The 115,095-nt window shown below is 40.7% G+C and carries 132 protein-coding genes and 1 riboswitch (1 of these 133 only partly in view); of the genes, 21 read left to right on the plus strand and 111 right to left on the minus strand.

Annotated elements, in window-relative coordinates; all coding sequences use genetic code 11:
* Nucleotides 1–349 precede the first annotated feature (349 nt).
* The 22 genes from QT716_RS02520 to QT716_RS02625 all read right to left on the minus strand — a co-directional run bounded on the left by QT716_RS02520 (nt 350) and on the right by QT716_RS02625 (nt 18,305).
* A complete protein-coding gene (locus tag QT716_RS02520) occupies nt 350–1,321 on the minus strand; it encodes a SpoIVB peptidase S55 domain-containing protein (protein ID WP_317934235.1) in 972 nt (323 codons plus the stop codon).
* A gap of 129 nt (nt 1,322–1,450) precedes the next feature.
* The gene (recN, locus tag QT716_RS02525) at nt 1,451–3,145 is read right to left on the minus strand and encodes a DNA repair protein RecN (RefSeq protein WP_317934237.1); all 1,695 of its coding nucleotides are present in this window, start codon (nt 3,143–3,145) and stop codon (nt 1,451–1,453) included.
* A gap of 17 nt (nt 3,146–3,162) precedes the next feature.
* Nucleotides 3,163–3,612 (minus strand): transcriptional regulator AhrC/ArgR, encoded by a 450-nt coding sequence (gene ahrC / locus QT716_RS02530; protein WP_317934239.1) that lies wholly within the window; start codon nt 3,610–3,612, stop codon nt 3,163–3,165.
* Between the two features lie 78 nt (nt 3,613–3,690).
* The gene (locus tag QT716_RS02535) at nt 3,691–4,512 is read right to left on the minus strand and encodes a TlyA family RNA methyltransferase (protein WP_317934240.1); all 822 of its coding nucleotides are present in this window, start codon (nt 4,510–4,512) and stop codon (nt 3,691–3,693) included.
* Nucleotides 4,509–6,410 (minus strand): 1-deoxy-D-xylulose-5-phosphate synthase, encoded by a 1,902-nt coding sequence (gene dxs / locus QT716_RS02540; protein ID WP_317934241.1) that lies wholly within the window; start codon nt 6,408–6,410, stop codon nt 4,509–4,511. The genes QT716_RS02535 and dxs overlap by 4 nt, the downstream gene beginning before the upstream one ends.
* Nucleotides 6,411–6,507: 97 nt before the next feature.
* Nucleotides 6,508–7,392, minus strand: coding sequence for a polyprenyl synthetase family protein (locus tag QT716_RS02545; RefSeq protein WP_317934243.1), 885 nt, complete (start codon nt 7,390–7,392; stop codon nt 6,508–6,510).
* Nucleotides 7,385–7,627, minus strand: a complete 243-nt coding sequence (gene xseB / locus QT716_RS02550; protein ID WP_317934244.1) for an exodeoxyribonuclease VII small subunit — start codon at nt 7,625–7,627, stop codon at nt 7,385–7,387. Before xseB ends, QT716_RS02545 begins: the two co-directional genes overlap by 8 nt.
* On the minus strand, nt 7,628–8,980 hold the full coding sequence (gene xseA, locus QT716_RS02555) for an exodeoxyribonuclease VII large subunit (RefSeq protein ID WP_317934246.1): 1,353 nt from the start codon (nt 8,978–8,980) through the stop codon (nt 7,628–7,630).
* An 85-nt stretch (nt 8,981–9,065) separates the two neighbouring features.
* On the minus strand, nt 9,066–9,926 hold the full coding sequence (gene folD, locus QT716_RS02560; protein ID WP_317934248.1) for a bifunctional methylenetetrahydrofolate dehydrogenase/methenyltetrahydrofolate cyclohydrolase FolD: 861 nt from the start codon (nt 9,924–9,926) through the stop codon (nt 9,066–9,068).
* Between the two features lie 5 nt (nt 9,927–9,931).
* Nucleotides 9,932–10,318, minus strand: a complete 387-nt coding sequence (nusB, locus tag QT716_RS02565) for a transcription antitermination factor NusB (protein ID WP_317934249.1) — start codon at nt 10,316–10,318, stop codon at nt 9,932–9,934.
* Nucleotides 10,319–10,428: 110 nt separating this feature from the next.
* Entirely contained in the window at nt 10,429–10,827 is a 399-nt protein-coding gene (locus tag QT716_RS02570) for an Asp23/Gls24 family envelope stress response protein (protein WP_317934251.1), read from the minus strand.
* 18 nt (nt 10,828–10,845) lie between these two features.
* On the minus strand, nt 10,846–12,198 hold the full coding sequence (accC, locus tag QT716_RS02575) for an acetyl-CoA carboxylase biotin carboxylase subunit (RefSeq protein WP_317934253.1): 1,353 nt from the start codon (nt 12,196–12,198) through the stop codon (nt 10,846–10,848).
* A gap of 14 nt (nt 12,199–12,212) precedes the next feature.
* On the minus strand, nt 12,213–12,749 hold the full coding sequence (accB, locus tag QT716_RS02580; protein ID WP_317934254.1) for an acetyl-CoA carboxylase biotin carboxyl carrier protein: 537 nt from the start codon (nt 12,747–12,749) through the stop codon (nt 12,213–12,215).
* Between the two features lie 151 nt (nt 12,750–12,900).
* A complete protein-coding gene (locus QT716_RS02585) occupies nt 12,901–13,446 on the minus strand; it encodes a SpoIIIAH-like family protein (RefSeq protein WP_317934256.1) in 546 nt (181 codons plus the stop codon).
* Nucleotides 13,433–13,864, minus strand: coding sequence for a hypothetical protein (locus QT716_RS02590; RefSeq protein ID WP_317934257.1), 432 nt, complete (start codon nt 13,862–13,864; stop codon nt 13,433–13,435). Before QT716_RS02590 ends, QT716_RS02585 begins: the two co-directional genes overlap by 14 nt.
* Nucleotides 13,865–14,119: 255 nt before the next feature.
* A complete protein-coding gene (locus tag QT716_RS02595) occupies nt 14,120–15,022 on the minus strand; it encodes a stage III sporulation protein AE (RefSeq protein WP_317934258.1) in 903 nt (300 codons plus the stop codon).
* Nucleotides 15,023–15,029: 7 nt separating this feature from the next.
* Nucleotides 15,030–15,428 carry a hypothetical protein gene (locus QT716_RS02600; protein ID WP_317934260.1) on the minus strand — a complete coding sequence of 133 codons (399 nt, stop codon included), beginning with the start codon at nt 15,426–15,428 and terminating at the stop codon, nt 15,030–15,032.
* Nucleotides 15,407–15,616, minus strand: coding sequence for a hypothetical protein (locus tag QT716_RS02605; protein WP_025784730.1), 210 nt, complete (start codon nt 15,614–15,616; stop codon nt 15,407–15,409). The genes QT716_RS02600 and QT716_RS02605 overlap by 22 nt, the downstream gene beginning before the upstream one ends.
* Nucleotides 15,617–15,737: 121 nt before the next feature.
* Nucleotides 15,738–16,295, minus strand: a complete 558-nt coding sequence (gene efp / locus QT716_RS02610) for an elongation factor P (protein WP_317934262.1) — start codon at nt 16,293–16,295, stop codon at nt 15,738–15,740.
* A 19-nt stretch (nt 16,296–16,314) separates the two neighbouring features.
* A complete protein-coding gene (locus QT716_RS02615; RefSeq protein WP_317934263.1) occupies nt 16,315–17,373 on the minus strand; it encodes a M24 family metallopeptidase in 1,059 nt (352 codons plus the stop codon).
* Nucleotides 17,374–17,378: 5 nt separating this feature from the next.
* A complete protein-coding gene (aroQ, locus tag QT716_RS02620; protein WP_317934264.1) occupies nt 17,379–17,819 on the minus strand; it encodes a type II 3-dehydroquinate dehydratase in 441 nt (146 codons plus the stop codon).
* Between the two features lie 69 nt (nt 17,820–17,888).
* The gene (locus tag QT716_RS02625; protein WP_317934266.1) at nt 17,889–18,305 is read right to left on the minus strand and encodes a hypothetical protein; all 417 of its coding nucleotides are present in this window, start codon (nt 18,303–18,305) and stop codon (nt 17,889–17,891) included.
* 133 nt (nt 18,306–18,438) lie between these two features.
* Here QT716_RS02625 and QT716_RS02630 point away from each other — a divergent pair, with 133 nt between their 5' ends.
* On the plus strand, nt 18,439–19,419 hold the full coding sequence (locus tag QT716_RS02630; RefSeq protein ID WP_317934268.1) for a DUF1385 domain-containing protein: 981 nt from the start codon (nt 18,439–18,441) through the stop codon (nt 19,417–19,419).
* A 78-nt stretch (nt 19,420–19,497) separates the two neighbouring features.
* On the opposite strand, the gene QT716_RS02635 is transcribed toward QT716_RS02630, so the two are convergent.
* Nucleotides 19,498–20,331 carry a lipoate--protein ligase family protein gene (locus QT716_RS02635; RefSeq protein WP_317934269.1) on the minus strand — a complete coding sequence of 278 codons (834 nt, stop codon included), beginning with the start codon at nt 20,329–20,331 and terminating at the stop codon, nt 19,498–19,500.
* 147 nt (nt 20,332–20,478) lie between these two features.
* Between QT716_RS02635 and QT716_RS02640 the strand changes: the two genes are divergently transcribed.
* Nucleotides 20,479–20,823: a rhodanese-like domain-containing protein gene (locus tag QT716_RS02640; RefSeq protein ID WP_317934941.1), complete on the plus strand. Its 345-nt coding sequence runs from the start codon at nt 20,479–20,481 to the stop codon at nt 20,821–20,823.
* Between the two features lie 47 nt (nt 20,824–20,870).
* Here QT716_RS02640 and gcvPB read toward each other — a convergent pair whose 3' ends face one another.
* The 10 genes from gcvPB to comGA all read right to left on the minus strand — a co-directional run bounded on the left by gcvPB (nt 20,871) and on the right by comGA (nt 29,442).
* Complete coding sequence (gcvPB, locus tag QT716_RS02645) at nt 20,871–22,355, minus strand: aminomethyl-transferring glycine dehydrogenase subunit GcvPB (RefSeq protein WP_317934270.1); 1,485 nt, start codon at nt 22,353–22,355, stop codon at nt 20,871–20,873.
* A complete protein-coding gene (gene gcvPA, locus QT716_RS02650; RefSeq protein ID WP_317934272.1) occupies nt 22,348–23,694 on the minus strand; it encodes an aminomethyl-transferring glycine dehydrogenase subunit GcvPA in 1,347 nt (448 codons plus the stop codon). Before gcvPA ends, gcvPB begins: the two co-directional genes overlap by 8 nt.
* A 47-nt stretch (nt 23,695–23,741) precedes the next feature.
* Nucleotides 23,742–24,857 (minus strand): glycine cleavage system aminomethyltransferase GcvT, encoded by a 1,116-nt coding sequence (gene gcvT, locus QT716_RS02655; RefSeq protein ID WP_317934274.1) that lies wholly within the window; start codon nt 24,855–24,857, stop codon nt 23,742–23,744.
* A gap of 123 nt (nt 24,858–24,980) precedes the next feature.
* Nucleotides 24,981–25,071: riboswitch (glycine riboswitch) on the minus strand.
* A 92-nt stretch (nt 25,072–25,163) separates the two neighbouring features.
* A complete protein-coding gene (locus tag QT716_RS02660) occupies nt 25,164–25,724 on the minus strand; it encodes a shikimate kinase (protein ID WP_317934275.1) in 561 nt (186 codons plus the stop codon).
* A 160-nt stretch (nt 25,725–25,884) separates the two neighbouring features.
* Entirely contained in the window at nt 25,885–26,331 is a 447-nt protein-coding gene (gene comGF / locus QT716_RS02665) for a competence type IV pilus minor pilin ComGF (RefSeq protein WP_317934276.1), read from the minus strand.
* Nucleotides 26,328–26,624 (minus strand): hypothetical protein, encoded by a 297-nt coding sequence (locus QT716_RS02670; protein WP_317934277.1) that lies wholly within the window; start codon nt 26,622–26,624, stop codon nt 26,328–26,330. The genes comGF and QT716_RS02670 overlap by 4 nt, the downstream gene beginning before the upstream one ends.
* Nucleotides 26,617–27,057, minus strand: coding sequence for a prepilin-type N-terminal cleavage/methylation domain-containing protein (locus tag QT716_RS02675; protein ID WP_317934278.1), 441 nt, complete (start codon nt 27,055–27,057; stop codon nt 26,617–26,619). Before QT716_RS02675 ends, QT716_RS02670 begins: the two co-directional genes overlap by 8 nt.
* Nucleotides 27,054–27,380: a competence type IV pilus major pilin ComGC gene (gene comGC / locus QT716_RS02680; RefSeq protein WP_317934279.1), complete on the minus strand. Its 327-nt coding sequence runs from the start codon at nt 27,378–27,380 to the stop codon at nt 27,054–27,056. Before comGC ends, QT716_RS02675 begins: the two co-directional genes overlap by 4 nt.
* Nucleotides 27,381–27,392: 12 nt before the next feature.
* Complete coding sequence (gene comGB, locus QT716_RS02685) at nt 27,393–28,478, minus strand: competence type IV pilus assembly protein ComGB (RefSeq protein WP_317934280.1); 1,086 nt, start codon at nt 28,476–28,478, stop codon at nt 27,393–27,395.
* Nucleotides 28,441–29,442, minus strand: a complete 1,002-nt coding sequence (gene comGA / locus QT716_RS02690; RefSeq protein WP_317934282.1) for a competence type IV pilus ATPase ComGA — start codon at nt 29,440–29,442, stop codon at nt 28,441–28,443. Before comGA ends, comGB begins: the two co-directional genes overlap by 38 nt.
* A 262-nt stretch (nt 29,443–29,704) precedes the next feature.
* Here comGA and QT716_RS02695 point away from each other — a divergent pair, with 262 nt between their 5' ends.
* Nucleotides 29,705–29,947, plus strand: a complete 243-nt coding sequence (locus QT716_RS02695) for a DUF2626 family protein (protein ID WP_317934283.1) — start codon at nt 29,705–29,707, stop codon at nt 29,945–29,947.
* Between the two features lie 29 nt (nt 29,948–29,976).
* On the opposite strand, the gene QT716_RS02700 is transcribed toward QT716_RS02695, so the two are convergent.
* Nucleotides 29,977–30,612, minus strand: coding sequence for an MBL fold metallo-hydrolase (locus tag QT716_RS02700; RefSeq protein ID WP_317934284.1), 636 nt, complete (start codon nt 30,610–30,612; stop codon nt 29,977–29,979).
* Nucleotides 30,613–30,777: 165 nt separating this feature from the next.
* On the opposite strand from QT716_RS02700, the gene QT716_RS02705 reads away from it, so the two are divergent.
* Complete coding sequence (locus tag QT716_RS02705) at nt 30,778–30,957, plus strand: DUF2759 domain-containing protein (RefSeq protein WP_025784750.1); 180 nt, start codon at nt 30,778–30,780, stop codon at nt 30,955–30,957.
* Between the two features lie 125 nt (nt 30,958–31,082).
* Here QT716_RS02705 and QT716_RS02710 read toward each other — a convergent pair whose 3' ends face one another.
* From QT716_RS02710 to rpmG, 4 genes are all read right to left on the minus strand, one after another.
* Complete coding sequence (locus tag QT716_RS02710) at nt 31,083–32,987, minus strand: LTA synthase family protein (protein WP_317934285.1); 1,905 nt, start codon at nt 32,985–32,987, stop codon at nt 31,083–31,085.
* A gap of 132 nt (nt 32,988–33,119) precedes the next feature.
* Nucleotides 33,120–33,338: a YqgQ family protein gene (locus QT716_RS02715; protein ID WP_317934287.1), complete on the minus strand. Its 219-nt coding sequence runs from the start codon at nt 33,336–33,338 to the stop codon at nt 33,120–33,122.
* A complete protein-coding gene (locus QT716_RS02720; protein ID WP_317934288.1) occupies nt 33,320–33,892 on the minus strand; it encodes a 5-formyltetrahydrofolate cyclo-ligase in 573 nt (190 codons plus the stop codon). Before QT716_RS02720 ends, QT716_RS02715 begins: the two co-directional genes overlap by 19 nt.
* 66 nt (nt 33,893–33,958) lie before the next feature.
* On the minus strand, nt 33,959–34,108 hold the full coding sequence (gene rpmG, locus QT716_RS02725; RefSeq protein WP_025784754.1) for a 50S ribosomal protein L33: 150 nt from the start codon (nt 34,106–34,108) through the stop codon (nt 33,959–33,961).
* 167 nt (nt 34,109–34,275) lie between these two features.
* Between rpmG and QT716_RS02730 the strand changes: the two genes are divergently transcribed.
* Together QT716_RS02730 and QT716_RS02735 are read left to right on the plus strand one after the other, a co-directional pair.
* Nucleotides 34,276–34,635, plus strand: coding sequence for a hypothetical protein (locus QT716_RS02730; RefSeq protein WP_317934290.1), 360 nt, complete (start codon nt 34,276–34,278; stop codon nt 34,633–34,635).
* Nucleotides 34,632–35,105 carry a hypothetical protein gene (locus tag QT716_RS02735; protein ID WP_317934292.1) on the plus strand — a complete coding sequence of 158 codons (474 nt, stop codon included), beginning with the start codon at nt 34,632–34,634 and terminating at the stop codon, nt 35,103–35,105. Before QT716_RS02730 ends, QT716_RS02735 begins: the two co-directional genes overlap by 4 nt.
* A 59-nt stretch (nt 35,106–35,164) precedes the next feature.
* Here QT716_RS02735 and QT716_RS02740 read toward each other — a convergent pair whose 3' ends face one another.
* The 4 genes from QT716_RS02740 to QT716_RS02755 form a co-directional block, all read right to left on the minus strand.
* A complete protein-coding gene (locus QT716_RS02740; protein WP_317934294.1) occupies nt 35,165–37,357 on the minus strand; it encodes a peptidoglycan D,D-transpeptidase FtsI family protein in 2,193 nt (730 codons plus the stop codon).
* A gap of 106 nt (nt 37,358–37,463) precedes the next feature.
* Nucleotides 37,464–38,072 (minus strand): superoxide dismutase SodA, encoded by a 609-nt coding sequence (sodA, locus tag QT716_RS02745; RefSeq protein WP_317934296.1) that lies wholly within the window; start codon nt 38,070–38,072, stop codon nt 37,464–37,466.
* 84 nt (nt 38,073–38,156) lie between these two features.
* Nucleotides 38,157–38,639: a DUF456 domain-containing protein gene (locus QT716_RS02750; RefSeq protein WP_317934298.1), complete on the minus strand. Its 483-nt coding sequence runs from the start codon at nt 38,637–38,639 to the stop codon at nt 38,157–38,159.
* A gap of 15 nt (nt 38,640–38,654) precedes the next feature.
* Nucleotides 38,655–40,286 (minus strand): Na/Pi cotransporter family protein, encoded by a 1,632-nt coding sequence (locus tag QT716_RS02755; RefSeq protein ID WP_317934299.1) that lies wholly within the window; start codon nt 40,284–40,286, stop codon nt 38,655–38,657.
* A gap of 198 nt (nt 40,287–40,484) precedes the next feature.
* Here QT716_RS02755 and QT716_RS02760 point away from each other — a divergent pair, with 198 nt between their 5' ends.
* The 4 genes from QT716_RS02760 (at nt 40,485) to QT716_RS02775 (ending at nt 43,183) form a co-directional block, all read left to right on the plus strand.
* On the plus strand, nt 40,485–41,006 hold the full coding sequence (locus QT716_RS02760) for a DUF1189 family protein (protein WP_317934301.1): 522 nt from the start codon (nt 40,485–40,487) through the stop codon (nt 41,004–41,006).
* A gap of 43 nt (nt 41,007–41,049) precedes the next feature.
* Nucleotides 41,050–41,385 carry a hypothetical protein gene (locus tag QT716_RS02765; protein ID WP_317934303.1) on the plus strand — a complete coding sequence of 112 codons (336 nt, stop codon included), beginning with the start codon at nt 41,050–41,052 and terminating at the stop codon, nt 41,383–41,385.
* Between the two features lie 92 nt (nt 41,386–41,477).
* Nucleotides 41,478–42,602, plus strand: a complete 1,125-nt coding sequence (ispG, locus tag QT716_RS02770; protein ID WP_317934304.1) for a flavodoxin-dependent (E)-4-hydroxy-3-methylbut-2-enyl-diphosphate synthase — start codon at nt 41,478–41,480, stop codon at nt 42,600–42,602.
* Complete coding sequence (locus QT716_RS02775; protein ID WP_317934305.1) at nt 42,599–43,183, plus strand: 5' nucleotidase, NT5C type; 585 nt, start codon at nt 42,599–42,601, stop codon at nt 43,181–43,183. Before ispG ends, QT716_RS02775 begins: the two co-directional genes overlap by 4 nt.
* A 34-nt stretch (nt 43,184–43,217) precedes the next feature.
* On the opposite strand, the gene QT716_RS02780 is transcribed toward QT716_RS02775, so the two are convergent.
* Genes QT716_RS02780 through QT716_RS02790 form a run of 3 tightly spaced genes read right to left on the minus strand, consistent with a single transcriptional unit; the run spans nt 43,218 to nt 45,254 of the window.
* On the minus strand, nt 43,218–43,628 hold the full coding sequence (locus QT716_RS02780; RefSeq protein ID WP_317934307.1) for a Fur family transcriptional regulator: 411 nt from the start codon (nt 43,626–43,628) through the stop codon (nt 43,218–43,220).
* The gene (locus QT716_RS02785; protein ID WP_317934309.1) at nt 43,625–44,488 is read right to left on the minus strand and encodes a metal ABC transporter permease; all 864 of its coding nucleotides are present in this window, start codon (nt 44,486–44,488) and stop codon (nt 43,625–43,627) included. The genes QT716_RS02780 and QT716_RS02785 overlap by 4 nt, the downstream gene beginning before the upstream one ends.
* Nucleotides 44,481–45,254 carry a metal ABC transporter ATP-binding protein gene (locus QT716_RS02790; protein WP_317934311.1) on the minus strand — a complete coding sequence of 258 codons (774 nt, stop codon included), beginning with the start codon at nt 45,252–45,254 and terminating at the stop codon, nt 44,481–44,483. Before QT716_RS02790 ends, QT716_RS02785 begins: the two co-directional genes overlap by 8 nt.
* On the opposite strand from QT716_RS02790, the gene QT716_RS02795 reads away from it, so the two are divergent.
* On the plus strand, nt 45,249–45,602 hold the full coding sequence (locus QT716_RS02795) for a hypothetical protein (RefSeq protein ID WP_317934312.1): 354 nt from the start codon (nt 45,249–45,251) through the stop codon (nt 45,600–45,602). The two genes, QT716_RS02790 and QT716_RS02795, sit on opposite strands and share 6 nt — an antisense overlap.
* A gap of 153 nt (nt 45,603–45,755) precedes the next feature.
* On the opposite strand, the gene QT716_RS02800 is transcribed toward QT716_RS02795, so the two are convergent.
* Complete coding sequence (locus QT716_RS02800) at nt 45,756–46,658, minus strand: deoxyribonuclease IV (RefSeq protein ID WP_317934942.1); 903 nt, start codon at nt 46,656–46,658, stop codon at nt 45,756–45,758.
* An 11-nt stretch (nt 46,659–46,669) separates the two neighbouring features.
* The gene (locus QT716_RS02805; protein ID WP_317934313.1) at nt 46,670–47,965 is read right to left on the minus strand and encodes a DEAD/DEAH box helicase; all 1,296 of its coding nucleotides are present in this window, start codon (nt 47,963–47,965) and stop codon (nt 46,670–46,672) included.
* 111 nt (nt 47,966–48,076) lie between these two features.
* On the opposite strand from QT716_RS02805, the gene vrrA reads away from it, so the two are divergent.
* Both vrrA and QT716_RS02815 read left to right on the plus strand, forming a co-directional pair.
* A complete protein-coding gene (vrrA, locus tag QT716_RS02810; protein WP_317934314.1) occupies nt 48,077–48,556 on the plus strand; it encodes a VrrA/YqfQ family protein in 480 nt (159 codons plus the stop codon).
* A 66-nt stretch (nt 48,557–48,622) separates the two neighbouring features.
* Entirely contained in the window at nt 48,623–49,594 is a 972-nt protein-coding gene (locus tag QT716_RS02815) for a 4-hydroxy-3-methylbut-2-enyl diphosphate reductase (protein WP_317934315.1), read from the plus strand.
* Nucleotides 49,595–49,632: 38 nt separating this feature from the next.
* Here QT716_RS02815 and QT716_RS02820 read toward each other — a convergent pair whose 3' ends face one another.
* From QT716_RS02820 to QT716_RS02860, 9 genes are all read right to left on the minus strand, one after another.
* Nucleotides 49,633–50,442: a Nif3-like dinuclear metal center hexameric protein gene (locus QT716_RS02820; RefSeq protein ID WP_317934316.1), complete on the minus strand. Its 810-nt coding sequence runs from the start codon at nt 50,440–50,442 to the stop codon at nt 49,633–49,635.
* Nucleotides 50,439–51,137 carry a tRNA (adenine(22)-N(1))-methyltransferase gene (locus tag QT716_RS02825; RefSeq protein WP_317934317.1) on the minus strand — a complete coding sequence of 233 codons (699 nt, stop codon included), beginning with the start codon at nt 51,135–51,137 and terminating at the stop codon, nt 50,439–50,441. The genes QT716_RS02820 and QT716_RS02825 overlap by 4 nt, the downstream gene beginning before the upstream one ends.
* A gap of 144 nt (nt 51,138–51,281) precedes the next feature.
* Nucleotides 51,282–51,662, minus strand: a complete 381-nt coding sequence (gene cccA / locus QT716_RS02830) for a cytochrome c550 (protein WP_317934319.1) — start codon at nt 51,660–51,662, stop codon at nt 51,282–51,284.
* A 143-nt stretch (nt 51,663–51,805) separates the two neighbouring features.
* Entirely contained in the window at nt 51,806–52,948 is a 1,143-nt protein-coding gene (locus QT716_RS02835; RefSeq protein WP_317934321.1) for an acyl-CoA dehydrogenase family protein, read from the minus strand.
* Between the two features lie 83 nt (nt 52,949–53,031).
* Complete coding sequence (locus tag QT716_RS02840; RefSeq protein ID WP_317934322.1) at nt 53,032–53,589, minus strand: hypothetical protein; 558 nt, start codon at nt 53,587–53,589, stop codon at nt 53,032–53,034.
* Between the two features lie 57 nt (nt 53,590–53,646).
* Nucleotides 53,647–54,765 (minus strand): RNA polymerase sigma factor RpoD, encoded by a 1,119-nt coding sequence (gene rpoD, locus QT716_RS02845; RefSeq protein WP_317934324.1) that lies wholly within the window; start codon nt 54,763–54,765, stop codon nt 53,647–53,649.
* Between the two features lie 33 nt (nt 54,766–54,798).
* The gene (gene dnaG, locus QT716_RS02850) at nt 54,799–56,610 is read right to left on the minus strand and encodes a DNA primase (protein WP_317934325.1); all 1,812 of its coding nucleotides are present in this window, start codon (nt 56,608–56,610) and stop codon (nt 54,799–54,801) included.
* A gap of 159 nt (nt 56,611–56,769) precedes the next feature.
* The gene (locus QT716_RS02855) at nt 56,770–57,612 is read right to left on the minus strand and encodes a pyruvate, water dikinase regulatory protein (RefSeq protein ID WP_317934326.1); all 843 of its coding nucleotides are present in this window, start codon (nt 57,610–57,612) and stop codon (nt 56,770–56,772) included.
* Nucleotides 57,613–57,622: 10 nt separating this feature from the next.
* Nucleotides 57,623–58,252 (minus strand): helix-turn-helix transcriptional regulator, encoded by a 630-nt coding sequence (locus QT716_RS02860; RefSeq protein WP_317934328.1) that lies wholly within the window; start codon nt 58,250–58,252, stop codon nt 57,623–57,625.
* Between the two features lie 326 nt (nt 58,253–58,578).
* Here QT716_RS02860 and QT716_RS02865 point away from each other — a divergent pair, with 326 nt between their 5' ends.
* The gene (locus tag QT716_RS02865) at nt 58,579–59,958 is read left to right on the plus strand and encodes a glycine--tRNA ligase (RefSeq protein ID WP_317934329.1); all 1,380 of its coding nucleotides are present in this window, start codon (nt 58,579–58,581) and stop codon (nt 59,956–59,958) included.
* A gap of 22 nt (nt 59,959–59,980) precedes the next feature.
* Here the strand turns inward: QT716_RS02865 and recO are convergent, their stop codons facing one another.
* The 25 genes from recO to gpr form a co-directional block, all read right to left on the minus strand.
* On the minus strand, nt 59,981–60,766 hold the full coding sequence (recO, locus tag QT716_RS02870; RefSeq protein ID WP_317934330.1) for a DNA repair protein RecO: 786 nt from the start codon (nt 60,764–60,766) through the stop codon (nt 59,981–59,983).
* A gap of 28 nt (nt 60,767–60,794) precedes the next feature.
* Nucleotides 60,795–61,703 (minus strand): GTPase Era, encoded by a 909-nt coding sequence (gene era, locus QT716_RS02875; RefSeq protein WP_317934331.1) that lies wholly within the window; start codon nt 61,701–61,703, stop codon nt 60,795–60,797.
* On the minus strand, nt 61,690–62,097 hold the full coding sequence (locus QT716_RS02880) for a cytidine deaminase (protein WP_317934332.1): 408 nt from the start codon (nt 62,095–62,097) through the stop codon (nt 61,690–61,692). Before QT716_RS02880 ends, era begins: the two co-directional genes overlap by 14 nt.
* A gap of 18 nt (nt 62,098–62,115) precedes the next feature.
* A complete protein-coding gene (locus tag QT716_RS02885) occupies nt 62,116–62,466 on the minus strand; it encodes a diacylglycerol kinase family protein (RefSeq protein ID WP_317934333.1) in 351 nt (116 codons plus the stop codon).
* Between the two features lies 1 nt (nt 62,467).
* Nucleotides 62,468–62,941, minus strand: a complete 474-nt coding sequence (gene ybeY, locus QT716_RS02890; protein ID WP_317934334.1) for an rRNA maturation RNase YbeY — start codon at nt 62,939–62,941, stop codon at nt 62,468–62,470.
* Nucleotides 62,942–62,963: 22 nt separating this feature from the next.
* Nucleotides 62,964–65,081, minus strand: a complete 2,118-nt coding sequence (locus QT716_RS02895; protein WP_317934335.1) for an HD family phosphohydrolase — start codon at nt 65,079–65,081, stop codon at nt 62,964–62,966.
* Nucleotides 65,082–65,160: 79 nt separating this feature from the next.
* Nucleotides 65,161–66,117 carry a PhoH family protein gene (locus QT716_RS02900; RefSeq protein ID WP_317934336.1) on the minus strand — a complete coding sequence of 319 codons (957 nt, stop codon included), beginning with the start codon at nt 66,115–66,117 and terminating at the stop codon, nt 65,161–65,163.
* Nucleotides 66,118–67,212 (minus strand): sporulation protein YqfD, encoded by a 1,095-nt coding sequence (locus QT716_RS02905; protein WP_317934337.1) that lies wholly within the window; start codon nt 67,210–67,212, stop codon nt 66,118–66,120.
* Complete coding sequence (locus tag QT716_RS02910) at nt 67,202–67,459, minus strand: hypothetical protein (RefSeq protein WP_317934338.1); 258 nt, start codon at nt 67,457–67,459, stop codon at nt 67,202–67,204. The genes QT716_RS02905 and QT716_RS02910 overlap by 11 nt, the downstream gene beginning before the upstream one ends.
* Before the next feature lie 57 nt (nt 67,460–67,516).
* Entirely contained in the window at nt 67,517–68,029 is a 513-nt protein-coding gene (locus QT716_RS02915) for a hypothetical protein (protein ID WP_317934339.1), read from the minus strand.
* Nucleotides 68,030–68,067: 38 nt separating this feature from the next.
* Entirely contained in the window at nt 68,068–69,069 is a 1,002-nt protein-coding gene (gene floA, locus QT716_RS02920) for a flotillin-like protein FloA (RefSeq protein ID WP_317934340.1), read from the minus strand.
* Nucleotides 69,069–70,409, minus strand: a complete 1,341-nt coding sequence (locus QT716_RS02925; RefSeq protein WP_317934341.1) for an NfeD family protein — start codon at nt 70,407–70,409, stop codon at nt 69,069–69,071. Before QT716_RS02925 ends, floA begins: the two co-directional genes overlap by 1 nt.
* A 269-nt stretch (nt 70,410–70,678) precedes the next feature.
* Complete coding sequence (rpsU, locus tag QT716_RS02930) at nt 70,679–70,852, minus strand: 30S ribosomal protein S21 (RefSeq protein WP_025784794.1); 174 nt, start codon at nt 70,850–70,852, stop codon at nt 70,679–70,681.
* A 100-nt stretch (nt 70,853–70,952) separates the two neighbouring features.
* A complete protein-coding gene (gene deoC, locus QT716_RS02935; RefSeq protein WP_317934342.1) occupies nt 70,953–71,621 on the minus strand; it encodes a deoxyribose-phosphate aldolase in 669 nt (222 codons plus the stop codon).
* A 97-nt stretch (nt 71,622–71,718) separates the two neighbouring features.
* The gene (mtaB, locus tag QT716_RS02940) at nt 71,719–73,062 is read right to left on the minus strand and encodes a tRNA (N(6)-L-threonylcarbamoyladenosine(37)-C(2))-methylthiotransferase MtaB (protein ID WP_317934344.1); all 1,344 of its coding nucleotides are present in this window, start codon (nt 73,060–73,062) and stop codon (nt 71,719–71,721) included.
* A gap of 16 nt (nt 73,063–73,078) precedes the next feature.
* Nucleotides 73,079–73,819 carry a 16S rRNA (uracil(1498)-N(3))-methyltransferase gene (locus QT716_RS02945; protein WP_317934345.1) on the minus strand — a complete coding sequence of 247 codons (741 nt, stop codon included), beginning with the start codon at nt 73,817–73,819 and terminating at the stop codon, nt 73,079–73,081.
* 2 nt (nt 73,820–73,821) lie between these two features.
* Nucleotides 73,822–74,766, minus strand: a complete 945-nt coding sequence (gene prmA / locus QT716_RS02950) for a 50S ribosomal protein L11 methyltransferase (protein WP_317934346.1) — start codon at nt 74,764–74,766, stop codon at nt 73,822–73,824.
* A gap of 15 nt (nt 74,767–74,781) precedes the next feature.
* Entirely contained in the window at nt 74,782–75,921 is a 1,140-nt protein-coding gene (gene dnaJ / locus QT716_RS02955; protein WP_317934348.1) for a molecular chaperone DnaJ, read from the minus strand.
* Between the two features lie 128 nt (nt 75,922–76,049).
* Nucleotides 76,050–77,876: a molecular chaperone DnaK gene (gene dnaK / locus QT716_RS02960; protein WP_317934349.1), complete on the minus strand. Its 1,827-nt coding sequence runs from the start codon at nt 77,874–77,876 to the stop codon at nt 76,050–76,052.
* A gap of 47 nt (nt 77,877–77,923) precedes the next feature.
* Nucleotides 77,924–78,520 (minus strand): nucleotide exchange factor GrpE, encoded by a 597-nt coding sequence (grpE, locus tag QT716_RS02965; protein WP_317934350.1) that lies wholly within the window; start codon nt 78,518–78,520, stop codon nt 77,924–77,926.
* A complete protein-coding gene (hrcA, locus tag QT716_RS02970) occupies nt 78,517–79,569 on the minus strand; it encodes a heat-inducible transcriptional repressor HrcA (protein ID WP_317934351.1) in 1,053 nt (350 codons plus the stop codon). The genes grpE and hrcA overlap by 4 nt, the downstream gene beginning before the upstream one ends.
* 96 nt (nt 79,570–79,665) lie before the next feature.
* Complete coding sequence (gene hemW / locus QT716_RS02975) at nt 79,666–80,799, minus strand: radical SAM family heme chaperone HemW (RefSeq protein WP_317934352.1); 1,134 nt, start codon at nt 80,797–80,799, stop codon at nt 79,666–79,668.
* Between the two features lie 69 nt (nt 80,800–80,868).
* Nucleotides 80,869–82,692, minus strand: coding sequence for a translation elongation factor 4 (gene lepA / locus QT716_RS02980; protein WP_398292436.1), 1,824 nt, complete (start codon nt 82,690–82,692; stop codon nt 80,869–80,871).
* 214 nt (nt 82,693–82,906) lie between these two features.
* A complete protein-coding gene (gene spoIIP, locus QT716_RS02985) occupies nt 82,907–83,707 on the minus strand; it encodes a stage II sporulation protein P (RefSeq protein WP_317934354.1) in 801 nt (266 codons plus the stop codon).
* A gap of 44 nt (nt 83,708–83,751) precedes the next feature.
* The gene (gene gpr / locus QT716_RS02990) at nt 83,752–84,795 is read right to left on the minus strand and encodes a GPR endopeptidase (RefSeq protein ID WP_317934356.1); all 1,044 of its coding nucleotides are present in this window, start codon (nt 84,793–84,795) and stop codon (nt 83,752–83,754) included.
* Nucleotides 84,796–84,992: 197 nt separating this feature from the next.
* Here gpr and rpsT point away from each other — a divergent pair, with 197 nt between their 5' ends.
* Nucleotides 84,993–85,244 carry a 30S ribosomal protein S20 gene (gene rpsT, locus QT716_RS02995; protein WP_317934357.1) on the plus strand — a complete coding sequence of 84 codons (252 nt, stop codon included), beginning with the start codon at nt 84,993–84,995 and terminating at the stop codon, nt 85,242–85,244.
* A 36-nt stretch (nt 85,245–85,280) separates the two neighbouring features.
* Here rpsT and holA read toward each other — a convergent pair whose 3' ends face one another.
* Complete coding sequence (holA, locus tag QT716_RS03000; protein ID WP_317934359.1) at nt 85,281–86,294, minus strand: DNA polymerase III subunit delta; 1,014 nt, start codon at nt 86,292–86,294, stop codon at nt 85,281–85,283.
* Between the two features lie 152 nt (nt 86,295–86,446).
* Here holA and QT716_RS03005 point away from each other — a divergent pair, with 152 nt between their 5' ends.
* Nucleotides 86,447–86,581, plus strand: coding sequence for a YqzM family protein (locus QT716_RS03005; protein WP_317934360.1), 135 nt, complete (start codon nt 86,447–86,449; stop codon nt 86,579–86,581).
* Between the two features lie 31 nt (nt 86,582–86,612).
* On the opposite strand, the gene QT716_RS03010 is transcribed toward QT716_RS03005, so the two are convergent.
* The 11 genes from QT716_RS03010 to QT716_RS03060 form a co-directional block, all read right to left on the minus strand.
* On the minus strand, nt 86,613–88,910 hold the full coding sequence (locus tag QT716_RS03010; RefSeq protein WP_317934361.1) for a DNA internalization-related competence protein ComEC/Rec2: 2,298 nt from the start codon (nt 88,908–88,910) through the stop codon (nt 86,613–86,615).
* Nucleotides 88,911–88,927: 17 nt separating this feature from the next.
* On the minus strand, nt 88,928–89,491 hold the full coding sequence (locus tag QT716_RS03015; RefSeq protein WP_317934363.1) for a ComE operon protein 2: 564 nt from the start codon (nt 89,489–89,491) through the stop codon (nt 88,928–88,930).
* A 40-nt stretch (nt 89,492–89,531) separates the two neighbouring features.
* The gene (locus QT716_RS03020) at nt 89,532–90,104 is read right to left on the minus strand and encodes a helix-hairpin-helix domain-containing protein (protein WP_317934364.1); all 573 of its coding nucleotides are present in this window, start codon (nt 90,102–90,104) and stop codon (nt 89,532–89,534) included.
* A gap of 157 nt (nt 90,105–90,261) precedes the next feature.
* On the minus strand, nt 90,262–90,996 hold the full coding sequence (locus QT716_RS03025; RefSeq protein ID WP_317934365.1) for a class I SAM-dependent DNA methyltransferase: 735 nt from the start codon (nt 90,994–90,996) through the stop codon (nt 90,262–90,264).
* Nucleotides 90,993–91,343, minus strand: a complete 351-nt coding sequence (gene rsfS / locus QT716_RS03030) for a ribosome silencing factor (protein WP_317934367.1) — start codon at nt 91,341–91,343, stop codon at nt 90,993–90,995. The genes QT716_RS03025 and rsfS overlap by 4 nt, the downstream gene beginning before the upstream one ends.
* Nucleotides 91,344–91,358: 15 nt before the next feature.
* A complete protein-coding gene (gene yqeK, locus QT716_RS03035) occupies nt 91,359–91,913 on the minus strand; it encodes a bis(5'-nucleosyl)-tetraphosphatase (symmetrical) YqeK (protein WP_317934369.1) in 555 nt (184 codons plus the stop codon).
* Nucleotides 91,891–92,472 (minus strand): nicotinate-nucleotide adenylyltransferase, encoded by a 582-nt coding sequence (locus QT716_RS03040; RefSeq protein WP_317934370.1) that lies wholly within the window; start codon nt 92,470–92,472, stop codon nt 91,891–91,893. The genes yqeK and QT716_RS03040 overlap by 23 nt, the downstream gene beginning before the upstream one ends.
* Before the next feature lie 11 nt (nt 92,473–92,483).
* Complete coding sequence (gene yhbY, locus QT716_RS03045; RefSeq protein ID WP_317934371.1) at nt 92,484–92,774, minus strand: ribosome assembly RNA-binding protein YhbY; 291 nt, start codon at nt 92,772–92,774, stop codon at nt 92,484–92,486.
* Nucleotides 92,761–93,603, minus strand: a complete 843-nt coding sequence (gene aroE, locus QT716_RS03050; RefSeq protein ID WP_317934943.1) for a shikimate dehydrogenase — start codon at nt 93,601–93,603, stop codon at nt 92,761–92,763. Before aroE ends, yhbY begins: the two co-directional genes overlap by 14 nt.
* A 16-nt stretch (nt 93,604–93,619) precedes the next feature.
* Nucleotides 93,620–94,717, minus strand: a complete 1,098-nt coding sequence (gene yqeH, locus QT716_RS03055; RefSeq protein WP_317934372.1) for a ribosome biogenesis GTPase YqeH — start codon at nt 94,715–94,717, stop codon at nt 93,620–93,622.
* A gap of 2 nt (nt 94,718–94,719) precedes the next feature.
* A complete protein-coding gene (locus QT716_RS03060) occupies nt 94,720–95,235 on the minus strand; it encodes a YqeG family HAD IIIA-type phosphatase (RefSeq protein ID WP_317934373.1) in 516 nt (171 codons plus the stop codon).
* Between the two features lie 178 nt (nt 95,236–95,413).
* Between QT716_RS03060 and sigK the strand changes: the two genes are divergently transcribed.
* A complete protein-coding gene (sigK, locus tag QT716_RS03065) occupies nt 95,414–96,118 on the plus strand; it encodes an RNA polymerase sporulation sigma factor SigK (protein ID WP_317934374.1) in 705 nt (234 codons plus the stop codon).
* A 218-nt stretch (nt 96,119–96,336) separates the two neighbouring features.
* Here sigK and mtnN read toward each other — a convergent pair whose 3' ends face one another.
* From mtnN to cymR, 15 genes are all read right to left on the minus strand, one after another.
* On the minus strand, nt 96,337–97,029 hold the full coding sequence (gene mtnN, locus QT716_RS03070) for a 5'-methylthioadenosine/S-adenosylhomocysteine nucleosidase (protein ID WP_317934376.1): 693 nt from the start codon (nt 97,027–97,029) through the stop codon (nt 96,337–96,339).
* Nucleotides 97,030–97,057: 28 nt separating this feature from the next.
* Nucleotides 97,058–97,786 (minus strand): YrrS family protein, encoded by a 729-nt coding sequence (locus QT716_RS03075; RefSeq protein ID WP_317934378.1) that lies wholly within the window; start codon nt 97,784–97,786, stop codon nt 97,058–97,060.
* Between the two features lie 104 nt (nt 97,787–97,890).
* On the minus strand, nt 97,891–98,364 hold the full coding sequence (gene greA, locus QT716_RS03080) for a transcription elongation factor GreA (protein ID WP_317934380.1): 474 nt from the start codon (nt 98,362–98,364) through the stop codon (nt 97,891–97,893).
* A 103-nt stretch (nt 98,365–98,467) separates the two neighbouring features.
* The gene (gene udk / locus QT716_RS03085) at nt 98,468–99,106 is read right to left on the minus strand and encodes a uridine kinase (RefSeq protein ID WP_398292173.1); all 639 of its coding nucleotides are present in this window, start codon (nt 99,104–99,106) and stop codon (nt 98,468–98,470) included.
* A gap of 32 nt (nt 99,107–99,138) precedes the next feature.
* Nucleotides 99,139–99,777: an O-methyltransferase gene (locus QT716_RS03090; protein WP_317934384.1), complete on the minus strand. Its 639-nt coding sequence runs from the start codon at nt 99,775–99,777 to the stop codon at nt 99,139–99,141.
* Nucleotides 99,778–99,801: 24 nt separating this feature from the next.
* Nucleotides 99,802–100,926 (minus strand): endolytic transglycosylase MltG, encoded by a 1,125-nt coding sequence (gene mltG / locus QT716_RS03095; RefSeq protein ID WP_317934386.1) that lies wholly within the window; start codon nt 100,924–100,926, stop codon nt 99,802–99,804.
* 111 nt (nt 100,927–101,037) lie between these two features.
* On the minus strand, nt 101,038–101,334 hold the full coding sequence (locus QT716_RS03100; protein WP_317934388.1) for a DUF1292 domain-containing protein: 297 nt from the start codon (nt 101,332–101,334) through the stop codon (nt 101,038–101,040).
* Nucleotides 101,335–101,343: 9 nt separating this feature from the next.
* Nucleotides 101,344–101,763: a Holliday junction resolvase RuvX gene (gene ruvX / locus QT716_RS03105; RefSeq protein WP_317934390.1), complete on the minus strand. Its 420-nt coding sequence runs from the start codon at nt 101,761–101,763 to the stop codon at nt 101,344–101,346.
* Nucleotides 101,760–102,032, minus strand: a complete 273-nt coding sequence (locus QT716_RS03110; protein WP_116016719.1) for an IreB family regulatory phosphoprotein — start codon at nt 102,030–102,032, stop codon at nt 101,760–101,762. The genes ruvX and QT716_RS03110 overlap by 4 nt, the downstream gene beginning before the upstream one ends.
* 81 nt (nt 102,033–102,113) lie before the next feature.
* Entirely contained in the window at nt 102,114–104,744 is a 2,631-nt protein-coding gene (gene alaS, locus QT716_RS03115; protein WP_317934391.1) for an alanine--tRNA ligase, read from the minus strand.
* 350 nt (nt 104,745–105,094) lie between these two features.
* Nucleotides 105,095–107,554 carry an SF1B family DNA helicase RecD2 gene (gene recD2 / locus QT716_RS03120; protein WP_317934393.1) on the minus strand — a complete coding sequence of 820 codons (2,460 nt, stop codon included), beginning with the start codon at nt 107,552–107,554 and terminating at the stop codon, nt 105,095–105,097.
* 14 nt (nt 107,555–107,568) lie between these two features.
* Entirely contained in the window at nt 107,569–108,246 is a 678-nt protein-coding gene (locus QT716_RS03125; RefSeq protein WP_317934395.1) for a tetratricopeptide repeat protein, read from the minus strand.
* Nucleotides 108,247–108,259: 13 nt separating this feature from the next.
* Nucleotides 108,260–109,381 carry a tRNA 2-thiouridine(34) synthase MnmA gene (gene mnmA / locus QT716_RS03130; protein WP_317934396.1) on the minus strand — a complete coding sequence of 374 codons (1,122 nt, stop codon included), beginning with the start codon at nt 109,379–109,381 and terminating at the stop codon, nt 108,260–108,262.
* A gap of 21 nt (nt 109,382–109,402) precedes the next feature.
* Nucleotides 109,403–110,554, minus strand: a complete 1,152-nt coding sequence (locus QT716_RS03135; RefSeq protein ID WP_317934397.1) for a cysteine desulfurase family protein — start codon at nt 110,552–110,554, stop codon at nt 109,403–109,405.
* A gap of 15 nt (nt 110,555–110,569) precedes the next feature.
* Nucleotides 110,570–110,992, minus strand: coding sequence for a cysteine metabolism transcriptional regulator CymR (gene cymR / locus QT716_RS03140; protein WP_317934399.1), 423 nt, complete (start codon nt 110,990–110,992; stop codon nt 110,570–110,572).
* Nucleotides 110,993–111,127: 135 nt separating this feature from the next.
* Between cymR and QT716_RS03145 the strand changes: the two genes are divergently transcribed.
* Entirely contained in the window at nt 111,128–112,414 is a 1,287-nt protein-coding gene (locus QT716_RS03145; protein ID WP_317934400.1) for a replication-associated recombination protein A, read from the plus strand.
* Nucleotides 112,415–112,444: 30 nt separating this feature from the next.
* Nucleotides 112,445–112,981 (plus strand): transcription repressor NadR, encoded by a 537-nt coding sequence (locus QT716_RS03150; RefSeq protein ID WP_317934944.1) that lies wholly within the window; start codon nt 112,445–112,447, stop codon nt 112,979–112,981.
* A gap of 22 nt (nt 112,982–113,003) precedes the next feature.
* Here QT716_RS03150 and QT716_RS03155 read toward each other — a convergent pair whose 3' ends face one another.
* Nucleotides 113,004–113,636, minus strand: a complete 633-nt coding sequence (locus QT716_RS03155) for an HD domain-containing protein (RefSeq protein ID WP_317934401.1) — start codon at nt 113,634–113,636, stop codon at nt 113,004–113,006.
* A 129-nt stretch (nt 113,637–113,765) separates the two neighbouring features.
* On the opposite strand from QT716_RS03155, the gene QT716_RS03160 reads away from it, so the two are divergent.
* Entirely contained in the window at nt 113,766–113,978 is a 213-nt protein-coding gene (locus tag QT716_RS03160) for a cold-shock protein (RefSeq protein WP_317934403.1), read from the plus strand.
* Between the two features lie 35 nt (nt 113,979–114,013).
* On the opposite strand, the gene QT716_RS03165 is transcribed toward QT716_RS03160, so the two are convergent.
* On the minus strand, nt 114,014–114,202 hold the full coding sequence (locus QT716_RS03165; RefSeq protein ID WP_317934405.1) for a zinc-finger domain-containing protein: 189 nt from the start codon (nt 114,200–114,202) through the stop codon (nt 114,014–114,016).
* A 78-nt stretch (nt 114,203–114,280) separates the two neighbouring features.
* Here QT716_RS03165 and QT716_RS03170 point away from each other — a divergent pair, with 78 nt between their 5' ends.
* Nucleotides 114,281–114,670, plus strand: coding sequence for a ribonuclease HI family protein (locus tag QT716_RS03170; RefSeq protein WP_317934407.1), 390 nt, complete (start codon nt 114,281–114,283; stop codon nt 114,668–114,670).
* A gap of 5 nt (nt 114,671–114,675) precedes the next feature.
* On the opposite strand, the gene QT716_RS03175 is transcribed toward QT716_RS03170, so the two are convergent.
* A protein-coding gene (locus QT716_RS03175) for a metallophosphoesterase family protein (RefSeq protein WP_317934409.1) crosses the window boundary here: on the minus strand, nt 114,676–115,095 show its 3' portion. The gene runs 165 nt beyond the window's last position; the window shows 420 of its 585 coding nt (coding positions 166–585); its start codon lies beyond the right edge, outside the window; the stop codon is at nt 114,676–114,678.

Here is a 115,095-nt window from a genome sequence, read left to right on the forward strand (position 1 = left end):
CAAGACAGCATTAGAATGAAATATCGAAAAGCCCTTTTTACAGAGCAAAGTGTTGAGTCTTAATTGACGAAAACTGTTGAGTGTTATTTTTCAAAAACTGTTGAATCCTACTTGACGGTTACATCCCATTTCCTCCTTGATTGACACACAGTGGTGACTCAACTGTATATACCTTATCGATTTGATTCTAGTATAAAATTTTCGACAAAGCTATCCTATTTCCTTTATTATAAAAAAAGATGAATCCAATGGCGTACGGTTTCCCCTTAATTCGACGGAATTCTTTGATTTCAAACATTTTAATTATAACCTAAAACAGCCAACTCCGAAATGGAGTTGGCTGTTTTATTCACTTTCCTACTTCGGTCATTTTTCCAAGGAATAGACCAGCACCTTTTTCAGGTTCGTCGACGAACATATGTGTGACAGCACCGACAAACTTTCCATTTTGGATTACCGGACTCCCACTCATACCTTGCAGAATTCCTCCTGTTTTTTCAAGCAGACGTTTGTCTGTCAGCTTAAATTGAAAAGATTCTTCTGCAATTTTTGAAACCTCAATCGTGAAAGATTCCACCTCAGTACCTTGGATTGTCGTTAAAATTTGAGCTGTGCCAACTTTTAGTTCAGTTGGCTGCATAACTTCTATAGGTTCCGTCAAGACTTCTTTATAAGAAGCAGTCCAATCGCCGAAAATTCCATATACACTGTTGGTCAATATAGAACCTAGCGTATCTTCCTGATCGATAATTGAAGAGATCTTATATCCTGGTTTTCCTGGGGAACTTTTTTTGATTTGCTCAATTTCTGAAAGGTAAATCGATCCACTTTCAAAATCGGGAGCGCTATTCAAAGAGCTGTCAATAATTTGATGACCTAGTGCACCATATGATCCTTTTTCGGGATCCACATAGGTAAGCGTCCCTGTTCCTTCAGTTGTGTCTTTTAAAAAAGGTAATGACCGTTTGAACAATAAGCCATCGGTTTTAATTGTTACTTCCGTTCCTTGCCTCGTAAGCGTCAGTTTCAATTCATCGGTGTCTCCCAAGGAACCAACTTGCTCTTCAAGAGTTTTCATTGAAGTGATGGATGCGTCATTTATACCGATTAACTGATCACCCGCTTTTAGCGAAGCTTTTTTATCGCTTAGTACGACATCACTTGAAACAAACACGCCGGAAAGTTCGAGTTGAATTCCAATTGAATTTCCCATTGGAATTAAAGATCCATTTGCCGCAAATGCTGAAATTGACGTAAGAGGCAGCGCAATAACCATCAAAACCGACATCATGATCACTTTCAGCTGTCTATTCCATTCCATAAGTCACCTCCTTCTTATTGAGATTACCTATAGAATGTCCTTTCTTCGACTTCTTATGAAAGGTTAAAACATGCAAAGGTGGAATTAGAAAAAAAGAACATCGGCGAAGACACCGACATCCTTAATCAGTTATAATGTTGTTTTTCTTGCTTCTGCTAATTGCAGCAACTCATCAGCATGACGCAAGGTTAGTGGAGTCACTTCCGCACCAGAAAGCATTCGAGACAGCTCTCGGGTTCGATCTTCTTCTAAAACGTCTTGAATGGAAGTGCGAGTTCTTTCATCTGTTACTTCTTTTCGAATCAGATAATGATGATCCGCCATTGCAGCAACTTGAGGCAAATGAGAAATACATAATACCTGGGAATTCATAGCGACCATTGCAATTTTTTCAGCAATAGCTTGAGCAACCCGGCCGCTTACTCCTGTATCCACTTCGTCAAAAATAATCGAGGTGATTCCTTGGTGTTTGGAAAAGATTGTCTTTAGCGCCAACATAAAGCGTGATAATTCACCGCCGGAAGCCACTTTAACCAAAGGTTTCATCGGTTCCCCAACATTAGTTGCAATATAAAACGCAACTTCATCAAAGCCGTTATAGTCAAAAGCGTTTGCTTCTTTCCGGTCGATTCGAACTTCAAACTCGGCTTTTTCCATATGTAGCTGGCGTAGTTGTTCCATAATCGCAGCCTCAAGCATTGTAGCCGATTTCTGACGGATGACAGAGAGTTCTTCAGCTTCAATTTCTAAGTCTGCGCGTAAAGAATTCAATTTTTCTTGTTCCTTTTCAAGACGATCATCGCGATTGATTAATTCATCTAACCGATCTGCTATCTTATCTCTGTATATCAAGATGTCTTCAATTGAGTCTCCATACTTTCTCTTCAATGTCGTAAAAAGAGCTAATCGATTGTCTACTTCCTCCAACCGATTTGAATCATACTCCATCTCATCGATCATTCCTTTAATCTCGTGGGCAACATCTTGAAGAGAATAAAAACTTTCTCCTGTCGTTTCGGCTAATGGTTTTAGATCCTTATCAACAGATGCAGCATCTTCTAGATCACTCATTGCTGTTCCTAAAAAATCAAGGGCATGTGAATCGCCTTGTATCGCTTCGTATGCATTATTCAATCGATCGAACAAGCGATGAAAATGCTGAAGTTTTACTTTTTCAGACTCCAATGATTCTTCTTCGCCTATTTGAAGTGCCGCCTCATCGATTTCGGTCAACTGGAAAGAATAAAGGTCGATCCGCTGTGCAATTTGTTGCTCGTTTTCTGATGCAAGGCTTAATTTTTTACGGAGTTTTACATAATCTCCATACAGCTCACTGTAATTTTTCATCGCTGTTTTAAATGGAGTTCCGGCAAAAGAATCCAAAAGATGAATATGCTGTTTTTGATGCATAAGTTCCTGGTTTTCATGTTGTCCATGAATATCAATCAACTGAGATCCTAATTCCCTTAGAATTGCAATCGTAACAAGTTTACCGTTCACTCGACATGTCGTTTTACCATTCTGATTTAATTCGCGTCTCAAGATAATGGTTCCCTCTTCAGCTTCTATGCCGAATTCATCCAGCTTATTGAAAATCGGATGAGTTGAATTAGAAACGGTAAACATGGCTTCAAGCTCAGCTTTTTTCGTACCATGACGGATAAACTCAACCGAACCTCGCCCGCCTGCCACCAGTTGAACTGCATCTATAATAATCGACTTTCCGGCTCCTGTTTCTCCTGTCAGAACGGTAAGTCCCTCTTCAAACGAAACATCAAGTTCTTCAATGATTGCGAAATTCTTAATGGAAAGTTCACTTAACAAGGGACTTTCCCCCTCTCTTACAGCATTCCCAGCAGACGCTCTTTCACAGTACCTGCTGCTGTTTCATTTCTGCAAATTATCATACACGTATCGTCACCACAAATTGTGCCAAGCATTTCCAACCATTCTAAATGATCGATAAGTGAACCTACAGCATGGGCATTTCCTGGTAACGTTTTCAAAATGAGAAAATGACTTGCTCCATCGATACTTACAAAAGCATCTGTCAACATACGATGTAGTTTATCCTCAATATTAAATTGGGGGTTAGCTGGCAAACTGTACTTGTAACGGCCATTTGGAAGTGGTGATTTGTATAAGTGCAATTCCTTAATATCACGTGAAACCGTAGCCTGTGTAACATCAACGCCCGCGTTTTTTAAAGTATCTACAAGCTGGTCTTGTGTTTCAATCTCTTTTGAGGTAATAATCTCTCGGATGCGAAGATGTCGCTGGCCTTTGTTCATATCAATCACTCCCTGCACGTCATTTATAAAAAACTGCACACTCATTTAATTGGTTAAGGTAACCAAAACATCATAACCTTAAGCCAATTCAGAATGAGCGCGTTTTGCTAAATCTAAGTAATCCTCTTCTGTATAAGATGTTGATGGAATTTCTTCAGAGACTAAATGAAAAAGAAATTCAATATTCCCTTCTCCTCCGGTTACTGGTGAAAACGTCATGTTACGAAGACTGAATCCTTCGCGTGCTGCAAATTCAGCTACTTGACTCAATACCAGTTTATGGATTGCGACATCCCGAACAATGCCTTTTTTCCCTACATTGTCTTTACCAGCTTCAAACTGAGGTTTTACGAGTGCTAGCACGTCGCCACCAGGAATCAGAATCTTTTTTAATGGAGGAAGAATCAGCCCTAGGGAAATAAATGAGACGTCAATTGTAGCGAAATTAGGAAGTCCTTCAGTAAACATGTCAGGCGTAGCGTAACGGAAATTACAACGTTCCATTACAGTAACCCGCTCATCTGATCGGATTTTCCAAGCAAGCTGGTTAGTTCCGACGTCGAGAGCGTAGCAATGCTGTGCACCATTTTGCAGCGCACAATCAGTAAAGCCCCCCGTTGAGGACCCGATGTCCAGCATGATTTTACCCTCTACTGAAACATCGAAGTCTTCCAGGGCTTTTTCTAATTTTAATCCCCCACGGCTAACATATCTTAATGTCGAGCCTTTTACTTGCAAAGGCAGAGAAGACTTAATCTTTTCACCGGGTTTGTCCATACGAGTTTCGTTAGAATAAACGATTCCAGCCATTATCGATCGCTTAGCTTGTTCTCTCGTTTCAACTAGACCGCGTTGAACGAGAAGTACGTCAACGCGTTCTTTCGATTCAGAATTTGTCATTGCAGTTCCTTCTTACGTTCGTTTACGGAAATCGCATCTGCTGTTAAATCAGCTAACGCTACAGGAGTCATCCCGATTTCAGTTAGTAACGCTTCAACGTCACCATGTTCAATATATTGATCTGGAATACCCATGCGGTGAATTGGAACACCATTCGCGCCAGTATCGTGTGCGTATTCAAGAACCGCACTACCAAAACCGCCTGCAAGAACAGCTTCCTCGACAGTGATTATCGGTTTGCCCAATGCAAAAAGTTCGTCCAGCATTTTTTCATCTAATGGTTTAATGAAACGTGCGTTCACTATGCTCGCCGATACTCCACGCTCAGCTAGAATTTCTGCTGCTTCATAGGCTAATGGAATTGTTGTTCCAAACGTTAAAATAGTTGCATCTTCTCCGTCTGTTAACTTTTCCCACGATCCGATAGGTAAGACTTTTAAGGTTTCATCCATCGGAATTCCGAACCCATTACCGCGAGGATAACGCATTGCAATTGGACCATCATCGTAAGCAAGGGCAGTATTAACCATATGCTGACCTTCGTTTTCGTCTTTAGGCATCATGATGACCATATTAGGTAAATGCCGCAAGAATGCGATGTCAAAAACGCCTTGATGAGTCTCTCCATCAGCCCCTACAAGTCCAGCTCGATCTATCCCTATGAACACATTTAAATTTTGTCGTGCGATATCGTGCACCAACTGATCGTAGGCACGTTGTAGAAATGTTGAATAAATCGACAAGAATGGTTTCATACCTTGCGTTGCCATACCAGCAGCCATTGTAGCTGCATGCTGTTCAGCAATTCCGACGTCGTAGAAACGATCTGGGAATTCAGCTGAAATAGCTTCAAGTTTTGAGCCAACCGGCATCGCAGGTGTAATCGTAGCAATACGGCGGTCGCTTCGTGCAAGTCTTGCAACTGTCGCTGCAACTAAGCCACTCCATGAAGGACCTTTAGCAGGTGACTTAACAAAATCTCCTGTCTCGATTTTGTATGGACCCGTTCCATGCCATGTCCCAATTTTATCATTTTCAGCAGGATGATACCCTTTTCCTTTTTTTGTTACAACATGAAGAAGAACTGGACCTTCTACTTTTTTCGCATAGAGAAGATTACGCTCAAGTTCATTGAAATCATGTCCATCAATCGGTCCTAAATAGGTGAATCCGAGTTCTTCGAAAAACACCCCGGAAACGACTAAATATTTCAAGCTGTCTTTAAGCCTTTCAACTAAAGAAGCCATTCTGCCGCCAACTGCAGGAATTCGCTTTATGAGTTCTTCTACATCATCTTTTACACTGTTATACTTACCAGCAGTACGAAGTTTTCCTAATACAGAATGCAATGCTCCTACATTTGGCGCTATTGACATTTCGTTATCATTTAAAATGACAATCATATTTGTTTGCTGACTGCCAATATGATTAAGTGCTTCCAACGCCATACCACCAGTTAATGCACCATCACCAATGATTGGAATTACATAATTATCTTCACCCTTGATATCTCGTGCTGCCGCCATGCCCATTGCAGCTGAGAGCGAAGTCGAGCTGTGCCCTGTTTCCCAGACGTCATGTTCACTTTCAGACATCTTAGGGAAACCGCTCAAGCCTTTATACTTTCTAAGCGTATCAAAATCACCAGCACGGCCTGTAAGGATTTTGTGCACATATGCTTGGTGCCCTACATCCCAAATGAACTTGTCTGACGGACTGTTAAAAAATTTATGAAGAGCTATCGTCAATTCGACGACACCTAGATTTGGCCCAATATGTCCACCAGTGACAGAACATTTATTAATAAGAAACTTTCGGATATCTGCAGCGAGTTCTTTCATCTCATCTATGTTGAAATTTTGAATATCCGATGGATTGCTGATCTTTGTAAGATCCATCTTTATCACACACCTTCATAAGTTAATACTACTGTTTCGGTTAGTTTTCATCATTATATCAATAACCGAGCGGACAGTACCATTTAGACGCCTTATTTTACGCTTTGCGATCGATAATATAATCAGCGATATGCGCCAATAAGGACTTTTCCAATTCGATTTCTTTTAAAGCTTCCATTGCTTTTCCATGATGACTTGCAAGCTTTTTTTGTGCACCATCTAGACCAAGTAACGCTGGATAGGTACTCTTGTCACTAGCTAAGTCTTTGTTGGCTGTCTTACCCAGTTGCTCCGTAGTCGCAGTGATATCCAGGATATCGTCTTTGATTTGAAAAGCAAGTCCGATGTTTTCGGAAAAAATCCGCAGCTTTTCTTTCTTATGTTCAGTGGTGTTGGCTAGTAACGCACCTGCTTCGATACAACACGCTAACAACGCACCTGTTTTGTGTACATGAACCTTTTCAAGTTCCGCAAGTGTCAGTTGTGTTCTTTCTCCCTGCATATCAAGGACTTGTCCTCCGACCATACCTGCTGCGCCTGAAGCTACTGAAACAGCTTTCAATATAGCCAATATTGTCTTTGGTTCTGTATGTTGAAGTGATGCTAGTTCTTCAAAAGCTAGAGTTTGTAAAGCATCTGCAGCCAGAACAGCAGTCGCTTCACCATACACAACGTGATTCGTTGGATTCCCTCTTCTAACATCGTCATCGTCCATACAAGGGAGATCATCATGAATAAGTGAATAGGTATGGATGAATTCAATAGCACTCGCAACTTGAATAGCATCTTCTGAAGCAGCCTTTAAATCTTCAAGTGTTGCCAGAACTAATAGAGGCCGAATTCTTTTTCCGCCAGCATTCACAGAATAAGCCATCGATTCAGCCAGTGAGGCTGGATAATTTGTACCTTCGAATACTTTTTTAAAATGAGTATGTAAGAGAGGAAGTTTTTCATCCATGAATGCTTTTAACTGTTCATTCACTAGTGTCCTCTCCTTTCGAAGATGCTAATGTCGTTTCCTGGCCTTCTTTATCGACTATCGAAATAAGCTGTTTTTCTGCATGTTGTAATTTCTGTTGGCAGAATGTCGATAGTTCCATGCCCTTTTTATACAAATCGATTGAGTCTTCTAATTGAACATCACCAGTTTCAAGTTGTTGAACGATTTTTTCAAGCTGCAACATCGCATCTTCAAATTTCATTGAATCCGTATCCATTCACGATTCCTCCTTCTGCAGTTCAATTGAGCGAATTTCTGCTACCGCTGTGCCGTCTTGCATATTGATTTTTACAGAATCTCCGGATGCTAGCGCATCGGCAGTCTTCACGACTGCGCCTTCCTTGTAGATAATCGAAAATCCTCTTTCCATTACACTGAGTGGGTTAAGTGCTTGCAGCATACGGATATCTGCTAAAAAGCGATCTTTTTTCCCGCCTAATGACTGCTGCATCGCACGAATTAGTCTCTCTTCAGTTACTGTTGACTCTTTAAGCCGCTGCTTTAACACCGCTGAGGGTGAAACATATTGCAATCGGGCAGTTTTCTGTGAAAACTCTTGGGTTTTGCGATACAATAACTCACCACGGCTTCTAATAAGACGTTCTTCCAGTGAAGATTGTTTTTCTATAAATGGTCGATACAGTCTTTCAGGATAAAGAAAAGGATAGGAGTTTCTCATTCGATCTAATCTTTTTTGTTCTTGGGTTAACCGTGTTGAAAGAAATCGGTAAATCACTCGTTTTCGATCTAATATACGTCCAGCTAATTCCTCTTTTGCTGGCACAGCCAGTTCTGCCGCAGCAGTAGGAGTAGGAGCACGGTGGTCTGCAACAAAATCGGCTATCGTTGTATCTGTTTCATGGCCAACTGCACTAATCGTTGGGATTCGACAAGAAAAAATGGCACGTGCAACTTCTTCTTCGTTAAATGCCCACAAGTCTTCAATAGAGCCTCCGCCTCTGCCGATTATAAGTACATCCAAATTGCCGTAACTTTCGGCTTGTCCAATTGCTTCAACAATAGATGGTACAGCCTCCCGTCCTTGAACTGCCGCAGGAAACAGCACTATTTCTGCCATCGGGAATCTTCGGCCTATTGTTGAACAAATATCTTGAAAAGCAGCACCAGAACGAGCTGTTATCACGCCCACTTTTCTTGGAATCCATGGTAATTGCTGCTTCCATCTTACATCAAACAATCCTTCTTTACTGAGTTGTTCTTTTAGCTGTTCAAACGCAAGGAAAAGGGCACCGATCCCATCAGGTTCCATCGTTTGGGCATATAATTGATACTGCCCGCTGCTTTCGTAAACATTAATATCACCAGTAATCAGCACATTCATGCCGCTTTCCAGTCTGAATTTTAAATTAGAAGCATTTCCACGGAACATCGCGGACTGAATTCTGCTTTTATCATCTTTTAATGTGAAGTAAATATGACCACTAGGGTGAATTTTGACGTTAGACAACTCACCTTTTACATATACATTACGCAAGTGCGGATCGGCATCAAATTTCCGCTTAATGTATTTCGTCACTGCTTGTACGGTTAAGTATGGATTACCTGACAACGAACTCCCTCCCTGCGTATAAAAAGCTGTCTCTCTATATAAGAAACAGCACTGTTGAATTCTATGTAACGGCAAAAGCCGTTTTTTAAATATAACTACTGCAAGATAATTGAGCGCTAGTCAGTGTGTTTTTCAATAACATGGTTACCGTCATAGGACCGACACCGCCTGGGACTGGAGTAATTGCGCCAGCTTTTTCTTTTACACTGTCGAAATCCACATCTCCACAGAGTTTTCCATTTTCATCCCGATTCATACCAACATCAATAACTGTTGCACCTTCTTTAATATGTTCGGAAGTAATATACTTTGCATGTCCAATTGCGACAATCAGGATATCGGCTTGACGTGTAAAATCTTCCAGGTTTTCTGTTTTAGAATGGCAATAGGTCACTGTTGCATCTTTTTGGAGAAGCAATTGCCCCATAGGCTTACCCACGATATTACTGCGCCCTACTATAACTGCATGCTTTCCAGATATTTCGGTACCGGAATGCTTAAGTAATTCTAAAATGCCAGCTGGTGTGCAGGACACATAGGATGATTGTCCAATAATCATCTTACCTACGTTCTCAGGATGAAAACCGTCTACATCTTTTCTAGGCGAGATGGATCGAATTACTTTGTTTTCATCAATATGAGCTGGCAGCGGCAATTGAACGAGAATGCCATGAATAGTTGGATCCTCATTTAACCGTTCTACTGTCTTCAACAAATCTTTCTGACTTACACTGATAGGCAGCTCAATCAGCTCAGATTTCATACCCACTGCAGTACTGGATTTCTCTTTATTTCTCACATATGTACGGGATGCTTGGTCTTCACCAACAAGAACAACTGCTAGACCTGGACGACACCCTCTTTCGATTAGCCGATCCACGTCTACTTTAATTTCTTCTCGAATCTTCTTACCGATTGCTTTTCCGTCTATTAAAGCACTAGACAAAACAGTCACATCCTTTGTTGTTCAAATTTAGAAAGAACGCCATTGACAAAACGTCCTGACTTTTCGTCTCCAAAAGTTTTCGACAATTCGATTGCTTCGTTGACCGCAACTTTGTGAGGAACATCTTCGTTATAGAGCAATTCATAAACTGCAAGTCGAAGTACTGTCCGCTCGATTTTAGGAAGTCTGTCTAATGACCAGTTCTCTAGTTTTTCTGTGAGAACTTCATCAATCGCTTCGCGGTTTTCCCTAGTTCCTATTACAAGTTTTTCATAAAAAGAGTCAATCGGTCCATCAGTAATATAGCTAATTGCCTCTTCTACAGGCAGTGTCGTTCCATCAAGCTGGAAAAGGGTCTGAACCGCTTTTTCTCTCGCTTCTCTTCGTTTCATACAATTTGTCTCCTTCGTCACTGTATCGATTAGGCTTTATCATAGCACAAATGCTGTATGAAGATACAGTCAGAATAGGCAAAAGCATCATCCGAAGATGATGCTTTTGTCTATTCTGTCACTGAAAGTGTTTCAGAACGGATTCCGGTAACATGCACATTGACTTCTCCAGCTTCAATAGAGGTCATATGAAAGACCGCTTCCCTAATTTTTTTCTGAACATTTTCCGCGACTTGTGGGATGAGTTCTCCTTCTTCCGCTACACAATAAACGTCAATGATGAGCTTATTATCAATCCAATTTGTTTTGACGCCTTTGCCATGTATCACTTTACCAAGTTTTTCTGCAACGCCTGTTGCAAAGTTCCCCGAAGTCATAGCGATACCTTCTACTTCTGTAGTTGCAATTCCAATGATCACTTCTAATACTTCGGGAGCAAGCTCAATGCGTCCGAGACTTTCTCCAGGTTTAGCGTTCGTTTCAAAAAAGGAATTTGTTTTATCAGCCATAACAGCATGCCTCCTTCCTTATTTCGAATTCATGACATCGTATTTTTCAAGGAATTTAGTATCAAAATCACCTGATTTAAACACTTCGTTATTCATGAGATTATAATGGAATGGAATTGTTGTTTTCACACCTTCAACAACAAATTCATCTAGTGCGCGTTTCATTCGAGCTACTGCTTCTTCACGCGTATCTGCGTGAACAATTAGTTTTGCAACCATTGAATCATAAAACGGCGGTATTTTATAGCCTGGGTAAACAGCTGAATCCACACGTACACCATTGCCGCCTGGCGGTAAGTACATCGTTACAGTTCCAGGAGATGGCATGAAGTTTTTCTCTGGATTTTCAGCATTAATGCGACATTCGATTGACCATCCATTAATTTTAATATCCTTTTGTTTGAAGGGAAGCTTTTCACCTGCTGCCACTTTCAATTGCTGCTGAATGAGGTCAATCCCTGTAATCATTTCTGTAACAGGATGTTCCACTTGGATTCTTGTATTCATTTCCATGAAGTAAAACTTCTGGTTGATGTGATCGAAGATGAATTCAACCGTTCCCGCCCCACGGTAATCTACTGCTTCTGCAGCTTTCACAGCAGCATCTCCCATTTGTTTTCGAATCTCTGGCGTTAGTGCTGGAGACGGGGCTTCTTCAACTAACTTTTGCATACGGCGTTGAATGGAGCAATCTCGTTCACCAAGGTGAACCGTGTTACCGTGCTTGTCCGCCAAAACTTGAATTTCTACGTGACGGAATACCTCGATGAACTTTTCAAGGTATACTCCTGGGTTGCCAAATGCAGCGGCAGCTTCTTTTTGAGTAACTTTAATACCTTTTTTAAGTTCTTCAGGATCACGTGCAACGCGAATCCCTTTTCCGCCTCCGCCAGCTGTCGCTTTAATAATAACTGGATACCCGATTTTCTCTGCAACGGTAAGCGCTTCCTCTTCATCGGCAACAATGCCATCAGATCCTGGAACGATTGGAACTCCTGCTAAACGCATTGTTTCGCGTGCAGCATCTTTCGTACCCATACGAGCAATTGCATCAGAAGTAGGACCAACGAATTCGATATTTACTTCTTCACACATTTCTGCAAAACTAGCATTTTCTGCAAGAAAACCATATCCCGGATGGATCCCATCGCATCCGGTCATTTTGGCAACACTAATAATATTGGAAAAGTTTAAGTAGCTGTCTTTTGAAAGTTTAGGTCCGATACAATATGCTTCATCGGCAATTTTAACATGCAATGCATCGCGATCTGCTTCAGAGTAAACGGCGACTGTCTGAAGATCGAGTTCTTTGCATGCACGAATAATACGAACCGCGATTTCACCACGATTGGCAATTAGAATTTTTTTCATCGTCCGTTCCTCCTTTAATTTTCTTTTACAAGGAATAGAGGTTGACCATATTCAACAAGCTGGCCATCTTTAACTAGAATTTCTACAATCTCACCCGAAACTTCTGCTTCAATTTCGTTGAACAATTTCATCGCTTCTACGATACAGACTACATCCTCTGTGCTGACTTTTTGTCCGACTTTCGCAAAAGGCGCTGATTCTGGCGATGATGACTGATAGAAAGTTCCAACCATTGGAGACACGATGCTTTTCACTGAAGGATCTACAGCCGTTTCCGCTGCAGGTTGTATCGTTTCTGCAACAGGAGCAGCAGCCTCTTTCTTCGGAGCCTGAATCGGTTCTTGAACAGATTGCTGAACTTGTTGCGCCCCTGAAGTTGAATCTTGTACATCTGGAGCTGTTGTTGGTGCTTGAGCAGGCATCGATTGTGATGCATTTTGGTTGCTTTTTACGATTTTAATTTTTGCTCCGTCTGCTTCGTACGTGAATTTGTCAATTGAAGATTGATCGATAAGTTTAATAATTTCTCTAATTTCTTGAATCTTTAACATGAACGATTCTCCTGACTCCATAAAGTATTGTTTTTACACCCTCATCCTCTATAGTAGACGTTTTTAACGGATTTTGAAATAGTTAACCTCCATTTGCCCTCGAAAAATCTGCAAATAAAAAAAAGACCCTACGCAATGGGCCTTTACTGGATTACTGATTACCTGTGAAATCGACTTGTACTCTCTTTGCATGATCCCAGCTTGCAAGGACATATTGAGTGATTTCATCAGCTAATTTAGCAGAATGTCCTTCAGTTGAAAGTACTGTTACTTGAACGTCACCGTTTTCAGTTCTTACAAAAGCTTCCGGATATCCTAGAGCCTTTATCTGTAATTCCAAAAGGGCTTCTGCAGAATCACGTTTTGTAAGCTCTGCCATTTCATTGAAAGCCTCATTTTTCTCTTCAGCAGTAGAATCAGGTGAAGTCATTTTAGCATCCAGTTGTCCTTGAATTTTACTACGCTCATCCCGGACAGCCATACGCATTTCTTCAAACACATAAGAAGTTGCAAAAACAGGCGTTTGTTTGTCTGAAGAACCTTTTTTCGGTTTCTCAGCTGTTTCAGTCATATCACTTGAAAAAATCTTTACTCCATCGAATGGCATTGGCGCTTTTTCTTTAATATAATAAATCGAAATTACAGCAACAAGACTCATCAATGTTAAAAACCACACTGTACGTTTATTCGTTCTCATCATGGTTCCCCCTTTTGGTCATTTCAACGATCACAATTCGATGTTCTGGTATTTGAAGTACAGCTGATAGAATTCGTGTGAGTTCAGACTTCAAACCAGGATTTCCAGCTCCTTCTGCCACAACAAGTACGCCAGTTGCTTCACGTGTGTTGGAATCCGCTGACTTCGTAAAGTAGTCGGAAAGCGGTGATTGTTCTTTAGTTCCCGTTGGAGGATGGAGATAAATCGATACCTCACCTACACCATCCATTTTTTGTAATGCTGCTTCAAGTGCTATTACTTCTTGGCTCCCCTCCTTTTCGCTAATATTCCCGGATGTTGCATTCTTAGAATTCCAGGGAGGATTAAGTAAGATGAACACTAGAGCTATGATCCCTAGAAAAAGGACCATTTGCATCTTCCCAGTTGGTTTTTGCATCTCATCACCATTCCATCTGTCTGATAGGGGCTAGGGCCTGTTCATCTATGACACAATGTATGCACTCAGTTCTATTCGTATAACCTAAGAAACGAAAAGATATTGAACAGCAACCACATGCCCGCCGCAAGTTTCGCGAGATGACCGAATTCTTCCTTTCGAGATTCCGGCAACATCATTGACAAGATCCCCGATAGAACCGATATAAGGACAACACCAATTAAAAACTTTTCAACTCGCTACACTCCTTTCAAACTAATTCACAGCTAATTTTATATAGACTATAAAAAACAAAACTGTATAAACAAAAGCAAAAATCATTAAGAATGTAATCGCACATAATACGAATAAGGATCGGCCGATGTCATCTAACAAGTCGGATATTTCTATTGAGGTGAATGGTTCTATAAGTGCTGCACTCCAGCGATATAAGAACGCAAGGACTAGAGTTTGGACAACAGGCAAAATCGAAATACTCCATAACGTAACCAACAGCCACCCGCCCACCATGAATCCAGCGCCAGAAGAATATCGGCCGAGTGACCCCATACTATCCGTAACCAGCGATCCTACAAATGGAATGTTCTGCCGGATTAACTCTTTTATCGGTTCACTTGCAGCTTCAGAAATCCCCCATGATACGACTCCTCCAGCAGTTATGAATACGGAATACGCTGCAACAACTGATGAGACTGTAGCGAGTAAAGTTGTCCGGAGCATGTCCGATAATTTGGAATATGAAATGAGCGGATATAAACGGGTGACGACATCAAATAACAAGGCCACTGTAACGAGCGGAAGTAACAAACGATCCGCAAAATATACAGCGCCATTTGCAAAAAGCAGCAGTGCGGGTTGGAAGTTGATTAAGTTCAGTGCATTTCCCGAAATCGCCATACCAGCAGTCAATATCGGATAACTCGTAATAAAAAGTACGGCAATCGATTTCATAAGGGACTGGACGAGTAAAAGTTGTAAAAATGCGGGACGCAGCACAACTAAGACGATTACGACAAAAAATAATTGCTTAATCCACTCCGCGTAGGATGGAAACAAGTAGTTCATCACTGTTGCAAACAAAGAGGTAATTATTACAATGATAAAACTGTATAGGAGACCACCGACGAGTGATTGAACGAAATCGATTATGAACATCATCCCCTGTTCACGGCGCAATAAGCGTTGTGAGTGTTTGAATCAGATTCATTAACTCAGGCAGCCAAAGGGTGAGAATCGCTATTTTGATTACAAGTAATGCCAGGTTGGCTAATGATGTGTACCCAGATTCAGATAGGTGATGAGTTATTGCTTCTGATATGAAAAATAAGAACGCACTTACGATTAGCAGTCGCCCATAAGGCTGAGGTATTCCATGGAACAATTCACTTAGTTTCTTGATGAAAGGAACGAGTACAGTGAACGTGACATACGCAAAAACGAACAAATAAATCGCGCTATAGAGTATCGGATGTAACTGAGGAACAGCGAATTGGATGATTAACAGCAGTAGGAAAACAGCAAGTAATTGAAAGAGAAGTGCCATTACATTGCCAGCGAAAGCCATTGAAAGAACTCAGATATCTCCGTAAAGAAGATCTTTAAAAAACGAATCATCTCAACTGCTATATACAAATAGGCAATGAAAAATAGAAAAAAAGAAAACTCTTTCTTTCCAGTTTGTTCAAAGAAGATATGCAAACAACCGATAACCAGTCCGATGCCGGCAATTCGCAGTAAGTCATTTAATTCCATCCGGACATCCTCCTCCTGATTCACTATACGCAGCTCTATGAAAGAATATGAAAAAACGCTTGCCCATTTTAATAAACGGACAAGCGTTTTAATACGAGATTATACGAATGTTGATAAAGAATTATGCGCGTGACACATATTCTCCTTCTTCTGTATTGATAATCAATTTATCTCCAATATTGACGAAGAAAGGAACTTGTACAGTAAGACCAGTCTCTAGTTTTGCAGGTTTAGAACCGCCGCTCGCTGTGTCCCCTTTAATACCCGGTTCAGTTTCGCTAACTTCCAAAACAACTGTAGCGGGAACTTCAACTCCAAGAACCTCTTCTTTATATTGAATAACATGTACTTCCATATTCTCTTTAAGATAATTTAATTCATCTTCGATTTGTTTTGATGAAAGTTCGATTTGTTCGAAGCTCTCATTGTCCATGAAGACATGGTCATCTCCATTTGCATACAAATATTGCATGCGCTTATTATCAATTTGTGCTTTGGCTACTTTTTCACCAGCACGAAAAGTTTTTTCGTTCACATTTCCTGATCGAAGGTTGCGTAGTTTTGAGCGCACAAATGCAGCGCCTTTACCTGGTTTAACGTGTTGGAAATCCATGACACGCCAAATGTCCCCATCTACCTCTATTGTCAAACCTGTTTTAAAATCGTTTACTGAAATCATTCCGTTTCCTCCAATAGCATTATAAAATTTGCAGTTCTTTTGTACAGTGCGTTAACCGTTCACAGCCATCTTCTGTAATCACTAGATCGTCTTCGATTCGAACGCCGCCAATCCCTGGTAAGTAAATACCCGGTTCTGCTGTAACTGTCATATTCGGCTCAAGAATCGTTTCTGAGCGGAATGACAACCCTGGAGACTCGTGTACTTCAAGACCAATTCCATGTCCAGTTGAATGACCAAACGCGTCACCATATCCTTTTGAAGCAATGTAATCCCGAGCAAGTGCATCTGCTTGGATGCCGGTCATCCCAGGTTTAATGCCTTCAACTGCTAATTTCTGAGCAGCAAGGGTAATCTCATAGATTTCCCGCATTTCATCCGATGGTTCGCCGACCGCCACTGTTCGCGTTATGTCGGAGATGTATCCATTATACAACGCACCGTAATCTAATGTCACGAGTTCTCCAGATTGTATTTTTTTATCACTAGCGACGCCGTGTGGAAGTGCTCCACGAACACCCGAGGCGACAATTGTGTCAAAGGAAGATGAAGTGGCTCCTTGTTTACGCATGAAGAATTCTAACTCGTTGGATACTTCTAGCTCAGTCATACCCGCTTTGATGAATCCACATATATGTGTAAATGCATCATCAGCAATTTTTGCAGCTTGCTTTAGTATTTCCAGCTCTTCCGGTGTTTTTATGATACGCAGTTTTTCGACAAGCCCTGAAGTAGGGAATAATTCAGCTGCCACCTTACTTTTGTATAGCTCGTACATGCCAAATGTTAAGTCGTCTTTTTCAAATCCTACTCGTTGAACTTTCATTTCTTCCAATTGTTGCGCGACTTCTTCAATCATCGTTTTGTCATGTTGGACAATTCTAAAGTCTTTAATTTGGTCTGCAGCCTGCTCCATATATCTGAAGTCGGTAATAAACACAGCGTCATTTCCAGAAACAATTGCCGCGCCTGCAGTTCCAGTAAAGTTCGTCATATATCGGCGATTGTAACCGCTTGTAATAAGTAAAGCATCCAGCTCATTTTCTACTAACAATTTTCTTAGTTTATCAAGTTTCATACGTATCAGTTCCTCCCTATTTTTGTTAATAAAGCACGGGCGGCTAACTCATAGCCATCCGACCCTAATCCAGAAATTTGTCCTATACACACGGGGGCAAGCATTGAATTTTGTCTAAAAGACTCACGTTTATGTATATTTGATAGATGAACTTCCACTACTGGAATTTCTACCGAGGCAATCGCGTCACGAAGAGCAATACTCGTGTGTGTGTACGCCCCAGGATTAAAAACAATACCTTTTGTGCCTTCATCTGCCGCCTGATGTATACGATCTATCAATGCACCTTCATGATTCGATTGAAAACAAGACAACCCGACTTCATGATCAGAGCACAACAAGCGAATTCGTTTTTCAATATCCGCAAGTGTTTCATGACCATAAACATCAGGTTCTCTTTTTCCTAGTCGATTTAAGTTAGGTCCATTTAACAGCAACAAATCCATTGTATCAGCCCCTAGCCATTTTCCTTTCTATTTTATCACAACATTTTGACGAGGTAACCTATTTCGCTTTTATCGGAATTCCTTTTGCATGAAAACTGCCGTACCAGTAACAAACCTCGTGATAATAGCCGCGATACATAAGAATGGAATTGAAATTGACTTAACTGCCCCGCCTAAAGACCCCGGAGAGGAAATCATCCATTCTGTGGCACACACTAAAATCACTGCAACTAAAATCGACGTAACCGAAGGGGGAATACGTGTTGTGAATAGCATGATCATGTATAGTACTAAAAACAATACAAATAGCATTACCACCATCACAGCCCATTTTAATAATGGCGAATCTCCCTCAAGAATGTTCCACTTTTTCGTCCATCCAATCGGAGACCAATAGACAAAATGAAATGTCTTTAAAAATTTTAGGCTAATAGCTGAAAGTGCTGCAGCAACGAATGCTGTCCATAGAAGTGTTGGTATGTGCATAGTTGTCTCCTCCTATTATAAGTGTCGCCGAAATGCCTGTTTTTAAACGTGATGGTGGAGCAATCCTGCATTTTCCTGTACAATAAGTACATTAAGAAAAGCAGTAGACTTAAATAGAAAGTGTGGTCTGTACATGGAAAAAAATCAGCAATCCCCCGCATATGGCGGTCAAGCTCTTATAGAAGGCGTCATGTTCGGCGGTAAACGACATACAGTAACCGCTATACGACGAAAAGACGGATCTATCAATTATTTCCACGTACTTAAAGAAAGCAGCCCCGTGCGCCAGAAGCTGAAAAAGATACCTTTCGTAAGAGGTATTGTGGCTCTTATTGAATCAGCAGGTCTGGGTTCGAAACATCTGACATTCGCAAGTGACCACTACGATGTTATGCCAGGCGAAGAAAAAGAAAAAACAGAAGAAGAAACATCAAAACTAACGATGATTTTAGGTGTCGCGGCAGTCGGTGTTCTTTCCTTCTTATTCGGGAAATTTGTGTTCACTTTGTTCCCGGTATTTCTGGCAGGGCTATTTCACCCCATATTTCCAGGGAAAACGGTTCAAATTCTGTTAGAAACTTTCTTCAAGCTCACGTTGTTACTCAGCTATGTATCTTTGATTTCTATGACCCCGCTTATAAAAAGAGTATTTAAGTATCACGGAGCAGAGCATAAAGTAATCAATTGTTATGAAAACAATCTGCCCTTAACAGTTGAAAACGTTCAAGCTCAGTCGCGATTGCATTACCGATGCGGCAGCAGCTTCTTGCTGTTCACTGTTGTTGTCGGCATGTTTATCTACTTTTTAGTGCCTACTGACCCATTCTGGCTTCGTATAGTCAATCGAATTTTACTTATCCCTGTTGTGCTTGGTGTATCATTTGAAGTTCTTCAATTGACAAATGCCGTGCGAAATGTTCCTGTATTGCGCTACTTAGGATATCCAGGGCTATGGTTACAACTGTTAACTACTAAAGAACCGGACGATGATCAGGTAGAAGTCTCAATTGCTTCCTTCAATAAACTAGTTGAAATTGAATTGAACGGTGTTGAAGTTCTTTCAGAAGAATCTCCCCTTTCTCCAGAAAGCGAAATGAGCGCAGTTAACTTATAAAAAAGGAAGGCTCCGAGTTTATGCCGGATGCCTTCCTTTTTTTGTCTATACATACTGATATCACAGTGATTATTGATTCTACTTTCGATACGTCCAGTCATCATTTGCGTATTTATTCCGCTCAATTTCTTCGACGATAGCTAATTGGTCAGACGTTAAGGTGTAAGGCACCAATTCGATATCTAATGCCGTTTCGAAACCCTTCGAAAAGGCACTGGAACATTCGGCTGCACTTATCGTACGATCAGTTAACCGGTCAATCGCGACTGCTTTTTCAGGAAGTCCTAATCTAACTTTCTTTCTGACTTCCTCATTTTCAAACTTAAATAATGAAACGAGCTTATCTTCATTCAAACTCATTAAAATAGCGCCATGTTGCAAAATAACACCTTTTTGCCGTGTTTGTGCGCTGCCTGCAACTTTTTTACCTTCAACGACAAGCTCATACCAGCTGGGAGCATCGAAACAGACCCCGCTTTTTGGTCTTTTTAGTTGTTCACTAACTTCTTCACCAGGTACTGAAAAAGAAGCGTCTAATCCTAAATTCCGAAACCCTTCAAGTAGTCCGCCTGAAATAACTCGATACGCCTCTGTTACAGTTTCAGGCATTTCAGGATAGTCTTCAGAAACAATTACGCTATATGTAAGTTCGTGCTCATGAAGAACCCCTCTCCCGCCCGTTGGCCTGCGGACAAAACCTAATCCATTGCGCTTAACAGCTTCCATATCAATCTCTTTCGCTACGCTTTGGAAATATCCAATAGAGAGTGTTGCTGGATTCCATTCATAGAAACGTAAAACTGGACCGATTTCCCCTTTACTGTGCCAATCTAGCAGCGCTTCATCCAATGCCATATTAAAAGATGGTGAACTTTTTCCAGATTGAATGAAATTCCATTTTAATTTCCCCATACTTCCCCGCCTTTCACTTATAACGCACTCAATTTTATCATAGCAATTGAACATGTGCCACTTAATCATTATAATGAAGGATGAGATAGAAAGGGGAAAAATGCTGTGAATGCTAATCTTTATATTTTAATAGGACTTTTGTTTGTAATGATCGCTTATTTCATCATTACAGCTCTACGTCTCCGCAAAGCGGTTACCAACCTGACACAAGAGCAATTCATTGAAGGGTATCGAAAAGCTCAGCTGATCGATGTACGCGAACCAAAAGATTTCGATGCTGGTCACATTCTGGGTGCCCGCAATATCCCGTACACACAATTGCGTCAACGGTATAAAGAAATCCGTCCTGACAAACCCGTCTACCTGTACGATCAAAACGGTGGGAAAAGTGCACGAACAGCTCTTTTCTTGAAAAAGAAAGACTATACGCAACTATACCATTTACAAGGTGGGTTCCGTACTTGGTCAGGTAAAGTCAAAAGCAAAAAATAAGAAGGTAAAAAGACCGAAGCAATTTCGCTTCGGTCCTTTTTTATGTTTTATGCTTTAACTAACTCTTCTTCGGTCTGGGGTGTATAACGAAGAACTGGTTTTCTAGCTGCCTTCGTTTCATCTAATCGACTGATAACCGTTGTATGCGGTGCTTCTTGAACGATTTCAGGATTCTCTTCAACCTCTTTTGCGATTTGGATCATCGCATCGATAAAGGAATCCAACGTTTCTTTCGATTCAGTTTCAGTTGGTTCAATCATCATTCCCTCTTCAACATTCAGTGGGAAATATACTGTAGGCGGATGGAATCCAAAGTCAAGCAAGCGTTTCGCCATATCAAGTGTGCGAACTCCCAGTTTCTTTTGTCTACGACCTGACAGCACAAATTCATGTTTACAATGCTGCGGGTATGGAAGATCGAAGTAAGGTTCCAAGCGACGCATCATATAGTTCGCATTTAAAACTGCATTCTCCGTAACGGCCTTCAAACCATCAGGTCCCATTGAACGGATGTACGTGTACGCACGCAAGTAGATTCCGAAGTTACCATAGAACGGTTTTACACGACCAATGGATTGTGGAACATTATAGTTAAATGTGTAAACGCCATCGTTCTTTTCAAGAATTGGTTTTGGCAAGAAAGGAGCAAGTTCACTCGTTACACCTACTGGTCCTGAACCAGGGCCTCCGCCACCGTGCGGTCCAGTAAACGTCTTGTGTAAATTCAAGTGAACTGCATCAAAGCCCATGTCTCCAGGACGCGCTTTTGACATTACTGCGTTTAAGTTTGCTCCATCATAGTACAATTTCCCGCCTGCACCATGGACAATTTCAGCCATTTGCATAATATGTTCTTCAAACAAACCGAGTGTATTTGGATTTGTAAGCATAAGAGCAGCTGTATCTCCGCCAACTTTTGCTTTCAAATCTTCGATATCCACTAGTCCATTTTCATCGGAGTTAACCGTAATTGTATCGAATCCAGCAACTGTTGCAGAGGCTGGATTTGTTCCGTGTGCAGAATCTGGTACAAGTACTTTAGTACGTCCAGAATCCCCATTTGCTTCGTGAAATGCCCGAATCATCATTAATGCAGTCCATTCGCCTTGCGCGCCAGCTGCCGGCTGAAGAGTAACTTCATCCATACCTGTAATTTCACAAAGGTGTTCTTGCAAGTCGTATGCAACTTCCATTGCGCCTTGTACTGTTGACTCGTCTTGTAACGGGTGAATATTCGCGAATCCTGGAATACGTGCAACCGCTTCGTTAATTTTCGGATTATACTTCATCGTACAAGATCCTAGTGGATAAAATCCTGTGTCAACTCCGTGATTACGGTTTGATAACGCGGTGTAATGACGCATAATATCCAACTCTGAAACTTCTGGTAATGCAGCTTGTTCTTTACGAATCAAACTCTCAGGAAGAAGATCTGTTAAATCCACTTCTGGAACATCTAAATCTGTTAGGCTGTATCCGATTCGACCAGGTTTTGAAACTTCAAAAATGAGTGGTTGGTTTTCGTTATGCATGGACTGCCTCCATTTCCTGCACAAGTGCATCAATTTCTTCTTTTGTCCGTTGCTCAGTCACAGCAAATAGCGCGTGATTCTCCATTCCTTTATACGTCAAGCTTAAGTCATATCCACCAATAATGCCTTGCTCCAATAATTGCTTATTCAATTCCTTTATTGACCGTTTACAGTCAACAACGATTTCGTTGAAGTGTGAATTTCCACCAAGGACCGTGAAACCTGCCTTTTCGAATGCTTGCTTTGCATAGTGTGTCTTCGCATAGTTCTGATAAGCAATTTCACGTGCCCCGGCTTTACCAAGAGCTGTCATCGCAACAGATGCAGCAAGTGCATTCAAAGCTTGGTTAGAACAAATATTAGATGTGGCTTTATCGCGACGGATATGCTGTTCACGTGCTTGAAGCGTAAGTACATAACCGCGGCGTCCTTGATCGTCTGTCGTTTCACCAACAAGACGTCCCGGTACTTTACGCATTAGTTTCTTTGTCACTGCAAAATATCCACAATGCGGACCGCCAAATTGTTCAGGAATACCGAAAGGCTGAGCATCACCTACAGTGATATCTGCTCCCAGTTCACCCGGGGGTGTTAAAATGCCAAGTGCCAACGGGTTTGCTGATACGACAAACAAGGCTCCATTGTCATGTGCCATATCACCAATCGCTTGCAATTCTTCAATCTGTCCAAAGAAGTTAGGATATTGAACTAAAACAGCAGCCGTATCATCAGCTAACAACACCTTTAACTCTTCAATATCCGTCACACCATCTTTTTGGGGAATCGTTACAACTTCAATCTGCTGACCATCCGCATACGAACGAACAACATCCCGTGATTCTGGATGTACAGTTTCAGATACAAGCAGTCTTTTACGTTTCGTATGTCCCGCTGCAAGAGTTCCTGCTTCGGCAAGAGCAGTTCCGCCATCATACATAGAAGAATTCGCAAGATCCATTCCCGTCAATTCACAAATCATAGATTGGAATTCAAAGATTGCTTGAAGTTCACCTTGAGAAATTTCTGGCTGATAGGGTGTATAGGCAGTATAAAATTCAGATCTAGATATAACGTGATCTACAATAATTGGTTTATAGTGATCATATACTCCAGCCCCAAGAAAAGAAGCATATTGTTTAGAATCTGCATTTTTAGCAGCCACTCGTGAAAGCTCTTTTAGTAATGCAGATTCCGATTTAGCTTCCTTAATGGCTAAGTCTCCAGTGAAACGAACACTTTCAGGTATATCTGCGAACAGTTCATCGACTGAAGAAATTCCAATTTCTTTCAACATTTCATTACGATCAGCTTCTGTCATCGGCATATAACGATGCATCATAATCCATTCCCCTCTTTCCCATAGTGCGAATAGGTCCATGCTAAATTTTAAGAGCGTTTATAAAATGGTGTTTCAATTACTTTAGCTTTCAATCTCTTATTACGGACTTCGATTTCAAGTTCAGTTCCTAATTCAGCAAGATCCTGACTAATTAAAGCAAAGCCGATATTCTTTTTTAATGTGGGGGATTGTGTTCCCGTTGTAACAAAACCAACTTCTTGATCTTGATGGCGGACCGGATATCCAGTACGGGGTATCCCTTTATCAATCATTTCAATTCCAACTAATTTGCGTGGTACTCCATTTTGTTTTTGTTCAAATAAAGATGATTTACCCAGGAAGTTTTCCTCTTTCTTCAATTTGACAACAAAATTAAGTCCAGCTTCTAATGGAGAAATATCTTTGGATAATTCTTGCCCATACAATGGAAGCCCTGCTTCAAAACGAAGTGTATCACGAGCGCCTAGACCTGCCGGTAAAAGTCCGTCTTCCTTGCCTTCAGTCAAAATGGTTTCCCATAACTTTATTGCCGCTTTAGGAGAACAGTAGATTTCGAATCCATTTTCACCCGTGTATCCTGTACGTGATACAAGTGCAGTTTCACCAGCAATCGTTACATGATCTTTAAAACGGAAGAACTTAATATCACTTAACGATTCATCTGTAAGTCGTTGCAAAATACTTTCCGCTTTTGGTCCTTGTAAAGCCAGCAGTGCCCAGCTATCTGATTGATTGTCGATTTGAACATCATCAGCAGCGTGCTCTTTCATCCAGTTGACATCCTTTTCGATATTGGAGGCATTGACGACTAAAAGGAAGTCGTTTTCTGCGCGCTTGTATATCAATAAATCATCAATAGTGCCGCCGTCCTCATAGCACATTGCAGTATATTGAGCTTGGCCGTTAACCAATTTCGAAACGTCATTTGTAACTAGCTTTTGCAAATATGCGAGTGCACCGTCGCCACTGACAACCACTTCTCCCATATGTGAAACATCAAAAAGTCCAGCCGTTGTTCGCACTGCTTCATGCTCGGCTTTAATACTTGAAAATTGGACCGGTAGCTCCCAGCCGCCAAAATCGATTGTTTTTCCATTATAAGCTGCATAACTCTCAAAAAGCGGTGTACGTTTTAAAGATTCTGACAACACAATCTCCCCCATTCGTCTTCAAAAAAAAGAAAGGAACCCCCTTTGTTAAAAGAGAGCCCCTGTCCATTCGGCACACTAATTTCACAAGTGAAACTAGCATCAAAAGCCAGCTATTGCTGACACTGTTCAGAGATGCGTCCAACATAAGTCTTTTTGCCTGAGAGATTCATGACTAGTCACTTGCTCCTTCGGCGGCGCATTAAGCGCTCTCTCCCCATGTATTCATCCGCACTATTCGATTTGGAAATGAAATAGTTTAAGATTCAAAAAACTACTTGCTATCGAACCTATCTTAACAGTTTGATGCTTTAAGTGCAATTACTTTTGAGCTGAATTCATTTTCGTCTCAAACTCTTGCGCCGTGTCCGAATCACCAGACATTCGTTCCATTTGAAATGCGATGTACTCCGTAACTTTGCTTAGCGATCGCTGCTTTGTCAGTACGACGAAATGGGCTGATTTCTTATATGCGTCATACCTCTTGTGAAAAAGCGTCTCAATTTCTGAGCGCGAGGAACGCTGCACAATTGGACGATTTTTGTCAGTAGCTATACGCCGCCATATGTCTCTAAAGGGAGCATCCAAGAAAAAAACCAACCCTTGTGCGCGCATAAGTTTGCGGTTCTCTTCACGCATCGCTACTCCGCCGCCTGTAGCAATAATACATTTTTCGTCGCGGAAGGTTTGAAGAAATTCGGTTTCCATATCTCGAAATCGTTCTTCCCCATAAGTCTCAAAGATTTGAGGGATCGTCATGCCTGTTTTTTGTACAATTTCGTGATCCATGTCGTAAAAGGGAAGTTTCGTAAAAAAGCTCAACCGTTTACCAATTGCACTCTTACCGCATCCCATGAATCCTACTAAATACACTTTATTCATAGAATCATCCGCCCTGCATTTTTGTTATCGCTGCCTTTTCGTAAAATTCCCCAGCGAATCATAAGTTCCATATAAGCTATCATGCCATGAAACGAATGTAAAAAGAAAGAGGGAGACGAAAAATAATAATGCAATTGCCATCAAAAGCACTATGCCGTTTTCATTTTTCAGCAAATCCAATAGAAACACTCCTTTGACGCTTTGTTCCATTTTGAAGCGTTGCAATTACAGTGACAGCGGTCCCTTCCTCAATGAATTGGACAGAATGCACGGACGTAAGCAATGGAACATGTCCTTGATTTCCAATTCTTCTTCGGATGACACCACCAACACTGCTGTATTCTTTTTTATTTCCAATTTCTTCAGAATAAGCATTTAATACCGAACCCCCTGCATTGATATCGATTGCAGTAACTGCTTCAAGATCTTTTTGCATATCAATCATGAATAATTCCCATTCAATTGTTTTACTATCTGTAAGTTGTTTATAAGAAGCATCTTTGAACAAAAGAAACAAGACAATCAAATGAAGGAAGGCAATTGCAATTACTAATTGAAATAGGCTTTCAAGCAGCGTAAAGCCATCTTCTCTGCCAAGTACAGTCATGACGTACATACTTCTGATTTATTGTTGTTGATAAGATATTTAACACATACTCTTTCACCATCCACAAACCAGGAATACTCCATGGCGTCTTCTTTTCTCAGTCCGTTCGTTATTCCGTAATTCGTATAAAGTATTGCTGCTTGGTACATTGTTTCTTTTGCTCGCATATCTTGTTTTTTATTTTCCAAACCTGCAAGCATCTGAAATGAAAGGGGCAGCAATGTACTAAAAACAACCATCATAATCGTTAATGTCAAAATGGTTTCTGGCCAAGAGTATCCAGATTCATTCATATAGCAACATTCTCCCTTTTTGGAACTGGAATCGAATTATTTTCTTTCCATTGGACGTTTGAAAAATCATACTTCCGGTTTTAAACATATCACCATTGTCTTGGAAGTCCACTTTATTCAATGTACTCGAGCTATCGAATATAAAATTCGGTGGAAAAGATGTAGTTTTTTTCTTGCCACTGTCCAAATAAGTAACTGTGTAAACTGTGCCATTCTCACTAAAACTTAAGTTTGTGCTCGCTTTGTGCGCAATTGCATAGGATTGCATTTGCTGTACAGTCGCTTGAAATGCTTGAAGCGCATCCTGTTCTGATTGCACAGCCGTCCAACCACTGCTTACAGGTAATACAATAATCGTCAAAACTCCTACAATTGTTAACACTAAAAGTAATTCTAAAAGTGTCATACCTTGTTCGGAAGAAACTTCAGTCATGATTCATTTGTTCTATTAGGGTTTGTTACTTTCCCTTCCGCATCTATCGTTAACTCAGTTCCATCCGGACACTTAGGTTCCTTTGGTAAATATCCCTCTTCAGCAAGCTTAGTTAAGCTTACTGGAATTTCCTTTTTGTCCATTTTATAAGCTTGTACTTGTCCTTCTACCATTTTCAAATAGGCATCGCATCCCTTTGTGTCAATTGACTTCGAGTGCTTGGTAACATTCGGTATTGCAACTAAAATTAGTACTGAAATAATTAATAGTACAATCATCATTTCAATTAAAGTAAATCCTCTCTCGTTACGTAAAAATTTCATATCTATACCCCTTTACATGTTTTTTATCATCCCATAAACAGGTAACAGCAATGCTAAATACGCCGCTATTATACAAACCGCAAGAATTACAAAGAGAATCGGCTGGAGCATCGACATCATTCGATTCACTTTCCGATCTATCGAATGCCCCAGCTGTTCACTGTATAACAATATCTCTTTAGCCAAATGTCCACTATCCGATCCATGCTTTGCGAAGAAAGATAATTCACGATTCAATCCCTCTGTTAAGTCAATCGCAATATGAAAAGCTTCACCTTTGCCTGCATGGTTAAGAATGGATTGTGCAACTTGGGCTAACATAAGGTCCATCTTCTGATTGGTTAAGATCATCATTGCTTCTTGAATGGAATTTCCCGCTGCAAGTAAATTACCTGTTTCTGATGCAAAAAGTCTTGTCAAAGTATTTGAGTACATCTCTCCAAGGAACGGAATAGAGGATAGTTTTCGAATCCTTTGCGCAGGATTTAGCCGTTTCAGATAGGCCCTGCTGCTGATAGCAAGCAATAGTAAAACCACCATCATACCCAACAAAACATCTGGTGCCCTCGCAACAATGCGCGGTAAATATTTTGCCAAACCATTAGTAGAAGCTGATCTGGATGCTGCCAATGTCTCAAAGTTAGGTAAAAAGTAAAGTTTAAATGCGATTAGCAAGAGAGCCATCGCAAACATTAGAACGAGTGGATACGTAGCAGCTTGAACAAACTTTTGTCTTCGGACATGTGCAGCTTCCAACCTTACTGCGGCACCTTGAAGTGATTCAGCTAATCTGCCATCACTCTCAGATAACTCAATGGACAACAAAATCCGATCCGGAAAGCCAAGCATTTTCAACACTTCAGAAACGTTTGCTCCGTCCCTGAAAATTTCCTCGACATTATTTAATACAAGTAAACTATTTGTGCAATGGTGAGGGATGAGTAACGAAAAGCATTGTTGGATGGTATACCCTTCGTGAAGCAATTCTGAAGCCCGCAATAAAAACATCGGCTGATTACTCATCGTAAATGTCTTATCCTTATTCAATATCTGCCATGGCTTACGAAGAGTAACTGGAATTGCTGTACTTTCTACCAATGGATTCTACTCTCCCTTCCTCAGGTCGGTAAACAGGCTGATTGTTGACTAATGAATTTTTAAGGTGTTCCAGTTTTTCATCTTGAAAGATATCGAACACAGCCGCTAACTCTCCATCAGATTTACGAATCAACCGTTGTGCTGTAATGCAAACAGCGGTTTGTCGCAATTCTTCTGGGGAAACACCAAAATCCATCATCCGGTAAAGACAACCCGCGTGATCTTTCGCGTGTACCGTAGTTAATACCAAATGTCCTGTAAGTGATGCTTGCACGGCAACTTTGGCAGTTTCAGCATCACGAATTTCACCAATCATGATGACGTCCGGTGAATGTCGTAAAATTGCTTTTAGTCCCGCAGCATAGGACATACCTGCCCGCTCATTCACTTGTATTTGCAATAGGTGACGGTGGGGATTTTCTACAGGGTCTTCTAAAGTAATTACATGTCTGTCCAGCTCATTGACACAGTGTGCAGTCAATGAATAAATTGTCGTTGTTTTTCCAGAACCTGTTGGACCGGTTACCATAAATAATCCTTGTTGTTGGGATATGGATTGCTTTAACATGCCGGCCCAAGAACTTTCCAGACAAAGTTGGTCAATTGATACAATCCTGTTATGCTGCTGAATCCGAATTACTGCGCTCTCATTTATGTGTATAGATGGAATGGTTGATATACGAAACGAAAAGTTGTTATTGTTGAATTGTTTGTGGAAAGAGCCGCTCTGTGGTTTGCGGCGATCACTAATATCGAGGGAAGAAAGGAATTTGTAAAAAGAAATCATCCGGATTGCCAATTGTGGGGGGAGTTTGCCAATCCGCTCTAATTTAATATTCTTTTTATGATAAATGTCATACCCATCTTCTATAGGAACAAGATGTATATCTGTTGCATCTACATCAATCGCTTGCTGCAGTAAGTGAAAACACTTTTGCTCGATCACATTTTCTTGAGTATCCAAGGCACACCCCTCTCTCTAAAAACATAAGACCGCTTTATGTCTTGTCCACAGTATAATCGCACTCATAGGAAATTGGAATAGTTTGTGAGAAAGTAGCATTTTCGATACCCCAAGCCGTATAAAAATTAAAGGTTGAGACAATTAATGTTTAAACAATCACGGATCTGTCACAACCATTCCTTTACTTTGAGTTTACTTTTGACTGCACTATCCTATATAATAAAGAGGAGTTTATTGTATTGTTGTAAGGAGGGACGCACTTATGGATAATATGTTCAAGCTGTGTGGTTTCTGGACAGGGATTTTCGCAGTGATGTTTTTTGTCGGCGGAATGGATCAAGTCGCACTTTTATTTATCGCAAGCACTATTTTCTTCATGCTACTTGGATACATGAAACTTACGGAAAGAATGTACTTGTATATGTTCGGCGCGTACTTAATGATTTTTACAGTTGGATTTACTTATTACGCAACTTTCATTCACGTTCCAGGAGCAGGACACTAAAAAACAGCCGAAATTCGGCTGTTTTTTTTTTAGAATCCATTTAAAAAAGGGTTAGAATCCATTTCGGCTTTAGGAGTTGTTTTAGATCCATGTCCCGGATAAATTCTATAATCTTCATCTAGGGACAACAGTTTTTGCTCAATCGCTGTCAGTAATTGATGTGTATTACCACCTGGCAGATCTGTACGCCCAATCCCTTGCTTAAATAACGTATCCCCAACGATAACGAAACGATCCTCGTGAAAGACGAAACTGACGCTTCCTGGCGAGTGTCCTGGCGTATGACGGACTTCAATTTCAAATGATCCGACCTGCAAGAATCCTTCATCGTTAATTACGTGATCTGCGAGGCGACACACAACAGGAGGGAACATTGGATATTTGGCCGATCCATTTAGTTCCGGATTGCGCAGCCATAGATTTTCTTCTTTGTGAATGTATACCGGAATATCGTAGTGCTGTCGGATTGATTCTAAAGCGCCTATATGATCAAAATGAGCATGCGTGAGTAAAACTGCAATCGGTTTCAAATTTGTATCTTTAATCGCTTCTTGAATTTTGTCTGATTCTTCCCCAGGGTCAATTATTAAGCATTCCCCATCACTATTGCTGATGAGATAACAATTAGCCTGAATCGGTCCGAGTGGCAATGTTTTAATCTTCATAGGAAACTCCTCCTCATATATCACAATAGTACGTAAAATTCATGAGAAATTCAAATAATCGTCACGTTTGCAACTCGACAAATCATTAACTAAACAGTACAATAGAAGATGAGTATTGCTAACTAGGCATTCATCTGTTCTTTATTGAAAGGAGTGTCATCATTTATGAATCTTTTAATGGTTATTTTTGGTCTTATTGCTATTTTAGCTGTAGTTGGAACCGTCCAAGGATTTAAAGAGCGAAACTTGCTCAGTATTGTTTTTAACTTATTAGCAGCCGTAATTTTTGGTGGCTTTACAATTGCTACAATTGTATTCCAAGGCTATCCACCATCCTTACACTAATATTCCTTGGATGATAGAAAACGCCTACCGCATTAAAGTGGTGGGCGTTTTTCTATACAATTATCTTCCATATGAAAAGCTGTCCCAATTAGTCGTTTTCACGACCTAGTGGGACAGCTTATTTTTTACTCTTTGCCCTTCATTTCAGGCAGTTTCTTTTCGTTATCATCTTGACCATCTTTAAATCTAAGCAGATCCCCATTAATTATAGTATCTGAGTAGTCAAGTTCCGTTGAAGCTCTTTCGATATAAGGAGCACACAACTCTGCATCAGTAGGCTCGCCAGTTTCCGCATCATAACAAACTTCATGGGCGTAAACATACTTATCAGTCACAAAACGGCCATCTCTAAAGATCACAAAGTCTTCATGTTCTTTTGAAAACAAATCCGAACCAAATTGTAAATCTTCTTTAGTATCAATACCAACTAAATTCAAGACTGTTGGCCGAACATCCATTTGGCCACCAAGTTCATGCATCACTTTACCTTTCCCATTACCTGGAATGTGAATATAAAATGGAACCTTTTGCAGCTCAGCGTTATCAAATGCTGTAACCTCTTTGTCCAAATACATGCCCATTGCTTTGTTGTGATTTTCAGAAATACCATAATGATCTCCATACATTACAATAATAGAATTGTCGTAAAGACCACTTTCTTTGAGCTCATCAAACAAAACTTTTATTGACTCATCTAAATAACGAGCAGTTTGGAAGTACTTATTTAACGTTTTCGAGTTAGAGGTGTACGGGGGAATCAGCATATCCTCATCATCCAAGTCAAATGGATGGTGGTTCGTTAACGTAATCATACGGGAAGCAAAAGGTTTAGGCATATCTTTCATCATCTCGACAGATTGTTCAAAGTAAGGTATATCTTTCATACCCCAGTTTACTGCCTGACCTTCACCAATAGTATAGCTTTCTACGTCATAGAACTTTTCTATGCCCAGTGCTTTATACATTATGTCACGATTCCAGAAACTCCGGTTGTTCGCATGCATGACATTTGTAAAGTAGCCATTCTGCGCTAGTTTCTCTGACATTGAATCGTATGTGTTTCCACTATGAGTGAAGAATACAGCACTGCCATTTCTCGGATAAATTGAGTTTTCAACTATAAATTCAGCATCGGATGTCTTTCCTAACCCTGTTTGATGATAAAAATTATCAAAGTAGAATGTGTCTTTATCTTTAGTTAAGGAGTTCAGGAATGGTGTAATTTCGTGTCCGTCCATTTCATTATTAATAACAAAACTTTGTAACGATTCTAGAGAGATATTAATAATATTACGCCCTTTTGCGTCTTCAAACATCTCTACACTCGGTTCTTTGTGATTGGCATGGATATAGTTTTCAACTTCTGACAGTTCACTGCCATCCGCTAACACACGTTGAGCGTGAGACTTCGATTGAACAATTAGATCGTAAATGTGATAGTTATAGGTCCCGATATTTTTAACAAGTAACTCTCTATCAAAACTGCGAGTTAATAATTGGGGTCTCTGTGCTTCTGCCAAACCTAAATTGACCATGAACAAAGCAGCCGTTGCGATGAAATATAACCGTCTGCCCATCTTAAACTGGCGTGAATTTTCAGTAGGCTGCGGAATATATTTAACCGCTAATGCTACGATTACCACATCTGTAAAAAAGAAAATATCAGTACCGTGGATATTCGCCATAACAGACGATGAAAGGTCACCGAAATTATTCGTCTGGAACAGCAATGGAATTGTTATAAAGTCACTAAAGAACCGATAAAACACCGCATTCGAAAACATAATAACAGATGTGATTACACTGATTGTAACTAAATATGCATTGCGTCTTTTAGTTGTTTTAATGAAAAGTCCTATTCCGTAGATCAACAATAAGAAACTGAGGGGATTAATAAATAGAATCAATTGTTGAATCATATTGTCGATGCTTAAGTTAAAACTCGTCAAATAGCCGAAGTACGTCGTTAGCCAGGTTGCAAGTACCGCAATCACCAGCACAGAGTGTTTCGGCCAGTTAATTCTACTCATTTCATCTCTTCCTTTCTATATCTGAAAAATACATCTATCTATACTATATTAAACGTTTCAGTATGAAAAAAGTTTCATTACATGACAATTTTATGTCAAAAATGTAACAAGAGAAATACACCCGAGTCTTTCTTATTTAATTTCCTTAGTAAGAGTAGATAGTTCATTTTTAATAATTAAAGTCGCCATCAAGTAATCTTCTTTAAGTAGGAGACCATCATCATATAAATCTTTCAACTCGGACTGCATTAATATTATATCTGCCCTTCTATCACCCGTATATATATATGCACCAAAACTTCTCATCAGACGGATTACGTCCCAAAAGGTAGTTAGGCCAGTTCGCTGCATAGCACAACCCGCTCTTCTGTAATTATTTTTCCAACTGGCAAATCGTGTCTTTCTATTGGCAGACTTGGAACCATTTGTAGTTCAAAAGCCAATGAAATCGTCTTACCTGTGTAATCAGCAAGGAAGCGGTCGTAATAACCTCCTCCATACCCTATGCGAAATCCTGAATTTGTGAAAGCAACACCAGGAACTATTATTAAATCAATATCTTCCTTGTCAAAAGCTGTTGTGAGATCTGGATTTGGTTCTTGCAAACCTGCATAAACCGTTTCGAGCTGGTTAAAATCTGTAATCTCTCTAAAATCCATTTCTCTTTCATGGGGATAACATTTAGGAACGACCACTGTTTTGCCCTTACTCCAGCAATTTTTAATAATAGACCGTGTTTCGACTTCAGTATTGCGTGATAGAGTAATTGCAATCGTCTCAGCTTCTATGAATTCCGCAGTTTCCAATAAGCTTTCTTTAATTTTTATAGAGTAATCTTTATATTCGTTTTCAGTCATATTTTTCAAATTTAATAAAATAGTATTTCTAATAATCTTTTTATCCATATACTCTTCTCATTCCCTTCTTTTCAAAGAAAAAACCAAAACCAGTAAAGGTTTTGGCATGAGCAATTATTTCGTTTCACGGTGAAGCGTTTGCTTCATCTCGCGTGAGCAATATTTTTTCATTTCAAGACGTTCTGGATTGTTACGCTTGTTTTTCTTTGTGATATAGTTACGCTCACCACATTCTGTGCAAGCTAGTGTAATATTTACGCGCATTGTTGTCCCTCCCACTCATCAGCGATAGTAGAGTATTTATGAGCATGATTTATACGACTTTTCTATTGTATCATAAATACACTGATTGTCTAGCTTGAAATCCAAATTCCTATTTGGTTTTTGATATGGTACCATGAAGAAAACTGCAACTGCAAGGAGAGGTACCTTTGTCACTTCCCATTATCCTAATGATCATCGGCATTGTCACACTGCTTATTTCCATTTATGAAGGCACTAAACAGTCGAGTCAAGATGAAATCGAACAGATTTCAATTAGCCTGCATCAAGAAACCAATTATTTAAAAAAACGCGTGAAAGCCTTGGAAGAAGAGCTAATGATGGATTCAACTCCCGTTATCCAGCATCCTGCTTCTCAAAATCAAGAAAAACCTGTCCATACAATTATTGTGAGTCAGATCACCGCGCTGCATGGCCAGGGATATTCTATAGAGGAGATTTCTAAACGATCTACACTTCCACCTGAACAAGTGCTTTCAGTTTTGCGATCGAAAGGTGTCCGCGTATGATTCGACAGATTTTGCAAATAATTGGTGTTGTAAGTTTAACGGCTGGTGCTGTTTTGTTTATACTAAATGAGCCTTCATCATCGGATAAAAATGAACTGATTTCCCTGAGCGCTGAAAACACAAAACTGAAACAGCAACTCACAGAGACAAAAGAAGCACTAGCAGATGCCCAGCAGACAAGCCGGTCTGATAACACAACATTCCATTCGGAAAAAGAAACAGACTCATCTCAAGTTGACGAAACAAAAGACCCAATCACTAAAATGATTTTGACACTTTCACGGGGGGATACTTCGAAAGATGCCTCCGACTCGCTAGAGCGCTCCGGAATCATTAAAAGTTCAAATGAATTTGAACGTTATCTCGATGACAATGGTTTGTCTGGTAAGATACAAATCGGAAAGCACGAGGTGGATTCAACAATGAGCTTTGCTGCTCTTGCAAAAGAGTTAACTACTGTAAAACAATGAAAGCTGTATCTCTCTCAGTTTAACTTGAGAGGGATACAGCTTTTATTCTTTAGCACTAATTATTTAGAACTTTTCTCATCTGCTGCTGCGTTATATGGTGGTTGGATAGTTGGTGTTTCAGTTGAGAAAATCTCAGATTCTGCACGTTTTTTCTTCAATGCAAAATATTCTTTAACTGCAGCCTGTACAATGTCGTTGTTCGGGTGCGGCGGGTTTGTGGACGTCGATACGTGTGGTACGATAACCGCATAGGCAATTTCAGGATTATCAAAAGGCGCAAATCCTACATGGGCAACTGATACTGTTGGTGTTCCCCATACAGAGCGATCTTCACCTTCATAATAACCAGACTGTGCAGTACCAGTCTTACCTCCTGCATCGAAATCTTCTCCTTTAAATAGGTCACGTGCTGTTCCACGCGGTCCATAGTATGTGTAATACATTCCCTTTTTCACCCGATTTATTTCTTCATCGCTGTTATTGATACGATTCAAAACAACTGGGTCAGACTGTTGAATCAGTGAACCGAATTCTTTTCCGTCTTTTGAAGGCTCATAAACAGATTTCAAAACACGAGGAGCAATTCGATATCCACCATTGGCAACAGTAGATACATATTGAGCTAGTTGTAATGGTGTGTAGGTATCATACTGGCCTATTGCAAGGTCAAGAAGTTTACCAGGTTCTGCCCGGTTCGGTTCAGGAGAGGATCCAGTGATTTCACCAGGAAGATCGATCCCCGTTTTGTTCCCGAGACCAAAGGAAGCATAACCGTCTCTCATTTTGTTGAACGCATCAAAATCGATTCTCAGTCCGCTGCCTCTAACATAATTATAGTTCGCAATTTTCATCGCTATTTTGAACATGTACACGTTAGAAGAGCGTCCGATCGCTTCTACATCGTTAATTGGAATACGTGAACTTTGGTTAAACAGTGATGATTTTGGCCGACTGCCTTTAAAATAAATCGGCTCGTCAATTTTGACTTCGCCTAACTTTGCAGCTCCATATTGATAACCTGTTAGCAGCGTCGCAAGTTTGACTGTAGAACCTGCTTCATAAGAGGTACTAAATGTGCCGAAAGTATAATCTTTTATGTTAATTTTACCAGTTTCTTTATCTGTCACTAGTTTCTTACCTACCATAGATAACACTTCACCTGTGTTAGGATCCATCATGACAAAGAAAGCGCGATCTAAGAACTTAGAACCAGCCATACGTTTGGCTTTCAGTAAATTATCTTCTACAATTTTTTCCAAATGCGCCTGTAATTCAGTATCAATTGTCAGCATTAAATCTTTCCCGGGTTCACCTTCACGAACAGTCTTCGTTTCAACCACTTTGCCAGTTCGGTCTTTAATATTTTTCACTACAGTTTTCTGACCTTTAAGCAAATCTTCATAGTAGCTTTCAATATAACTTTTTCCTACTCTATCATTCCGTGAATAGCCCCTTGATAAAAAGTAATCCAAATCTGTCTTAGGAATCCCTTCAACGGGACTTGTCGTTGAACCAAGTATGGCGCTATCTGACATTTTCACACGTTCCCAGTCAGTCGTTGTATTCACGCCTGGTAATGACCCTAAATGTTCAGAGACCGTTGCAAATTCTTTGTCTGATACATCTTCACTTTTAACAATCTGTGGTGTGTAAGCATATCCTGACATCATTTCACGGTAGATCGCGAGAACTTCAAGCTCGCTTTCCGTGAGTGAATTCAACTCTTCATCAGTGATTCGATCTCGAGTCAAAGTCGTGATTTTACGCTCAGCCTCTTTTTTATTTAGTGATTCATCATTTTCGAGCTCAAGACGTTCTTTCTTCGTCACTTTAGCAAAAGCTTCATCAGAATGAAGAAGAATCCAGTAATCTTTTTTGTCTCCCAACGTAACGCGTTTCGTTGGCTTTTCGATCAATTTCGCAAGTTTTTTTGCAGTTTTCAGCATTTCTTTAGATGTTGTGGAGGTTGTTTTCGTATATGTAATTGCATTGCGAGGCTCGTTATCTACGAGCAAATGCCCACTTCTATCAAAAATTCTCCCCCGAGGAACGCTAGTGTTCACAGCAATCTCCTCTGTACGCTCTAATACTCGTTTATAATCTTCTCCCTTTACAATCTGCAAATAACCTAAACGAAAAATAAGCAGCGAAAACAAAACAAATATTGAAAAGAATAGAAAGTTCATTCTGAAGGAAGTAAGTTTGCGCTGACGAACTTTTGCTTGATCGACTTTGCGCTGATTTTTTCTCAAACATTCTCCCTCCCTTAACAGTTATGTATCATGAGAATTATATCATTAAAAAAATAAAAAGCACACATCTTGACGAACAAGACGTGTGCGTGGTTGCATAAAAAACTTACTTATTCTCTGAGTAAAGTTTTTCAACTTCATCCCAATTTACTACGTTCCAGAATGCCGAAATATAATCCGGACGACGGTTCTGATAGTTTAAGTAGTACGCATGCTCCCAAACATCTAAACCTAGTAGTGGAGTTTTGCCATCCATTAATGGGCTGTCTTGGTTTGGTGTAGAAGTAATTGCAAGTTCTCCGTTATCAAGAACTAGCCATGCCCATCCAGAACCAAAACGAGTTTTAGCTGCATTTGCAAATTCTTCTTTGAATGTGTCGAAGCTGCCGAACTTCTTATCAATCGCTTCTCCGATTGATCCTTTTGGAGCTCCGCCACCGTTCGGTGAAAGAAGTGTCCAGAATAAGGAGTGATTCGCATGTCCTCCGCCATTATTGCGAACTGCAGTACGAATGTCTTCAGGAACTGCATTCAAATCTGAAATTAGCTCTTCAACAGATTTTGCTGCAAGATCAGCATGCCCTTCTAACGCATTGTTCACATTAGTCACATACGTATTATGGTGTTTAGTGTGATGAATCTCCATTGTTTCTTTGTCAATATGTGGAGCAAGTGCATCATACGCATAAGGCAATTCAGGTAATTTGTAAGCCATTTCCTATTCCTCCTTGAATGATTGATTTCTTTCCTACTCTTTAAGGGTATCAAACTTCCTATAGGCATTCAATTATGTTGTCTTTTATGTGACAAAGAAAATGAAAATCGCAATCATTACAATCATGATCACCGCTTTGACAATCACTGATGTTAAAAATCCTATAAGAGAACCAACGCCAGATTTCAACGATTGTTTAAAACCTGATCTTGTCACTAACAATTCGGCTAGAACAGCTCCGATGAATGGGCCAATCAAAATACCTGCTACAGGAATTACGAATGGACCTACAAGTAAACCAATAGTACTTCCCCATCCGCCAGCATTCGAGCCGTCAAATCGCTTGATGCCAAAAAGATTAGCGATAGTATCCGCCCCGAATAACAAAACAGTGAACAGCACTTGAATGGTCCAGAACAACCATCCCATTTGACTAAAAGTATCTAGGAGCCCGTACAGTAAAAACCCGCCGATAATGAAAAGCACAGAAGGAATTATCGGATAGATCAGACCTAGAAAAGCAACAACGAAAAACACTATTGCAACAATCCACGCAACCAACACCATCCTAACTCCCCCTTTTTACGCCCGTTTTCCTAGCACTGCTTCAGCAATATTAACTGCATGATCTCCGATTCGTTCTAAGTTAGACACAATATCAACAAAGACAATTCCAGCTTGTGCCGAGCAAGCACCTTCATTCAATCGAATAATGTGACTCTTTCTGCACTTACGTTCCATTTTATCTATTAACTCTTCTTGTTTAGCGACTGTTCTCGCTAACTCCCAATCATTTGTATCTAATGCATCTACAGCTTTTTGGACAGTCCCTATCGTAAGTTCAAACATTTCAGAGAGCTCTTCCATTGCATCTTCAGATAGTTTCACTTTATTTACTTCCCTGAAGTCAATCAATTCAATAATATTTTCAAAATGATCTCCTATTCTTTCTATATCCCGAACTGTATCCATGAGCATTACATGTCGCACAGATTCTACAGGTGAGATGTTGACAGCAGAAATCTCAACTAAGTAATCTGTAATTTTTCGGTCTAAGTTATTAATGGCATCCTCTATTTGATAGGCAGTTTCAGCATGTGACTTTTTACTGCTTTTTAGATAATCAAACGTTTCTCCAAGACCTTGAACTGCAAATGATCCCATCCGGATTATTTCTTCTTTTGCTTGTCCAATTGCAACAGACGGCGATTGGTGGATGAAATGAGGATCCAAATGCTTTGGTTTGTACTCAATAGTTACATCCTCACCCGGAATTAGTTTTGTTACAAAATACGCCCAAGCTCCAATGAAAGGAAATTGAATTGCCGTATTCACAACGTTAAATGATCCATGGGCAAATGCGATTTGCATTTTCTTTTCAATTCCCAGTGCACTCGTCATCCACTCAACATAAGCAGTAAACGGTATCAGAAGAATCATAAAAATAACTGCCCCTACAATATTAAACAATACGTGCGTTGCTGCTGCACGACGAGCCGCAACCGAAGCGCCAATTGCAGCTAATATCGCTGTAATTGTTGTTCCGATATTATCACCGAATAACACAGGTAATGCAGCTTTCAAGTCAATTAAGTTCTCAGCATACAGTCCTTGCAGAATTCCTACAGTTGCACTCGAACTTTGTACTATTAATGTGAAAACTGTACCCGCTACTACTCCAAGCATCGGATGCTCAGACATGGAAACGGTTAGGGATGAAAATGCATCTAAGGAACGTAGAGGCTGCATTCCGGTACTCATCAGTTCAAGCCCCAAGAAAAGTCCGCCAAATCCAAATATGACTTCACCAATATGTTTTACCGTCAGCTTATGGATGAAGAAAATTAGAAAGGCACCCACTGCCATAATAGGAAGTGCATAAGCACCTACATCTAAACCGATTATGAATGCCGTAACGGTAGTTCCGATGTTAGCACCCATGATGACTCCGATTGCCTGCCTGAGCTTCATAAAGCCCGCGCTAACGAGTCCTACTGTAATGACGGTTGTTCCTGAACTAGATTGAATGAGTACTGTGACGATGATACCTACTAGAACACCCATAAATGGATTCGTTGTGAAACGATCAAGAATAGAGCGAAGTCTGTCTCCAGCTACTTTTTGGAGACCGTCTCCCATGTATTTAATGGCGAATAGAAAAATACCCAGTCCTCCAAGAAATTGAAACGCGACTTCTTGCCAGTTAATCTCCATGTAATGTGCAACCTCCAATAACGATATGTATACCCTCCTATTATTGTCGCCGGGTCCCTATATGTAAATAGACATTCAACAAACTTTACAATCCCTTAACATTTCAGTTATACAATGTTCAAAACTTATTACATTTTATACCCACTTTGCATGATCCGATGCTAAACTATCTCTATAAAGAAGAAAGGAGTTACCCCTTTGAAAAACCAGCAGTTGTTTCTCGCTTCTATTTATGAACCTAAAAAACTTGCTGCTTTCCGCTTATTGCCCATCGGAAAAGTATTTCAATATGTTTTTTTATTTGTTCTGCTTTCTACCGCCGTCTCATTCATCAGATTTTTGACAGGAGATATAGAATTATTCGGTGCTTCAGATGAATTAATTGAATATGCCAAAACTGTTGGCGGCCTGCTCTATCCAATGGCCTTTGTCCTTCAGCTTGTCATTAGTACATTCTATTTATTCATCCGGGTTAGTTTCTTTGGACTTATCGGTTTAGGCTTATTGTTCTTATTAAGAAGACGCGGGGAATATCGACATATGTGGCGCACGTCAGCAATTTCGATAACTGTTCCGATTTTAGTCTCTATACTGCTTGATGTGACAGCTGTTCCAACTAGATTTAACTTTCCTGTCACCGGAGTCATACACACGTTGTATTTAACGATGGCAGCTAAGTACTATCCAAAAAAACCTAAAGTTCAAACGAATCAGTCATAGTTCCCCCTCCCCCAGCATACTTTGTTTTAAGGGGGGCTTTCCTATGAGATTACTAATAACCGCACTGGCTGTATTCGCCATAATTCATATGCTGAGATTAGATTTGACACAAGGAACAATTCAATTAGCTGATTTCGCTTCTGCTGAACCCGCTTGTCAAGAAGTGGACAAGCCTGTATCAATAGTCGCTACTGCAGTTACGGGAGATACGATTGAATCATTATTTGCACTATACCCGGATCCTTCGATTCCTTTCATAGATCGCCTAACACTTTTTTACAACTTAAACCCGCATCTACAACTACAAGATATCGTGGGCGGAGAACAAATTGAAATTCCACTTAGTAGTGAAACCGTCACATTTTGCTCAAAACAATAGTGTGCGGAGAGCTGTTCCTTGTCTTTTTAGTACAATGATTGATAAAATGTACATTAGTAAACAGTAGTAATTCGAAGTAAGGAGAGAGATTAATGACTGAAATGATACATCGTTCTAATACTCGTCCAGTTAAAGTTGGTAATCTTACAATTGGTGGAAGCAACGAATTATTCATCCAAAGTATGACAACTACTAAAACTCATGACGTGGAGGCAACTGTCGCAGAAATTAAACGATTGCAAGAGGCAGGTGTCCAGATTGTACGGGTCGCGTGTCCTGATGAGCGGGCAGCTTATTCAATCGGAGCGATTAAAGAACAAATCGATATTCCACTCGTTGTAGATATTCACTTCAACTATAAATTAGCACTAATTGCTATTGAACAAGGTGCGGACAAGATCCGCATTAACCCCGGAAACATCGGAAAACAAGCTAAAGTGGAAGCTGTGGTTAATGCAGCAAAAGCTAAAGGGATTCCAATCCGGATCGGTGTTAACGCAGGATCGCTAGAAAAGAAAATTCTTGAAAAGTATGGTTATCCTACTGCCGACGGAATGGTTGAGAGTGCTTTACATCACATTAAAATCCTTGAGGACCTGGATTTCCATGACATCATCGTATCTTTAAAAGCATCTGATGTTAACTTAGCAATTGAAGCTTACAAAAAAGCTGCTGCTGCATTCGACTACCCTCTTCACCTTGGAATTACAGAATCAGGCACTTTGTTCACTGGCTCCATTAAAAGTTCCGCAGGTCTAGGTGCACTGCTATCAGCTGGTATAGGTAATACCATGCGGGTTTCACTAAGTGCAGATCCTGTTCAAGAGGTTAAAGTTGCCCGTGAATTACTAAAAGTATTTGGTCTTTCATCTAACGCAGCGACACTTATCTCATGTCCGACATGCGGTCGAATTGAGATCGACTTAATTTCTATTGCTAACGAAGTGGAAGAGTATATCTCCACTATTAAAGCTCCTATTAAAGTTGCAGTACTTGGATGTGCTGTTAACGGCCCTGGTGAAGCGAGAGAAGCGGATATAGGTATTGCAGGCGCGCGCGGAGAAGGACTGTTATTCATGCACGGAAAAACGGTTCGTAAAGTTCCTGAGGAAACAATGGTTGATGAACTAAAAGTAGAAATCGATAAACTGGCAGAAGAATACTTCGAGAAAAAACGTCAGGAAGAGTTACTCGAAGAAAGTGGCGCATCTAAGTGAAAAAATACCGATTCGGCATTGATATTGACGGAACGGTAACAACACCTTCTTCCCTGTTACTGCATATTAACAAGAAATTCGGCTGTAACCTTGTTTTAGATGACATTAAAGAGTATGACCTCACTGCAGCATTCGATGTTGACCCTACAGAATTTTATAAATGGTATAAAGAAACTGAAGCAGAAATCTGCTTAACTTCTTCCACTCAAGAACAAGCAAAGCACTTTTTGACAAAGTGGCAGAATCAGCAGGCTGAACTTTACTACATCTCAGCTCGCGGCGATGAAGTGATGGCTCCAACGATGGAGTGGTTTAAGCAAGAACAACTTCCTTATGATCATGTCGAACTGATTGGAAGCCACCGTAAAATAGAAACTGCACGCGAATTTGCAACGGATGTGTTCTTCGAAGACAAGCATGATAATGCCGTCGACCTTCATGAAGAACTTGATATTCCAGTTATTCTCTTCGATACACCTTATAATCGTAATCCGATACCAAATGGCGTAATACGGGTTAACAACTGGCACGAAGCAAATGAATGGATTCAACACAATTTCTTTGTTAGTCGTGTCAATTAAAAAAGGAAAGGCTCAATTTTGAGCGTTTCCTTTTTTATTGGCATTGCGGACATTTGCCGTACACTTCAAACTTATGGCCTTGAATTTGAACGCCAGGCAAGTTGACTGCAATATGATCCATCGGACATGAGGGGATGTGTTTCGTTTTACCACACTCTGTACATATAAAATGATGGTGGTGAACGCCTGGTTCACAATGCATTCTAAATTGTCTTTCTCCTCGAAGTTCTGTTTCTTCTAAAATACCAAGTTCTGAGAAAGTAGCTAAGTTCCTATAAATTGTATCAAAGCTCACTCCAGGGTTGTCCTTTTTTAAATATTCACTAACGTCCATAGCTGCTGTATACCCATCACGATGTGCTAAATATTCTAAAATGGCTTCCCTGTTTTTTGTCCGTTTGAAAGAATGTTCTTTCAACACGTCCCATGCTTTTTCAACATTCACAAGGCTTCCCCCTTTCTCCTTATCCTGCTATTCCCAGTTAACCGTTTACCTGCCAGGACAACTAATAAGATGATAATAGCTGTAACTACAATTGTACCACCTGGTGCGATGTCCAAGTGATAGGCAGCAAATAAGCCCGCAATTACGGATACTTCACCAAAAAGAATGGATAGAAGCATGGCAGATTTAAAACTTTTTGCTACTTGAATTGCAGCCGCGACTGGCAGTGTCATTAGTGATGACACAAGCAGTATGCCTACAATTCGCATAGATGCACCTATTACTAATGCAGTAAGAATCATGAAAAACATTTGTATCCATCGGCCTTTAACCCCTGAGGCTTTTGAATAGTCTGCATCGAATGACAGTGTGAATAGTTCTTTGTAAAATAAATAGATGAAGACAAATACTGCAATTGCCAGAATCCCAACTACTAGTAAATCCTGTCTGCTTACGGCGGATACAGATCCAAATAAGTACCCGACTAAATCAGCGCCAAAACCTTTCGCAAGCGAGATGAAAATCGCACCAAATCCAATTCCTGCTGAAAGAATAATAGGGATTGCTAGTTCTTCAAAGTTTCGATAGACCCGTCTCAATCGTTCAATAAGTAACGAACCACCTACTGCTGCAGCCATCCCTAAATAGATCGGATTAAGTCCAGCAAAGAAAAATACTTGCTGACTTAGGTATAAGCTGCCTGCGATACCGGCAAGAGATACATGACTTAACGCATCAGCTATCAACGCCAGGCGTCTAACAACAATAAAGAGCCCGAGCATCGGGGCAATCACACCGATAATTAATCCGGAAAAAAATGCATTCTGAAGAAATTCGTACGTAAATAATGCCTCAATCATCGTTAGAGTCCCCCTGTTTCTGATGAATAAGTCTAACAGAGTGACCATACCATCTGGATAAGTCATTATCATTGAGCTTTGCGAAATCTCTTCTTCCACCATGGAAATGCATTGTGCGATTCAGACATGCCACATGAGAGGCCAAGTCGGTTACTAAGTCAATCTCGTGGGATACTAAAATAATAGCAATCCCATTGTCACGATTCAGCTTTTCAAGCATAGAGTAGAATGAAGCTGAGTTTTGTTGATCAATTCCTACAGTAGGTTCATCCATTATTAGTAACTCAGGTTTAGCAGCTAATGCCCTAGAGATGAAAACACGCTGTTGCTGCCCCCCGGAAAGCTCACCAATATTTCGATTAGCGAACATTTCCATATCCACTTCACGCAGCGCCGTCATAGCAGCTTCGGTATCTTCTTTAGTAAAACGCTTAAACAAACCAGTTTTTTTCGTCAATCCGCTCCTCACAACCTCGAGAACTGTAGCTGGAAATCCGCTATTAAACGAATTGGACTTTTGTGATACGTAACCGATTCGTTCTCTATGACTGACAGACGCTATCGGTAGGCCGAATACTTTCACGGAACCACTATCAGGCTTCAGCAACCCCAATAATATTTTAATAAGTGTTGATTTACCCGAGCCATTTGGTCCAATTAATGCCCAAAACTCACCTGGGCGAACAGTTAAGGTAATATCTTTCAATACTGGAGAATTCCCATAATTAAACGAGACGTTTGTTAATTTCACTAGACTATCTTGCATAAAATCATCCTTCTGTTAATAGTAATGATTACGATTCACTTCAATGATTATAAACGATTAGTCGTGTACTTACAAATAAAAAGAGAGTTAGGTGACGAATTGGATTACACACGTTTGCTATTGGAAATGAAGACGAGAAGTGATGCGGAGATCCATAAGATGTCAAGGTCATACGGATTAGACTTTACAGTCGAAGAAATTCAGCAGTTACGGCCATTGTTAGACGAAATTTCCATGCATTGGATTTTAACAGGAGTTCCAGAAAGCTTCATTTCAAAAGTACAACGGATTTTAGGCGAGAAACGAACTAATCAATTGTTAGATGACTATTTGAATATGAGGAAATAAGAAACGGCTATTACAGAAACCAAGATATCTGATTTCCATAACAGCCTCATTGACCCTTATTCACATCAAGTCTAAACAGCTAACGCAAGCATCGACTACAATATACATAACAATCATACCGCCTAACCAGCAGCACTAGTACAACAACGTATGTTAAGCCTGTGCTTCTTCTCCTAGAAGGGCATCACGGTATTTAGTAGTGAATTCTCCACTTTTCAGCATCATGATTTCTTCTTTATATGGTGCTGTTTTGTTCTTCTTATCGGTTCCAATGAATGGCGTTTCTAAAATCTTTGGAATCGCTGTAAATGAAGGGTGATGCACAATATAATGTAGCGGGTCAAAACCGATATGACCAAAGCCAATGTTTTCATGTCGGTCTTTTCCAGCGCCGCGTACATTTTTACTATCATTAACGTGAATCACTGATATTCGATCCCTTCCTATGAAGTGGTCAAATTCTTCAAGCACACCTTCAAAGTCGTTTACAATATCGTACCCTGCATCATGAACGTGACACGTGTCAAAACAAACAGAGAGCCGCTCATTATTTTCGACTCCGTCAAAGATCTTGGCGAGCTCCTCAAAACTTCTTCCGCATTCAGTACCCTTGCCGGCCATTGTCTCCAAAGCAATTCGTACATTTGCATCTGTAGCTAGGACTTCGTTTAAACCTTCAATAATTTTAGCGATACCTTTTTCGGTTCCTTCACCCACGTGTGCACCTGGATGCAAGACAATTTGATTAGCTCCAAGCGCTTCAGTGCGATGGATTTCTTGCTGCAAGAAATCCACGCCTAATCTAAACGTTTCTGGCTTCACTGTATTTGCAATGTTAATAATATAAGGTGCATGGACGACCATGGATGTTAAGCCGTGTTCTTTCATATGCTCTTGACCCGCAGCAATGTTAAGATCTTCAATCGCTTTACGGCGCGTGTTTTGCGGAGCACCCGTATAGATCATGAAAGTGGACGCACCAAAATCCACAGCGTCTTTACTTGAACCCAGTAACATGTCTTTACCGCTCATTGAAACATGAGAGCCGATTAAAATAGGTTGTTCACTCATTTTTTGTTTTTCAATCTCCTTTCACGCTTTTTAAAGCGATCGACCTCGGCAGCACGTTTTTTCTTGTAGCCTGGCTTCACTTTAGCCGGTTTACGAATTAATCCTGCTGCTTTTTTGTCGATTTCATCTTGTTCTTTTGGACGATTTTTTCTTGAATGACGCTCTTTTAATTGAGTCCATTCACCATTTTTAATATCTTCATGGACAAATGGAATTCCCATTTTCTCGATTTTCACGATTGCGTCATCTTCAGATGGATCGAATAATGTGATTGCATTGCCTTCTAAACCTGCACGGGCAGTTCTGCCAACACGGTGAATATAAAATTCCAGATCATCAGGCAACTCATAATTGATAACGTGGCTAACCCCCGGAATATCGATCCCCCGTGCTGCTAAATCAGTTGCAACAATAAACTGATATTCTAAATCCCGAATTTGTTTCATCATGCGTGTACGTTCACGAGCGTTTAGATCCCCATGTATTTTACCTGTTTTTACTCCTTGGGCCGCAAGATAGCCAGCAAGCTCATCTGCATTTTGTTTCGTATTGGTAAAAATGATCGCCAAGTATGGATTGATCGCTTGAATAACTTGTAGAAGTTTCTTTTTGCGATCCATTCCGCGTACAGGGACTAATGAATAATGCATCCCTTCCGTCAAGGGCTTTTTAGTTCCAAGTTGTACGTGAACTGGAGAATCCATATATTTTGCAAGGAATGGTTTTAGTTTCTCAGGTATTGTAGCTGAGAAAACGTACATTTCTAAATCACTTGGCATTTTTCCGGCGAATTGATCAATATCCTCAATGAAACCCATATCGAATGCAAGATCCGCTTCGTCAATAACAAGGATCTTAGCAGTATGGATCGCTAATGCACCGGTATCTGACATATCCCGGATACGTCCAGGTGTCCCTACAACTAAATGGGGATTAGACTTCAACTTGTCGGCAGAACGTTTCTTATCTGTACCGCCAATCAGTAAACTTGTCCGTACTTCCGATGAAGCTGTAAGTTTTTTCAGCTCATCGAATAATTGTATTGCCAGCTCCCGTGTTGGAGCTGTGATGACCGCTTGAAGGTCATCTGTTTCCGTTTCGATACGCTGCAAAATTGGAATCAAAAAGCTATGTGACTTTCCTGTTCCAGTATGTGCCTGACCGATTGCACTTGAGCCTTTCAAGATTAGTGGAATCATTTCCTTTTGAATGGGCGTTGGATTCGTAAATCCAAGTTGTTCAATCGCATCACGAAGAAACGGTTTAAATTGGTAATCAGTATATCTAGACATGTTCGGTGTCCTCCTATCATTCGTTCATTGTAGCACGAAACTGTACCGCCGGTTGGTTTTTTCGCATAGGATACGTTATAGATAAAGTACTTTTTCAGAAAGGAGACTATTATGAGGTATCAATCTTTTTATCCATTTGCCAATCAACAACGACAAGTTCCTGCCGGACAACAACAGTTTGCTGAGAATTTTCAGCAGCCTCGTCCATTTATGCCGGGGCCACCACAAGGATTTGGACAAAATCGCACAAATCAGCCCCCCGGCCAATTTAGTGCGAATCCATATGGAATGGACCCCGGGATGAATGGTCAATCACAACCTGGAGGGAATGGTACTCCATCTAAACCAGAGATGTACATGGAAACGGCAAATCGTCTAATATCGACTGTGCAGCAATATGCACCTATCGTACAACAGTTTGCACCGATGATTCAAAATATACCCGCGATGTGGAAGTTATACAGAGGCTTTCAATCACTACCTGATGCAGGGGCTGCAGGTTCAGTTGCAGCATCCGCTGCGCAATCTGCACCGGCTGCTGCCGCAGTTCCACGGCCTTCCATACCAAAAGTCTTTCAACCGCCAATCTAAGACTTTGAACCTTTAAGCCATCTCCGCTATAATAGGGATAGATCCCATTAGAGGAGTGAGCGTAGAATGGAAGTATTGAAGATTTCCCCGCGGGGTTATTGTTACGGGGTCGTCGATGCAATGGTAATCGCTAGAAATGCGGCACTCGACGAATCATTGCCGAGACCGATCTATATATTAGGCATGATTGTACACAACAAGCATGTGACGGATGCATTTGAAGAAGACGGCATCATTACGTTAGAAGGAAACAATCGACTGGATATTCTTAATCAAGTTGAAGAGGGAACTGTAATCTTTACTGCACACGGCGTTTCTCCAGAAGTGCGTGAGCTTGCCCGTAAAAAAGGACTTGTGTCGATCGATGCAACGTGTCCGGATGTTACGGTTACTCACGACTTGATTCGCGAGAAAACGTCTCAAGGCTATGACATCATCTATATCGGTAAAGCACACCACCCAGAACCTGAAGGTGCGCTTGGAGTAGCACCAGGCAGAGTGCATTTAGTTGAAAATGCTGCTGATATTGAAAAGTTAGAACTACAGAATGACCGCCTTCTTGTTACAAATCAGACAACAATGAGCCAATGGGATGTTGTACATCTTATGGAAGATTTGAAAAAGAAATATCCTCAAATCGAAGTTCACAAAGAAATTTGTATGGCAACCCAAGTTCGTCAAGAAGCCGTCGCTGACCAAGCGGGCGAAGCTGACTTACTCATCGTTGTGGGGGATCCGAAAAGTAACAACTCGAATCGTCTTACACAAGTTTCAGTAGAAATTGCCAACACTCCTTCCTATCGAATTTCGGATGTCTCTGAAATTGATTTGAAATGGTTGGAAGGTGTTGAACGTGTCGCTGTGACAGCTGGTGCTTCTACGCCTACACTGATTGTACGTGAAGTAATTGAATTTTTAACTAAGTATGATCCAGAGGATCCTTCGACTCACTTAGCGGAACGTAAGTTTGACCTAAATCGACTGTTGCCGAAGATTAAAAAGCCGGCACCTGTGACGCGTATTGAACCCTACGTATAACTATAAAATCCCCCACTTTTTAATGAGTGGGGGATTTTTTATAGGAAAGTGAATGGTTCAGTTTTCAATTCTGATTGTAAAAACGTAACATTATATTGGCGCTCTTCACATAATGTGCTCATTTTTTTCGCAACACCTTGAATCATTACTTTTTCAACATTGTGACCAGGGTCTATAACACAAAGATCTAGAGATTCAGCATCTTGAGCGACATGATAATAAAGGTCTCCAGTTACTAGTACATCTGCTCCTGCACGCTTAGCAGCGTATATATATTTATTGCCATCCCCGCCAAGTACCCCGACTTTGTTTATCTTACGGTTTTTGTCCCCAACTATTCTAACTGCAGGTACATCTAACTGCTTTTTAACAACATGAGCAAATTCTTCAAGGGTAAGTTCCGAGCTCAATGCCCCAACCCTGCCTATGCCGAATACATCATTCCCATCGGTCATTGTGTGTTCAAGTATTTTCACTTCAGTGAGTTCCAATTTTTCTGCTAGCATGTCATTTACGCCGCCATTTGCAATATCTAAATTCGTATGCGCTGCATAAACTGACAAGTCATTTTTTATGCATTTCTCGATCATTCGTCCCCGCGCAGTATCCGTCCAAATATGCTTTACTGGTCTGAATAACGGTGGGTGATGAGCAATTATTAAGTTTGCGCCACGATTCATGGCCTCATCGATGATCGCTTCATTTACATCCAAAGTCACTAATACTTTTTCAACTTTCCTGTTTAATTGACCAATATGTAATCCTATAGGATCTCCTTCCATCGCTAACTTTTTAGGAGACCATTCTTCAAATAATTGAACGATTTCATGACCGTTGACGTTTTTCATTTGTGCAACACCCTTTCTATCAAATCCTTGGTTTCACTTAGTTGTTGTCGTTTCATTTTTGCCTCTTCGGATTGGGCAGATTTTGTTAACGCAGTGATGACACGTGATAACTCAGCGAGTTCCCCTTGCCATTTCTCGAGGAATGCATCAGCACATTCTTTTATCAAATAGGGTCCCATCAACATCTCTTCAGAAGAATACGTTCCTTTGCCTGGTTCTAAAACTAGTACTTCATAAATTTTACGGTCTTCTTTTACGATTGCTTCGTTCACTATTTTCCATGAATTGTCTACCGCCCATTGACGGATAGCCATTGAATGAATATTTGGCTGAACGATTATACGTTTCACAGATGCAAGTCTTTCTGAGTCATTATCTAAAATGGATGCAATTAACGACCCACCCATTCCAGCGATTGTTACTGTTTCCACGGAATCATTTTGTTCTATTGCACGTAAACCATTCGCCATCCGAACAGTAATCTGCTTACCCAGCCCTTCACTTTGAACGTTTCGCTTTGCTGATTCAAACGGACCCTTAACAACCTCGCCCGCAATCGCACGAGAGATTAAACCGTTCTGTATGAGCCAGCAAGGTAAATAGGCATGATCACTTCCAATATCCGCAAGAACGGTACCTTGTTCAACAAATGAAGCGACTAACTTCAATCGTTCTGATAAATTTTTAGCGTTCACTTTTTTGTTCCACCTTTCAGTAGACACTCCATACTTTGCCCACTTTCTACATTTATATTAACGAATCTAACTGGGTTTTGCACGTACAATACAAAAGAGCAATCACCAAGCGGAACACCGCTGACTGATTGCTCTTTAGGATTATTATTTAAGTGTTAGAATGTAGTCGACCATTGCGTCGATGTTCTCATCTTCGATAAGACCAGCTGGCATGCCGCCTTTACCATTCTTGATGATTTCGTGAAGCTCTTCAGGATCTTTGTCTTCTCCGTGTAGACTAGGGCCAACAGCACCAGTCAAATCTCCACCGTGACACCCGATACATTTCTGCTGAGCTACCGCTTCAGCATCAAATTCTGAAGATGCGCCTTCTTCTCCATCATCTTTCGTACCTTCTTCAGTTGATTCGTCATTAGCATCGGCAATTTCTTTTTGTTGATCAATACCGTACATGGACATGAAGAAAATGAGTCCGATACCTAGTGCGAAAATTAGAATATAAGGAACAACAGGATTTTTACTCAACGAACTTAACCTCCTTCACCAGAACTATTCTGTAGTATATAGTGCACATATCTCATTGTACTGTATTATGGTTAAAATCGAAAGAGTTATCAATAGACTTTTATTTTTTGTGACATTTTGGACATACTTTGTGAACTTTTATTTTAACATCCAATTTGCCGAGCAATTACCATATGCTGAACTTCAGAAGTTCCTTCACCGATTTCCAGCAATTTTGCATCACGCATATATCGTTCTACTTCATACTCACGCATGTACCCATAACCACCATGTATTTGGATGGCTTCATCAGCTACTTCCATTGCAATTTCTGAAGCATATAATTTACACATTGCCGCTTCTTTTGTAAAACGTTTGCCTTCATCCTTCATCCAGGCTGCTTTATACACCATGTTACGAGCAAGTTCAATCTTCATGGCCATATCCGCTAACTTGAACTGTGTTACTTGGAACTCTGATAAAGATTTCCCGAACTGTTTACGTTCTTTGGCATATTGCAAAGCGCGATCATACGCTGCTTGTGCAATTCCAACTGCCATTGCACCAATACCGATGCGTCCGCCATCCAATGTTACTAGGAATTGACGGAATCCATCCCCTTTTTTACCTAGTAAATTCTCTTCAGGCACTTGTACATTTTCCATAACGAGTTCGGTTGTATTTGAAGCATGCAATCCCATTTTTTCATAATTATCTATCACTTTAAATCCTTCAGCATCAGTCGGAACAATAATAGCACTAATTTCTTTTCCGCCATTTTCCGTTTGGCCGGTGATAGCGGTAAGTGCTAGATTTTTAGCATAGCTAGCATTTGTAATGTACACTTTTGAACCGTTAATCGTATAGGTGCCGTCATCAAGCTTCGCAGTTGTCTGAGTTCCGCCAGCATCTGATCCCGCATTCGGTTCAGTTAGTCCAAATGCACCGAATGAACTTCCTTCGCATATTGGCCGTAAGTATTTTTGTTTTTGTTCTTCTGTTCCAAACAAATTAAGTGGTGCTCCCCCAAGCGAAATGTGCGCAGAATAGGTAATTCCTGTTGACGCACACGCACGGCTCAACTCTTCAGTAACGATCGCAAAGCTAATTGTATCTGCTCCTGCCCCACCGTATTCTTCCGAAAATGGCAATCCCATCATTCCCATTTCTGAAAGCTGTTTGAAAATCTCCATAGGAAACTCATTTGTGCGATCCCTGTCAATTGCTCCTGGCGCCACTACTTCATTTGCGAACTCACGAATAGTACGCTGAATCATCTGTTGTTCTGAACTTAAATTAAAATCCATTATGACATCCCCTTTTTGTGAACGCTTACATATTTCATTATACCGAATTCATGAATAGTTTAACAGAAAAAAAGAGTCTTTGCTCAATAAGACATAAGCAAAAACCCTATTATTAGTAAAAGTCCTGCAGCACCTGATATCGTGAAGTACAATAACTGTAATAAGCGTCCCGCGAATAACCACAAAATACTATTCAACATTAAAATCCCAAAAAGCATCATATTTTCGCCTTCAAAAAAAGTAAACCAAACCTTTAAAGAAATACCTAATAGCATGAATGCAGTAATAATGTATGTAAATGGGATTACTGCCTTTTGAAACTCTTTAGTCAGCATAAGTTTCACTAATAGAATTAGGACGAATAAGGAGGCTGCTCCTATTATAATTACAGGATATTCATTGAACATAATCAGCATACTCGAAAATGCTATCGTTAAAAACGTGTAGACAATCATCTTTCTTACGTCCTTAGAACGTCCGCTTTCAAGAATACCTTTTTCGTTTTTTAAATTTTCCGCTTCCTCTATTTCGCCTTGAGCATAAAGTGTAATTAAAAAATCACAATAATGTTCTGGCAGTAATTTATTTTTCTTCCAATATTGTATTTCTGAAATAATAATTCTCTTACGCTGTGAATTCATAAACGTCCCCCTTCCCCTATAAAAAAACACCGGCAATAATTGCCCGGTGCCCTTTCATCATTCTAAAAAGTCTTTCAGACGTTTACTGCGAGATGGATGACGTAATTTACGAAGTGCCTTTGCTTCGATTTGTCGAATCCGTTCACGCGTTACTCCAAACACTTTACCGACTTCTTCTAAAGTTCTTGTTCTTCCATCGTCTAAACCAAAGCGAAGACGCAATACGTTTTCCTCACGGTCTGTAAGCGTATCAAGGACATCTTCAAGTTGTTCTTTCAACAGTTCATATGCCGCGTGATCTGAAGGTGACTGCGCTTCCGAGTCTTCAATGAAATCTCCAAGGTGAGAGTCATCTTCTTCTCCAATTGGTGTCTCTAAAGAAACTGGTTCCTGTGCAATTTTAAGAATTTCACGCACTTTTTCCGGTGTTAGCTCCATTTCTTCACCAATTTCTTCAGGAGATGGTTCTCTGCCTAAATCCTGAAGTAACTGTCGCTGGACTCTGATTAGCTTGTTAATCGTTTCTACCATGTGCACTGGAATTCTTATAGTTCTAGCTTGGTCTGCAATCGCACGTGTAATTGCTTGACGAATCCACCAAGTTGCATACGTACTAAATTTGAATCCTTTTGTATGATCGAACTTTTCAACTGCTTTTATCAGTCCCATGTTACCTTCTTGAATGAGATCTAAAAATAGCATACCGCGTCCAACATAACGCTTTGCAATACTAACGACCAGACGTAAATTAGCTTCAGCTAAACGCTTCTTCGCTTCTTCATCACCTGCGATTATTCGTTTTGCAAGTGCTACTTCTTCTTTACCTGTCAGCAAATCCACCCGACCTATTTCTTTCAAATACATGCGCACAGGGTCATTTATTTTCACGCCAGGCGGTACACTCAAATCATTAAGATTAAATTGCTCTTCTTCCGCAGCTGGTTTTCCTGGCGCCCCTTCGGAGCCTTCTTCTTTACCTTCCATTTCAATACCAGCTGCCTCGATTTGATCGAGGAACTCTTCAAACTGGTCAGGCTCCATTTCAAAAGTAGCCAATTTTTCAGTGACTTCTTCAATTGTCAACTCGCCACTCTTTTTGCCAGTTTCCAGCAAGGTAGCTTTGACTTCCTCCAACGTTGTCTCTGTTTCTCCAGTTAGTCCCTCTTTTTTAGTCATAATAACCTGTTCCTCCTTAATACGCCGGTCGGCTCACATTGCCGATAATGATTTCCGGAGCTGTATGATCTCTCTAGCCAGCTCAAGAGCTGTAGTATGATCGTTTATTTTTTCTGCATCCTTGGACTCATGCATCTTCTGAGTAATAATTTGTTGAACTCTATATTTTTTTAAATGTGTTACACAATCTCCAACTTCTTGTTCTGAATGCTCCGGATCACGCTCTATTACAGCAGCTTCTAATACAATTCTGCGAAGATTGCGATCTTCGATTGTTTCCGCAAAACGATGAAAATCTGGCGCTCCATACTGTTCGTAAAATCCAGCAAGACGAATATAGATTGTTGCATAGTCGTCATGGACGAACAATTCTTCATGCTGGTGCTGGACTGAATCGAAAATACTGCCATCGTTAAGCAAGTGCCCCAAAAGCAAACGCTCCGCACGTTCGGTTGCAGAAATAGTTTTCTTTTTTTGGTGTATGATTGGCAGCGCTGGCTCGGAAAAGCTGTCAGATTGCTCTTTTCTGACAGCTTTTCCAGCAGCTTTTAAATACTGTTGTTCAAGCGCTTCAATCGAAACATTCGTATCCATAGAAAGCTGACGCAACATCATATCTTTCTCTACAGGCGTCAGAGTATTTGCTAACTCCTCCATCACCTCATGGATAAATTGCAGTACATCATTTTCATGCGATAAATTTTTAGATCGTTTTGCATAAGACATAATGAAAGACATGTACGTATGAGGATGATCCAAAATCTTTTCACGAAATGCTTCGATACCATGTTGCGTAATATAATCATCTGGATCCATCTTGCCAGGCAGTATAGCTATTTTAAGGGAGAACCCTTTATCCATAACTAATCCGGAAAAACGTTTTGCTGCTTCCCAACCTGCATTATCACCGTCACAACAAATGACAATATCATTGGTGATACGCTTTAACTTTATAAGCTGAGTATCAGATAACGCTGTCCCCATCACTGCGACAGAATTTTCAATACCATTTCGATCTGCGGATAATGTATCCATAAAACCTTCGAATATTATTACATTACCCGTTTTTCGTGCATTAAGACGTGCCCGGTGAAAATTGTATAATAAATGACCTTTTTCAAAAATAGGGGTTTCAGGGCTGTTGAGATACTTTGCCTCTTTCTCCGATTTCTCTAGCACACGTCCGGAGAACCCGACTATTGTACCATGATCATCATATAGTGGAAACATGACTCTCCCGCGGAACCGATCGAAATATCCAGTTCCATTTTCACGATGAATGACTAAACCAGCTTGTTCCATATCGTTCATATCGAAACCTTGACGCTGTAAAAGAGAAGATAGTGCTTCCCAATCGTCCAAAGCCCATCCGATATTATACTTTTCGATGTTTTCCCTTGTAAATCCTCTTTGTTCAAGATATTCGTATGCTTTTTCACCTTCCACCGTATTCAAAAGGAGATGATTATAGAAGTTTGCCGCGAATTCATGGGCTTCATACATTTGTTTATGCGCCACATTCTTTTCTGACCGGCCACCCATTTCCACAGATGCGTCAATAGGAATATCAAGTCTCTCCGCAAGCTGCACTACTGCCTCTGTAAATGGCCGATTATCGATATCCATAACAAATGTGATTGCATTACCGCTTGCTCCGCACCCGAAACAATGAAACAGTTGTTTTTCTTCTGAAACAGAGAACGACGGAGTACTCTCACCGTGAAAAGGACAAAGACCAAACCAGTTCTTCCCTCTCTTTGTAAGACGGACATGTTCGCCTATAAGGTCGACGATATCTGTTTTGGATCGAATTTCTTCAATTGTCTGTTCAGGAATCTTTGACATAATATCACCATCTTCACAGTCTTAAATTCGATGTAGACTTGTAATATCCTTCTTATTCGACAAATTTTTTATATTTCTTCGAAACTGCTATATTACAGGACTTTTAAAAATAATACTAGTTATTTCACAAAGATATAAAACGAAAAAGAGGGACCTGCCTTATCGATGGAGGTCCTTCCGGATTTTCTCAAACTCATAGGTGTTCTTTTGTGACAAAATTACATTTGCTGTTTCTTCTACAGCACGATTCGAAACATCAATAACTGTACATCCAATTTTCTTAATCACTTTGTTGAAGTGATTAATTTCATGTTCTATCCGATCAATTTTTGCATAGCTGGCATCATCTTTCAAACCTAAGGCAATTAACCGTTCCTTACGAATTGAATTTAAAATTTCAGGAGATATAACTAGTCCAAAAACTTTGTTTGGATCAATACTATAAAGTTCCGCAGGTGGCTCGACTTCAGGAACGAGCGGTACATTTGCAACCTTAAAGCGCTGGTGTGCGAGGTATTGAGATAACGGTGTTTTAGATGTCCTGGAAATACCTACCAACACAATATCCGCATTCAGCACCCCGCGCGGATCCCGTCCATCATCATATTTAACTGCAAACTCTATTGCTTCAATTTTTTTGAAGTAGTCATCATCCAGCTGACGAACCAATCCGGGCTCTTCGATAGGGCGTTCATCTAATACATGGTCAATCGACTGCATAATCGGCCCTAAAAGATCTATACATTGAACGTTATGCTCTTGACAACACTGAGTAAGTGACGCCCTCATTTCACTTCGTACTAATGTATAGACGACAATCGCACCTTGTTGTTCCGCTAACCACGCTATTTCCGCAAGCTGACTTTTTTCTTCGATATGTGAAAATCGTTTCATAGCAACAGTATCCAAGTCTTGACGAAACTGACTAGCCGCTGCCTTCGCAACTAATTCTGCTGTTTCACCGACCGAATCGGAAACGATAAAAAACTTAAGTTTACTCATAGGACTCACCTCATAGCTCATGATCTTGTGCAAGTGTTAAAAATGCTGCAGTGATATTTGTTTTTGTAATTCTTCCAATTACCTCTAACCCATTTGTTTCCATGCCAATAACAGGCAGCGAATCTATTTGCTTATCAATCATTTTACGAGCAGCCGATAAAAGTGTGTCTTTTTTATGACAATAAATAATGTTCGGCATTCTGGTCATAATGACATGTACAGGCATCTTCTCAAGTTCTGTATTCCCGATACTTGTTCTAAGTAAATCTTTCCGTGAAAGAACACCGATTAAACAGGCTTGCTCATCAACCACAAACAGCGTACCAACATCTTGTAAGAACATTTCACAAATTGCATCGTAAACAGATATGTGTTCAGTTACAACAGCAGGAGTAGACTGGAAATCGCCAACTTTCATACCAATCATTTCGTCACCGACTGAATGTACCTGCTTTTTACCCGAGTAGAAATAACCAACGCGAGGGCGTGCATCTAAATAGCCCGCCATGGTTAGTATTGCAAGATCTGGTCGTATGGTAGCTCTTGTTAAATTCAGCCGATCGGCAATGTGCTCACCAGTAATCGGTCCATCCGCCTTGACGATCTCCAGGATCTCCGTCTGGCGCTTATTGAGTTCCATCTATGTCACCGTCCTAAGCGTTCAATTAAGCTAATCTTTCACTAGTATATAACAAACTTAGTTCTATTGCGAAGAATCGCGAACCGTGCTAAACTGAATTCAACATGTTTATAGGCGAAGAAAGGTCAATAAGTACTGTCACATAAAAGCGAGCGGGGATAGTGAAAGCCCGTACTGGACACGAAAAGGCAACCTGGAGCCATTGTAAGTCTAAAGAGGGCTGTGATGTATTGCAGTCAATCGAGGTGGAACCGCGGGAATCACGCACCCGTCCTCGGACATTCTATGTCCGAGGACGGGTGCTTATTTTAATTGGAGGGATTATTATGTATACAATGGAACAAATTGTGAACGTATCGAAACAACGAGGATTTGTCTTCCCTGGATCTGAAATATACGGAGGACTTGCTAATACGTGGGACTACGGTCCACTAGGTATTGAGCTGAAAAACAATATTAAACGGGCATGGTGGAAAAAATTCGTACAAGAGTCTCCTTACAACGTTGGACTCGATGCAGCAATTTTAATGAATCCAAAGGTTTGGGAAGCATCTGGTCACATCGGTAACTTCAACGATCCGATGATTGATTGTAAAAAGTGTAAAACCCGTCACCGTGCAGATAAACTAATTGAAGATGCACTCGATGCTAAAGGAATGGAAATTGTTGTCGACGGAATGCCATTTGAAAAAATGAAAGATCTGATCATGGAGCATAATATTGTATGTCCAACTTGCGGTGCTTTGGACTACACTGACATCCGTCAGTTCAATTTAATGTTCAAGACGACACAGGGTGTTACAGATTCATCGGCAAATGAAATATTTTTACGTCCAGAAACAGCTCAAGGTATTTTTGTAAACTTCAAAAATGTTCAGCGTTCTATGCGTAAAAAACTTCCATTTGGAATTGCTCAAATCGGAAAAAGTTTCCGTAACGAAATCACACCTGGTAACTTCACTTTCCGGACACGCGAGTTCGAGCAAATGGAGCTTGAATTCTTCTGTAAACCTGGCGAAGACGAAGAATGGTATGCATTCTGGCGTGAAACTTCTAAAAACTGGTTACTAGATCTAGGTTTAACTGAAACCAACATGCGTCTTCGTGAGCATAATGAAGATGAACTTTCCCATTATTCAAAAGGAACAGTGGATATCGAGTTCAAATTCCCATTCGGCTGGGGAGAACTATGGGGTATTGCAAACAGAACTGATTTCGACTTAAAGCGTCATATGGAATACTCGAATGAAGATTTCCACTATCAAGACCCAATTACAAATGAGAAATTCGTACCTTATTGTATCGAGCCTTCTGTCGGAGCAGACCGTGTCACACTTGCGTTTCTTTGTGATGCTTTCGATGAAGAAGTTCTTGAAGGTGATGACAAGAGAACGGTAATGCGTTTCCATCCGGCTCTAGCTCCTGTTAAAGCTGCGGTACTGCCATTGTCTAAGAAGTTATCTGCTGGCGCTGAAGAGGTCTATGCAGAGCTCTGTAAGCACTTCCCTGCACAGTATGATGATTCACAATCAATCGGTAAACGGTACCGCCGTCAAGATGAGATTGGAACACCTTTCTGTATTACGTATGACTTCGATTCTGAAGAGGATCGTCAAGTAACTGTTCGCCATCGCGATTCGATGGAGCAAGTTCGTATGCCAATCAGCGAGCTAAAAGCATATATTGAAGAAAAGATATCATTTTAAATAGAAAACCGGCAGAGCCAGATTAATCATCTGACTCTGCCGGTTTTTCTTTTTCAGGCAGCAAATTAGGTGTTCGATCAAGCTGATCCAAAAATAGAAGCGACTTCAATCGCAAACCAACCTGTTCGTCGTATATTTGCCGTACTATTTTTTTCATAAACTGCTTCGTTGGTTTCTTAAGATTTAAAGTCCCCACTTGTGTAATCGGGACATTTGCAAAAGTTCGGATGAGCTTAAGCTGTGATGGGGATATTCTGACTAAGTACGGATCTGTATGGAAGCACCGATGACAGAGAAATCCTATTTCCTGGAACGAAAAAGCGAATTCCCCTTCTACAGCACCGCAAGAAGCACATTGATGTAAAATCGGATGAATCCCTGCCACTCTCAGCATCTTCCACTCCACAAACAAAGAAATCGCCTCGGGATCATACCCTTCATTTATAGCGTGTAAAGCATCATGCAGTAAATCAAAGATTCCTGTAGACCGTTCTCCATCCTCTGTCAGCTTATCGATTAGTTCAACTATATAGCTGGAGTAAGAGGTTGCTTCTAGGTCTTCTCTAATATGACGCATTGAATTGATGGGTTCACCTTGTTCTAAAGTGCCCATCCCCTTGCCAGTACGCAGCAAAAAGGAGCCATATAAAAAGACTTGTGTAATAGAAGATAATCGGCTGGCAGGTTTTTTCGCTCCACGCGCCATTGCAGTCAGTTTCCCAGCTTCTTTAGTTAGTATTGTCACAATTTTATTCGTTTCGCCATAAGGCATTGTTCGCAGAACAATACCTTCCCATTTATTCATCATGACGTTTGCCTCCACTATTGTGTGACGATCAATACTCGTCGTCGCGGAAGCCGAATTCCTTCAGCTGTCCAGGTTTGTTGCGCCAATCTTTTTGCACTTTCACCCATAGTTCAAGAAACACTTTAGAACCAAGTAACATTTCAATATCACGTCTGGCTTTTGTGCCAATTTGCTTCAATAGTGCTCCCTGTTTACCAATAACAATCCCCTTTTGGGAATCGCGGTCCACAATTATAGTCGCATTTACATTGACGATTGCATTTTCTTCATCACGAGCGATTTTTTCAATGACTACCGCTATCGAATGAGGAACTTCTTCTCTCGTTAAATGAAGTACTTTTTCCCGAATTAACTCTGAAATAATAAACCGTTCTGGATGATCAGTTACTTGATCATCCGGGTAATATTTAGGACCTTCCGGCAAATACTTGTTAAGTGTCTCCATAAGGCGTTCAACGTTATTTCCATTCAGTGCTGACAAAGGAACAATTTCCGCAAAATCATATTCATCTACATAAGAAGTAATTATGCCCAGCAAGTCATCTGGGTGTACCAAGTCAATTTTATTTATAACTAAAAACACAGGGGTATTTGAACCTTTCAACATCTCGATGACAAATCGATCTCCAGGTCCGATTTTTTCATTTGCATTCACCATAAACATCACAACGTCTACTTCTTTCAAAGTATTTTTAGCCGATTTCACCATAAAGTCACCTAATTTGTGTTTAGGTTTGTGAATTCCAGGTGTATCAATAAAAACGATTTGTGAATCGTCCCCTGTTACCACCCCTTGTACCTTATTACGAGTGGTTTGCGGCTTGTCACTCATGATTGCAATCTTTTGTCCAACTACCCGGTTTAGGAACGTAGATTTCCCTACATTTGGTCTTCCGATTATAGAAACAAAACCTGATTTAAATTTACTTGGCGCCATAGTCGAGGTCCTCCTTGCTAAATGCGCCAGGTAACAATTCCCCAACAGTTGTTTCCGTTACATCGCCTTTTAGATTTGTTAAATATACCGGCATATCTTGGGAGCAAAACTCCGAAATCACTTGGCGGCAAGCTCCACAAGGTGAAATGGGGCCTTCAGTTTCTCCAGTAACGGCAAGTGCTTTGAAAGACCGGTTTCCTTCAGAGACCGCTTTGAAGAAAGCTGTACGTTCCGCGCAATTCGCCATACTATAGGCCGAATTTTCTATGTTACACCCTTCAAATACGATACCGTCCTCTGTCAGCAATGCTGCTCCTACTGGGAATTTAGAATACGGTACATATGCATTTTCTAGTGCACGTTTTGCATGTTCCATTAATTGCTGTTTATCCATCAATATCGCTCCATTCATTTACATCAGCCATTTTGGCAAGAAGATTATTATTCCTATAATTGCACTTGCGATTGAAAACACAAGAACTGCACCCGCGGCAAGATCTTTAGCTTGTTTAGCTAACGGATGCACTTCTTGTGTCACTAAGTCTACTACCCTTTCTACTGCAGCGTTCAAAAACTCCATAGCGATGACAAGTCCAATAACAGCAATGATGATGATCCATTCCAATTGACTAAGTCCTGTCATCCATCCTGCAGCCAATACAATCATTGCAGCAATTAGGTGAAACTTAACATTACGCTCACGTGTGGTCCCGTGTACAATCCCCATCCACGCATAAGTAAACGCTTTGAAAAAGGTTTTCATGCTACTCTCTATCGAGGCCGAATGAAGTTAATAGTTCCTCTTGTCGGCCAAACATTACTTTTTCATCTGTTTCTGACATATGGTCATATCCAAGCAAATGAAGAAAACCATGCAAAGCCAAAAAACCAATTTCTCTCTCTATGCTGTGTCCATATTCTGCAGCTTGGCGTTTTGCAGTCTCAACTGAAATTAGAAGGTCTCCTAAATGACGGGGCATCTCATCGATAGCTACCACTGGAACTTCTCCTTCACCCACTTCTTCTAAGGCGAACGAAATAACATCTGTCGCTTGGTCTTTTCCGCGATACTCCCGATTCACTTGTCGAATTGCTTCATCGTCGAGAAACGTAACTGAAAGCTCCGTACCATTTTCCAGTCCTTCTTTTTCAGCAGCAAAAGACAAGATACCTTGAACCAACTGCCGAGTATCCTCATCTATTTCATCAATTTCATCAATGAAATCAATCACTATCATTCTTCTCACTCCTCGCTCACTATCATTTCGGATATTCAATCCGACTATGAAATATCCCATTTAACGTTTCACATATGACTTGCTCCACAATACGAATTTCTTTCATAGACAAGTCACATTCGTCAAACTGTCCATCGTTTAATTTGTCTTTGACAATAGATTTTACGAGTCCAGATATTTTTTCAGGTGTTGGTTCTTTCATAGAGCGCACAGCTGCTTCACAGCTATCCGCAATAGAAATAACCGCAATCTCTTTAGTCTGAGGTTTGGGTCCAAAATACCTGAAATCATCCTCTTTAACTTCATCGTTCTGCTCTTTAGCTTTACTATAAAAGAATTTCAAAAAGCTCGTTCCATGATGTTGGCGCGCAATATCCACAATTTGCGCTGGCATCTTTTTAGCTGCTAAAATATTAGCGCCATCCGCTGCATGGGCAATAATAATATCCCGGCTTTCTTCAGGTGTCAACTGATCATGCAAGTTTACTCCATGCTGATTTTCTATGAAATATAACGGTCTTACTGTTTTTCCAATATCATGATAGTAACTTCCCACACGAGCAAGCAACCCGTTCGCACCAATCGCTTCACAAGCAGCATCCGCCAAATTAGCAACCATAACACTATGATGATAAGTACCCGGAGTTTCTGTCAGTACTTTTTTGAGCAGCGGATGATTCGGGTTAGACAGTTCAATCAAACGCATGTCCGATACAACGCCAAATACAGATTCAAAAAACGGAAGTAATCCGATAGTAAGCGCGGCAGAAAGGATAGCAGAACTGACCGCAGCAATTGCATAAAACATTAGCTCCGATAAGGTATAACTAGATTGTGTCATCAATAAGTAAAACGCTACATATAACAAATTGGCAACTGCAACTGCTAAGCTCGTTCTCATGATTGTTAATCTTCTTCCACTCTCGCCAAGAACCAGTAATGCTGTAACTCCACTCAATAAGAAATAGAGTACAATTTCCATTTGCATGATTGAAGTTACCCCTTCTTGCAGCATAAGACCGCTAATTGCAGATAGGATAACAACAGACAAAATGGCTAATCGTTCGTTCGTCAATAACTTAATAAGCAATGGAGCCAGGGCAGCTGGAAACAAAAATGAAACTTGGACATCAAATTCCCTCTCGAGTACGCCTGTCAATTTCATCATAACTATGACTAAAAAGAATACCGAGTAAAAAATGAGAAGAGCTTTCTTCAGCACAGTCTTGTCTTCTTTTCTTGACATGAAGTGTATATATACAAGACCAGATAAAAGCAAAATCAAGCAAATGAGTGCTACTATCGGTTTTGCAGAAGTCTGGTTTGTCAGAAGACCGGTAACTTCAAGTTGACGATAGATTTCTTTGTCGATGACTTGTCCTTCACGCACAATAACTTGTCCTTGTAAGATACGTGTAGGTTCAATACTTTCTTTAGCCTGCTTCAAACGCTGATCCGTCAACTCTTCGTTAATGGTCTCAGTCGGCTCAATTAAAGGACGTACGAGCTGAATCATTGTTTGAACTTGTCCATCAGGAATACTAATTGAAGTCCTGATTTTTCGTTCAGCTTCGTATTGAACAACTGATAGATCTTTGGCTTTAATAGGCTGTGACAATTCCTCTGATAAGATCTGATTCAGTTCGTTTCGCATTTCAATCAAGACAGTTTCTTTTTCAGTCAGCAAACCCGTCAGCACGGGTTGACTCAAGTAAAAATCAGGTTCTTTTTCTTTCAGCTCTTTTAGTTTCAAATTCATTTCTCGAATTGCAGCTTTAAGAGAGTCCTCAGAAACTTTCTCTTCACTGTCTAACGAATTTTCCTTTACCTCAAGTAAATAATCAAAAAATGAAGTAGCTATCGATTGACGATTAGATGCGATTTCTTCGTTGAACTGATAGACCGCAGGTTGTTCTTCCGCAACTCGTGCCCGTTCTTCTTCAGTTTTCTCAGAATCTTCAACTGTTTTCAACGAACGGATCGTGCTGGGAGAAATTTGAAAAGGTGAGAGTTCGTATGTCTCTTGCTTTACATCATCATAGACAAAAAAGAAAAGCAGTATCGCAGATAATCCAATTACTAACCATGCGGTTACATGAAATTTCAAGGACTTGATAAGTTGGATCAACGGCTTAAGCATCCCTTGAATCCCCTTTCAGTCGAATTCACAAAAAATGTGGAAGTTTAGGTGGAAGTCGAGTATGTAATGAGCAGTCCTATTAGGACTGCTCTTCTTCGTATGCTTCAATTATTTTTGCTACAATTGGATGCCGGACTACATCAGCAGGTTCAAGATATTGGAAATGGATTTCACGGACTTTAGACAAAATTGATTCAGCTGCAATGAGTCCTGACTTTGCACCCTTTGGTAAGTCAATTTGGGTTTTATCACCCGTTATTACCATTTTGGAGCCGAATCCAAGCCGAGTTAAGAACATTTTCATTTGAGCGTGAGTGGTGTTTTGGGCTTCGTCTAAAATAACAAATGCATCATCCAATGTACGGCCCCTCATATAGGCGAGTGGCGCAATTTCAATGGTTCCTCGTTCGATTAACCGTTCCGTGTGCTCAGCACCTAACATATCATGCAAAGCATCATAAAGAGGACGTAAGTATGGATCAACCTTATCTTTCAAGTCTCCTGGTAAAAAGCCTAAACTTTCGCCGGCTTCTACTGCAGGACGAGTTAAAATAATACGTTTTGCAGAACCCGTTTTCATCGCATGTACAGCTAAAACAACTGCTAAATATGTTTTCCCCGTTCCTGCAGGTCCAATACAAAAAGTGAGATCATTTTGCCTAATTGCTTGAACGTATTCCCGTTGCCCAATAGTTTTTGCTCTAATTACTTTACCTTTACTATTTCTTGCAATTTCAACATCATACAGTTCAGCGAAATATTCAATAGTTCCATTATTCGCCATTTCAAGTGCAGTTCCAACATCTCTTTGGTTGATTTGGATACCTTTACGTATCACTTTCAATAGTTGCTCCAATAATTGTTTAGCAGCTTCTGTATTTTCTTCAGAGCCCTTAAGTGAAATGGTTTCCCCCCGCGATAACATAGCGACAGAAAGATTTTCTTCAATCAGCTTAATGTTTTGATCGGAAATGCCTAGCAACATAATGGCTTCGTTTGGATCTTCTAAATGAAGTTGAATTTGTTGTTCACTCAATCAATCGTCTCCCCCTTGGGATATTGGTCTTTTCATCGCAATATTTTCATTGATCAAAAAAAGTATAGTCCCAGTAACTTTATCATTATCAAAGGTTACCTGTAAAATATTTTCATCCTTAATATCTTTTTCATATGAGGTTTCAGATAACAATTTATGTTTTAGTAGCGGAACCAGAAAACCTTTTTCCATGCCTTCTTCTAAAGTAATGGTTTTAACCTGATCATATTGTTCTTCTTTCCAGGTTACGATCTTCCAAAATGGTTGGCTATCTGAACTTTGTTTCAACCAAGGTAAGTTCCATTCTAAAGACATGCGCTTTTCTCCTGCTGCACGATATTCAATTGTTTTAGGCAAAACGAATTTGTATTCTAGCCAGTAATCTGCGAAGACTGAACCTTCTGCTCCTACTACCGACACCTTATCCCCCTGCTCAAGTACCCCTGTGGCCAGCAGGTCCCCCTGTTTGACGGTTTGATTGATACGGGCAACCCGTTCACCGCTTTTTAACTGAAAGCCTGTAATGACTCCCCCTGTGCGCGCAGCAAGCTCACTCGGTTTATTTGCCTTCTCAATTTTCTCAGTCGTTTTTGGTGAATGCATCGGAATTATTGTTAAGATAGCCCCCCTTTTTTCAAAGCGTACCCATGAAAGATCTGGTTCATCCGTCATCAGCAAACTGCGTATAGTTCCTTCGTCAGGTAGTTTCCGCAGCAATTGCATGGGAACTACATCAGATTTTTTTAACTTTTGTTCAATTCGTTCTGCAATCTCCGGATGCTCTGCATCTACATTTACTTGCCAAAGAAATAACGAAGCTGCAAACGGAATAATACAAAGCAATAAAACGCTCCAAGAATGAAATAATCTGCTTATTGGCGTTCCATCACTTAAACGGACTATATGAACTTTCAGATTGAATTTCCTTCTGTTCGCTCGGATATATTCGATACCCTTGGCATCTGTCTGAAACCAAATACCACCGTCAACTTTTTCAAGTTTGGCTACCTTTTTCTTACTATGAACCATTTCATTGATAAGACGAGCAGGTTCACCAATTCCTCGCAGTTCCACATCATATTGCTTATGTTTCATGCGATTCCCCTTCCTTCGCCGCTTTTGTAATTCGAATATCATGTAACTCGGTGAAGGAGAGTAAAGCTGAGTGCTCCATTAGCATATCAAAATGAATTTCAATTCCACTAATTTGAATATCGTAGCCTTCTTTTCGCAAGTGGGCATACCCTTCTGTAATTTTAATCAATTCATATCCGCCAAGTACTTTGAGCGTATTAAAATCTTCGATTGATAGTAATGATCCCATTTCAAATAGTTTTCTCAACGCATTGACCCCCTGTACCATTCTTATGCGCGGTAGAGGGGGTCAATGCGTATTTGTTTATTGTTTTGACTTAGGTGGTCCGAAAATTTCAGAAAACACGATTCCTCTAAGTAAATCTTGCTTACTAGTAACATTTACGTTTAGAGATTCTTGTTTTACAAACCGCTGTTGTTCTGGATTGTGTGTAGTGAGTCTACCAGAAGAACGGGTGCTGGCTTGTCTGTGGGGCCGACTTTGTTTTGTGCTTACAGGTTTTTTTACAGGAACTTCAGGAATTGAAACGGGTTCGATTTGTACAGGTTGTTCTGTAACTGTTTTCCGTTGGTCTTCTTGAATTTCTTTGTAAATTTCCCCAGTAAGTTCTTTTAATCTTTTAAATGGATCCATCTGCTCATGATTGGATGGTGCCCGCTGAGCTGGCGCTTCTGCCTTTTGCGGCATCGGCTGCTTCTGGGGGGTCTCCATTCGTTGAGGTGCTCCTTGTTTCTGATCCTGGTTCCCGCCCTTATTCTTTTTAGAGAATAACGTACTGAGAAGTCCAATAACAATCAGAATAATAATTTGTTCCATCAGCACATCCCCTTTCCGGGAAGTTGCAGTTCTGCAGTTTAGGTATTCGGCTTATTCTCTTGGTCGCCCGAACCGCTGATTTTCCCGATGGAATCTCTCATACCTGTATCGGCTTGAAGATTTTTATAATTCATATAATCCATGACGCCAATGTTTCCAGTGCGAAGCGCTTCTGCCATTGCCAATGGTACTTCTGCTTCGGCTTCCACAACTTTAGAACGCATCTCTACAACTTTAGCACTCATTTCTTGTTCGCTAGCTACAGCCATTGCACGTCTTTCTTCAGCTTTCGCTTGTGCAATATTCTTATCAGCTTGCGCTTGCTCTGTTTGAAGTTCTGCACCGATGTTTTTACCGATGTCAACATCAGCAATATCGATAGAGAGAATCTCGAAAGCAGTTCCTGAGTCCAAACCTTTTGTTAACACTGTTTGTGAAATCAGGTCTGGATTTTCCAATACTTTAGCATGGTCAATTGACGAACCAATTGTTGAGACAATACCTTCACCAACACGCGCAACAATTGTTTCTTCACCAGCACCACCGACAAGTCGGTCAATGTTAGCACGAACTGTAATACGCGCTTTCGCTTTAACTTCGATACCATTCATAGCAACACCCGCGATGAATGGTGTTTCAATTACCTTCGGGTTTACGGACATTTGAACTGCTTGTAAAACATCCCGGCCTGCAAGGTCAATCGCAGCAGCACGTTCAAATGTCAATTCAATGTTTGCGCGTTGAGCCGCAATTAGAGCATTCACTACTCTGTCTACGTTACCACCTGCAAGGTAGTGACTTTCCAACTGATTAATTGAAACATCCACGCCAGCTTTGTGAGCTTTAATGAGTGGATTCACAACACGATTCGGGATAACTCTTCTTAGACGCATTCCTACAAGTGTAAAGATACTTACTCGAACACCTGCAGATACTGCGGAAATCCACAATGCAACTGGTACAAACGTAAAGAACACTGACAACAAGATAATCGCTAAAACTACGATTACAACAATACCAATTAGACTACCACTGATCATTATTCATTTCCCTCCATTTCTTGAAGTTCCCGAACTACCGTCCTGGATCCTTCAACTTTCACTATCTTAACATGCTTTCCTTTGTCGATGTAGTTTCCTTCTGAAACTACGTCAATTCTTTCTCCATCCATTACAATTGCTCCTGAGGGACGAAGCGCGGTTAGAGTGACTGCAGTTTTACCTAACCAGTCAATACGGTTCACATTGGAAACGTAACCGCTTTCTGTGTCCGTTGCATCCATGAGAATTACTTTGTTCAACAAATGAAGTTTCTTTCCAAAGAATTTCATAATAACCACCATCCCTGTTGTAGCAATGACAAGTGCAATTAGCACCGATATTGCCATATATACAGGATTCGCACCTGCCAAAATAATACTACCGGTGACAGCGATTGCCCCTAAAATCCCTGCTATACCATGCGGCAGAAACAGCTCTGCAATGATTAAGCCTGCCCCTATGATAAAGAGAAGTATTGTTTCATAGCCTGCTAGTCCAGCAATTAAGTGACCATAGAAAAACAATAACAGCGCAGAAAGCCCCATCGTACCCGCGACCCCAAATCCTGGTGAGTACAACTCAACAATCAACCCTAACCCTGCAATTGAAAGTAAAATTGGAACGACTACAGGATTTGTGATGAAGCGGGCAATTTGTTCAGTAAGTGTCGGGTCAGTTGATATGGTTGTGGAATCTTTCATACCAATTTTTGTTAGTAACTCGTCATAATTCGCAACGGTTCCTTCACTGTACCCCACTTCAGGCAAAACAGCTTCACTATCTCTTAACGTTAACAGTTCACCGGGCCCTGCACGAAATTCCGATAAATCTTCTTCAGGATTTGCCATGGCTAAAGCAAATTTCGGATCCCTCTGATGGGATTCGGCTGCATTTATCATATCTGCAGACCATGCACTTCGGGCTTTCGTATCTGCTGCATTCCCCGAGCCGTCAATAACAGCAGAGGCACCCATTGTAGAGTTTGGAGCCATATAGATCTCATCTGCATGTAAAGCTAGGAAAGCTCCTGCAGACAGTGCACGTTTGTTAACGAAAGCAACAATTTTAGTATCTGTTTCATCCATTAACTTGGCAATTTCTCCAGCTGTATCCGTGAAGCCTCCCGGAGTGTTGATATCCAGCACTATGACATCGGCGCCAGACTGTTCAGCTTCTTTAAAAGAACGCTTAAGAAAAGCATATAATCCTTTTTCTACCTCATTATGAACCGGTACTTTGTAAACGGTTCCAGTTTTAGCTGATGATGTAGTGGAAAGTGGAAACAATACTGCTGAAATGATAAGTGTCAAGAGCAGAATTCCTCTAATGAGCTTCTGCAAAAATCTCACCTGCTTTCTAAGTTGATTGTCCTTTTAGTATACCTATTATACGAATGAAACACACGTAAGTTTCATTATCCGAAAAGTATTTTCTTTTAAATTTCAATTCGCCGCTAAAATTAAGATTTTAAATAACAACTTGCATTCTTTCCAATAAGGATCCTAATTTTTCCCTACAAAAAAAGTAAGCCAGAAAATCCTTAGGATTTTCTGGCTTACGCGCATTTTACTGGTTTAACGTTGCTTTAAGCAAACAATATAGGAGTTAATCAGAATTTGCGTTTACGAGCAGCTTCAGATTTCTTTTTACGCTTAACACTTGGCTTCTCATAAAACTCATGCTTTCTTACGTCCTGTATCGTACCGCTCTTAGATACAGTACGTTTGAAGCGGCGAAGAGCATCTTCAAGTGATTCGTTCTTACGAACAGTTGTTTTAGTCATCTCTTGTCCCTCCCTCCGAACACACTTCGAACATAGCATACTGCTATGTACTTGAAAATTATACCGTACTATTTTCTAACGGTCAATATAAAAGTTGAAATTAATAGTCGGATTTTGACTGAAGACCATTCATAATCGCAACTCCAGAACTAGCACCGATCCGTGTTGCCCCTGCTTCTTTCATAGCTGTGACGTCTTCTAAACTACGAACACCGCCCGATGCTTTAACACCCATTTCCGGTCCCACTGTACTTCTAATCAACTTCACGTCTTCTACCGTAGCTCCGCCTGTTGAAAAACCAGTGGATGTTTTTACAAAATCAGCTTTCGCAAGAACCGACAATTCACACGCTGTACGTTTTTCCTCATCAGTTAAAAGTGAAGTTTCAATAATTACTTTTACAATAGCTTTGCCTTTAGCTGCGTTCACAACAGCTTCGATATCTGATTGTACAGTTTTTGTATCTCCGCTTTTTAATGCACCGATATTGATAACCATGTCAATTTCAGTTGCACCGTTGTCAATTGCATTTTTCGTCTCAAATGCTTTGACTTCAGTTGTTGTCGCACCTAATGGAAAACCGATTACTGTGCACGTTTTTACAGACGTTCCTTCAAGCTCCTTTGCCGCGGTTTTCACCCAAGCAGGGTTCAAGCATACTGAAGCGAACTCATATTGCTTAGCTTCGTTACATAGTTCCAAAACTTGTTCTTTAGTCGCATCTGCTTTTAATAATGTGTGATCAATCATTTTCGCAATTGAATTCATATATATTACCTCCTGGAGGATGTGCGTATCTTTTTCATCATAGCAGAATCATCTTCAATTGAAAAGAAACCACTAGGTATCTACCTAGTGGTTTCGCTTAAATAACTAATTCTTTCTCTTCATCCATAACACGAACGAATTGCCCATCATTATACGGATAACCTGCTCTTAATAGTTTCACACGGACGATTTTACCAACCATCTCTTCATCAGCAGGGAACACAACTTTTAAGTAGTTGTCTGTATATCCAACATACAAATCACTTTCAGGATCTTCTTTAAACTTTTCTTCAGGAATGACTTCAAGAATTTCGCCTTCAAATTCAGCAGCATATTCCTTTGCAAGCTGATCATTCAATTCAATTAAACGATGCACACGTTCATTCTTAACTTCTTCTTCAACCTGATCTTCCATTCTGGCTGCAGGTGTTCCAGTACGTTTAGAATATGGGAAAACATGCAATTCAGAGAAACGATGATTGCGGATGAAGTTATATGTATCCATAAATTCTTCTTCCGTTTCACCCGGAAAACCAACAATTACATCCGAAGTAATAGCTAGATGAGGCAATGCTTCACGAAGACGATCTAAGCGTTCAGCAAAGAATTCCATAGTGTATTTGCGACGCATTCTTTTTAAAACGGAATTTGAACCTGATTGGATTGGAATGTGTAAATGGCGAACGATAATAGAAGAATTATTTAAAACCTCAATCACTTCATCCGTCAATTGACTTGCCTCAATCGAGCTAATACGAAGTCGTTTGAGCCCCTTAACTTTCGTCTCAAGATCGATAAGTAATTTAGCAAGATTATAATCTTTAAGGTCTTCGCCATATCCGCCAGTATGAATTCCAGTTAAAACAATTTCCAAATACCCTGCGTCAACTAATTGTTGTGCCTGGCGCACAACTTCTTCAGGATCCCGAGAACGCATAAGTCCGCGAGCCCAAGGTATGATGCAGAATGTGCAGAAGTTGTTACATCCTTCTTGGATTTTCAAAGATGCGCGAGTACGATCAGTGAATGCAGGTACGTCCAATTCTTCGTAAACTCTATTTTTCATGATATTGCGTACAGCATTAATCGGCTGACGTTCTGTACGGTATTCATCGATTAACCCTAGTAATTTCGTACGGTCTTGCGTACCGACTACTATATCAACACCAGGGATTGCCATAATTTCTGCGGGTGAGGTTTGTGCATAACAACCCGTTACACAAATAACTGCATCCGGATTCTGACGGACTGCACGGCGAATAACCTGTCGGCTTTTCTTGTCACCAGTATTCGTAACAGTGCAGGTATTAATAACATATACATCTGAGTTTTTCTCAAAGTCAGTACGTTCATAGCCAGCATCTTTAAATAACTGCCAGATGGCTTCAGTTTCGTAGTGATTTACTTTACAGCCCAATGTATGGAAGGCAACCAAGGACATAAGCTGCTCACCTCTTTCATTCAAATTCGTAAGACATAGCGGATAAAACGTATAAAGGCGCTGTTTCTGTGCGCAAGATACGTGGACCAAGGGAGACAGGTAAAAATCCAGCTCCTTTAAGATCGTCTGCTTCGGACCGTGATAATCCACCTTCAGGACCAAACAAGACCAGTATCGATTGTCCATGATACACCTTTTGCAGATGTACTGCAATCTTATTTGAAGTTCCATCCTTTGCCTCTTCTTCATCAGCAAAAAGACAAACATCAAATGATTCAGCTCTTATAAGCAGGTTTTTAAAAGTAAGCGGTTCAGAAATCACTGGAATGACAGTTCGGTGTGACTGTTCGGCTGCTTCCTTCGCTATTTTGCGTAATCTTGCAGTCTTCTTATCACCTTTTTTCTCATCCCATTTAACAATGGAACGTTCAGCTTGGTAAGGGATAAGTTCAGCCATTCCAAGTTCAGTCGCCTTTTGGGAGATCAGTTCCAGCTTATCCCCCTTCGGTAAACCGCATGCCAATGTAACATTGACAGGTAATTCACTTGCGCGTGCAGTACGACCTGTATCCTTAACAACAACTTGTTCTTCATCAAATTGCTGAATTCCACAGATATGCCCAACACCTTCGCTTACACAACAGATTTCATCGCCTTCACGCATTCGCATGACACGCCTAATGTGTTTTTCGTCTTCGCCTGTGATTGAGGCAACTCCAGAAGAATCAAACGGAAACTCCAAAAAATAGCGCTGCACGTTTATTCTCCCCGCTTCTGAGCGATTAATGCAACCCAATCTTCCATCACGACAGACTCAACAATTTCGAAACCTTTTTGAATGAGATCCTCTTTAACAAAGTCTTTTTTAGCAGCAATAATACCTGAGACGATAAATAATCCCTCATCCGCTAAAAGTTCAAATGCTTCATGCGAAAATGTAACAATTACCTCTGCTAGAATATTGGCGACTATCAAATCTGCAGGTTCTTTTACTGAGTCAAGAAGATTTCCGTGCAAAACGTCTATTTTTTCTTCGCACTGGTTTAATGCGATATTTTCTTTAGCAGAACGTACCGCAACTTCATCTAAATCTAAAGCAAGTATCTCTTTCGCGTCCAGCATAGCAGCTCCGATTGCCAGCACCCCGGAACCTGTACCTACATCTATCACGTAATCGTCAGGTTTCACGTATTTTTCAAGTGCTTGCAAACACATGACGGTGGTCGGATGAGTCCCAGTGCCAAATGCCATTCCCGGATCTAGTTCAATGATGAGCTCGTCTGATTCGACAGGTTCATAAGTTTCCCATGTTGGAACAATCGTGAAACGACCTGAAATTTTCACTGGATGATAATACTTTTTCCAAGCTGTCGCCCAGTCCTCTTCATCTACCTCTGTTGTAGTAATAGCCCTTTTACCTGTGTCCAAGTTAAATTGCTTCAGCTTATCTATCGATTCACTAATTTCTTGGACTGTTTCTTTTAAAAAGCTGTTTGCAGGTAAATAAGCTTTTACTAAAACACCTTCAGCCGGAAAGTCTTCAGGGTTCAAATCATAGATTTCCCCATACCGATCTTCATGAATGCGTTCAGGTTCCCCTGAATCTTCTATAACAACTCCACTTGCTCCTGCTTCGTGAAGTATATTCGCAACAGCCTCTGTCGCTTCATTTGTCGTGTGAATTGCAATTTCAGACCATTTCACGCATTCTCAGTCCTTTCAGTCGCCTTTAATAGATCTCTTGATTTTATCAAACAATGAACTAGAATACTCACCTGGTGAATCTCCATCAATTGTTGCAAATTCACGGAGAAGTTCTTTTTGTTTCTCTGTCATTTTCTTAGGTGTCAGCAGTTTTATGATGACGTGCTGGTCGCCGATTCCATGACCATGAACGTTTTGAATTCCTTTACCTCGTAAGCGGAATGTCGTACCTGTTTGCGTACCCGCTGGTATCTTCAAATTAACAGTACCATGTATGGTTGGCACTTCAATTTCATCGCCAAGAGCAGCTTGAGGGAATGTTAAATCCACTTCCAAAATCACATCATCTGCTTCACGGATGAATTTATCGTGCTGTCTCACTCGGAAGACGATGTACAAATCACCTGATGGTCCACCGTTAACGCCTGCTTCACCTTGGCCAGCGACACGTAATTGTTGACCGTCATCCACACCTGCTGGAATAGTAACTTTGATTTTTTTACGTTTTGTAACTCTGCCGCTTCCATGGCATGTAGTACATTTCTCAGGAATGATTTTCCCTGTACCATGACACACATTACAGACTTTACGATTTACCATTTGACCAAGCGGTGTATTTTGTGTGACTGTCACCTGACCAGACCCATTACAATTTGTACACGTTTTAGCTGATGTACCTTTTTTAGCCCCACTACCATGACAGGTCTCACATTCTTCTTCACGCGGAATTTCAATCTCTGTTTCTTTACCAAATGCAGCCTCCATAAAATCGACAGTCATTGTATATTGAAGATCGTCGCCTTTACGCGGTGCATTTGGATCCCGACGCCGGCCTCCGCCGCCACCGCCACCAAAGAAGGAGCTGAAAATGTCATCAAACCCAAAACCATCTCCACCACCAAAGCCACTGAAACCGCCTCCGCCGAAACCTTGGTTCGGATCAGCATGGCCATATTGATCATAAGATGCGCGTTTGTTTTCATCACTTAAAACTTCGAACGCTTCTGTTACTTCTTTAAACTTAGTTTCCGCGCCTTCTTCTTTGTTCAAGTCCGGGTGAAATTGTTTGGAAAGTTTGCGATATGCTTTTCTAATTTCTTCTTTTGTTGCTGATTTAGAAACACCTAATACTTCATAATAATCCCGTTTGCTCATTCATCTACACTCCCGATACTCATTTAACATTGTGTGCATTGTAACATTAATTGAGTGAGTTTGGTAACAAACGAAAAAGCCAAAGCCGGAATATCGGACTTTGACTTTTCCGTCAATCAGTTACTGATTTAGTTTTTCTTGTCATCTTCAACTTCTGAGAAGTCAGCGTCAACAACACCGTCATCAGAATCAGTTGCATTTTCGCCCTGTGCATTTGCTTCTGCTTGAGCTTGCTCATACATTTTCATTGTCATTTGCTGAACAACCTGTTCAAGTGCGTCTTTTTTCTCTTTCATCTCTTCAAGATTATTCGCTTCAATTGCAGTTTTCAATGCTTCTTTAGCATCTTCAACGCTTTTCACTTCTTCTTCAGAAACTTTGCCTTCCAAGTCCTTCAATGTCTTTTCAGCCATGAATACGAGTTGGTCCGCTTCGTTACGGAGGTCTGCTTCTTCTTTTTGTTTCTTATCTTCTTCAGCATGAGCTTCTGCGTCTTTTACCATGCGATCGATTTCATCGTCTGAAAGACCTGAGCTAGACTGAATTGTAATGTTTTGTTCTTTCTGAGTACCCATGTCTTTCGCTTTAACTGTAACAATACCGTTTTTGTCGATATCGAATGTTACTTCGATTTGAGGTACACCGCGCGGAGCTGGCGGAATATCCGTCAATTGGAAACGACCTAGTGTCTTGTTATCAGTTGCCATCGCACGCTCACCTTGAAGTACATGGATGTCTACAGCCGGCTGGTTATCAGCAGCAGTTGAGAATACTTGTGATTTACTTGTCGGAATCGTTGTATTCCGGTCGATTAACTTAGTAAATACGCTGCCCATTGTTTCAATACCTAATGATAGCGGTGTAACGTCGAGCAATACGACGTCTTTTACGTCTCCAGTTAAGATGGAACCTTGAACAGCTGCACCCATCGCAACTACTTCGTCAGGGTTAACGCCTTTAAATGGCTCTTTCCCTGTTTCTTTTTTGATAGCCTCTTGGACAGCTGGTATACGTGTAGAACCGCCCACTAGGATGACACGATCCAATTCAGATGGAGAAAGGTCTGCGTCTTTAATAGCTTGACGAGTAGGCACCATTGAACGTTCAACTAGTGACGCTGTCAACTCATCGAATTTTGCACGAGTTAACGAAATTTCTAAGTGAAGTGGTCCTGCTTCGCCTGCAGTGATGAATGGAAGTGAAATTTGTGTAGATGTAACACCTGACAAATCTTTCTTCGCCTTTTCAGCTGCATCTTTCAAACGCTGCATTGCCATTTTATCTTTAGAAAGGTCAATTCCGTTTTCTTTACGGAACTCTTGTACTAGATAATCGATAATGACATCATCGAAATCATCTCCGCCTAGTTTGTTATCCCCTGCAGTCGAGCGTACTTGGAATACTCCATCGCCTAGTTCAAGAATAGACACGTCAAATGTACCGCCGCCTAGGTCATAAACAAGGATTGTTTGATCTTCATCTGTTTTATCTAAACCGTAAGCAAGTGCTGCAGCTGTTGGCTCGTTGATAATACGTTCAACTTCTAAACCAGCAATAGTTCCAGCATCTTTTGTCGCTTGACGCTGTGCGTCATTGAAGTATGCAGGTACTGTAATTACAGCCTTAGATACTTTTTCACCAAGATACTCTTCTGCATAGCCCTTCATGTACTGAAGAATCATAGCTGAAATTTCTTGTGGTGAATATTCTTTGTCTTCAACTTTCTCTTTGTAGTCTGTACCCATATGACGCTTAACTGACATAATCGTGTTTGGGTTTGTGATAGACTGGCGTTTCGCAACTTCACCGATTTGGCGTTCTCCATTTTTAAATGCAACAACAGATGGAGTTGTGCGGTTACCTTCGGGATTGGGAATTACTTTTGCTTCTCCGCCTTCATACACAGAAACTACTGAGTTTGTTGTTCCTAAGTCGATACCAATAATTTTACTCATATTAAAATTCCTCCTAAGTGTGTTCATCAAAGTTTTTAGTTGAATTCTTATTCGTTTACTTTAACCATTGCAGGCCGGAGTACGCGATCTTTCAACGTATACCCTTTTTGTAGTACTTCAAGCACAGATCCGGAATCATAATTATCATCAGAGTCTGTCATGACCGCCTGATGGAAATTAGGGTCGAATTCAGTTCCCGCAGCTTCGATTTCCTTCAATCCCTCAGATTTCAATGCATCTTCTAAACTGCGATATATCATTTCCATACCAGTAAGAAGCGATTTTGCATCGTCACTTTCTGCTTTTACAGATAAACCGCGATGGAAATTATCAAGTACAGGGATTAGGTTTGTTAAAACTTCCTGTGCACGGTACTTCTGCATCGCTTCCTTATCTAGCGTTGCTCTGCGACGTGCGTTATCCAAGTCTGCAAGTATACGAAGGCGTCTATCTTCTTCGTCTGATAACTTTTTCTTCAATTCTTCAATTTCGATGTCTTTTTCATCTTTTTCGGGTTCGATCGACTGTTCATCTTCAGCAATTACTTCAGTTTCACCTTCAACTGAATCTGCAGCCGCTGTGTCGGCTGTCACTGTAGAATTTTCAGTTTCCAACTCTTCAGATGTCTGGTTATTCTCTGTCATGATTCGTTCCTCCTGTCCGTTCTTCCATCAATAGTAAGTCTTGCAAGTGCAGATGAAAGATCTTCACTTAAAATATCAAGTAATGTAATCACTCTGCCATAATCCATCCGTTTTGGTCCAATAATCGCAATAGAGCCCGTCATGTCCGTACCAACCGCGTAAGCCGTCGTAATGACACTAAAATCACCAAGTGTCTGCTCTTTGTTTTCTGAACCAATCCGTACTTGGATACCCGCAAGATCATTTTTGAACAATGTTAGCGGCATTCCATGTTCAATCGCTTCCAAGAAAGTTTTTACTTTCTGAACGTCATTAAATTCAGGCTGCTTCATCATGTTCATCTGTCCACTATAGAACATTCGCTCTTCGGTTTTGCCAATCATAGAATCTTGAATGGAAGTAAGAATAGTACCAGCGTTCTTCACATGGCGTTCAAACAACATTTTTGATTCTGTCGCTAACATACGAGGAATCTCGGAAAGCGGCGTCCCTACGAGTCGTTCGTTTAACAGATTGACCATTTTCTCGATATCTGTTGCCGATAAACCATCAGCTGCATCGAATACATGATTTTCTACCCTGCCGCTGTCAGTTACCATAATGGCAACTGCTTTTGTTCCTGACAACGGCACAATTGAAAACCGCTTTACTTTGTGCGCCGTGGTATCTGGACCAAGCAGTACTGTAGTGTAGTTTGTCAGTTCAGAAAGAATGGAGGCTGAATTTCTGATAAGTACTTCTGCTTCCAAAACTCTTTCTTGAAAAATAGAACGTAATTGGAGGTTGTCCTCCATTTTTAGCTTTTGAGGGGTCAGCAGGTGGTCGACATAGAATCGGTATCCTTTTTCAGAGGGCACCCTTCCTGAAGACGTATGGGTTTTTTCAAGATATCCCAGCTCTTCAAGATCCGCCATCTCATTACGGATGGTCGCCGGACTAAAAGGAACTTCTTCCTTTTTCGAAAGCTGCCGGGAGCCCACAGGCTGAGCGGATTCGATGAAGTCGTTAACCGTCAGTTGCAAGATAAGCAATTGTCTGTTTGTCAACATAATCATCACTCCTGTTAGCACTCCTAATGAATGAGTGCTAATACTACTCATAATTTATCAAATCAGAAAGACTGTGTCAAACATTTGAATCGACTTTTAACCGAGAAATTGTTGAAACGCTTCGTTCCCTCTAAAAATCCCTGTTCTGGTAAGTCTAATTCGATTTCCATGTTGTTCGATTAAGTCTTTTCGGATAAGATTGCTAATGACATTCCCGTATTTTTCATCTAAAGAAACACCGAATTTCTGTGCAAAATGTTCTAAAGAAACGCCCTCCGTTTTTCTAAGTCCGAGAAACATTTCTTCCTCCATACGTTCTTGCAAAGTTACTGTATTTTCTTCGATTCTTGGCAGCTCCAAAGTTTCCACGTGCTCCATATAACGTTTAAGCGGTGCAATATTTGCGTATCGGACGCCATTCAGGTAGCCGTGAGCACCAGCTCCTATTCCGGCATACTCATCATTTTCCCAATAAATCATATTATGAATAGACTCTTTCCCCACTTTTGCAAAGTTACTAATTTCGTACTGATGTCTGCCTGAACTCTCCATTCGGTCAATCAGTTCAGAAAACATACTCGTCTCTGCGTCTTCTCCCGGAAGTGGCAGTCGGCCCTTTTTCATCAGATTATAAAAGACCGTCTTAGGTTCTACGATAAGCGAATACCCCGAGTAATGAGGCAGCTCCAATGCTAACGCTTGGTCTAGTGTGGCTTCCCATTGGGATTGAGTTTGACCAGGCAGCGCATATATCAGATCGATACTGATATTATCAAAACCTGCTTTTCTTGCATTATTTACAACTTCGATTGCTTGCATCGGACTATGTGACCGCCCAATTTTTTTCAGCAGTTCTTCATCAAAAGATTGAACACCTAAGCTAAGCCGATTAATTTGTCCGTTTTTCAATACACTCAGTTTGTCATTCGTTAACTCGTCAGGATTAGCTTCTGTTGTAAACTCAGTCAAACTGCTCACATCTATATGGCTGTGAACAATCTCTAACAGTCTGTCAAGCTGACGAGCATTCAGTGCAGTGGGTGTTCCCCCTCCAAAGAAAACTGTCTCGACTTTTGTAAAATCTGTTCCTTTTTGCTTTAACGTCTTTAATTCTTTATCAATTGACTCAATATACTCATCCACTGGCTGATTTTCAAAAAACACTTTATTGAAATCACAGTAGTGGCAGATTTGATGGCAGAATGGGATGTGAATGTATATTCCCCTCATATGCTGCTTTCCCTCCTGTAAACGCCAAACAGAGGGCTATACGCCCTCTGCATGTGCATCATTTTCAACTCAATCTTCATCCATGCGTAAAACAGCCATGAACGCTTCTTGTGGTACTTCTACAGATCCTACTTGTTTCATTTTCTTTTTACCTTCTTTTTGCTTTTCAAGAAGTTTTCGTTTACGTGAAATATCTCCACCGTAACATTTAGCAAGGACATTCTTACCCATGGATTTTATCGTTGAACGCGCTACAATTTTTTGTCCAATGGCTGCTTGAACTGGAACTTCGAACTGCTGACGAGGGATTAGCGAACGGAGTTTTTCAACAATCGCTTTGCCTCGCTCATAAGAAAAGTCGTGGTGTACGATAAAGCTGAGTGCATCCACCGTTTCCCCGTTTAACAAAATATCCATTTTGGAAAGTTTAGAGCGCTTATAACCGATCAATTCATAATCTAGGGACGCATATCCTTTAGTACTCGATTTCAATTGGTCGAAAAAGTCATACACAATTTCTGCTAAAGGAAGTTCATAAATGATATTCACTCGTGCTGCATCCAAATAGTCCATCGTTTTAAAGTTACCGCGTTTCTTTTGACACAGCTCCATTACAGCACCGACATAATCGTTCGGTACCATAATAGATGCTTTAACATATGGCTCTTCTACATAATCCGTTTTTTGTGCGTCTGGCATCATGGAAGGGTTGTCAACTTTCAGTTCGCTGCCATCTGTCAGTACTACATTATAAATAACGCTTGGCGCTGTAGTAATTAAATCAATATTGAATTCCCGTTCAATCCGTTCTTGAATAATTTCCATGTGAAGCAGACCTAAGAAGCCGCAGCGATAACCAAAGCCTAATGCTTGTGAAGTTTCTGCTTCATATTCTAAAGCCGCATCATTCAACTCAAGCTTTTCAAGCGCTTCTCTTAAATCATTATATTTTGACGTATCTATTGGATATAATCCGCAAAATACCATAGGATTCATTTTTCGATATCCGGCAAGCGGTTTGTCTGCTCGATTATTCGCGAGCGTAATTGTATCACCGACTCGAGTATCCCCTACAGTTTTGATAGCTGCAGACAAATAGCCGACGTCTCCAACAGTTAGCTCGTCACGTGGTGAAATTTTAGGTGTAAATACACCGAGTTCTACGACTTCAAATTCTTTTCCGGTTGCCATCATTCGAATGGTGTCTCCCGGTTTTACAGAACCTTCCATGATACGAATATTGACGATAACGCCTTTATATTGGTCATAATGAGAATCGAAAATCAACGCTTTAAGCGGCGCACTCGGATCCCCTGTCGGCGCAGGGACTTTTTCAACAATTTGCTCTAGAATATCTTCGATACCAATTCCAGATTTTGCAGATGCTAGAACGGCTTCAGATGCATCGATGCCGATTACATTTTCGATTTCATCTTTTACACGTTCAGGATCAGCTGCAGGTAAATCGATTTTGTTTACAACTGGCAAAATTTCCAAGTCGTTATCTAACGCCAAGTATACGTTGGCTAATGTTTGCGCTTCAATGCCCTGAGCTGCATCCACTACTAGAATCGCACCTTCACATGCCGCAAGACTTCGGGAGACTTCATATGTGAAATCGACATGTCCAGGGGTATCGATTAAGTGAAACGTATACTCTTGTCCGTCATTAGCTGTATATAGCAATTGAACTGCATTTAATTTTATGGTGATACCACGTTCTCTTTCGAGGTCCATGGAGTCCAAAGTTTGGGTCTTCATTTCTCGAGCACTAACTGTTTCCGTCTTTTCAAGAAGACGGTCCGCTAGTGTAGATTTCCCATGGTCGATATGGGCAATAATGGAGAAGTTTCTAATATTTTTTTGTCTCTCCAATTTCTGTTGATCATTCATCATTGTTTTCACTCCTAATTCGGCTAGTTTGAATTATAGCAGAAACAAGGCGGCGGTGTTACACATTTCCTTTCTAATCACATGCAAATTCTAAATTCATGATCATTAACCTTTCGCTTTCGCGGCACTCTCTTAGTTAAACAGCAAAAAACAGAAGCTATACTAGCTTCTGCACAGTCGTTGAATGTTCTTTTATCTCATTTTCTTTCCGTAATTATTGTTCATCCAAAGTTAAGCCACCCACTGCCTCAGCAATTATAGCTACAGTTCGATTTAGTTCCTCTTCGGTATTTCCAATACCACCAAGTTCAATTAGGACAAATCCAGGATGAAGATCTTGATTGTACTTACCATCCACCCCAGGGCCGCCTTTCACAATAATATTACGGGTAATCCCAGGCACTTTCGCTTCCATTCCTTCAGTCAATCGTTTCGCTACTTCATAATTTTTCGCATAATTCTTATGTTCTTTACCGATGACGAACGCTACTTTTGCATAGCGATTTCCGTCGACGGTGGCTGTTGTTTTGTTCGCAGGTAACGAATCTCGATGGATATCCAGCACAATATCATATTTATTTTCTGCTAACGACTTTTGAAGGTAAGGACGAATAGCTTTATAGGAACGATGGTACGGGATGCTTTTTTGCGCCATTACTTTTTGAATATCTACAGGCAGCAGCTCTGCTTCAGCCCCGAAGGCTGCCAGTTGCAATTTCAGCTTTTCACCTAACTTTGTAATATTTTCTGTTTTGTGGGAAACTGCAACTTTTCCACTCGCCGCAAGAGTAATCGGCTCGTAAGCTTCTTCAGAATGGGTGAAATGAAGAAGGACTTTTTTGGGGCTAGTATGTTTGGGCGGCTCAACAACATTTGAAGCATACACAATATATGCTTTCTGTTTGAGCATTACCGAAGAATTGTCCGATTGCTTTGTTGGAAGTAGTTGGAGCAAGATCGGGAATAGAAATAAAATGAATATAGCTATTGTCCAGATTTTCAATGTTTTTTTCAACAGTCATCCCCCCGTCTCCGCTACTATATGCAGAGACGGAACAATCAAGAACTTTGTTTTAAATTGTTTACCCACGAAGTAAGTGCCATGGAAAGTTCAGAAGAATACAGCTGTACCCAACTATCAATTTCTTTAGGGGAAATAAATGTCTTAAGCTGATGATTTGATAGGACTTCTTCAAATAACTGAACACGTTCTTCATGTGGCCAGGAAGCCCAATCTCCAAATACAGGTATTAAGGTTTGTCTATCCGCTTTCTTTGTATCCGTATTTAACCAAGGTGTAACCGATAATCTTGATGATGGTTTATTTTCTTCTTCTATTTTTGAAGCCATATATCCAAATAGCGTATCTATTGCATCTGCGATTAATACCGGTCCGTCAACTACTGTCGGAATTCCAATTGCGACAACCGGTACACCTAGAGTTTCTTGCGATACTTCTTTACGACTATTGCCAACTCCTGAACCTGGATGAATTCCAGTATCCGTCAATTGAATGGTTCTGCAAAGCCTTGAACTGTCACGAGCTGCCAGTGCATCCACAACTATAAGTAAGTCCGGAGATACAGTTTCTACAACTGCTTTTATAAAGTCTGCAGTTTCAAGACCTGTTTGGATTGTCACCCCGGGGGAATATACAAAAATTTCAGCTCCGTCATTTTTATAATAGTCGGGAACAACAGCATTTAACCTTTCCATCGTAAGTGGACCAACTGCATCGGGTGTGACGTCTTTGTTACCGAGACCTATAAACAAAATTTTACTGTTTGGTTGAAGTGACAGGGGTTCCGTCAGCTTTTTAAGCTGTTTCCCCATTGATGCTGCAAGTTTCGTTAATCCTTTTCTATCCTCTGCATTTAACAATGGATCAGTAAGTGTGATATAGGTCCCTTTTTTCTTCCCTATACGCTTTTCTCCTTCTTCATCCACAATTACAGTCGTTAAAATTGTCCTTCCTTTTCTTTCTTCACTAAATATAATGCCTTCAGATTCTTCAAGTTTCTCTTTTTCTCCTTCTGTATGGTGTTTAACCATTTCTTCGTCTTCAACGACAAGATCCGTTCTATAAAAGTCGTAGTTTTCCATAACCATCACCTCTATATACTAGTGTGTACGCACGGAAAGCTTTTTATGCTTATTCCATTATTAGACACAAGATTTTTCATGTTATCGTTTTGTTGTTGCATTAATGGCTTCAATTTGATAAAATTATTTTTGTTATAAAGAGATATCCGAGAGATCGTGGAAACACTCTTCTTACCTGATTTCTGGAGGTGAATGAAATGCCAAACATTAAAGGTGCAATCAAACGCGTTAAGCAAAGCAACGCGATCAACGAACAAAACTCAAGCACAAAAGCTGCGATGCGTTCTGCTGTACGTAAAGCTGATGTTGCGATCGTGAACAACGCTGACAACGCTGAAGAACTTAAGCGCGCTGCTATTAAATCATTGGACACTGCTGCCGGTAAAGGCCTTATCCATAAAAACACAGCTGCTCGTCAAAAAGCACGTCTTACAAAAAAAGCTTTGTAATTTTTAAAAGCTGTCCGTCATTGACGGACAGCTTTTTTATTGTTGATTCATAAAAAATAATTCCAGTACTCTTTCTCTGTTGCCCGAAGTGGATTTCAACTTCAAATCAATTGTAGCAAGCCTATCTAACGCTCGTAACAGTCGTTGTTCGGTTGGATTCGCACGGTTATTCATCACCAACTTCACGCGATATGGATGCACATTCAGTGTACTTGCAATTTGCTGTTGATGGTACCCTTTTCTCTTCAGTGTTCCAACATGCAGCATCAGTCGAACTTGACCTGCAATTAAGGAAGTCATTGCAATTGGTTCTTCGCCACTTCTCAATAAATCGTGGTAAACAGCTAACGTTTTAGCACGATTTCCAGATATATATGCATCCGTCAGCCTAAAAATCTCAGTCTCAGGTGATCGTGGTACTAATGCATCCACTACATCCTTCGTTACTTTATCTGTATCCCCTAAAAACGCAGCCATTTTTTCAAGTTCTTTAGAAAGCTGCATCATATTTTCTCCAGCAGTTTCAATTAAATATTCCGCGGTCTTTTGATCCATCCCAATTCCATATGTCGTAGCATGCTGCTGTACCCAGACTGTTAAATCGTTTCCTGTTAGCTTGTTTGCTTCAATTACAATTGCTTTTGAAGTCATCATCTTTGTAATTTTTTTTCGGGAGTCCAACTTTTCATAAGGGGCCGTAAAAATAACGGTTGCTGTTGGTGAAGGATTTTGCAGCCACTCCTCCAACTGTTTCAAGGGATGCTCTATTTTTTCCTTTCCACGCTCTTTAGCTTTAAGAAAGGATGCATTTTTTGCCACAATCACTTTACGATCTTGGAAAAAGGGTAACGTATCCGCTTCTTCAATAACCTGACCCACCGAAATTTCTTCCAAGTCAAAATACATAACGTCTTGTTGTTCAATGTCAGGTGTTCGGCTAATAATTTTTGACAGTGTTTTTTGTATTAAGAATTGCTCTGTGCCTGTCAGTAAATATATAGATTGTTCAGGGCTTTTATCAATTTCTTTCCATGCGGCTGATACCACCATAATCACCTCTCATACTAATTGTTAGTATACAGCATTGAAGATGGGTATGGAGAAATTGTGACAAAATGAAACGCAATTGCCATATCTACGTTTTTCTATAGATTTTTCAAGTTGGTTGTTCTATACTTAGAGTTGACTCAGGAGGTGTAGCAATGAACGAATTTGAAAAGGACGTACAGTCCAAGCGCAATGATCTTCTTGACTCAGGTGTTGGCTTCGTGGTATCTTTCGTAGGTTTTTCTTTAATCTGGGTAATTGCTACGATTGTCGAAGTAGCTGCACGCTGATCAGACATAGTAAAGCTAAAGAAAGATTCCATCAATTGGAATCTTTCTTTTTTTCTCTCGATGCATTCATGTCCAACTTCTTACCTCTCATTTTCAAAATTATAGTTCCGTGTTCTGCTGTTACATAGGTTTTTATATTATTTGCAGCGAGCCTTTCCATTACTTCGTCATTTGGATGTCCATATCTATTATTGCGACCAGCAGAGATTATTGCAATTTCCGGTTGTAAGAAATTCAAAAACGATTCAGTTGTTGATGTTTTACTGCCATGATGACCCACTTTTAGTATAAGAGGACTCAACTGGACTTCCCCATATTTTCTCACCACTTTTTGTTCACCATCAGTTTCCAAATCTCCAGTGAATAGGAAGTATCCATAGTCATTTTTCATCAGCAAAACCAGTGAGCTGTCATTATGCGTATAGTTGTCATCGAACGGTGACATGTACGTAAATTCGGCAGATCCTGCTGACCATTCATTTCCAGCAAGCTGACTCTTCATTTTTGTGTTCTGACGCTTCATTTCTTGGATAACAGGTCCCATCACTTCCTCATGAATGCTTCCTGCTGGAAAATGCGCTTCTTTAACCCGCAACTCTTGGAGCACCTCATCCGCTCCTTCCATATGGTCAAGATGCGCATGAGAAATAGTTAAAATATCAATTGTGCTGATCCCCTTACCCTTTAAATATGGCACGACAACTTGTCTTCCCACTTCAAAAGGCTTTTCCGGTGTTTTCCACGTAGGCGGTCCAATCATCACTGTTCCGCCAGTATCAATTACATAGACTGCTTTCCGAAACGGAAGTTCGATAATAATACTATCTCCTTGTCCAACGTCCAGAAACGTGACATACGTATGTGGTTCCAAATAGGGTTTAACTTGAAAACAAATAGCAGGAACTAGAACAATGGCAAAGCCAATAAGTTTTCTATTCCATCTCTCGACGATAACAAAGCAACACGCTATAGATGAAACCATTACTAATAGCCAAAGCACACTCGGTCTGCCGGCAGTCCATACTTGCCATTGAAATTCCGCTAGCCACGCTGTAGCGCGACCAATTCCACTTCGAAATGGTTCGTAGATGTAAAATAACGGAGCAGCAATCGTTTCAGATAGGAATGTTATTGCAAGCAAGAGAATATTGACCGGTAAAATAATTATTGAATATAAAGGGACGTAAACTAAATTCACAAAAAAAGAGGACAAAGATAACTCATAAAAGTGAAATAGTAAAATAGGTAATAATGCTAGCTGGGTAATTGCAGTTACACTTGCTGAAATCACTAAAAGAGAATGTTGTTTTTTCAAATACTTCGCTGAGTACAATAATGAAAAAGCAGCCACATACGATAATTGAAAACCCGGCTGAAACAAAATGTAAGGCTTAAATAGCATGAATCCTAATGCACTTAACGCTAATGCTCCGTCCATTTTAAGCTTTATTTTTCCAGTTGACGAAAGAAGTATTAGAATTGTAACCGATACTGCACGCCAAACAGACGGCGCTCCGCCAGCTAACAAAGCATAACAAGGCAGCAGAAACACCAATGTCATATCAATTGTCTCTATCCGTAAATGCAGTCTCTTCGCAGCTGTCCGCAGTAAAACTGTCAATAACCCAACATGCAAACCGGAGATCGCAAACAAATGGGTGATACCCAATTTACGATACTGCGAAGAAAGTTCAGCGTCCATGCTACTTCTGTCACCTATTAGAAGGGCTTTCGCTTCAACCTGCAGTGATTCAGGAAAAACTTTCTCTATGTGTTCGTTAACAGCACTTCTTCGTTCAGCCAACCTTCTTAAAGGATGATCGACTTGTGCACTCGCCGTCATCCTTTTTGCTCGAAACAGAACGGCAGCTCCATTCATCCGAAGATAAGATTCCATATCGAAAGCATATTTGTGTACTGGGGGCTCTGGCAGTTCAAGAACACCTTCTACGGAGACTTCTTTATTGGATAAATCCAACTTTTGGAGACGCTTTTTTTCATCTTCACTTTCTAATGTATAGATCAAATAATAATTGATCCCATTCGAGTCTTTAGCGAAGCCTTTTACTTTTGCACCATCGATTTTAACAGTCGAAGACCATGTCAGCGATTTAATAACGGACCCCTCTTTCATGTCAGGGGTATGTGAAGAAACGTAATTCAGGAAATAATAATAGGAAAGTAAACTGATAGCAAGCAGTAAAGACAGAGATAGAATATCTTTTTTGCTTCTAAATAGGAGGGGAATAAAAAGAAGGTTGAGCCATAACAATTCAGCAGAACCGTATGCTGCCATTGCAGATACGGTTGCTGAAAGTGTCCAGTACATAAAACTAGCGTTATGAACTAATTTCCAAATAGCTGTTGTGCGCGTTCGGAAAAACTATTCAGGTCGTTTTCCGAAATACCTGCATGTTGCATCTTGTATAGCATGTCTTGAACGAGTTCTTGTTTAGAAGCCAGTTCAAAATCTAACGTTCGCTCATCAAACGGGATATGCTCTACATCGATTCCAGCATGATTAAATAGCTCAATCGCATAGTCGCTATTCTTATAATCCGAGCCGTAATAAACTTTCGAGATTCCAGCTTGGATGATAGCTTTCGAGCATTGCAAGCAAGGGAAGTGTGTGACGTATAATGTTGAACCAGCTGCTGGAATTCCATATTTACCACATTGTAAGAGTGCGTTCATTTCTGCATGTATTGTTCGGATACAGTGATTATCAACAACATAACAGCCGTTGTCGATACAGTGATCCCCGCCGGATACAGACCCGTTATAGCCACCGGCAATTATTCGATTGTCGCGGACAATGACTGCGCCAACTGCGAGTCGAGTACACGTACTTCGAACAGCAAGTAAGCTGCATTGTGCCATGAAAAATTGTTCCCAGGTAATTCTTTTCATGCGTTAACCTCCAATAGTTCACAAAAATGCATAACTGTATTTAATTAACAGAAATCGAGTCAGATAGTGTTTCAAACGTCTTTTGGCCGATACCTGTTACTTTCATCAAGTCTTCAATTTGTTGAAATACGCCTTGCTCTGTCCTATATTTTACAATAGCAGAAGCTTTGGCCGGACCGATACCGGTTAACGTCATCAGCTGTTGTTCATCTGCGATGTTTATGTTTACGAGCAAAGATACCTCTTTGTTTGGAGTACCTGTTCCGACTTCAGGCATTTCAAATACCGGAACTTCCTCTCCGATAATCGGAACGTAAATAACTGTCTCATCTGCTAAGCGTTGAGCATGGTTAAGTAACTTGCTATCTGCATTCTGAGTGTAACCACCCGCAGCGGAGATGGCGTCAATTACTCGTTGTCCTTCTGTCAGTGTATACACATTTGGATGCAGAACGGCCCCCTTAACATCTACAACGATAATTTGTGGAGAGGGCACGGCAACTTCTACACTATTTGGCAGTTCATCTTCAATTTCAGATTCCAGCTTCAGTGATTGGTACAATGTTTCATCAGGAACGAGCTCGTCATCTCCTTGTCCTCGGGGAAAGAACAAAAAAGCAGAAAGTACGAGTGCTATTGCAAGAGGAGTGGTGACTTTCCGCCATTTTCCAAATATAAAATCAGAAAACAGTTCAAGTCATCCTTTCTAACAAGATGCTAAAGCATGAAGTCCCTTTTACTATAACTCATCTGTACAAGAAGAGGTACAGTTATTTACGAACTTGAAAAAATATTCGTTCGCTTTCATCCTCAGGCGCGTCATCCGTCCAATCTGCAAAAATTCGTTCAACTGAAAAGCCTGTTTTCTCAAGCAGTTCCACGTATTGCATAATAGGGAATGTTCTTTGATAGTGTACCTCATCGAAACGGACATAACATTCATCGTCTTTACGAACAAAAAAGGCGAGTTCAGAATGCACAGAGTGAGGTTCCTCACCTTCATCAGTTTCCCATATGTACGAAATACTAGGACTATCATAGGTGAAAGGACTCTCCATAAAAAGGATATCGGTTTTAAATGTAGAATGGACATCAAACATGAATAACCCCCCTGGCAGTAATGCTTCATATATTCTATGAAACGTATCACTCACATCCTGAAGGTTTTCTAAGTAATTCAATGAATCTATCGGAATAACGGCAGCGTCGTATTTGTCGGGCACATCTAACTGTTGCATTGCTTGATGCAAAAAAGTCAGTGCAGGAAACCTATCTTTCGATCGTTCTTTAGCAATGGTTAACATCTCTTCGGACAAGTCGATTCCTGTTATATCCGCGCCTCTCTCAGCTAGGAAAACGGAAAGAATCCCGGTGCCGCATGCGACATCCAGGATTTTTTTATCCATTAACCCATTAAGCGCTGTATCGATCAAGTCAACATATACCGGATATGGAATATCCAACATCAGTTCATCATAGACAGACGCAAATTGAGCATACATCATTGGACAGTATTATCTCCAACTTCGATTGTTGGAGCATCGCCCCAAAGCTTTTCTAAATTATAGAATCCACGTTCTTCTTTATGGAAAACGTGAGCGACCACATCCCCAAGGTCAACTAGAACCCAGCGGCCAGCGTCAAGTCCTTCAATTCTTTTCACTTCGTAATTTTCTTCTGATGCTTTGTCGGCAATTTCACGTGCAATTGCTTGAACTTGTCTTTCTGAGTTTGCATGACAAATAACAAACTGGTCAGCAATTAATGAGACGCCCTCCATATTGAGGACGACAATGTCTTCTGCACGTTTATCGTCTGCTGCGTTAAAAGTTAATTCTAATAATGTCGGCATTGTTTCACTTTCCTTTCACTTCACAAAATAATTGTAGCATTCAATGGAGTCTGGGTATACTGGTACCTGTTTTCCAATTAAATGATTTAACGTTTGCGTAATACATGAGCGCATAGCCTGGTCAAGCGGTCCTTCTGATAACAGGCGCAATTCATCCACCTCGGGGAAATCACGACCTGGTTCTGTCATATCGGCAATATACAAAATCATTTCCAATTTCGACATATGGGCTCTTCCGGTCGTATGAAACCGAATTGCATTTAAAATGTCCTCATCTTGTATTCCAAATTCTTCTCGGGCAATAATCGCGCCTGCTGGAGCATGCCAAAGTTCTTTATGGAATTTAAATAGTAAGGGATCCGCGTCATGCCGCTTTAATAGTTCTTTCATTTTATCGGTATCCATATTCTTCGCTATGTCATGGAATAAAGCCGCCGTTTCAGCAGATTCAATGGATTCACCATTCATGTTAGCAAGAGACTTAGCTGTTTCAGTTACTCTTAAAACATGCTGAAACCGCTGCATCGACAACCGTTTTTGAAGTTCCTCAATTATCTTTGCTGGTTCCATACAAGCCCTCCTTACGAATATAGTGATCCACAGCGGACGGGAGTAAATAAGCGGTAGTGTTCCCTGCAGCATATTTCATGCGTAACAGAGTAGAAGAAACGTCAATCAGCGGTGTATTGGCATACTGAATGGGATAGGTTGTTTTACGCTCCGTTCCCGGCCTTCCGACACCAACAAACTGGACCATTTCCATCAAATCATCGATTCTGTACCAAGTATGCAGAGAATCCACCATATCGCCTCCGATGATAAAATAAAATTCGGAGTCCGGCTCTTTTTCAATTAGACGCTGCATCGTATTAACTGTATACGATACCCCGCCAAAATTAACCTCTTCAGCTGAACTCACAAGCTTATCACTATCCATTACAGCAAGTTCTATCATTTTAAGACGCTGCTCGGCAGTAGCGGTATCTGCAAGCTGCTTGTGAGGCGGTATAGCCGTCGGCATAAGCCTCACTTCATCGAGGTCAAATAGGTCACAAATTTCGTTCGCCATGATTAGGTGGCCGATATGCGGCGGGTTAAAGGTACCACCTAATATCCCGATTTTCCGCATGCTTTCACTCCTTATGGTAAAACGATCTTTTTCTTTTCAGAAGACTCTTTGTACAATACAATTGTTTTTCCAATGACTTGTACCACTTCAAAGTCACCTTCAGCACGGAGTAATTCTGCAACTTCATCTTTATCCTGTTCGCAATTTTGCAGGACAGAAATTTTGATAAGTTCCCGGGCCTCCAATGCTTCTTCAATCTGTTTAATAATTGGCTCAGTTAGTCCGCTTTTACCGATTTGAAATATTGGCTGCAAGTGATGAGCTTCACTGCGCAAATAACTTTTTTGTTTACTTGTTAGCATATTGATCCTCCAATTGTTGTGTTAATCTATCAATCATTCCAGCCGTATCAGGATAAATTCCTGTCCACTGTTCAAACGAACGGGCGCCTTGGTGTACAAACATTCCAATACCATTTGAAATGAGTGCACCACGCTCTTTCGCAACAGTTAGGAACTGGGTTTCAATAGGATTGTAAATGATATCGATAACAGCCGTTCCAGGAATAACATTTGATGGATTTAATGGCATTCCGCTGTCAGCAAACGCCATCCCCACGGATGTTGTTTGAACAACGATTCCAAAGCGGCTGAGATTCATTTGTGCTTCGTCAATTGACAAGACAGATGAGCCTGGTAAACGATCAGATACTAGCTGAGCATTAGCCAATGTCCTATTTGTAAAAGTAATTGGCCCATAGCCCGAATTGTATAATGCAAAAGCAATCCCTTTTGCAGCTCCGCCCGAACCGATGATTAAAATCTCATCCGCTTTGCGATGAGTACCATATTGTTCTTCAAGTGCTGCAACGAAACCAATACCATCCGTATTAAAACCAGAAAGTTCACCATCTTGACCAACCGTTACAGTGTTCACAGCTTCCATGTGCTTAGCGGCTTCGTCGACATGACTCAAGATTGTGAGTATATCACTTTTATGAGGTACCGTCACATTCCAGCCACTGCACCCTAGAGTGCGCAAGCTGGTGATGATTTCTTCCAACTGTCCCCGTTTTGCGTGGATCGGAACGTAAGTAGCGTCCAATCCGTTTTCTTTAAACCAAATGTCATGCATACCTGGTGACATCGATTGTGCAATAGGATCGCCTATTACTGCAAACCATTTTTTCACCATTAGCCCCTCCTAATTAAATTAATGAAGGTCGAAGAACTACATCTACGCCACGGGGTGCATGAATTGCAACTACAACATTTGCATGCTGCACAGTAATCCATCCAAGGCCTGAAATCACAATATCTGTCTTCGCTTTTTTCACAGAGAATTCATGGCGGACAAGTTCTGGAAACTCGGCTAATGATTGTTTTCCAGGTGGAGATAGCATTTCTCCCAGATGTGTTTCATAAAGCGCATCTGCGTTTTCAAGTTTAGTTCTGTGCAGCGGAAGTGCATTTGCCGCGTGCACAACAAAAGAAGAACGTTCTCCTTTTATAAAGTCAAAACGTGCTAATCCTCCGATGAATAAGGACTGTTCTGCATTTAACTGAAAAACTCTAGGTTTAATTTCTTTTTTTGGTGTAATAGCTTTCAATTCACTAGGATCTAAATAATGTGCGATTTGATGATTGTTAATAATTCCAGGCGTATCAAATATAGCCTTTCCATCATCCAGCGGAATCTCTACAAGATCCAGAGTAGTTCCAGGGAAATGTGACGTGGTAATCACTTCTCCAGCACCCGTTGCTTGTTTAATGATTCTGTTAATGAATGTGGATTTCCCAACATTCGTACATCCCACAACGTATACATCCTTGCGCTTTCTTAATTTATCAATCTGTTCCAGTGCTTCAGGAACGCCTTGACCTTTTGCAGCTGAAACTAACATAACATCTACTGGTTTTAGACCAAGTTTTGAAGCCTCTTCTTTCATCCAGTTGATGAGTTTGTTACGATTAAGTGATTTCGGTAATACATCCGCTTTGTTTCCTATTAGAACAATGTCTTTGTTCCCTACAAAACGTTGTAAACCATGAATCCAACTGCCATTGAAATCGAAAATGTCTACAACCAGAACGACAAGTCCTTCTCGATCCCCTATTCCATTCAAAATCGCAAGAAAATCATCTCCTGATAGAGACACTGGCTGCAATTCGTTATAGTTTCTTAAACGGAAACAACGCTGGCAAATTACTTCCTCTTTTTCAAGTGAAGCTGGTGGAGCATAGCCTTCTTTTGCAGGGTCCTCTGTTTGAATCGTAATACCGCATCCAATACAAGTTAGTTCCAAATCTATTCCTCCCAAGATATCATTCCTTTACGCTTCAACGTCTTCATAACTCTTCGTTCAAGCTGACGATTGAATTTCGTCATGACGCCATCTGAACTAGCAACAGGTACAACCAATATGGTATAGAGACCGAATCGGTTTCCCCCTAGGATATCCGTCATTAACTGATCACCAATCATTACTACCTCTTCTTTTTTCAATTGCATCTCGTTAAGTGCTTTTTTAAATGACTTAGATAATGGTTTTCTAGCTGAAAATATAAAAGGAGTGTCAATTGGCTCACAAAAAGATTTTACACGCAACTCATTATTATTGGATAAAATGGTCACCTTTAGTCCCGCATCTTGCATTTCTTTAATCCAAGTTGCAATTTCAGGTGTAGCATCGGGACGATCCCATGCGACTAGGGTATTGTCGAGATCCGTAATGATCCCTTTTATACCTCTATCTAAAAAATCATTTGCTGAAAGCTGATAGACATCTTTTACATACTCGTTCGGTAAGAAATTATTGTACATGCTTCCACCCCGTAACTGTGCAGATTCGCACTTATTATAACACATTCTAGCAATGAAGCTTATGGAGCAATGAAGATCTCGCTAACTTCTTCAAAAAAGCCTGTCCTCCAAAATAGTCGGTGATACGTCAACTTAATACAGCATAGAATGTCAGACAACGACACAGGAGGTGGTTCATTTGAGCGGCTTTGTTATGGCGATTGTTCAATTTTGGCTGGAGATCCCTGCGGTTCTCGGGTATATTCGCGGTCAGGCTTTTAAACGTCCACTTTCAAAAGCAGAAGAAGCCGATTGTCTGGAACGTCTTGCGCAAGGAGACGAAGACGCACGTGATGAACTAATCGAGCGAAATATGAGACTCGTTGCGCATATCGTGAAAAAATTTCATCCTAAACACGAACAGCTTGACGATTACATCTCGATTGGGACGATTGGTCTTATGAAAGCCATTGCGAGTTTCACACCAGACCGTAAAACAAAACTTGCCACTTATGCTGCTAGGTGTATTGAGAACGAAATCTTAATGTTTTTACGTACACAGAAAAAAACACAAAAAGATATCTCGTTATATGAGCCCATTGGGACTGATAGCGAGGGACAGTCATTAGAAATTGCCGATTTGCTTCAAACAGATGAAGAATCCCCCCATGACCGTGCAGAATTCAACGAGCGGAAAGCTCGTCTATACCGGCACTTGGACAAATTGGAAGGCCGTGAGCTAGAAATTATTCAAAAACGCTTTGGACTTCTGAATGACAAACCCATGACACAAAAGGAAATTGCTGATCAACTTGAGATCTCACGCAGTTACGTTTCAAGAATTGAAAAAAGAGCGATAGTTAAATTGTATCAATTATTTAAACGTGAACAAAACAGCAACTGATTGCCTTCTTAACAACATAAAAAGACGTCTCCAGCATTCGTACCCGCGCTGGAGACGTCTTTACTGCCAAATTTCAATCAGGTTTCACTTCGAAAAAGATAACACCTGCAAGTCCGGCCATAACGACAAATGTGCCTAACATTAAAAATAACATACTAGTTGCCTCCTCGCTCCATAAAATAGGTTTTACAACTTACATCTAGTTTACCACGAATCCATCAAAGTTTCGAGATGACTTGAAGAACAACTTCTGAAGAATGTTGTGCAGCTGCTGGAAGGAATTCATCGAAAGATAAAGAAGATTCCTTTCCTGCAATGTCAGATAGAGCTCGTATGACTATAAAAGGCACATTAAACTCGTTACATACTTGTGCGACTGCAGCTGCTTCCATCTCTGCAGCGATCATACTAGGGAATTGTTTTTTCACGTTCGAAACGCGATTCGGGTCACTCATGAACACATCCCCAGACGCAATCAATCCTGTAGCATGTGCATGCGTACCAATCTCTTCAACAGCATTGGCTGCAGCAGTTAATAATTTCTCATCTGATTGGTAGGTCACTGGACCACCGGGAACTTGACCTAATGCATAACCGAATGCAGTTACATCTACATCATGATGCGTAACTTGGTCTGATAACACGACTGTTCCGACCTCTAGATTCTCACCAATGCCTCCTGCAGAACCGGTGTTTAACACAACATCAGGCTTGTATAGTTGGAGTAAAAGGGTTGTCGCGATAGCAGCATTGACCTTACCAATGCCACTCTTCACTAAAATAACTTCACGGTCGTTAAGTGTACCTTCGTAAAACTCACACCCGGCAATTGTTTTTTGTTGAGACTGTTGCATTTGATCTTTGAGGATCGTTACTTCTTCTTCCATCGCACCGATAATTCCTACTTTCATTTCTCTGTCCCCATTCTATAAATATCTTTTAGTACTTGAAGTCTAGCGTGTTTAAAATGTCCATTTGAGTTGGTTTCCAACCTTCGCCGTCCACCCATTCCAAATAAACTCTAAACTTCTTGCTTTTATCTTTAGATGAAACAATTCCTATTGATTTTTGCGGGCTCCCGCCGTTTTTAATCTTCCAGAAAATCATTTCGTCTTGTGACATACCTGTTGCGTATGCTAGTGCCTGTTGTTTTTCTTGCCAGTCAGCAGATGCCCCATCGTATTGCGATACATGATTGCCAGACTGGGATGTCCCTATTGGTTCCCAAGAAGTATTTGTCATAGTTTCATCCACTACCGAGTCTTCACTCGCGCTATACGTGACTGTTCCTTCTTTGTCACTTTCCTTGTCTTCATCTTTGTCTTTGTCTTTGTCTTTCTCTTTATCATTTTCCTTATCTTTGTCTTCATCATCGTCTTTATCATTTACTGTTCCTTCTTCAGAGGAGTCTTCCTCATCCGAAACCGATGCATCATTATTTGAATTCACATCTGCACTGTCTTCATCATCATTCAATTCGTTATCTGATGCATTTTCGGATACAGCAGCTTGTTCCTTATCAGGTGTACTGTCACTTGTTAGTATTTTCACACCTACTAAAACAATTAATAGAACAACAATCGCGATCATCCAGTTTAGAAGCTTGTTTGCTTTATTGTTCTGTTTTTTTCGGCGTACTCTTGAAAATTCAGGTTTTTGTTCACTCATTGACAATCATCTCCTTTAACCTCGACACTACAAACGATTGGACGTTTATCCACAATATGAAGTTTCACAAAAAAAGCCGCCTCTTTTGAAGGCGGCATAATATCTTACTTCACTTCTGTTATTTCAACTTGCATTTCGCCGCCCGGTGTAATGATTTTAACCTTATCACCTTTTTTATGCCCTAAAATTCCTTTAGCGATAGGTGAATCATTGGAAATCAAACCTTCTAACGGATCGGCTTCTGCAGATCCAACGATTGTATATGTTTCAATTTCCCCGCCCGGGATTTCTTTAAACGTCACCGTGCTGCCAAGTTGCGCTTCATCTGTACGTGTATCTTCGGAGATGATCACTGAATTTCGGATCATAGACTCTAATGATGAAATCTTTCCTTCGATGAATGCTTGGTCTTCTTTAGCAGAATCGTATTCCGAGTTCTCAGAAAGGTCACCATAACTTCTAGCAATTTTAATACGTTCTACAACTTCTTTACGTTTTACAGTCTTCATGATTTCCAATTCTTCTTCTAACTTTTGTTTACCTGCAATAGTCATTGGATACTTTTTTTCAGAGACCATTTCCTCACTCCTCATTTTCGCAAAATCGTCAAAATAATATGTCGCACCTTTTCATAAGGTATGCGACATAGTGTTTGTTATATGAATATCTGACAACATCATATTACAAATCATTACCAGAATCAAGAATTGTTTTTATTTTCGTTACCATTAAGTCAATTGCGACCTCATTATGGCCGCCTTCCGGAATAATTATATCTGCATAACGTTTCGTCGGTTCAATAAATTGGTTATGCATTGGACGAACCACGCTCATATATTGGTCAATGACTGATTCGATTGTTCTTCCTCGCTCATTGATATCCCTTAATATTCTGCGGATGATGCGTAAATCCGCATCGGTATCCACAAACAATTTGATATCCATTAAATTTCGCAACCGCTTGTCTTCTAATATTAAAATACCCTCGAGTATGATTACATCTTTAGGTTCAATTGCGATTCTTTTGTGTGAACGGGTATGGAGCTCATAGTCGTAAACCGGTTTTTCAATCGACTGTCTAATAAGAAGCTTTTCGATATCCTCTATTAACAAATCTGTGTCAAATGCCAACGGGTGATCGTAATTAGTTGACAGACGTTCTTCAAATTCTAAGTGCGATTGGTCTTTATAGTAAAAGTCTTGTTCAATTACAACGACGGAATGCTCTTTAAAGACATGATGAATCTTCTTTGTCACACTGGTTTTTCCTGATCCGGAGCCTCCGGCAATTCCAATAACTAATGGTTTTTGAGTACTCATCTTATAAAACTCCTCCTCTCCAGCTGCTGAAGTCAATCATTTTTACGAGCAATTAAGATTCCATCACCTACAGGAAGCAAGGAAGTTTCATACTCTGGATTAGCCATGATCCATTCTGTAAAGGCCTTTAAATTACGAATCATCGTTCGGTTTCGCTTTGGAACTTCTTGTTCTTCTACGAATACCATTCCATGCATAAACATATTATCGCAGTAGATAATGCCGCCAGGCTTAACAAGCGCAGCATACTTTTCAAAAAATCGTTTGTATTGACCTTTTGCTGCATCGATAAATAACGCATCGTATAAAGATTCAGGAAGCAGGTCGGTATTAAGTGTCAGTGCATCCTCTTTAAATAATGATATTCTGCCCTCTAAATGCGCACGCTGAATATAATCCACCGCTTTTGCATGACGCACTTCGTCCCTTTCAATTGTAGAAATATGAAGTTCCGGAAACGATTTCGCAATTCGAATAGCAGAATAACCGATTGCACTGCCGATTTCAAGTAAAGTGTCAGGTTGTTGAATTTTCAACAACCCGATAAATGTGTCAATCCCGCTTCGCTCCATAATGGGAACAAAGTTCTCTTTAGCATCTTGTTCCATTTCAGTCACCAACGAATCTACGCCGGTATCGAATTTCAACTTGTATGACTCATAATTTGTCATTATACTAACTCCATCCTTACTCCGTTACTTCCCATCTATATATTTCGCTTTGTATTCCAAGTGTTGTTCATAGGTTTTAGCGAAATGATTTTTACCTGTTTTGTCCGCTAGAAAATACAAGTATCCTGTGTCTGAAGGGTCTATAACCGCTTCAATCGACTCCGCACCTGGTGCTGCTATAGGACCTGGCGGTAATCCTTTGTTTTGATACGTATTGTACGCGTTCTTTACTTCCAAGTCTTTATGGGTTACTTTATCCTTATGTTCACCAAGTGAATAGAGGACAGTAGGGTCTGTTTGTAACGGCATGTCCGCTTCTATACGATTGTAAAAAACACTAGCAATGGTCTGACGATCTGCTTGTGCAGTTGCTTCACGTTCAAGCAGCGACGCAAAAGTCAATAACCAATGAACTGATTTCTTTTTTTCTTCTAGTGCACCTAGGTACGGGACTACATTTGTTTTTGTTCCGTTTAGGAATGTTTCCACCACGGTTTGTACGGTTGGTTCATCTTCATAGAATGGATACGTTGCTGGGAACAGATATCCTTCCAATGGATGTCGAATTTCCTCATTTTTCACTTCGTCTGTTACGATTTGAGGGTAAGATGCTTTTAACATTTCAATTGTAGAATCCGCATCGATATACGCTATAAAATCTTTATTTGAAATGGAAGTCTTCGATGCAACCTTATCGGCAATCTGCTCTACAGTCAGGCCTTCCGGAATAGTCAATGTGAAGACAGGAGTCCGATAGACTTTTCCGGTTTTCAAGCTTTTAAGTAATTCATCAGGCGTCATCGACTTAGTTAAATCATAGGTACCTGCTTGAAAATCAGATTCATTGTTCACTTTTGCATAGTATTTGAAAATCTTAGCATTTTGAATCAATCCTTTTTCTTCAAGGATTTGTGATATTGTGTCCAATCCCGAACCTATTGGAATCTCTACCACCACTTTTTTGTCCGAATCCGCTTCCATTGGCTCAAGAGCACTTTTTATGTATCGGTATCCAAAAAATCCGCCTAATGCAACAGCTACTATTAGTGCAAGTGCAATCCAAAAGACAATTTTACGTACAACTTTCACTTCTTTTTTTTGTTCCTGCATACGTTCAAACATGACTTCTTTTTTTGAACCTTTCGCCATTCAGGTGTCACCTCTTTCTGCTGGTATCACAAGTAAGTCCATTTTAAAACAATTTAGCCACAATGAAAAAAACGGAACGGTGTGCACCGTTCCGTACGTGCCGTCTATGGCTTACTCGTCTTCTTCGTCTTGCTCATCCAAGAAAGTGCCGAATACTTCTTCAATCATTTCCCATTCTTCGTCAGATTCAACGGGCATAAGATCGCCGTCTTCTCCGTCTTCAGAAGGAACAAAACTCGATGCAAAGATTTCAATTTCTTCATCGTCGTCTTTTGGCTCGTCGCCTAGTACGTGATAAAGAACGTAAGATTTTCCATAGTCTTCTGATTCAAAAGTGAAAATCACTTCACAAACGTGCTCTTGTCCGTTTTCATCTACTATTGTCATTGTCTCCATACCGTGTTCCATTTGATCACCTCATCTAATTTTTGAGTCAAGATATCCTTGCAGAATCATGACTGCTGCCATCTTATCGATGACTGTCTTTCGTTTCTTTCGACTTACGTCAGCTTCGATTAGCATTCTTTCTGCGGCCATAGTTGTTAACCGTTCATCCCACAGTACGGCTGGCATGTCGAACTTATCATGCAATAACTTGGCATAACGTTCGGATGCTTCTGCCCGTGGACCAATCGAATTATTCATGTTTTTTGGATGGCCAACTACAAAAGAAGTGACGTTATACTCTTTGACAAGTTCCTTAATGCGTTTCATACCTAAGTTCCCTGTCTCTTCGTCAATTTTAACAGTTTCAATCCCTTGAGCTGTCCATCCCATTGCATCACTAATTGCAATGCCTACAGTTTTAGAACCTACATCCAAGCCCATGATTCTCAATTCTTACTTCCTCCGTTTTCACGGATGTAGAACTTCACAAGCTCTTCCAGAATTTCATCCCGCTCCAGCTTACGGACCATATTACGAGCATCCTCGTGGCGCGGGATATAAGCAGGATCACCTGAGAGCAGATAGCCTACAAGCTGATTAATGGGATTGTAACCTTTTTCCTCTAATGCTTTGTACACATGGAGCATAACCTGTTTGACTTCTTGCTCCATAGATTCCTCAGGAAAATTGAACTTCATCGTTTTGTCATATGAATTCACAATCGACACCCCGCTTTCAATTCGTCCGATCAGCAGTCTGTTTAGTGCCCTAAGGAGACACAAAACAGCCGCCGAATTCAGTTAAACAGATTTGACATAATCATACACGGAAAGAAGCGCTTCATCAAGTTTTGTGACATCTTTTGCTCCAGCCATCGCCATATCAGGTCGACCGCCGCCTTTACCTCCGCATAATGACGCAATATGACTTACAATTTTCCCAGCATGCTGCTCACCCTTCAAATCAGCTGTAACTCCAGCTGCTAACATCACTTTGCCTTCAGATGCTGCCCCTAACACAATTACACCCTTATCAACCTTTTGTTTCAGCTCATCAATCATTTGTCGAAGCGCGTTATTGTCTTTCGTATCAACACGTGCTGCAATGACCGTCATGTCATCTATTTGTTTAGCATTCGCTAATACATCTGTAAGCTGACTATTTCCTAATTTCGCAGATAGGGAATCATTTTCTCGCTGCAATTCTTTAAAGTCTGAAAGGAATGAAGAAGTTTTAGCAGGCAGCTCTTTTACGTTTGACTTCAAAATAGTGGCTGCTTCAACTAAAATAGCTTGCTCTTCCTTGAATGACCGATACGCTTGTTTTGCCGTAACAGCTTCAATACGTCTTGTGCCTGCACCAATTCCGCCTTCAGATTCTATTTTAAAGATACCGATTTCCCCACTTGAGTGAACGTGGCAGCCTCCGCATAACTCTAGTGAATAGTCTCCTACAGAAACCACACGGACCACATCTCCATACTTCTCTCCGAAGAGTGCCATTGCACCCATCTCTTTCGCTTCTGCAATTCCCTTTTGTTCAATCGAAACTGCAATGTCTTCCCAAATCTTTTCGTTTACGATTTGTTCGATTTGTTCAAGTTCTTCCTTCGTCACTTGTCCAAAATGAGAGAAGTCGAAGCGTAAGCGGTCTGGACCAACATAAGAACCTGCTTGGTTCACGTGTTCACCTAAAACTGTTTTTAACGCTTTGTGAAGCAAGTGTGTTGCTGTATGATTCTTAACAGTCAGCGATCGATCCGCTTTGTTTACTTGCGCGCGTACAAATGTAGAAGGTGCTACTTCTCCTGATCGAACAATTGCAGTATGCAGATGCTGTCCATTAGGTGCTTTTTTAACTGAAGTCACATCGGCTACGAACGAATCATTTTGGATAATTCCCTTATCTGCAATCTGACCGCCACTTTCCGCATAGAACGGTGTTCTATCAAGGATGAATTGAATTTCGTCATTTACTGTTGCGTAATCTATAAGTGCCCCGTCTTTCAAAAGAACGACAATTTTCGATTCGCTTTCCAATTGTTCATAACCAATAAATTCACTAGCTTCATGGATATCTCCTAGAACTCCCGATTGAACACTCATGGAATCTACATCCTGCCGAGCACTTCTTGCACGTTTTCTTTGGGCTTCCATTTCACTGCGGAAACCAACTTCGTCTACTTCGACACCTGCTTCTTCAGCAAATTCTTCTGTCAGTTCAAATGGGAATCCATACGTATCATACAATCGGAATGCATCTGCACCTGAAATGACTGGTTCATCTTTAGATTTAGCCGATTTTAAAATCCCATTTAACATACTCATACCTTCTGCCAATGTCTCATGGAAACGATCTTCTTCATTCTTTATTACCTTCATGATGAACTCTTGCTTCGCTTTTACTTGTGGATAGAAGTCTTCCATCTTATCGGCAACAATAGGAACTAGGTTATACATGAATGGCCGATCAATGCCAAGCTGCTTCGCAAACCGGACTGCGCGACGTAACAAGCGTCTTAAGACATACCCTCTTCCTTCATTCGAAGGTAAAGCCCCATCCCCAATCGCAAATGCAACTGTTCGAATATGGTCTGCAACAACTTTGAATGCTGTATCTTTTGAATCATCCTTGCCATAGGATTCATCAGAAACTTCTTCAACAGCTTTGATAATTGGCAGGAAGAGATCTGTATCGAAGTTAGTTGGGACTTCTTGTAAAACTGATGCCATCCGTTCAAGACCCATTCCCGTATCAATATTTTTCTTAGGAAGCGGTGTGTACGTATGATCAGGATTGTGATTGAATTCTGAAAAGACCAAGTTCCAAATTTCTAAGTAGCGATCATTTTCACCGCCTGGGTAAAGTTCAGGATCGGAAAAATCGTCTCCGTAAGACGGTCCGCGGTCATAAAAGATTTCAGAGTTTGGCCCGCTTGGACCTTCCCCGATATCCCAGAAATTCCCTTCAAGACGGATAATACGCTCTTCCGGCAAGCCGATTTTATCTTTCCAGATTGCATGCGCCTCTTCATCTTCAGGATGAATTGTAATAGACAACAAGTCTGGATTGAAGCCAATCCAATCCGGATGGGTTAAGAATTCCCATGCAAAAACAATAGCTTCCTCTTTGAAATAATCTCCGATCGAAAAGTTCCCCAACATTTCAAAAAATGTATGGTGTCGAGCTGTTTTCCCGACGTTTTCAATATCATTTGTCCGAATCGATTTTTGAGCATTTACGATCCGAGGGTTTTTTGGAACCACACGGCCGTCAAAGTACTTCTTAAGTGTTGCAACGCCGCTATTAATCCATAACAATGAAGCATCATCGATTGGCACTAATGGTGCTGAGGGCTCAATGTCATGCCCTTTCGTTTTAAAGTAGTCTAAAAACAAACTTCGTATTTCGGATGCTGTAAGTGATTTCATCGTCAATTCCTCCTTGGAAATGGCTAAGTTAAGTAACGGATTATTTAATGCTCTACTATCCCAATTAATATGTGGAAAAATAAAAAAACTCCGCCCCTGGAAAGGGACGAAGTGCTGTTCGCGGTACCACCCTCATTGCCGATAATCGAAACTTCGGCATCTTGAGTTGCCTTAACGCGGCATACGGCGGGGTTTTCCCGCACTCCGGAGTAGCATTTATACAAGTTCAGTGTGAGCTCCCTTTCAGCCATGGGAAGCCTCTCTATACACACTTAAGTCTGTATATTTTCTCCATCAATGTGTTTAGTATTCGAGCTATACTTGGATTATAAGGAAGTACGAAAGTGTTGTCAATCCACACTCTGCATAAAGTCATATGGTGTTTCGCCATTCATTCCTACCATTGGGTCCACCTCAAGTACAGTCTCCATCGATAGTATTTGCGGCAATTGCTTAGTTGTTTGTCTGCTTTGATCACTTTCAGTAGAAACTTCAACAGTTACTGTTGAATCCACTTCATCATTTGTTTTTTCAACGATAACTTCTGGGCTTTCTCCACGTAATCTTTGTTTTAAAGTTGTTTGCCGTTCACGTTCATCCATACGTGCGATTCCATCGTTGAATTCTGTCGGACTGCCGCATAATATCAGGAAGTTTTTAGCTCTAGTAATGCCTGTATAGAGCAAATTGCGCCTTAGCATCTTACGGTGACTGCGAACAACCGGCATAATAACAGTTGGAAATTCACTCCCTTGAGACTTGTGAATGGAGCAGCAATACGCCAGTGTCAGCTGATTAAGATCGGATCTCTCATATGTCACTTCAATCCCATCAAATGATACTACCATTAAATCTTTCTTTTCTATCGTTTCCTTAGCTTTTAATATCGAAATGACTTCGCCCATATCACCATTAAAGACGTTACTTTCAGGTTGATTGACAAGCTGAAGTACGCGGTCTCCTATTCGATAAACAACATCTCCAAAAGTTACTTCTTTCCGTCCGGGCGCAGCAGGATTTACCATTTCCTGAATCATACCATTCAGAGCATCAATCCCCGCCGGTCCCTTATACATGGGCGCAAGTACTTGGATATCTTTAATCGCTTGGCCTTTTACTAATGCATTCTTAACAATCTGGCTCACAACCGCAGTTACCTGGTCTGCATCCGTCCTTATGAACGAACGGTCTGAAGTTTTCAATGCTAAATCCCCTAGAGGTTCTGACCTTTTAATCGCATGCGCCAATTCAATGATTGTCGATCCTGCGCTTTGTCGATATATCTCTGTCAATTCGACAACAGGGATTGTCCCGGACTCCAAAAAGTCGCGAAGCACTTGGCCAGGTCCAACTGATGGAAGCTGATCTTGGTCTCCGACAAAGAGAACCTGCGCGTCATCATCTATCGCTTTCAATAATTGATGTGCAAGCCATGTATCTAACATTGAGGCCTCATCAATAATGATTAGCCTCGCTTTAATTTCACGTTCTGTTTCTTCTTCTTTTTCTTGTCCTGTAAATCCTAGAAGGCGGTGTATGGTCATTGCAGGAAGGCCAGTAGATTCTGAAAGTCGTTTCGCAGCACGGCCCGTAGGTGCTGCCAGAATGATTGGGAATGGCTCTTCCTTTTTGGCGTACTCTTTTGGATCTAGTGTAAGTCCATGCAGTTCCGCATACACTTCTACAAGCCCTCTGACGACAGTGGTTTTCCCTGTTCCCGGTCCGCCTGTCAAAATCATTGCAGGAGAATTTAACGCCTTTTCTATTGCATCGATTTGTGTTTCAGCGTAGCTGACATCAAAACGGTCCTCAGTCTCCCCAATCGCTTTTCTTATTTCTGAAGATGGAAACGTATTCTCTCGATCCTGATCTAATATCCGCTCCATTTTTGCCGCAATTCCTAATTCCGAAAAATATAATGATGGCAGATAGAGCCGTCTTTGCTCTGCACTCAAACGACTTTCGTCCACTAATTCTATTATTGCTGTAGATATTAACTTAAAAGCAATTTCTTCAGGCTGACTGGATTCCAATAAGCGTTTCACTTCAGGCAGTACTTGAACTGCCTCCAGGTAAACATGGCCGCTTGAAAGAATCCCATTACTAATAGTGTGCAAAATGGCAGCTTGAATCCTGGAAGTATGTGTTCCAGTAATACCTAATTGTCTGCCAAGATCATCCGCGCGCTGAAATCCAACACCTTCCACATCTTCTATCAGACGATAGGGATTTTCAGTAAGTTTTTCTATAGTATCTTCCCGATATGTCTGATAAATTCTCATAGCAATTTGCGGTCCAAAACCCCATTCATTCAATTTCACAATGGTGCGTTCCAAACCTAAATTATCACGTAATACAGAAACTAACGTCTCTTTCTTTTCAGAATTAAGGCGCGGAATTTCATCTAAAACATCTTCATTCTCCATGATTTTCCGGATTGCTTCAGAACCTAAGTGATTAATGATTGTTTCAGCAGTTTTTCTTCCTATTCCCGGAAACATATCTCCTGAAAGATAGTGAATCAAACCGGTCTCTGTTGCGGGCAGTTCTTTTTGAAAAGTTTTCACGTCAAATTGCTGTCCGTAGGTTGCGTGATTTATGAGTCTGCCTGTAAAGCGATATTCCTCTTCATCGGCTAGTTTAGGGAAACTGCCTTTTACGACAATTTCTTTCCCTTCAAAGGAGCAATTCGTCTTCCGCACTTTCAATTTAGCAATCGTAAACAAATTATCAGGATTATGGAAAATCGTCACGACCGCTCTGCCAATTAAAAAAGGTTCTTCTTGAACTGCTGAATCGGTTTTTTCCATACGTCTTGATCACCTCACTTTTCAGCAGAATCGTTTTCTTCTCCCATTTGAATCATGTCATATACGTATCGCGCCTGTACGTGTTCCGGGTCGATTGTGAAGGCCTTTTCTAAATGAAGTAAAGCCTGTTCTTTATCCTCCGTAGACACCGCAAAGAGGAACCCTAAGTTAAAGTGGGCATCCGAGTTTTCTGGTTCCACTTCTAAAATTGATTTGAATTGGTCTTCAGCCAGATCATATACCCCTTGGTTAGCAAGCAAAATTCCGTAGGACAAACGTATTTCAAGATCGTCAGGAGCCAGCTCTAGAGCCCGCTGTAAATAAGGCAGTGCCAACCGGCCTTTGTCTGCTCGTTCTAAGCTTTTCCCTAACATGAAATAAGCATCTGCTTCTTGCACACCGCATGATATTGATTTTTCATATAACGTTGTCGCCTCGTCGTATCTCTCCTGGTTAAAGTACAAATTGGCCAGACCGTAATAGGCTGTGCCCATTTCGCTATCTAAAACGAGAGCCTTTTGAAAAAATGGTTCCGCTTTTTCCACATCTCCTATGGATGCAAAAACGTTTCCGACATTTACATATCCAACCGGATCATCGGGTGATTCTTCTGCAGCTTTGATAAATTCAGCTACTGCTTTTTCAAAGTTTCCGGCTTCTAATGCCTCTATAGCTTGTTCATTGTGTCCCATTTTACGCTCTCCCTTAACCGACATAGTCGAGTGTTATTCCATCTTTAATGACGGTATCGATCGTTCCACCGCCAAGGCATTCATCGCCGTTGTATAAGACAACTGCCTGTCCGGGTGTAATGGCCCTAACTGGAGTATCAAATATAACTTCGGCAGTTGTTGGTCCTGTCATTTTAACAGTCACGCTGGTGTCGTCTTGGCGATATCTGAATTTAGCAGTGCACTTGAATTCTTCTGGTAACTTCCGAGCAGTCGTGAAACTCATTTCAGTCGCTGTTAAACTATCTGAATAGAGCGCGTCATGATGAAAACCTTGTCCTACCAACAATGTATTTGTTTTTAAGTCTTTGCCGATAACGAACCAAGGCTCTCCTGAACCGCCAATTCCAAGACCGTGCCGTTGTCCGATTGTGTAATACATTAACCCATCATGCCGGCCTTGTTTTTCACCAGCCATTGTTTTCATATCCCCTTGTTGAGCAGGTAAGTAGTTTGAAAGGAATTCTTTGAAATTCCGTTCTCCTATGAAACAAATTCCCGTTGAGTCTTTCTTTTTCGCAGTCGCAAGGCCTGCCTCTTCCGCGATTTCACGAACCCGGCTCTTTTCCATATCGCCTATCGGGAACATTACTTTTGAAAGTTGCTCTTGGTCAAGCTGGTTCAAGAAATATGTCTGATCCTTATTTGTATCCACTCCGCGAAGCATCGCCACGCCGTCCTCTGTTTCTGCAATTCTTGCGTAGTGACCTGTTGCAAGGAAGTCTGCCCCCAAATTCATAGCATGTTCTAGAAATGCTTTGAATTTAATTTCTTTGTTACACATAACATCAGGATTTGGTGTTCTGCCTGCTTTGTATTCATCTAAAAAATACGTAAATACTTTGTCCCAATATTGCTGTTCGAAATTTACTGCGTAATATGGAATTCCGATTTGGTTGCAAACGCTAATAACATCTTCATAATCTTCTGTTGCAGTACAAACACCAAATTCGTCAGTATCATCCCAGTTTTTCATGAAGATCCCGATAACTTCGTATCCCTGTTGCTTAAGCAAGTAAGCAGCGACCGAAGAATCCACTCCTCCAGACATCCCCACTACTACACGGGTATCTTTGTTTTCTTTAGTAGTTCTCATTATTTTTTCATTCCCTTATGGTTATAATTTCGCTGTACGTTTAACAACTTTCGCGATACGTTCTGCGGCTTCTTGGACTTCAGCATCTGTAATTCCGTATCCAAAACTAAAACGAACAGAGCTTCTAAGACGAGGTGAATGCTCACCAAACATTGCAGATAGTACATGGGACGGCTCCAATGAACCTGCTGTACAAGCCGAACCACTAGAAACTGAAACACCGTCTAAATCCAAGTTCACAAGCAGTGACTCGATATCCGTCCCTTTAAAATAGACATTAAAGATATGCGGTAGTACCGGAGTACCTTCTTCAAGTGTGGGCTCGAAATGAATATCGGACTGTTTAAATACATCTGACATGATTGTTTGAAAACCTGTATAACGAACAGCTTTTTCAAGCAGTTCTTCAGATGACAGTCTGACTGCTTCTGCAAACGAAATAATTGAAGGCACGTTTTCTGTACCTGCTCTGCGCTTTCGTTCTTGTGAACCGCCATGCAGTATCGGCGTCAGCTCAACACCCTTTTTTTGATATAAAAAGCCCACACCTTTTGGACCGTTCAATTTGTGGGATGAGACGGATAGTAAATCTACATGAAGGTCCTTCACATTTATCGGTAAAACACCGTAAGCTTGAACTGCGTCGGTATGAAACCAAGACTGATGATCTACCAGCAGCTCTCCAATTTGTTGGATCGGCTGAATGGTTCCAACTTCATTATTGCCATACATAACCGAAACGAGAATTGTATCTTCCCTTAGTGCGTCCGCCACTTGTTGAACTGTTACACGACCATTTCGATCTACAGGTAAATACGTTACTTCGAATCCGCTTTTTTCTAATTCTTCGCATGTCGTCAGGACTGCATGGTGCTCGATTGCTGTCGTGATAATGTGTTTCCCAAGGTGTTTACGACTCATAGCAGTCCCAGTAATAGCCAAATTATCGGCCTCGGTGCCCCCTGAAGTGAAAGTGATTTCACTTTGGTTCGCATGAATGGATTGTGCCAATACGCTTCTCGCATCATCCACTTTTTTTCTTGCAAATCTGCCATGGCCATGTATGCTGGAAGGATTTCCAGGAACGGACTGCATTGCTTCCATATAAACGCTTGCGACTTCTGGTCGAATAGGTGTCGTAGCCGCGTAATCTAAATATATAGGTGATTTCATATGAGGTTAACTCCTTTAAATGTAAAACATATAACCTATTGGTGTTGTTTGATCATTTTCTGCGAGGATTAAATCCTCAATAGTTGTGGTGTCAAGGACTTCCCGGACTGCTTCACTAATTTTTAACCAAAGTGATTGCTGAGGGATACCCGACTCTTCTAAACCTTCAACAAGTTGAATTGGTCCCTCTAGCAGACGGATTACATCCCCTGCAGTCATTTCACAAGGCTCTTTTGAAAGTTTGTACCCTCCATAAGCCCCTCTAATACTTTTTACAAGTCCGCCATTTCTAAGCAGCGGGATCAGTTGTTCTAAATATGCCTCTGACAGTGTTTGTTCTTCTGCTATTTTACGCAAGGGAACCGGACCTTCACCATATCGTTTCCCAAGTTCCACAATAATTGTAAGACCATATCGGCCCTTAGTAGATATTTTCATTACCATCGTCCTTTTTTAGAAATTGCTTCCGATAGTATATCATATTCGAACGCTTAGATTCCTTGAAATGACTTCATTCGTCTACACATGTATACTTATTGTTAAAGAACATTTTTGAATGGAAGCAGGGATCTAATGCATAACGAACCTTTAGCGTTTAGAATGCGTCCGAAAACAATTGACGAAATCGCTGGACAGAAACACGTCATCGGACCTGATACAGCGTTATATCGAATGATAAAAAACGGCCATGTGCCTTCCATGTTGCTCTACGGTGAACCTGGCATCGGGAAAACGTCTCTCGCCTATGCGATTGCGGGATCTACAAATTTAACATTCATTCCTTTAAATGCAACTACTTCTGGTAAAAAAGATATAGAACGAGTCGTTGACGAAGCTCGTGTTACCGGCAAGGTCATTTTATTTTTAGATGAAATTCATCGTTTCAATAAACTTCAACAAGATACACTTTTGCCGCATGTTGAAAACGGTTCAGTCATTTTAATCGGCGCGACCACTGAAAACCCTTTCCATGATGTCAATCCTGCAATCCGTTCCAGGTGTGGTGAGATTTTACAGCTAAAACGTTTAGGTGAAGACGATTTACTTGTTTTGCTCCAAAGAGCTTTGCAGGATGAAACGCGGGGTCTTGGTAAACAAGTGATCGAAATTAGTGATGACCAACTTAACAAGATTGCTTCAGGGGTAAACGGTGATGCCCGTAAAGCTCTTACATTACTGGAGTCTCTTATTTCTGCATCCGATGAAGAAGACGGCAAAGTGATTATAGAAGATTGGCTCATAGAAAATTTAATTGGACGTATTGGTGTTTTCGGCGACAAAAACGGTTCTCATCATTACAATCTGTTATCCGCTCTGCAAAAGTCTGTACGGGGAAGCGATACAGATGCTGCAATCTATTATTTAGGACACTTGTTAGAATCAGGAGATTTAGTTTCAGTGAACCGAAGATTACTCGTCATGGCTTATGAAGATATCGGACTTGCTGCTCCTGAAGTCGGGCCTCATGTTTTAGCAGCAACAGATGCAGCAATCCGGCTTGGGATGCCTGAAGCAAAGATTCCCCTTGCGAATGCTGTAATCGAAATGTGCCTGGCTTCCAAATCGAATTCCGCATATAAGGCCATTAGCGCCGCTATTTCCTCTATAAATAGCGGTAAAACCGGAGATATCCCTATGCATTTGAGAGATACACATTATGCAGGGTCTGAGAAACTAGGTCACGGAGGCTATGTTTATCCTCACGACCATCCAATCGGTTCCTTTGGGGGCTGGGTTAACCAAACTTATTTGCCTGACACACTCAAAAACGCACAATTTTATACACCCGTACAAGCTGGTGAAGAAAAGAAAAGTGCAGCTATATACGAGCGGCTTAAAGAATTCAGGAAAAAGAAATGATTGGTTTACTATGAAGGAGTTGACGTTACGATGAAGGTTAACTTGACCGCAAGCGAAGCACGCAGAGTGCTCATCTTAGATTTACTGAAAGAAGCGGACCAGCCTTTGACAGGCAAGGAAATTGGGGAGCGTACCGGTGTCAGCCGACAAGTTGTGGTGGGCGATATTAATTTGTTAAAAGCAGTGGATGAGCCTATAGTAGCAACTAGCAGAGGTTATCTATACTTACCTGAAAGACCAGGTTCTTTAAGAGCAGAAAGAATTGTTGTATGTCAGCATACTGCAGACCAAGCTGAACAAGAGTTGACTATATTCGTTGACCACGGGGTTACCGTCAAAGATGTACGTGTTGAGCATCCTGTGTATGGTGATTTAACTGCCTCGATTATGGTCAGCAATCGCATGGAAGTGAAAGACTTCATCACGAAAATCCGTTCTTCTAATGCAGTTTATCTTTCCGCACTGTCTGATGATTATACTCATTTACACACCATCTCAGCAGATGATGTCAAACAACTCGATCAAGCATGTGAAGCATTAAGAAAAGCAGGCATCTTAGTAGAATGATGCCTGCTTTTTCTATTTGTTTTTATAATTTTTCTCCTGTTTCAGTTTCTAACTGAGTGATAAACTGCTTCATGAACTCATGACGCACTTCTGCCATTTGTCTTCCTGGTTCGGTCAGCATTAACTCTTTTAACAAAAATAACTTTTCATGAAAATGAGTAACGGATGAAGTTTTAGTCGCCCGATAGTCATGTTCTGACATGCTTGTACGTATACTTTCATTTGAATCGTATAATTTCCGTCCCTTCGCTCCTCCAAAAGCGAAAGCACGTGCAATTCCAATCGCACCGATTGCATCAAGACGGTCAGCATCCCGGACGACTGCACCTTCAACAGAAGTGATTTCCTTTGAATTCCCACCACTGAAAGAAACCGACTCAATTGTTTTCATTACAAGTACCGACAAATCTTCTGGAACGTTAAGTTTCGTTAGAATTTCTGTAGCAGACAAACTTTCAATTTCACTGTACTTGGGATCATCAATATCATGTAGGTAGACTGCCAATTCTACGGCTTCACGGTTCACATCTTTCATATTTTTCATAATGTCATTCGCATTTTTTAAAACACGCAAAATATGATCAAAATCATGGCTGGCATCAAACTTATTGTATATTTCTTTAACTTCTATCTCACACTGTTTACTATATGTCATTACAAAAACTCTCCTTTAGATTTGTTTAAAAAATCTGATAGTACGTTTGACCTTCATAAAAGGTTGGGGTATAGTAAATGTAACCATGGTTCAAATGGGAAGACATCTAGCGCCGAGGAGGAATAATTTATGTACCACGGTAAAGTCAAATGGTTCAGTAATGAAAAAGGATACGGTTTCATTGAAGCGGATGACGGACAAGATGTTTTCGTCCATTTTACAGGCATCGCGGCAGAAGGTTTTAAAACGCTCGATGAGGGACAAAGTGTCTCTTTTGAAATTATAGAAGGCAATCGTGGTCCTCAAGCGGCAAATGTTTCTACAACTGATTCTTCATCTTAAAATGTAAAGATCCCGCTGATTCTATCAGTGGGATCTTATTTCATTAATTTATTCATCTCAGATCCGAGGAAACGAAGCTGGTCGCCAACTGTACATTCACGAATACAGAATTTGTGCGCATCTGTCTTTCCTCGCTCTTGAGTTAAATGCTTTTTCACAAGACATCCTTCGCAATATCTATCAAGAATCTCATCAATTTCAGAAATGACTGTTGTTTTTCTCATACGCTCCTCCAATCAGACTGTACTGCAATTGTAAGTTTTCTGGAGCGCAGATGCAACTATACAGGAGGCTTACACACAATGATCGAATTGTATACAGATGGCGCAAGCGCAGGTAACCCCGGAAAAAGTGGAATTGGAATCTATATCACAGGAGAAGGTCATTCCATTAAACTTTCTGAACCTATTGCTCCATGTGATAATCATACAGCGGAATTTGTTGCGTTAATTAGAGGTCTTGAAGAAGCGAGCAAGCTCACTACAGGAATTCTTTCGGTTCGCAGCGACTCCCAGCTTGTCGTTCAGGCAGTTGATAAAGAGTTCGTAAAAAATCCGTTGTACAAGCCTTATTTAAAAAAAGCACTCGAGCTCATATTGAACTTCGAGTACTTCTTTATTAAATGGATTTCAGATGATACCAATCGAGCTGCGGATGCTTTAGCGCGTCAAGCAATCAGAAACCAGAAATAATCCAATCAATCGGCTTTCATGAATGTAATTGTATTTTCGTAATCATCATATAGAAGCCATTCTTTATTATCGATAACCGAACCGACATTAACGACAGTTAACGTTTCTGACAGGTCAATCGGCTCTCCAAATTCAAAGGATTGCGAACATCCTTCCATTGACCACGATGACTTATGTGTATGACCATGGAATACTAACTTTTCATGGTCTGTATAGTCACTTGGCGGGTTTTCATTGTATGGCCACTGATGTCCATGAATCAGCAATGCATGCCCTAATCTCATCTGTTCAGGCAAGTCTAAGATACGTTGGAGTAATGGCTCGTGTGATCTTGAAACGATAGCGATCCGTTCTTCCTGATTGCCCCTAATAGACGGAAAAGTGAGAAGTGATTCAAATCCAGATGAATTCAGCATAACTTCATT

It is taken from the genome of Sporosarcina aquimarina (assembly GCF_033253705.1).
Classification (GTDB): Bacteria; Bacillota; Bacilli; order Bacillales_A; family Planococcaceae; genus Sporosarcina; species Sporosarcina aquimarina.

Coding starts and splice junctions, on each gene's coding strand:
- QT716_RS02520 (WP_317934235.1), bottom strand. CDS start 1,321: ATGGAATGGAATAGACAGCTGAAAGTGATCATGATGTCGGTTTTGATG.
- ahrC (WP_317934239.1), bottom strand. CDS start 3,612: ATGAACAAAGGCCAGCGACATCTTCGCATCCGAGAGATTATTACCTCA.
- QT716_RS02535 (WP_317934240.1), bottom strand. CDS start 4,512: ATGACAAATTCTGAATCGAAAGAACGCGTTGACGTACTTCTCGTTCAA.
- dxs (WP_317934241.1), bottom strand. CDS start 6,410: ATGGATCTTACAAAGATCAGCAATCCATCGGATATTCAAAATTTCAAC.
- xseB (WP_317934244.1), bottom strand. CDS start 7,627: ATGGATACGGATTCAATGAAATTTGAAGATGCGATGTTGCAGCTTGAA.
- nusB (WP_317934249.1), bottom strand. CDS start 10,318: ATGAAACGAAGAGAAGCGAGAGAAAAAGCGGTTCAGACCCTTTTCCAG.
- QT716_RS02570 (WP_317934251.1), bottom strand. CDS start 10,827: ATGGCTGATAAAACAAATTCCTTTTTTGAAACGAACGCTAAACCTGGA.
- accC (WP_317934253.1), bottom strand. CDS start 12,198: ATGAAAAAAATTCTAATTGCCAATCGTGGTGAAATCGCGGTTCGTATT.
- accB (WP_317934254.1), bottom strand. CDS start 12,749: ATGTTAAAGATTCAAGAAATTAGAGAAATTATTAAACTTATCGATCAA.
- QT716_RS02585 (WP_317934256.1), bottom strand. CDS start 13,446: ATGAGAACGAATAAACGTACAGTGTGGTTTTTAACATTGATGAGTCTT.
- QT716_RS02590 (WP_317934257.1), bottom strand. CDS start 13,864: ATGCAAAAACCAACTGGGAAGATGCAAATGGTCCTTTTTCTAGGGATC.
- QT716_RS02595 (WP_317934258.1), bottom strand. CDS start 15,022: ATGATGTTCATAATCGATTTCGTTCAATCACTCGTCGGTGGTCTCCTA.
- QT716_RS02600 (WP_317934260.1), bottom strand. CDS start 15,428: ATGGCTTTCGCTGGCAATGTAATGGCACTTCTCTTTCAATTACTTGCT.
- QT716_RS02605 (WP_025784730.1), bottom strand. CDS start 15,616: ATGGAATTAAATGACTTACTGCGAATTGCCGGCATCGGACTGGTTATC.
- efp (WP_317934262.1), bottom strand. CDS start 16,295: ATGATTTCAGTAAACGATTTTAAAACAGGTTTGACAATAGAGGTAGAT.
- QT716_RS02615 (WP_317934263.1), bottom strand. CDS start 17,373: ATGAAACTTGATAAACTAAGAAAATTGTTAGTAGAAAATGAGCTGGAT.
- aroQ (WP_317934264.1), bottom strand. CDS start 17,819: ATGGATTTGTTGCTGTTAAATGGACCTAACTTAAATCGACTAGGAAAA.
- QT716_RS02625 (WP_317934266.1), bottom strand. CDS start 18,305: ATGCACATACCAACACTTCTATGGACAGCATTCGTTGCTGCAGCACTT.
- QT716_RS02630 (WP_317934268.1), top strand. CDS start 18,439: ATGGAAAAAAATCAGCAATCCCCCGCATATGGCGGTCAAGCTCTTATA.
- QT716_RS02635 (WP_317934269.1), bottom strand. CDS start 20,331: ATGGGGAAATTAAAATGGAATTTCATTCAATCTGGAAAAAGTTCACCA.
- QT716_RS02640 (WP_317934941.1), top strand. CDS start 20,479: ATGATCGCTTATTTCATCATTACAGCTCTACGTCTCCGCAAAGCGGTT.
- gcvPB (WP_317934270.1), bottom strand. CDS start 22,355: ATGCATAACGAAAACCAACCACTCATTTTTGAAGTTTCAAAACCTGGT.
- gcvPA (WP_317934272.1), bottom strand. CDS start 23,694: ATGATGCATCGTTATATGCCGATGACAGAAGCTGATCGTAATGAAATG.
- gcvT (WP_317934274.1), bottom strand. CDS start 24,857: ATGGGGGAGATTGTGTTGTCAGAATCTTTAAAACGTACACCGCTTTTT.
- QT716_RS02660 (WP_317934275.1), bottom strand. CDS start 25,724: ATGAATAAAGTGTATTTAGTAGGATTCATGGGATGCGGTAAGAGTGCA.
- comGF (WP_317934276.1), bottom strand. CDS start 26,331: ATGACTGTACTTGGCAGAGAAGATGGCTTTACGCTGCTTGAAAGCCTA.
- QT716_RS02670 (WP_317934277.1), bottom strand. CDS start 26,624: ATGAATGAATCTGGATACTCTTGGCCAGAAACCATTTTGACATTAACG.
- QT716_RS02675 (WP_317934278.1), bottom strand. CDS start 27,057: ATGACTGAAGTTTCTTCCGAACAAGGTATGACACTTTTAGAATTACTT.
- comGC (WP_317934279.1), bottom strand. CDS start 27,380: ATGAAATTTTTACGTAACGAGAGAGGATTTACTTTAATTGAAATGATG.
- QT716_RS02695 (WP_317934283.1), top strand. CDS start 29,705: ATGGATAATATGTTCAAGCTGTGTGGTTTCTGGACAGGGATTTTCGCA.
- QT716_RS02700 (WP_317934284.1), bottom strand. CDS start 30,612: ATGAAGATTAAAACATTGCCACTCGGACCGATTCAGGCTAATTGTTAT.
- QT716_RS02705 (WP_025784750.1), top strand. CDS start 30,778: ATGAATCTTTTAATGGTTATTTTTGGTCTTATTGCTATTTTAGCTGTA.
- QT716_RS02710 (WP_317934285.1), bottom strand. CDS start 32,987: ATGAGTAGAATTAACTGGCCGAAACACTCTGTGCTGGTGATTGCGGTA.
- QT716_RS02715 (WP_317934287.1), bottom strand. CDS start 33,338: ATGCAGCGAACTGGCCTAACTACCTTTTGGGACGTAATCCGTCTGATG.
- QT716_RS02720 (WP_317934288.1), bottom strand. CDS start 33,892: ATGGATAAAAAGATTATTAGAAATACTATTTTATTAAATTTGAAAAAT.
- rpmG (WP_025784754.1), bottom strand. CDS start 34,108: ATGCGCGTAAATATTACACTAGCTTGCACAGAATGTGGTGAGCGTAAC.
- QT716_RS02735 (WP_317934292.1), top strand. CDS start 34,632: ATGATTCGACAGATTTTGCAAATAATTGGTGTTGTAAGTTTAACGGCT.
- sodA (WP_317934296.1), bottom strand. CDS start 38,072: ATGGCTTACAAATTACCTGAATTGCCTTATGCGTATGATGCACTTGCT.
- QT716_RS02750 (WP_317934298.1), bottom strand. CDS start 38,639: ATGGTGTTGGTTGCGTGGATTGTTGCAATAGTGTTTTTCGTTGTTGCT.
- QT716_RS02755 (WP_317934299.1), bottom strand. CDS start 40,286: ATGGAGATTAACTGGCAAGAAGTCGCGTTTCAATTTCTTGGAGGACTG.
- QT716_RS02765 (WP_317934303.1), top strand. CDS start 41,050: ATGAGATTACTAATAACCGCACTGGCTGTATTCGCCATAATTCATATG.
- ispG (WP_317934304.1), top strand. CDS start 41,478: ATGACTGAAATGATACATCGTTCTAATACTCGTCCAGTTAAAGTTGGT.
- QT716_RS02785 (WP_317934309.1), bottom strand. CDS start 44,488: ATGATTGAGGCATTATTTACGTACGAATTTCTTCAGAATGCATTTTTT.
- QT716_RS02790 (WP_317934311.1), bottom strand. CDS start 45,254: ATGCAAGATAGTCTAGTGAAATTAACAAACGTCTCGTTTAATTATGGG.
- QT716_RS02805 (WP_317934313.1), bottom strand. CDS start 47,965: ATGTCTAGATATACTGATTACCAATTTAAACCGTTTCTTCGTGATGCG.
- vrrA (WP_317934314.1), top strand. CDS start 48,077: ATGAGGTATCAATCTTTTTATCCATTTGCCAATCAACAACGACAAGTT.
- QT716_RS02815 (WP_317934315.1), top strand. CDS start 48,623: ATGGAAGTATTGAAGATTTCCCCGCGGGGTTATTGTTACGGGGTCGTC.
- QT716_RS02820 (WP_317934316.1), bottom strand. CDS start 50,442: ATGAAAAACGTCAACGGTCATGAAATCGTTCAATTATTTGAAGAATGG.
- QT716_RS02835 (WP_317934321.1), bottom strand. CDS start 52,948: ATGGATTTTAATTTAAGTTCAGAACAACAGATGATTCAGCGTACTATT.
- QT716_RS02840 (WP_317934322.1), bottom strand. CDS start 53,589: ATGAATTCACAGCGTAAGAGAATTATTATTTCAGAAATACAATATTGG.
- rpoD (WP_317934324.1), bottom strand. CDS start 54,765: ATGACTAAAAAAGAGGGACTAACTGGAGAAACAGAGACAACGTTGGAG.
- dnaG (WP_317934325.1), bottom strand. CDS start 56,610: ATGTCAAAGATTCCTGAACAGACAATTGAAGAAATTCGATCCAAAACA.
- QT716_RS02855 (WP_317934326.1), bottom strand. CDS start 57,612: ATGAGTAAACTTAAGTTTTTTATCGTTTCCGATTCGGTCGGTGAAACA.
- QT716_RS02860 (WP_317934328.1), bottom strand. CDS start 58,252: ATGGAACTCAATAAGCGCCAGACGGAGATCCTGGAGATCGTCAAGGCG.
- QT716_RS02865 (WP_317934329.1), top strand. CDS start 58,579: ATGTATACAATGGAACAAATTGTGAACGTATCGAAACAACGAGGATTT.
- recO (WP_317934330.1), bottom strand. CDS start 60,766: ATGATGAATAAATGGGAAGGTATTGTTCTGCGAACAATGCCTTATGGC.
- era (WP_317934331.1), bottom strand. CDS start 61,703: ATGGCGCCAAGTAAATTTAAATCAGGTTTTGTTTCTATAATCGGAAGA.
- QT716_RS02880 (WP_317934332.1), bottom strand. CDS start 62,097: ATGGATAAACAGCAATTAATGGAACATGCAAAACGTGCACTAGAAAAT.
- QT716_RS02885 (WP_317934333.1), bottom strand. CDS start 62,466: ATGAAAACCTTTTTCAAAGCGTTTACTTATGCGTGGATGGGGATTGTA.
- ybeY (WP_317934334.1), bottom strand. CDS start 62,941: ATGATAGTGATTGATTTCATTGATGAAATTGATGAAATAGATGAGGAT.
- QT716_RS02895 (WP_317934335.1), bottom strand. CDS start 65,081: ATGCTTAAGCCGTTGATCCAACTTATCAAGTCCTTGAAATTTCATGTA.
- QT716_RS02905 (WP_317934337.1), bottom strand. CDS start 67,212: ATGAAACATAAGCAATATGATGTGGAACTGCGAGGAATTGGTGAACCT.
- QT716_RS02915 (WP_317934339.1), bottom strand. CDS start 68,029: ATGGAACAAATTATTATTCTGATTGTTATTGGACTTCTCAGTACGTTA.
- floA (WP_317934340.1), bottom strand. CDS start 69,069: ATGATCAGTGGTAGTCTAATTGGTATTGTTGTAATCGTAGTTTTAGCG.
- rpsU (WP_025784794.1), bottom strand. CDS start 70,852: ATGACTAAAACAACTGTTCGTAAGAACGAATCACTTGAAGATGCTCTT.
- deoC (WP_317934342.1), bottom strand. CDS start 71,621: ATGAATTCAATTGCGAAAATGATTGATCACACATTATTAAAAGCAGAT.
- mtaB (WP_317934344.1), bottom strand. CDS start 73,062: ATGTCCTTGGTTGCCTTCCATACATTGGGCTGTAAAGTAAATCACTAC.
- dnaJ (WP_317934348.1), bottom strand. CDS start 75,921: ATGAGCAAACGGGATTATTATGAAGTATTAGGTGTTTCTAAATCAGCA.
- dnaK (WP_317934349.1), bottom strand. CDS start 77,876: ATGAGTAAAATTATTGGTATCGACTTAGGAACAACAAACTCAGTAGTT.
- grpE (WP_317934350.1), bottom strand. CDS start 78,520: ATGACAGAGAATAACCAGACATCTGAAGAGTTGGAAACTGAAAATTCT.
- hrcA (WP_317934351.1), bottom strand. CDS start 79,569: ATGTTGACAAACAGACAATTGCTTATCTTGCAACTGACGGTTAACGAC.
- hemW (WP_317934352.1), bottom strand. CDS start 80,799: ATGAGGGGAATATACATTCACATCCCATTCTGCCATCAAATCTGCCAC.
- lepA (WP_398292436.1), bottom strand. CDS start 82,692: ATGAATGATCAACAGAAATTGGAGAGACAAAAAAATATTAGAAACTTC.
- gpr (WP_317934356.1), bottom strand. CDS start 84,795: ATGGAAAACTACGACTTTTATAGAACGGATCTTGTCGTTGAAGACGAA.
- rpsT (WP_317934357.1), top strand. CDS start 84,993: ATGCCAAACATTAAAGGTGCAATCAAACGCGTTAAGCAAAGCAACGCG.
- holA (WP_317934359.1), bottom strand. CDS start 86,294: ATGGTGGTATCAGCCGCATGGAAAGAAATTGATAAAAGCCCTGAACAA.
- QT716_RS03005 (WP_317934360.1), top strand. CDS start 86,447: ATGAACGAATTTGAAAAGGACGTACAGTCCAAGCGCAATGATCTTCTT.
- QT716_RS03010 (WP_317934361.1), bottom strand. CDS start 88,910: ATGTACTGGACACTTTCAGCAACCGTATCTGCAATGGCAGCATACGGT.
- QT716_RS03015 (WP_317934363.1), bottom strand. CDS start 89,491: ATGAAAAGAATTACCTGGGAACAATTTTTCATGGCACAATGCAGCTTA.
- QT716_RS03025 (WP_317934365.1), bottom strand. CDS start 90,996: ATGATGTATGCTCAATTTGCGTCTGTCTATGATGAACTGATGTTGGAT.
- rsfS (WP_317934367.1), bottom strand. CDS start 91,343: ATGCCGACATTATTAGAATTAACTTTTAACGCAGCAGACGATAAACGT.
- yqeK (WP_317934369.1), bottom strand. CDS start 91,913: ATGGAACCAGCAAAGATAATTGAGGAACTTCAAAAACGGTTGTCGATG.
- QT716_RS03040 (WP_317934370.1), bottom strand. CDS start 92,472: ATGCGGAAAATCGGGATATTAGGTGGTACCTTTAACCCGCCGCATATC.
- yhbY (WP_317934371.1), bottom strand. CDS start 92,774: ATGCTAACAAGTAAACAAAAAAGTTATTTGCGCAGTGAAGCTCATCAC.
- QT716_RS03060 (WP_317934373.1), bottom strand. CDS start 95,235: ATGTACAATAATTTCTTACCGAACGAGTATGTAAAAGATGTCTATCAG.
- mtnN (WP_317934376.1), bottom strand. CDS start 97,029: ATGAAAGTAGGAATTATCGGTGCGATGGAAGAAGAAGTAACGATCCTC.
- QT716_RS03075 (WP_317934378.1), bottom strand. CDS start 97,786: ATGAGTGAACAAAAACCTGAATTTTCAAGAGTACGCCGAAAAAAACAG.
- greA (WP_317934380.1), bottom strand. CDS start 98,364: ATGGTCTCTGAAAAAAAGTATCCAATGACTATTGCAGGTAAACAAAAG.
- udk (WP_398292173.1), bottom strand. CDS start 99,106: ATGAGTACTCAAAAACCATTAGTTATTGGAATTGCCGGAGGCTCCGGA.
- QT716_RS03090 (WP_317934384.1), bottom strand. CDS start 99,777: ATGACAAATTATGAGTCATACAAGTTGAAATTCGATACCGGCGTAGAT.
- mltG (WP_317934386.1), bottom strand. CDS start 100,926: ATGGCGAAAGGTTCAAAAAAAGAAGTCATGTTTGAACGTATGCAGGAA.
- QT716_RS03100 (WP_317934388.1), bottom strand. CDS start 101,334: ATGGAACACGGTATGGAGACAATGACAATAGTAGATGAAAACGGACAA.
- alaS (WP_317934391.1), bottom strand. CDS start 104,744: ATGAAATCACTTACAGCATCCGAAATACGAAGTTTGTTTTTAGACTAC.
- recD2 (WP_317934393.1), bottom strand. CDS start 107,554: ATGGAAAAAACCGATTCAGCAGTTCAAGAAGAACCTTTTTTAATTGGC.
- QT716_RS03125 (WP_317934395.1), bottom strand. CDS start 108,246: ATGGGACACAATGAACAAGCTATAGAGGCATTAGAAGCCGGAAACTTT.
- mnmA (WP_317934396.1), bottom strand. CDS start 109,381: ATGAGAACTACTAAAGAAAACAAAGATACCCGTGTAGTAGTGGGGATG.
- QT716_RS03135 (WP_317934397.1), bottom strand. CDS start 110,554: ATGAAATCACCTATATATTTAGATTACGCGGCTACGACACCTATTCGA.
- cymR (WP_317934399.1), bottom strand. CDS start 110,992: ATGAAAATATCTACTAAGGGCCGATATGGTCTTACAATTATTGTGGAA.
- QT716_RS03145 (WP_317934400.1), top strand. CDS start 111,128: ATGCATAACGAACCTTTAGCGTTTAGAATGCGTCCGAAAACAATTGAC.
- QT716_RS03150 (WP_317934944.1), top strand. CDS start 112,445: ATGAAGGTTAACTTGACCGCAAGCGAAGCACGCAGAGTGCTCATCTTA.
- QT716_RS03155 (WP_317934401.1), bottom strand. CDS start 113,636: ATGACATATAGTAAACAGTGTGAGATAGAAGTTAAAGAAATATACAAT.
- QT716_RS03160 (WP_317934403.1), top strand. CDS start 113,766: ATGTACCACGGTAAAGTCAAATGGTTCAGTAATGAAAAAGGATACGGT.
- QT716_RS03165 (WP_317934405.1), bottom strand. CDS start 114,202: ATGAGAAAAACAACAGTCATTTCTGAAATTGATGAGATTCTTGATAGA.
- QT716_RS03170 (WP_317934407.1), top strand. CDS start 114,281: ATGATCGAATTGTATACAGATGGCGCAAGCGCAGGTAACCCCGGAAAA.